Genomic DNA, 83,528 nt, shown 5'->3' on the forward strand with positions numbered 1-83,528 from the left:
GACGCTGCTCGGCGACTCGGAGGAAGCCATGAGCGACAGGCCCACACAAAGCAAGGCCACATTAGGTAGGGGCACACGCGTCACCGGGAAGTCACGTGACCGCCTACAGACTCAGCTGAAGAAGCAATACGAGGCGGGAGCGAGTATCCGGACGCTGGCGCGGTCTACCGGCCGCTCCTACGGCTTCATTCATAACGTGCTGGTGGAGTCGCATGTGCAGCTCCGCAGTCGTGGTGGAGCCAACCGCCGCAAGAGTCAGTAGCGTCCGGGGCGATGCCGAACAGGTGTCGGCGGCAAGTTTTTCGCCGACGCCGCGATGAATCGGCGCCATGCGGACCGTCTGCATCGTCGAACGACATTCGCCGACGGAAGGAACCCTGTGGCGCGGACCCTGCTGGTGCAGATCATGGTGACGTTGGATGGATACGCGGCAGGCCAGGATGGCGCACTGGACTGGATCGAGGTCGCCGACCCTGAGCTCGACGCGTATCTGGCCGAGCTGCTCGGCGGCGTCGACGCTCAGATCTTCGGGCACACGTCCTACGACGTGCTCGCCGGATATTGGCCGGACGCGCAACGGAATCCGGCGACGCCCGGTGATGCGATGCTCGCGCCCCTGGTCAATACCCTGCCCAAGCTGGTGCTGTCGCACCAGCCCGACCCGGAGCTGCCGTGGCAGCCTGCCCGTCGGATCGGTGCCGACCTACTCGCCGAGGTAGCGGATCTGAAGAACAGTCCCGGCAGGCCGGTTGTCGTGTTCGCCGGCGTGCGCACCGCGCAGGAGTTCCTGCGCCTGGACGTGGTGGACGAAATACGGCTGCTGGTGTTTCCGGTGCTGCTCGGCGCAGGCCGTCGACTGTTCGACGAGTTCGCGCCCCGCCAGTTGCAGTTGGTGGACGCCGTGTCGTTCCCGAAGTCGGGTGTGGTGCTGCAGATCTATCGCCGGAATCAATAGCCGGCGACCATGCCGTCGCCGTTCACGAGCAGGTTTGCCAGACTTCGGAAGATCGGCAATCCGGTCTTGATCTCCAGGTACGCGAATTGGCCCTGCGGATTGACCTCCAGGAAGTAGTACTCGCCGTCACAGCCGAGCCGAATATCGAGGACACCGAAGGACAATCCGAGCGCGCCCATCAGCGTGGCCAGTGACTTGCTCACTGCGGCAGGCAGATGATCGGGCACGAAATCGACCGACGTATCCAGGCGGGAGTCGACTTTGCCCAGGCCGGCCTGCGAGTCGATGCGTACGGTCCATTCGATGCCGTCGACCCACACCACCCGCAGGTCGCAGATGGCATCGACATAGTCCTGGAAGGTGGTCGGCGCCGAGCGGATCGCGGTGAGCCGGTCGAAATCGTCCCTGGTGATGATCCTGGTTTCGGCGAACTCGGCCCGGCTGGTACCGGTGCGCTTGAAAATAACCGGGCCGGAGCGTGATTCGATGAAACTGCGGGCCTCGTCCGGGTCGTTGGTGATCAACGTCTCCGGCACGGCGAACCCGGCTCGCAGCGCCGTTTCCAGTTGCACGATTTTGCGGCCCGCGGTGCGATCGGCGCCGGGGTCGTTGACCCAGTGGGCCGGGATCGACCAGAGCAGACCCTGGATGAACCCATCGCACTCCGACTGGCGAAAGTCGTTGTCGGAGGCGCGGACCCCGGCGGGTACCCGGGCGGGGTGCGGGCGCCGCCACCATACCGATCGGACGTCGTCCAGCCCGATCAGGTGCGAGAGCGAGCGCGCGGTGCCGAACCGGTCCAGCCGGAAACTTCCGGACTCGCGCGGGAAATCGCGCAGGTCGAGCTGGATCGGGGTGATCCCATGGTGCTCTCGTAGTGTCGCGGCCACCGCGGAACCGTGTAGATCATCGGATTCGGACACGATCAGAACCGAATCCTTCCGGCGGGCCGCCATGTGCTGTCCGTTCAGTCGAGACTGTCGCAGTTGATGCCGTCGTCGCTGCCGTCGAACGATTTGGTCTGGCAGTAGGTGGACGTCGCGCTCTTTCCACCTGGGCAGTCGACGAGTTGCATCCGGTCGGCCCAAATTTCGGTGAGCCTGCGCAGGTGATCGTCCCCGAGTGCTTCCGACGGCGCGTCCGCGAGGGTCATCGGCCGTTCGACCAGGTCGATGCGCAGCCGCCGGGTGAAGTCGGCGGTCGCGCCCGCGCGGATGTCCACCAGGACCGGGCGTCCGTCCTGATCGGGGTACGCGGCTTCGGAATCGGTGATCCGTACAACGTCGCAGCGACGAAACGTCCACGTTCCCTCGGTGACGCGCACGGTGATATCGCATTCGGACTCCGCGATCAGGAGGCCCTGGAGCGGAGGAATGCGGACACCGTGCGGCTCGGTCTCGGGAAGGCGGATTGCGTCGGTCATAGCGGTTTCTCCGATCTGCTCGTGATTTGCCACGACCCCCTAGCGTAGGAGCGATCATATCGTGGGCAGGGCGAAGAGCGGCTCGGATCGCGAGATTTCGCGGCTGGTGGCAAACCGGATTCCGGTATGGAATGGGCTAGCACCGAAAGATTTCCGGCAGGTCAGGAAGAGTAGCAGCGCAACCTTCCAGCTATCGGTGTGTGACGTGGAATCGGTGCGTGTAGCCCAGGATTGGCGGTGTCGACATCCGCACCTACCGTCAATAGACGGCGAGTAGGTTGGAGTAATCGGCGGGTTCGGCGACATGCCTGCTCGGTGACGCGACAAGTTTGCGGGCGCTCGGATCGGGCGGTCCGGCGATGGCGGGGGCTCGTGTGGCGTCGGTGGACTACCCGTCGACCGTGTGGCGCTCACGTCGACTCTCGATTGTCGCGGTGTGTCATCGGGCGCCGCGCTGGCGTATTCAGGCTGCTCAACGCCGGTTCGCGTTTCGCTCGGCCCACCAAGCGGGCGCGTCGACGAAATGATTGTCGAACTCCTGCTGGGACGCCGCGAGATCGGCAAGGGTGGATTCGCCTTTGCCGATCCGGTCCAGGAGTCGGAAGTACTCGAAGCGCCGCACGCCGGGCATGAGCGCGATCACGATCCGCGCCGAGCTGTCCGGAGTGGCGCCGAAGGCGTGTGGCATGAACTTCGGCACAACGATCGCGCCTCCGGCGCCTACCGTGACGATTCGGTCGCCTGCCAGTAGTTGCAGTTCTCCGTCCGCGATGTAGAACAACTCGTCGGACTGCGTGTGGTAGTGCGGCGCCGCGCCGTCGGCGCCGCGGGCCATGGTGACCTCGAGTGTGCTCACTGTGCCTCCGGCCGGTTCTGCATCGATCAGCAGGCGGATTGTGACCGACTCGGTACCCAGCGTCTCCGCGTCCTGCGGCTGACGAATGGCGACGTCCATGCGGGGGGTGGTGTTGGCGGGCATCTCGGCCTCCGTTAGTTCGGTGATTTATAATTCGCTAACGAACTATATACCGGCGAATAGACTTCGGTCCATGACCGAGCAGACAGCAGATCCCGTCGACGCGATCGTGGCGCAGTGGCGGCGCGAGCGTCCCGATCTCGACCTCGACGCCATGGCGGTCATCGGACGCCTCGGCAGGCTGATGGTGGTGGCGCAGCGCGAGATCGAGGCGGTCTTCGCCACACACGGGCTGCAGCGCGGAGAGTTCGACGTACTGGCGGCGCTGCGCCGATCGGGTGAGCCGTTCGAGCTGAACCCGTCCGTGCTCGCCGACACACTCATGCTCTCGCGCGCGGGCATGACCGGGCGGCTGGACCGACTGGAGGCGGCAGGGTGGGTGCGGCGGGTCGCGGACGCGGATGACCGCAGGGCGATCCGGGTCGCGCTCACCGACGCGGGGCGGGAACTCATCGATACCGCGGTCACCGAGCACACCGCGAACGAGACCAGGTTGCTGTCCGTGCTCACCGCGGGTGATCGGCGCGAACTGGATCGGATCGTACGGGCGCTGCTGGAAAGCATGGTGCCCGGCGTGTAGCCACACGGGGTCATCCGCCCTGTGGATCGTGCTCCGCGTGGCGAAACGCGTGTCGCGATGAAGTAGCCCGCTACTCGGGTCGTGCAGTGCCGCATGGGTCTACCGTGAAATCCCGTACCGAAGGTCGGTGCGGTGCGCTAGGAGACCACGATGATCGACATCATCACGCTCCGCGGCACCGGCGAGCCGCGGAATCCCGACGGCACGCCCGCGGGCATCCTGCACGAAGTCACCACACTGCTCGACACCGACCGATTCAGCGCTTTCGAACCGGACTGGCCCGCCGCGGTGGGCCCGGCGCCGGACGTGTGGGGCCCCTCGCTGGATACCTCGGTGCGGCTGGGCATCGCCGCCGGGGTGCGGGCGATCCAGAACTCACCGAATGTCTGCGGGCTGCTGAGCTACTCACTCGGCGGTATCTGCGCGAGCCGGATCCTGGAGGGCGTCAGATCGGGAAAGTACAAGAACCTCAACGGCACTCCACTGGAGATCGCGTTCGTGGTGAACATCGCCAACCCGTTGCGTCGTGCGGGCGAATCGGTTGGAAACCTCTGCCCGTCGTCGACTTTCGGCCTGCATGGTCAACGCGGTGCCTGGCCCGTCTCGGTCGCCGTCCGTGAGTACGCGAACCCCGGCGACATCATCACCGCGGCCCCGGCGGACTCGCCCCTGCGCATCATCGACATCGGCATCTCGCCGTTCTCCTTCGTCGAGGGCGCTCGCATCGGCGATGTCGCACCGCTGATCTTCGCCGAACTACTCGAAGTGCTGCTGCGGGACCCGATCGAGAACCTCGACCGCTATTCCACGGCGGTCCGCGGTGTTATCGGCTACCTGACCCCGTGGCCGGACGGGCAGCACGTACGCTACGCGACCCACACGATGCCGGGCACGAACGTGCGGTGGACGACGCACGCGGCGAACTACGTGAACGCGACGTTCTGACGTCGTCGACTGATCAGTGCCTGCGGCGGACCGAAGCCTCGACGAGATCGAGGACGGCGGAAAGGTTTTCATTGGTGTGACCGGAAGCGATGCGGGCGATCAAGCCGTCGAGGACGAGATCGAGGTAGCCGAGCACGACGTCGGTGGGGACGTCGTCGCGCAATGCGCCCGCAGCCTTGCGGCGTTCCAGGCGGGCCAGGGTGGCAGCGGTGAGTTCGGCGGAGCGCTGGGTCCAGCTCGCCCGGAATTCAGGGTCGGTGCGCAGTCGACGTGCGATCTCCAAACGTGTTCCGAGCCAGTTGAACTGCTCGGGGTGGGCGAGCATATCGCGCATCACCTGCACGATGCCCTGGTTGGCCGCGACGTCGGCCATCCGCTCGGCATCCTCTTGGGCGAGGGCGAGGAACAGCGCATCCTTGTCCCGGAAGTGGTGGAAAATGGCGCCGCGCGACAGACCGATCTCCTCTTCCAGACGGCGCACCGTGGCGCCTTCATAGCCGAATTCGGCGAAGCAGCGGCGTGCCCCGTCGAGAATCTGGCTGCGCCGGGCGGCGAGATGATCGTCACTGACCTTAGGCATGGCGGGTTCCTCCGAGGGAAGCGGGCGTGCGGCGCGGGGCGGGCGGTGCCACGTGCCGCGGAATGTGGAACGGTCCGTGCACCGCGGAATGCGGTGCACGGACCCTCGACGGCGGTTTCCGCCGTCCGCCGTCGTGAACCGACAGCGGACAGTCAGCGAAAACAACTCAACTGCGAATCATATTGCGCAGCACGTACTGCAGGATGCCGCCGTTGCGGTAGTAATCGGCCTCACCGGGGGTGTCGATCCGGACCACCGCATCGAAGGTGATCTTGTCACCGGTCTCCTTGGTGGCGGTGACCTTCAGGGTCTTCGGGGTAGCACCCTCGTTCAACTGGGTGATGCCCTCGATGTCGAAGGTCTCGGTACCGTCCAGCTTCAGTGACGCGGCCGACTCGCCTGCCGGGAACTGCAGCGGGATGACGCCCATGCCGATGAGGTTGGAGCGGTGGATGCGCTCGAACGATTCGGTGATCACGGCCTTCACACCGAGCAGGCGGGTGCCTTTGGCGGCCCAGTCCCGCGAGGAACCCGAGCCGTACTCCTTGCCGCCGAGCACCACCAGCGGGACGCCCGCGGCCTGGTAGTTCTGCGCCGCGTCGTAGATGAACGCCTGTGGGCTGCCTTCCTGGGTGAAGTCGCGGGTGTAACCGCCCGAGACGTCGTCGAGCAGCTGGTTGCGCAGCCGGATGTTGGCGAAGGTGCCGCGGATCATCACCTCGTGGTTGCCGCGCCGCGAGCCGTAGGAGTTGTAGTCCTTGCGCTCGACGCCGTGCTCCTCCAGGTACTGCGCGGCCGGGGTGCCGGGCTTGATGTTGCCTGCCGGGGAGATGTGGTCGGTGGTGACCGAATCGCCGAGCAGCGCGAGCACGCGGGCGCCCTTGATGTCGGTGACCGGCTCCGGGGTCCGCGGCATGCCGTCGAAGTACGGCGGCTTACGAACGTAGGTGGACTCCTCGGCCCACTCGAAGGTCTTGCCCTCCGGGGTGGGCAGGCTGCGCCACCGCTCGTCGCCCTTGAAGACGTCTTTGTAGTCCTCGAGGAACATGTCGCGACTGATGACCCGGTCGATAGTGTCCTGGATCTCCTGCGGCGCCGGCCAGATGTCCTTCAAGAAGACGTCCTTGCCGTCGGTGTCCTGTCCGAGCGCGTCGTGCTCGAAGTCGAAGTCCATGGTTCCCGCGAGCGCGTAGGCGATGACCAGCGGCGGGGAGGCCAGGTAGTTCATCTTCACGTCGGGGGAGATGCGACCTTCGAAGTTACGGTTCCCGGACAGCACCGCGGTGACGGTGAGGTCGTTGTCGTTGACCGCTTTGGAGATCTCCTCGGGCAGTGGGCCGGTGTTGCCGATGCAGGTGGCACAGCCGAAGGCGACCAGGTTGAAGCCCAACTTGTCGAGGTACGGCCACAGACCCGCCTTCTCGTAGTAGCCGTTGACGACCTGCGAGCCCGGCGCCATCGAGGTCTTCACCCACGGCTTGCGGGTCAGGCCCTTGTCCACCGCGTTGCGTGCCAGCAGCGCGGCGCCGATCATGACCGACGGGTTGGAGGTGTTGGTGCAGGAGGTGATCGAGGCGACCACGACCGCGCCGTGATCGAGCACGAAGTCGCCGTGCTCCTCGGTGCTGACCTTGATCGGTTTGGACGGACGGCCCTCGGCGCCGTTGGCGGCCGACATCAGTTCGGCGTCGTCGTCGGCGAAGGACAGCACGGCCGGATCGCTGGCCGGGAACGACTCCTCGAGCGCCTCGTCCAGGTGCGAATGCGGCGTGGACGCGGCCGGGCCGCTCACCTCGTCGCTGGTGTAGTTGTGGATGTCCTTGCGGAAGGCGATCTTGGACTCCGACAACAGGATTCGATCCTGCGGACGCTTCGGGCCCGCGATGGACGGCACCACCGTGCTCAGGTCCAGTTCCAGGTACTCGGAGTAGGCGGGCTCCTTGTCGGCGTCGTGCCAGAGGCCCTGCTCCTTGGCGTACGCCTCGACCAGCGCGACCTGTTCGTCGGAGCGACCGGTCAGGCGCAGGTAGTCGACCGTGACGTCGTCGATCGGGAATATCGCCGCGGTGGAACCGAATTCGGGGCTCATGTTGCCGAGGGTGGCGCGGTTGGCCAGCGGCACCTCCGCCACTCCCTTGCCGTAGAACTCGACGAACTTGCCGACCACGCCGTGCTTGCGCAGCATGTCGGTGACGGTGAGCACGACGTCGGTCGCGGTGACCCCCGGGTTGATCTCGCCGGTCAGTTTGAAACCGACCACACGCGGGATCAGCATCGAGACGGGCTGGCCGAGCATGGCCGCCTCCGCCTCGATGCCACCGACACCCCAGCCGAGGACGCCGAGGCCGTTGACCATGGTCGTGTGCGAGTCGGTGCCGACACAGGTGTCGGGGTAGGCCTGCGTTTTTCCTCCAGAGCCGTCGCGGACCATGACCACGCGCGCCAAGTGCTCGATGTTGACTTGGTGCACGATGCCAGTGCTCGGCGGAACGACCTTGAAGTCGTCGAACGCGGTCTGGCCCCAGCGCAGGAACTGGTAGCGCTCGCCGTTGCGCTGGTATTCGATGTCGACGTTGCGCTCGAAGGCGTCAGCGCGGCCGAATACGTCGATGATGACGGAATGGTCGATCACCATCTCCGCGGGCGCGAGCGGGTTCACCTTGTCCGGGTCGCCGCCGAGGGTGGCGACGGCCTCGCGCATTGTCGCAAGGTCTACGATGCAGGGCACACCCGTGAAGTCCTGCATGATGACGCGGGCGGGCGTGAACTGGATCTCGGTATTCGGTTCGGCCGAAGGATCCCACTTCGCAATGGCGCGAATATGGTCGGCGGTGATGTTGGCGCCGTCCTCGGTGCGGAGCAGGTTCTCCGCGAGGACCTTCAGTGCGTACGGGAGTTTCTCGGTGCCGGGCACGGCGGAGAGGCGGAAGATCTCGTAGGAGTTGCTTCCGACCTCGAGGGTGCCCTTGGCGCCGAAAGTATCGATACTTGTCGTCACTTCAGCTCCACTCGTCGGTGCGGGGGGCCGCCCGCAGGGCTGTGCAGGCGACCGAGTCTTCGGAGGTGCTCCGGCGCCGGAAGGCGTCGGGTCCTCGCCCTACGACCGTAACAGTACGCTTGTCCTGTGAAACACCGGGGGGTCGGTCGGTGTGCCGCAGGCGAGTGCTGCGACACTCCGTCGCGTACTGTGCTTTCGAGCTAGAAGGGGACTTCGCTCGCCCCTGCAGTGTTGGATGACCGTCGCTTCGGATACCGATGCGGCTCGACAGACCGGATGGAAGATGACCGCCCCGCACACCTCGGTTTTCACCCCCATGGCCGCCGAACTGCCGCCGAACGTCACCGCCGACACCGTGAGCTCGCTCAACGCAGATCTGGCCGATGACCACGTCGCGACTCTGACCGGCAAGGAAAAGGCGGAACTGGCGGTCATCGCGGCGGATGCGCGGTCGCAGGGGGTGCCGCTGAGCATCGTGGTCGTTCCCGGTAATCCAGGCCACGACTCGAGCCTGCGTGACCTTGCTACCGAGGTGGGCAAGACGCAACACGGCACCGTAGTCGTCCTCAGTGACGACTGGGTCGGCACCTATAGCGACTCGATCAGCCGCGTGCAGCTGGAATGGGCCGAGGACGGTGCGAAGGAGACGCACGGCAAGAGCGCGGAGGCGGCCGGCCTCTTCGTCGGCCGTCTGGAGACCCCGGAATCGGTGTCGTCGTGGACCGCCATCACCTGTGTGTTGCTGGCTGGGACGGTGGCTGTCGTCGGCGGGCTGTACTGGGTCAAGGCTCGACGAGCGCGAGACGAGGCCGCGGCGGCGCCAGAGGGCGAGTCCTCCGGAATCCGGACGCGTTAGTCAGATATCGGAAGCTCGGGTCTGATCGGACATCGGTCGGCCGAACCGAGCCGCTCGGGAAATCGACCGAGATTCGAGTCATCGCTGCTCGCCGCCGGTAGTCGGCGGCGAGTGTGCTGTGTGCGTCGACGCTAGTTGATTGCTAATTCTTCCAGCACCTTATTGCTAGAAGATTGCTGATGCCGTGCACCCCTAGAGATTGTGGCGTTGCGATCCGGCATTCATCAGAGATCCGGTCTTTCTGCGGACCTTTCTTCAATCGGTTGGTTTGCGACATTTGCCGGAATCCGCAGCGGCGTCCGGTAAATCTTGGAAAAAGTAAAAATTACGCGCTTGTAGTTCTGTTGCAGGAGTTTTCTTGGTGATGCAAGTGCCGTACGGTTCAAATGATCGCTACTGGGGAACACGTGTTGTCAGAGGTCATCTGTCGGCCACTGTGCGTCATGGTTCGGCTGATGCTCGTGAGGCATTGCCGGAAGCCACTCCTTGGGAGGTGCGATGCGCAATAACGGCGAGTTTGCCCACCGTCGCCAGCTGCAGATTGCTCTTGGATTGCTGACACTGGTGGGTGTGCTGGTTGCCGGGGGGCCCGCCGCCTCCGTGCCGCCCCCGCCGCCGAACCCCAGCGACACCCAGATCGCCGAGGCCGGGGCGCAGGTCGACGCCGGTGTCGCCGAGGTGGGGACGTTGATCAACCAGGTCGCCGTGCTCGATCAGCAGCTCCGACAGCTCGACGACGCGGTCGCGCAGAAGCGGGAAGAGGTCAACAAGGCGCTTGTCGATCTGCAGGACGCGCGCGACGCCGCCGACGCGGCCGCTGTGGCTGTCGCCGACTCGCAGCGTGAACTGGCCGCTGCCGCGGCGCGAGTCGGCCAGGCGCGGCAGAACTTCGACCAGTTCGCCACGCAGATTTACACCCGGCCGGGCTCGGAATCGATGGTCACCTACCTTGCGGCTGCCACTCCGGCGATCGCCCTCGACCAGGCCCAGTTGCTGAACCTGGTCTCGAAGAACCAGCGGCAGGTGCTCGACAGCCTGCGCCGTGCGCAGATCGCCCAGGGCAACCAGAATTCGAGTGTGCGACAGGCGAAGTCGGCCGCCGATGCCGCCACCGCCGCCGCGGAAGCGAGAAAGGCCGACGCGGAGACCGCGGTGACCGCCGCACGGGTCGAAGTCGAGCGGCAGGCCGCGCAGAAAGAGGACCTGCTCCGCAAGCGGCAGGACGCACAGGGGCGAGTGGATCTGGCCCGGCAGAACGTGGCGGGGCTGCGCGGCCAGCGTGACGCGTACCTGGTCTGGGAAACCCAACGGAAGGCGGAAGAGGCGGCAGTGCGCGCGGCCGCCGCTGCCGCAGCTGCGCGTGCGACGGACGATCTGGCCGCTCGGGATCGCGCCGCGCGGCTCGGGGAAGGCAGACGCCCACATATCCAGATCGAAAACTCGCCACCGCCGCGGCGGACCATGCCACGCCCGAGTGCGCCGTCGGTCGCCGGTTCCGGAGGCGTCGAAATCGTCGTCGACCGGGCGATGTCACAGCTGGGCGTCACCTATGCCTGGGGAGGCGGTGACGAGGACGGGCCGACGCTGGGCATCCGCGACGGCGGCGTCGCCGACAGTCATGGCGACTACAACAAGGTGGGCTTCGACTGCTCGGGCCTGATGATTTACGCGTTCGCCGGCATCGGAGTCTCGCTTCCGCACTACAGCGGCTATCAATACAACGCGGGCACGCGGGTTCCGGTGGATCAGCGCGAACGCGGCGACATGCTGTTCTGGGGGCCCAACGGCAGCCAGCATGTGGCGCTGTACCTCGGCGACGGGAAGATGGTCGAGGCGCCGGAGTCCGGCGACGTGGTGAAGGTGTCCCCGGTTCGCGAGGGTGGCATCATGCCCTACGCGGTGCGGGTCACTACCTGACATATCCGGCAATTCGGATGCCGGCCGGGTGGGCGGGACCGTCGAATTCCCTCCATATCGGGTCCGGTTGCGGCACAGGCAGCCATTACCTGGAATAGTTGTGGCAGCACGCACAGGACCAAGGCGAAAGCGGGGATGTTGGTGACTTCGACGGACGGTGTGAGCGGGGCGAAGATGGCGAAAGATGCGCCTGGCTCCGCGCCCAGCACCCTCGAGCGTGACGTCCAGACCTTGGAAAAGGCGATCTACGAGGTCAAGCGGGTAATCGTGGGCCAGGATCGCCTGGTGGAGCGGCTGCTCGTCGGTGTGCTCGCGCGCGGTCATGTCCTGCTCGAGGGTGTACCGGGTATCGCGAAGACGCTCGCGGTGGAAACCTTCGCGAAGGTTGTCGGCGGTTCGTTCTCCCGCGTGCAGTTCACGCCCGACCTGGTGCCCACCGACCTCATCGGTACCCGTATCTACCGGCAGGGCCGCGAGGAATTCGACACCGAACTCGGTCCGGTCGTCGCGAACTTCGTGCTGGCCGACGAGATCAATCGCGCACCGGCCAAGGTGCAGTCGGCGCTGCTCGAGGTGATGGCCGAGCGGCATGTCTCGATCGGCGGCAAGACCTACCCGATGCCGGATCCGTTCCTGGTCATGGCGACCCAGAACCCGATCGAGAGCGAAGGCGTGTACCCGCTGCCCGAGGCGCAGCGCGACCGCTTCCTGTTCAAGGTCGTGGTCGACTACCCCTCGGTAGAGGAGGAGCGCGAGATCATCTACCGGATGGGCGTGACCCCGCCGGAAGCAAGTCCCATCCTGCAGCCGGAGGAACTGATCCGCCTGCAGAAGGTGGCGGCCAACACCTTCGTGCATCATGCGTTGGTCGACTACGTGGTCCGGGTGATCGCGGCGACCCGCAAGCCGGCCGACTTCGGCATGCAGGATGTGGCCAGCTGGATCTCCTATGGCGCCTCGCCACGCGCCAGCCTCGGGATCATCGCCGCGGCCCGTGCTGTCGCGCTGATCCGCGGTCGCGACTATGTGGTGCCGCAGGACGTCGTCGAGGTGATCCCGGACGTGCTGCGCCATCGCCTGGTGCTTTCCTATGACGCGCTCGCCGACGAGATCAGCCCGGAGGATGTGATCAAGCGGGTGCTCCAGACCATCGGCCTGCCACAGGTCGCACCGCAGGCGGTCGCACCGGGCGTTTCGGCCGCGCCGCCCACTGTCGGCCCGCAGAACGCGCCGCCGCAACAGATCCCGCAGCCGCCCTCGCCGCAGCAACAGCCCGCGCCCCAGCCGTCGAACGGGCACCTTTCCCAGCCCGCCGGCACCATCCCGCCGAAGTGACCTCGGCATCGGATCCGGTTCCCCCAGTACCGATGCCGTCGCACGCACCGCCATCGTTCCGATCAGGAGAACTGACCGACCCACGGCTGTCGGTCGCGCTGAAAACCCTCGAGCTCACCGTGCGCCGAAAGCTCGACGGCGTGCTGCACGGAGATCACCTCGGTCTCATACCAGGGCCCGGTTCCGAGCCGGGGGAGGCGCGTACATACCAGCCTGGCGACGATGTGCGCCAGATGGATTGGTCGGTCACCGCTCGCACCACCCACCCCCACGTTCGGCAGATGATCGCGGACCGGGAGCTGGAGACCTGGATGGTGGTCGACTTGTCCGCCAGCCTCGACTTCGGCACCGCCGCGTGCGAAAAGCGTGACCTGGCCATCGCCGCTGCCGCCGCGATCACGCATCTGACCAGTGGCGGTGGCAACCGGATCGGCGCGGTGGTCGCCACCGGCGAGCGACTGGTCCGCATCCCGGCACGCAGCGGGCGCATCCACGCCCAGACCCTGCTGCGCGACATCGCGACCACACCGCACGCGCGCGACGGCGTGCGTGGCGACCTGCGCGGCGGCATCGAATCGCTGCGCCGCCCGCAACGCAAACGCGGGCTCGCCGTGATCATCAGCGACTTTCTCGGTGACATCGACTGGCAGCGCTCGTTGCGCGCCATCTCCGCACGGCACGATCTGCTCGCGGTCGAGGTGATCGACCCGCGCGACCTGTCGCTGCCCGACCTGGGCGACGTCGTGCTGCACGACCCGGAGACCGGGCGCACCCGCGAGTTCAGCATCACCCCCACGCTGCGCGCCGATTTCGCCGCTGCCGCGCAGCGCCACCGCCAGCAGGTCGAGCAGGCCCTGCGCAGCTGTGGCGCTCCGGTGCTCACCCTGCAAACCGATCGGGACTGGATCGCCGATGTGGTCCGGTTCGTGTCCACCCGGCGCCACAGCTTGGGCGCCCCGACCGGGCGGGTGCCACGCCAGTGAGTATTTCGCATTTCACCGCACAGATCTGGCTCGGATTCCTCGCGGTCATCGCGCTCATCGCGCTCGGCTACATTCTGGTGCAGCGCAGCAGACACAAGCACATGTTGAAGTTCACCAACATGGAGTTGCTGGAGAAGGTCGCGCCGTCGCGGCCGGGCCCGCTGCGACATGTGGCCGTCGCACTCATGCTGATCGGCCTGATGCTGCTCACCATCGCCGCGGCCGGGCCTACGGCGGTCAAGAAGGTGCCACGCAACCGCGCGACCGTCATGCTGGTGATGGACGTCTCGTTGTCGATGGAGGCGGACGATGTGCCGCCGACCCGTATCCAGGTCGCGAAGAAGGCGGGCAAGGAATTCGTCGACGGACTCCCGGAGGGGGTCAACATCGGGTTCGTCACCTTCGCGGGCACCGCTTCGGTGATGGTGTCCCCGACAACGAATCACGAAGCGGTCAAGGCGGCGATCGACAACGTCAAACTGGCCGAGCGCACCGCGACCGGCGAAGGCATCCTCACCGCGCTGCAGGCGATCGACACCCTGGCTACGGTCCTCGGCGGCGCCCAGGAACCACCACCGGCCCGCGTCGTCCTCATGTCGGACGGAAAACAAACTGTTCCCGCCTTCGAGGATGTCGACAATCCGCGGCACGAGTTCGTCGCGTCCCGGCTGGCGAAGAACAAGAACGTCCCGATATCGACGATCTCGTTCGGCACGAGCTGGGGTGTCGTCGAGATTCCCCGCGAGGACGGTGGTCGCGAACAGGTCAAGGTCGCGGTCGACGACGATGCGATGAAGGAGATCGCGCGGCTGTCCGGGGGCGAGTTCTATACCGCGTCGTCCCTGCAGGAACTGACGAAGGTCTATGACACGTTGGAGCAGCAGATCGGTTATGAGCTGACCAGAGGTGATGCCAGCCGTCCGTGGCTGCTGCTCGGGCTGCTGCTGGTTGCCGCCGGAGTCGTCACCGGCCTGCTGTACCGACAGCGTCTCCCGTAGCAATACGGTGTGAATTGTGCTGGCCCAGTGTGTGTTTCGGTGTGGTGCGGTGCGGTGATCGGGTGTTGTCCCGACCATGAGGGGCGGCAGGCAATGTCGCCCCCTACGAGGAAATGACGCGCGTTTCGACATTTTCTGCGGTCCCGGCTGTCCTGCCGGCCGTTGGTCATGGCTCCGCTTCCAGAGGCACCGGCAGCACGGCGCCGAACCGTGCGCACCGGCATGTCGGTGCGACAGACGCGGGCGGCCCCGTCGTGAGTGGTCGATCCGACCAGGTAGGTTGAAGCTCATGTCGAACATCACATCCCGGTCGGTCCTGGTGACCGGCGGTAATCGCGGCATCGGTCTCGCTGTCGCGCAGCGTCTGCTTGCCGACGGTCACAAGGTGGCCGTTACGCATCGTGGGTCGGGGGTGCCGGACGGGCTGTTCGGTGTGAAATGCGATGTGACCGACAGTGACTCGGTCGACCAGGCGTTCACCGAGGTGGAGGCGCATCAGGGCCCGGTCGAGGTACTGGTGGCCAACGCGGGCATCACGGACGACACCCTGCTCATGCGGATGAGCGAGGACCAATTCAATCGGGTCATCGATGCCAACCTGACGGGTGCGTTCCGGGTGGCCAAGCGGGCCAACCGCGCGATGCTGCGGGCGCGCTGGGGCAGGTTGATCTTCCTCGGCTCGGTCGTCGGCCTGGGTGGCGGACCCGGTCAGATCAACTACGCCGCGTCCAAGGCCGGCGTGATCGGTATGGCGCGCTCGATCACCCGTGAGCTCGGCTCCCGTTCGATCACCGCCAACGTCGTCGCGCCGGGGTTCATCGAGACGGACATGACCGCGGAACTCGACCAGAAGATCCACGACATGGCCAAGCAGTTCATCCCTTTGCAACGGCTGGGCCAGCCGGAAGATGTTGCGGCGGTGGTCAGCTTCCTGGCTTCCGAGGATTCCGCCTATGTCTCCGGCGCGGTCATCCCGGTCGACGGCGGCATGGGCATGGGCCACTGACCTCGCGCACCACCTCGTCGCGCGGCCACTCTCGGCCGCCGCGGACAACCCGATCTTTTCAACGTCAGGAGAACCGAGAACTCATGGGCGGACTGCTCGAAGGCAAGACCATTCTGGTCACCGGCATCATCACCGATTCGTCGATCGCGTTCCACGCGGCGGCGGTCGCGCAGGAGCAGGGCGCGAAGGTGATCATCACCGGCATTCCGGAGCGGCTGCGGTTGATCGACCGGATCGCCAAGCGGCTACCGCAGGAGGTTCCGCCCGCCATCGGGCTGGATGTCACCAACGAGGAGGATCTCACCGGACTGGCCGACAAGCTGCGCGAGCTGGCGCCGAACGGGATCGACGGACTGCTGCACTCGATCGCATTCGCGCCGCGCACCCTGATGGGGCCGGAGGCTCGTCCGTTCCTCGAAGGTCCTGGTCCGGACGCCGCCAAGGCGTTCGAGATCTCGGCGTGGAGCTACGCGTCGCTCGCGCGTGCGGTGCTTCCGGTGCTGAACGAGGGCGGCTCGATCGTCGGCATGGATTTCGATCCGCGCACCGCGATGCCGTTCTACAACTGGATGGGCGTGGCGAAGGCGGCGCTCGAGTCGGTGAACCGGTATGTCGCGCGGGAGGTGGGCGCGGCCAAGAAGGTCCGCTCGAACCTGATCGCCGCTGGTCCGATCAAGACGCTGGCCGCCAAGGCGATCGCGGGCACCGCGACCGACGACGCCGCCAAGCTGAACCAGCTCAACACCTACTGGGACGGCGCGTCGCCGATCGGTTGGGACGTCGACGACCCGACCGTGGTGGCGAAGTCGATCGTCGCGCTGCTGTCGGACTGGCTGCCCGGCACCACCGGCTCGATCATCTACGTCGACGGCGGCGCCAGCCACAACACCTGGTTCCCGGAGAGCATGTCGATCAACTGAGCGATTCGGGAGGAGGCACGGTGGTTCGGGCTGCCGACGCGCTGCTGCTGCTGTCGTTCGGCGGCCCGGAGCGCCCCGAGGACGTGATGCCGTTCCTGGAGAACGTCACCCGGAGCAGGGGCGTGCCGCGCGAACGACTCGAAGCCGTCGCCGAGCACTATCTGCATTTCGGTGGCGTCTCACCGATCAACGCGCTCAACCGCGACATAATCGCGGCCGTCGAAGCCGAATTGGTGACGGCGGGTATCGAACTGCCGGTCTACTTCGGTAACCGAAACTGGAATCCCATGGTGGAGGACACCGTCGCGCGGATGGCCGCCGACGGTGTCGGCTCCGCGTTGGTGTTCCCGACGTCGGCGTGGGGCGGGTACTCCGGTTGCCTGCAGTATCACGAGGACATCGCACGGGCACGGACGGTTTTCGGCGCGGGGGCGCCGGAACTGGTGAAGCTGCGCCAGTATTTCGACCATCCGCTGCTGATCGAAGCGTTCGCCGACACCATTCGCGTCGCGCGGGAACGGCTTCCGGTCGACCGCCGCGCGGGTGCGCGGTTGGTGTTCACCGCGCACTCCATACCGGTGTCGGCCGACGATGCCGCGGGCCCGCCCGCCGACGGTGGCCGCCTCTACAGTCGTCAGGTCGCCGACGCGGCCCGATTATGCGCTGCCGCAACCGGTTTCACCGACTACGACGTAGTGTGGCAGTCCAGGTCCGGCCCACCGCACGTACCGTGGTTGGCGCCGGACATTGTCGACCATCTCGACGTCTTGGCGACCGAGGGCGTCGCGGCCGTCATCATCTGTCCGGTAGGTTTCGTCTCCGATCACCTCGAGGTCATCTGGGATCTCGACAACGAGGCCGCGGCAAAGGCCGCCGAACTCGGCATGTCTTTCGCTCGCGCTGCCACGCCGGGCACCGATCCCCGCTTCGCGAAGCTGGTTGTCGAACTGATCTCCGAACACCTGCGCGACACACCATCCCGCAGGCTCGGCGATGTCCCAGGTTACGGCTGCACACGCAATGGCGCCGCGTGCGTCATCGGTTGTTGCGCGGCGCCGCGCCGTCCCATCGGTGGGAAGTAACTCGAATCGGGCCGGTTAGCATCTACTCCGTTCGCGACCGACGAATCCATTCTCCAGGGGGATAACGCTCAATGGCCTATGCCGACGTGCTGATCAACGCCGCACTGCTCGACCCGCATGCCTGGTCCGACCCGAGTGTGTGGACCGTCGCGCTGGACGCTACCGAGGCCAGGCGCCGCGGTGGGAGTGGCAGCGGAGGGTTCTCGATCGGGGGGCTTCTGCTGTGTATCGGGGTTGTTATCGTCGTCATCGCTCTAGTGGTCTGGCTGAGCAGAAGAGGAAACTCGAACCGGCCGCAGCAGCCGTATCCGCCGCAACCGCCACAGGTTCATCACACCTATCCGCCGCAGCAGGGTTTCGCGGCGCCGCCGCCGTATCAGGCGCCGCCGCAGTATCAGCAGCCCTATCCGGCGCAGCCGCAGTACCAACCGTATCCTCCGCAACAGCAGTATCAGCAGTACCCACCGCAACAGCAGTATCAGCAACCGCCCTTCCCGCCGCAGTAGGTAGCCGGGCTTTCCCGTTACCTTTTTTGTGGGCCCTGAACCGGGCCTACGGTCGCCAGGCCCGGTATGACTTCGTGCCCCTGTCTTTCGCATGATCCGGGGGGTGGTGTCGCCGGGTCCTGGTGGCGTCGACGGACCGCTGATGGGGACAGGGCCGCTGATAGGTCTCTTCGTAACGTGGGTGCCGGGCGTTGACGCTGGATCGGCGACCGTCCGGTGAGCGTTTCGATGCGATGAGGACCGAGCAAGGTGGCACAACCTTATGCCGTGTTCTGCGGCGTTGACGTGGGAAAAGGTGAACATCACGCGGTCGGTCTCGACCCGAGCGGCAAGCGATTGTTCGACAGGGCGCTGCCCAACGACGAATCCCGTCTGCGGGCAGTATTCGACAAGCTCGCTGCCCACGGCCGACTGTTGATCGTGGTCGACCAGCCCAACACGATCGGCGCCCTGCCGGTGACCGTCGCCCGCGCCTGCGGGCACGATGTCGCCTATCTGCCCGGGCTGGCAATGCGACGCATCGCCGACCTCTACCCAGGTCAAGCCAAGACCGATGCCCGCGACGCTCACATCATCGCCGATGCGGCCCGCACGATGCCGCACACGTTGCGCCGCGTCGATATCGGTGATGACACCCTGACCGAGCTCGGTGTTCTGGCCGGCTTCGACGACGACCTCGCCGGCGAAGCCACCCGCACCAGCAACCGCATCCGCGGCCTGCTCACCGGAATCCACCCCGCCCTCGAACGCATCCTCGGCCCGAGAATCGCTCACCCGGCGGTGCTCGAGATTCTGTCGCGCTGCGGTGGCCCAGAAGGGATCCGGGGCGCGGGGCGGCGCAAACTCACCGCGATAGCCACCAAACATGCCCCGCGCATGGGCACGCGCTTGGTTGAGGAGATACTGGCCGCGTTGCCCACGCAAACCGTCACCGTTCCCGGCACCAAAGCCGCGGAAACCGTGCTGCCGAAACTGGCGGATTCGTTGAAAGCGGTTCTGCTGCAGCGTCAGCAGATCGCCGCCGATATCGAGGAGATGTTCGCCGATCACCCTCTCGCCCAGGTCCTGACCTCGATGCCTGGCATCGGAGTCAGGACCGGCACCCGCATCCTGCTCGAAGTCGGTGACGCCACGGCGTTCGCCACAGCCGGCCACCTCGCCTCCTACGCCGGGATCGCTCCGATCACCCACCGCTCCGGCAGCTCCATCCGCGGTGAGCACCCCGCCCGGTCCGGCAACCACAAACTCAAACGGGCGCTGTTTCTGTCCGCGTTCGCGGCCCTGCACGATCCGGCCAGCCGCGCCTACTACGACAGAAAGAGAGCCGAGGGCAAGAAACACAACGCCGCCCTCATCTGTCTCGCCCGACGACGCTGCGACGTCCTCTACGCCATGCTCCACAACAAACAGCCCTACCGAACCCCAACAGCCCCAGCGGCTTGACGAACACCATAGGGACACCCCCCCGCGAGATCAGAATTTCGCGGCTGATGTGCGGGAATAGACGCTGGGTAAGCCAGGCCGGGCCGCGCCTTTGCCCCAGGAGGTGAGGCCGACGAGCCGGCCGTCGACGAGCAGCGGACCTCCACTGTCGTACGCGGCGGTGTCGGCGTCGGGAGAGCCCGCGCAGAGCATGGTCCGCGGATCGAAGGCCGAGCCGTAGACGGCGGCGCAGTCGTCGTCGGCGACCAAGGGGACGGTCGCGGCGCGGAGGCGGGTGTTGGCCTCGTCGGTTTCGGAGGTGGCGCCCCAGCCCAGGATCATGCCCGTGCTCGAGGCCGTCGCGGCAATGTCCACCGTGGGGCCGGGCTGCGGGCGATCCAGGGTCAGGATCGCGATGTCGTCGTGATAGACGGGTTCGCCGTCGAGGATCGTCGCCCGGAAATCCGGGTGGATCCGAAGCTCCTTGACGCGCACCGTGTTTCCGTCATTGTCACGCAGGTCATCGCGACCGAAGGTGACCGCGAGGGCTTGGGGTAGCAGCAGGGCAGGCGCGACGCAATGCGCCGCGGTGATCACCTGGTCCGACGCGATGAGTGCGCCACCGCAGAACTGGCCGGCGGCGCGGGTGACGAACAGCGACGTGACAATGGCGGCCAGCCACGGATAGTCGGTCGTCGTCGCCGGGGTACCGCCCACAATCGCCGAGGCAGGGGCAGGCAGCCCGAGGCCGATCAGCGCGGCAGCGAGGGCCCCGGCGACACGACGGGAAGGACGCATGTCACACTGCCTGCCGGGGGACGGCGGGTAGGCCTGTCGGGGCATGACACGGCATCAGTGGTTGCTGCGTGCCGACGCGTGCACCGCGACCAGCCGCGCCGCGCGGATCGCGTCCCAGAGCGGGCGCAGCAGCGATTCCTGCGCCCCGATGGCGCTGGCGGAGGTGGGGGAGGCGGCCGGTTCCCGCTGCGCCACCGTGAGGATAGCCGCGACATGGTCGGCGGTATCCAGAATGCGCCTGGCGCGCAACGGGATCGAGTCCGGGTAGTCGTGCCGGGCGTAGTCGGCGAGTTCGGCCTCGATGAGCTCACGTGGATCGGAGTCGGCCGCGCCGACGGAGGTCGTGTGGAGTTTCATCAACGCGTCGGCGGCATCGCGGACGGCTTCGCGCATGGCGTATTCGGCCTCGCCGAGTGACATGCCGGACCTCGGCGACGTGGGGATGGGGGTGCTGTAGATCGTCCACTGCAGGGTGTCCTCGTCGGCCCACTGCGGGATGAGGCCGGTGCCGTCGGTGCCGGGGACGCCGAGCAGGATGCCTTCTTCGGCTTCGATCGCGTCGGCGGCGAACGCGGTGCCCGACGGCAGTCCGCGCACATCGCCGGGGACCGGGAGCACCAGCCGCAGTTGAGCGCCGGCCTGTGCGGTCGTCTCGCGAATCACCTTGAGCAGCGCCATGACTCCGCTTCCCGGCAGGTTTCCGTGCGCCGACCAGGGCAGGTCGGTGCGCCCCCCGGTGACCGGGTCACCGGCCGCGATCGTGTGCCTCGGCGCCCAGGCGTGCAGGGCTGCCAAGATGTCGTCGGGCGCACTGCAGCCGGCCAGCCAGGAGCCGGCCCACACCGTGAGCGTCGCACTTGGAGAGCACATAATTATCGAGCATAAAGGGTTTGCGCTACGCACGGGCGTCGGTGCGGCAGAGCATTCGTGAGCTGTGCGGCACGACGGGTGGCAGCAGCCATTGCCTTCGTGCGGACATGGCCCGGCACGTGGCGCAGGGCTGGACCTCCCGGTTGTGGCTATTCGGGTTCGGTGACGAAGTCGATAAGGCGCTCCACCGCGCCGATGAGTGGTGGCTCCAGATCCCGAAACGAGGACACGGCGTCGTACACTCGCCGCCAGCCGTCCTGCGGCGTACCCCACCCCAGTCGGGTGCAGATACCGGTCTTCCAGTCCTCGCCGCGTGGCACCTCCGGCCACCGCGGGATCTCGACGGTGGCCGGCCGCACCGCCTGCCACACATCGATGAACGGGTGGCCGGTCACCAGCACATGGGGCCCGAGGCCGGTGGTCAGCTGTGTCTCCTTCGACCCGGTGACCAGATGGTCGACCAGCACCCCGACCCGCCGGCCCGGCCCGGGTTCGAACTCCACAAGCCGCTCGGCCAGATTGTCCAGGCCCGCCAGATGTTCGACCACCACGCCCTCGACCCGCAGGTCATGGCCCCAGACCCGCTCGACCAGCGCGGCGTCGTGCACGCCTTCCACCCAGATCCGGCTGCCGCTCGCCACTCGGGCACGCAGTCCCTCGACCCTGGTCGAACCGGACGCGGAGCGGGTCGGCTTGCGTGGAAGGACCGCAGCGGGCCGGACCAGTGTGACCGGCGCACCATCGATGAGGAACGCCGCCGCCCGCAACGCGAACAGGCGCACCACGCCGCGGGCGTCCTCCAGTTTCACGAACTCGCCGTCGTAGCTGCGATCGAAACCGACCACGGCGCCACAGAATCCGGTGGCGGCGTCCTCGACGACCAGGTCACGCTCCGCGGTCACGGTCGGTACCGCCCGCTTCTTCGACCGGGAATGTCCGGAGAAGATATCGTCATACCTGTCACGCGCGTTCATCCGCTCGAAGCTAGCACCACCGCTGCGGGTTTCGGCATCACAACCGTCGACCGCGCGTCCGTGGGGTAATCGGCGGCGCCGGGGCGCGTTGGTCCCGCCCGAGATCATGATCGGCGCACTAGAGTGATTGTGTGGCCGCAATTTTTTGGCTGGTCGCGGGCATCGTGCTTGCGGCGGCGGAAATGCTCACCGGGGACTTCACGCTGCTCATGCTCGGTGTCGCGGCGCTCGGCACCGCGGGGATCGCCGCCGTCGCGGACACCTCGCCGGTGGCGGATGCCCTTGTGTTCGCCGTGATGTCGGCAGTGCTGTTCCTCGGTGTTCGCCCGATCATCCGACGGCGCTTCGGAACTCCACCGCCGACGCCGACGAATGTGGACGCCCTGCCCGGTAAGACGGCGCTGGTGCTCGAACAGGTCGCCGCGCAGTCCGGCCAGGTGAAGCTCGGCGGCGAGGTGTGGACCGCCCGGCCGATGGACGTGACCGAGGTCTACGAGCCGGGTACGACCGTGTATGTCATGAAGATCGACGGCGCGACCGCCGTCGTCTGGAAGGGGCCTTGATGGCTGTACTGATCGTGACCGCCGTCCTCGTACTGTTGGTCGTGGTGGTGGTCTTCAAGTCGATCGCGCTGGTGCCGCAGGCCGAGGCCGCGGTGATCGAGCGTCTCGGCCGGTATTCGCGCACCGTGTCGGGCCAGCTCACGTTTCTCGTCCCGTTCGCCGACCGGATCCGGGCCAAGGTCGATCTGCGCGAACGGGTGGTGTCCTTCCCGCCGCAGCCGGTGATCACCGAGGACAACCTGACCCTGCACATCGACACCGTGGTCTATTTCCAGGTGACCAGCCCGCAGGCGGCGGTGTACGAGATCAGCAACTACATCGCCGCGGTGGAGCAGTTGACCGTCACTACGCTGCGCAACGTCGTCGGCGGCATGACCCTCGAGCAGACGTTGACTTCCCGGGACTCGATCAACGGCCAACTGCGCGGGGTGCTCGATGAGGCGACCGGCCGCTGGGGGCTGCGCGTCGCGCGGGTCGAACTCAAGAGCATCGATCCGCCGCCGTCGATCCAGGAGTCGATGGAGAAGCAGATGAAGGCCGATCGCGAGAAGCGCGCGATGATCCTCACCGCGGAGGGGCAGCGCGAATCGCAGATCAAGACGGCCGAGGGTTCCAAGCAGGCGCAGATCCTGTCCGCCGAGGGCGCCAAGCAGTCGGCCATCCTGGCCGCCGAAGGCGAGCGGCAGAGCCGGATCCTGCGTGCGCAGGGTGAGCGGGCCGCCTCCTACCTGCAGGCACAGGGCCAGGCCAAGGCGATCGAAAAGGTCTTCGCCGCCATCAAATCCGGCAAGCCGACACCGGAATTGCTTGCCTACCAGTACATGCAGACGCTCCCCATGGTCGCCCGCGGTGACGCCAACAAGGTGTGGCTGGTACCCAGTGACTTCGGCAAGGCGCTGGAAGGGTTCGCCAAGAGTTTCGGCACCCAAGGCGAGGATGGCGTCTTCCGCTACGAAGCACCCCCTGCCGACGGCTCGGAGGTCAAGCCGGAGGATGACTCCGACGTCGCGGACTGGTTCGACACCGCGCCCGATCCGACTATCGAGCGCGCCGTCCGTGCCGCCGAAGCCACGGCGCGCACTCCGGTCGAGGGCATCGCACCGACACCACCCCCGCGAGGATTCGAACCTTCCCCGCATCAGCCGGTAATCCCTCCGCAGGAGGCTTTCCCGGCGCACCAGCCCGCACAGCCGCCGCAGCAACCACCGTCCTACCGCCCGGATGACCCGCATGGCCGTCCCTGGCAGCCCCCGGAGAACTTCTCGAAGTAGGGCCCGCCCGGCCCCGACCCGGATCTCAGGCGAATCCGGGGCGGGGCTGTCGGCTCAGCCGCTCGGTTGTCTGGCGGGGAACTCGGAGGTCGATCGCCTCGATGGAATCGAGTGGCAGACTTTCTGGCATGACGACACCGGGATGGGCCGAGGTGGACCGCTATCTCGTGGACACGCTCGTTGGGGAGCAAGATTCGGCGGCGCTGACGGCAAACAAAGCGGCGGGCCTGCCCCCGATCGACGTGTCACCCGCGCAGGGGAAGCTCCTGCATCTGCTGGCCAGGACGGCCCGGGCGCGGCGGGTGCTGGAGATCGGGACGCTCGGGGGATACAGCACGATCTGGCTCGCTCGCGCGGTCGGAGCGGATGGGCGGGTGATCACGCTGGAGTTCGCGGCCCAGCATGCCGAGGTCGCGCGCGCGAACATCGACCGGGCGGGTGTCGGCGACCGGGTGGAGATCCGCGTCGGCGCCGCACTGGACAGCCTGCCGGTGCTCGCCGAGGAGGATCCGGAGCCGTTCGATCTGGTGTTCATCGACGCGGACAAGGTCAACAATTCGAACTATGTGCTGTGGGCGCTGCGACTGACCCGGCCGGGTTCGGTGATCATCGTCGACAACGTCGTGCGCGAGGGCGCGGTCGCCGACGAGCGTTCCGAGGACCCGAACGCTCAGGCCGGCCGCGACCTGATCGACTTGCTCGCCGCCGAACCCAGTCTGGACGCGACCGTGGTTCAGACTGTTGGTAGCAAGGGCTGGGATGGCTTCGCGTACGCCGTTGTGAACGGCGCCGGCGACTGACGGGGCGCGGTGGGACTGCGCGGGACGGTGGAGGCGAAGGGCGTGTCCGAGGAGTCCGGTCCGTGCGGTGGTCGCGGCCGGCCTCCGATATCGCGTTATGTCGAGGTCGAGGTCGGGTGACGCGCCGCCCGTACCGCGAACCCGTCGCACAGCGCATCGAGCCCGGCGAAGAGCAACTCCTCCTGCGTCAGGTCGCCGACGCCGCTGCCTTGCAGTTCCGTCAGCACGGAGGGGGTCGGCAGCTGTGCCATCCCGTTCAGTAACGCCCGCAGGCCGTTGTCGCCCGCGGGGTTCATGCCCTTGCGCGCCATCAGCGCGCCACTGATCTCCGGCAGCGTGGCGCCGGAGATGTAGTTCCACACGGTGAAGGACATGGTCGTCGCTTCGCGAGTGCCGACCCCGAGTTCCAGAAAGCCCTCGACCAGCCAGGCCAGGCAGGCCAGGCTCTGCGGCCCGAAGCTGTAGCGCGGGGTGGCGAAGGTGAGCAGCACCCACGGATGTGCGCGGTAGAGCGCCCAATCGATCTCGCCGGCGATGCGCACTCGATCCCGCCAAGTCCACCGCTGCCCCTCCGGCGACGGGTACGGATTGCGCCGGGCGACCTCGTCGGTCATCAACGCCAGCAATTCGTCCTTGTGCGCGACATGGCGGTACAGCGACATGGCGCCCACACCCATTCGCTCGGCGATGCGCCGCATGGATAGCGCGTCCAGGCCCTCGGTGTCGGCGAGCGCGATCGCGGTATCGACGATCGCGGTGCGGTGCAGCTTGGGTTCGGTCATCCCACGACTCGCTTTCCGTTCCAGTGGGCGGTGCGTACACTGTACCCGGATTAGTGCGTACGGTGTACGCGACACGGGAGAGGGCGTTCGGAAATGACAGACCTGGAGGCAGTGCGGGCCGCACCGGCCACACTCGGCTCGCGACGCGCCTGGCTGGGCCTCACAGTGCTGCTCCTGCCGGTACTACTGGTCTCGATGGACATCTCGGTACTGTTTCTCGCGCTTCCGACCCTCACCATCGACCTCGATCCCTCCGCGGACCAGCAGCTGTGGATTCTCGATATCTACGGGTTCCTGATCGCCGGCTTGCTGATCACCATGGGCAACCTCGGGGACCGGATCGGGCGGCGCAATATCCTGCTGGCGGGCGCCACGATCTTCGGAATCGCGTCGATGCTCGCCGCGTTCGCACCGAGCGCGGGCGTGCTCATCGGTGCGCGGGCACTGATGGGCCTCGGCGGCGCGACTCTGCTGCCGTCCAGTCTCGCACTGATCTCCAGCCTGTTTCCCGACGCACGTGAGCGGGCCACCGCGATCGGCGTATGGACGGCGTTCTTCGCGGGCGGCTCGGCTGTCGGGCCGATCATCGGCGGTGTGCTGCTGCATCAGTTCTGGTGGGGCTCGGTGTTTCTCATCAACATTCCGGTGCTGCTGATCCTGCTCGCGGTCGGCCCGTTCGTGCTGCCCGAACATCGGGCGCGCACGCTGGGACCGCTGGATCTGCCGAGCGTCGCGCTATCGATCGCCGGCATCCTGCCGGTGGTGTATGGCATCAAGCACGCCGCGACCAAGGGGTTCGATGCGCAAGCCGTCGTCACCGCGCTGCTCGGCGCGGTAATCCTGGTGGTGTTCATCCGCAGACAGCGCCACCTGGACGAACCACTGCTGGACCTGCGGCTGTTCGGCAGGGCGCAGTTCTCGGTGGCCATCGGTGCCAGCCTGGCCGGCATGATGTCGCTGGCCGGTATGAGCTACCTCACCAGCATCTACCTGCAGTCGGTGACCGGGCGCTCGCCGCTGGCCGCGGCGGTACTCGGGATACCGATGGCCATCGCGGTGTTCCTCTGTTCGATGGGCGGTGTGGGGGTCGGTCATCGTTTTGGCGCGCGCCCCACCTTCGTGTTCGCGTTGCTCGCCTCGGCGGTCGGCAACCTGATGCTGCTCGGCATGGGCGTGCACGGCGGGCTCTGGTGGTACCTGACCGGATCCGCCATCGCGGGGATCGGTTATGGCGTCTCCTTCACGCTCGTGTCGGACGTCGTGGTGTCGTCGGTGCCGCCGGAGCGGGCAGGGTCGGCCGTCGGCATCTCGGAGACCAGCTTCGAACTGGGCAACGCGCTCGGTCTCGCGCTGCTCGGTTCGCTCGCGGCACTGGTCTTCCGGTCCGGCGTCGGCTACGCGGACACACTGGGCGAGACCATCCAGCGTGCCGACGGTAACGCCGCCCTGATCGAGTCGGCCCGCGAATCCTTCGTCGGTGGAATGCATATCGCGGTGGCAGCGGGTGCGACCGTGCTTGTGGCGATGGCGGTGGTCGCCCTGGTCGCCTCGCCCGCGAAGCGCTGACCGGCCCGGGGAGGCGCACCGTCTCGAATGCTGCCGTCACGACATCGGCCGCGGCTACTCGTGCCGCGCCGCCTACCGCATCTGCCGGGTCCGCCGCGACGGGAGAGGGAGGCTTCGCGCGGCTGGTGACCATCTGTGCGCGATCACCGGTCGTGGGGTCTGATTCGGGCATACAGTCGGATTCGTGGACGAAACTCCGGTGTCGCGCAACAGGCGGCCGTTCACCGAGCGGTTGGCGACGTGGCTGCTGTATCCCAGCTCCCGTCCGCGCGCACAGTCGCTGCGTGCGGCGGTCGACGGCAAGATTGTGCTGGTCACCGGCGCGTCGTACGGCATAGGCAAGGCCAGCGCGCACAAGCTGGCCGCAGCGGGCGCGACCGTACTGCTCGTTGCCCGGTCCGCCGACGAGCTGGACCGGCTCGCCGCGGAGATCACCACCGCGGGCGGTACGGCCCATGCGTATCCCGCCGACCTCACCGACATGGACGCCGTCGAACAGCTCGGTCGCGGGCTGCTCGACCAACACGGCCACCTCGACGTGATCATCAACAACGCGGGCAAGTCGATTCGTCGTCCCATCGACGAGTCCTACGATCGCTTCCACGATTTCACCCGCACCATCGACCTGAACTACCTCGGGCCGGTGCGTTTGCTGCTGACTGTGCTGCCCACCATGCGCGCCCGCGGGCAAGGTCACCTCGTCAACATGTCCACCTGGGGCGTGCTCATGCCACCGGCGCCACGGTGGGCGGCCTACGGCGCGTCGAAAGCCGCGTTCGACGTGTGGTTGCGCAGCGTCGCGGCCGAGGCCGCGAGCGACGGCGTGACCACCACCTCGATCTATATGCCGCTTGTGCACACCAGGATGAGCGCGCCCACCGACTTCAGCCGGGTGCCCGGACTCACCATCGATGAGGCTTCCGATCTGGTCTGTCATGCCGTGACCGCCAAGCCACGCGAGATCGCGCCATGGTGGTCGGCGCCGGTGCAGGCGTGGACGGACCTGAACCGCCCCCATGCGCAGCGGTTCCTGGAACGTCGGTTTCGCCGCTGACCCTGACGCGTCCTAACACTCGCGAAACGTCCTGGACACAGGCGCGACACGTCGGGACATAGGATCGACGGGTGCGCGAATCCGGTGCGACGAGTCTGGCGACGCTGTTCGCATTGGCGGACTCGCGGTTGCCGATCGGTGGGCATGTGCATTCCGGCGGTGTGGAGGAGGCCGTTGCGTCCGGCCTGGTCCGCGACGCCGCGACCATCGAGTTGTACCTGCGCCGCAGAGTCAGGACCTCGGGTTTGGTCGCCGCGTCGTTGGCCGCGGCGGTGTGCGCGGGAGAGTTGGATCCGCTGCGCGCGGAGGCCGAAGCCGACGCGCGGACTACCGCGCCGGGTGCCAGAATCGCCTCGCGAGCGCAGGGTCGCGGCCTGCTGCGTCTGGCCGAGCAGCTGTGGCCTCGGCCGGAGTGGTCGACACTGAGCGCCACACCGCACCTTTCCACGGTCTTCGGCATGGTAGGCGCCGCCTGCGCGGCGACACCACAGGAAACGGCGGGCGTCGTCGTGTACACCACGCTCACCGCTGCGGCGACCGCCGCCCAGCGACTGCTGGCGCTGGACCCCGCTGCGGTCGCTGTGGTGACAGTGCGCCTCGCCGAACTATGTGATCGCACCACCGGCGAAGCCGTGACCGGACTCGCCGCGGCGTCCGACCCCTTGCAGGACGCGCTGGCCCAGCGTCACCTGCTCCGCGAGCGTCCGTTGTTCGCCAGCTGAAGCCACCGACAAGGAGACCGCGCCATGCCCCCGCACCTGATCGACGGCGAGCCGCACGACCACGTCCACGATCGCCCCAGGCGTGCCCGCAGGCCGGGCGAGGCCCTACGCGTGGGCATCGGCGGCCCGGTCGGCTCGGGCAAGACCGCCCTGGTGGCCGCCCTGTGCAGACAGCTGCGTCACGAGCTGTCGTTGGCGGTGCTGACCAACGACATCTACACCACCGAAGACGCCGACTTCCTCCGCAAGCACGCGGTGCTGCCGGACCAGCGGATCACCGCGGTACAGACCGGCGGCTGCCCACATACCGCCATCCGCGACGACATCACCGCGAACCTCGACGCCATCGACGACCTGGTCGCGGCCAACCCGCCGCTGGAGTTGATTCTGGTCGAATCGGGTGGTGACAACCTCACCGCGACCTTCTCCTCCGGACTGATCGACGTGCAGATCTTCGTCGTCGACGTGGCGGGCGGTGACAAGGTGCCGCGCAAAGGCGGACCCGGAGTGACCTTCTCGGATCTGCTCGTGATCAACAAGACCGACCTGGCTCCGCTGGTGGGTGCGGATCTCGGCGTGATGGAGCGAGACGCGGCGAAAGTGCGCGAGGGTCGCCCGACCGCGCTCATCTCGCTCACCGAAGACCCGGCGGCCACCCCGGTGCTGGCCTGGGTACGCGAGCAAATGCGCGCGGTAGCCGAACGGGACCGCGCGACGGGCACCGAATCCGCTGTTGCGTTCTGAGTTACGGATCATCGCCGCCGCGGCGACGCTCCCGCAGATCCACGCGAGCGGCGGGCTGTCGGCCCGCCGCACCGGCCCGCGCACGGTGCATCTGATCGGCACCGCCGCCACGCCGCTCGGCGGCGACGAGCTCGACATCGTTGTCGTGGTCGCGCCGGGTGCCGAGCTGGTGGTGCGGTCGGTCGCGGCGACCATCGCGCTGCCGAGCGCGACGACGCCGCTGTCTATCGGGCGCTGGGACCTCGAGGTCGGCAGCGGGGGAGCGCTGGATTTCGATCCCGAGCCGATGATCGTCGCTGGCGGCGCCCGCCACCACACCGTCACCACGATCAGGCTGGCGACCGACGCCCGGGTGCGCTTACGCGAACGCGTCCAGATCGGACGTGCGGGTGAGGACAACGGCCAGTGGCGGGGTGACCTGATTGCCGACGTCGACGCCACACCGCTGTTGCGCCATCGCCTGGAGCTGGGAGCGGGCGCACCGGCTGACGACGCGCTGGCCGCGCCGCGTGCACTCGAAAGTGAGCTGGTCTATCCCGACGAACGTCCAGTGGCGACAAGCGGATTGACGCAGACCCGGTTGCCGCTCGCGGCTGGTGGCAGCTTGTTCACTCGCACCGGGTTGTCGCTCACCGTTTCCGAGTGACAGAGCGCCAGCGTGGGCCTGCCGCTCGCGCTGTCGCGAGGCGTGAATCAGTTCGGAATCGGTGTGATAGGGCAGAAGGAGGGAGCCCGAGTCCGTTGTCGAGCCCCGACCTCCGTGTCCCGAATGGGCCGTTCTGATCAGTTGGGGACGACCCGCGGGGGCGCGCTGAGGGCGTGCACCGCACCAAGGGTGGCACCGATGCCCGCACCGAGGGCGGTAAAGGGGACAGCCATGAGGGCCGCCCCGTATGCCGCCCCTACGGGCCCCGCGGCGAGGCCGATCGGCGCGAATGGCAGGCCGATCGCCCCGCCGATAACGCCGCCGGCAGCAGCCCCGATCAGCGCGAACGGGCTGGCGAACGCCGCACCCGCCGCCGCACCGATAGCGGCGGCCCCGATGGTCTGGCCTGCGATACGGTCCGACCGGGTGCGCTCCATGCCGATCGAGTCGAGAAATGTCGCCATATTCGCCTCGGCTATCGCGGCGCCGTCGTTGAGCTGGATGGCCTGCTCCCGGTAGAGCCAGTCCGGCGCGTCGACCTGTACATCACCGAAGCGGAATTTGCCCGGTGGCGGCGCGATCGGTGGCACCGCGGTGACCGGAACAGGCAGGTGCAGGGCGCCGAGCGGCGCGAGATACTTCTGGTCCGGCATCGGCCGTGCCCACTGCAGTGAGCTCAGTGTGTCGTCCGGGATGCGCAACCCTTCGTACGGGTGCACGTTCGGCGCCTCGGCCGAAGGCCACTGCGCCGGCTGGTTGTTCTGCTCGGGCTGGTCCGGTTGGCCGGGCTGGTTGTTCTGCTCCGGCTGGTTGTTCTGCTGCGGCTGGTCCGACTGAGACTGATCCAACGGGTCCGTCTGGTCGCTTTGCTCCGAGTGGTCGTTCTGCTCGGGTTGATCCAGCTGCTCGGGCGGCTCGGGCTGGATGACCGGGGTGCGCCGAGCGGTCTCGGCGTTCGCGGTGCTGGGTCCCACAAGCGCGAGTACTAGTGGAACCGCTCCCGCCGCGACCATCAAACCCACCTTCTGTCGCTGCGGGTCGCGCATCCTGTGCCTGCCTGTGCCCATAGCTCACCTTTCGTACCGAAAGACTTGTGACGCCCCCACATCGTCTGCTGGCCACGCCGGATCGGCGGAATCCCGGCGACATGGAGAGTGAGCATAGCTGAGGATTTGCTATTCGGAGGCCTTTCGCGAAATCGCGGTCACCGACACCCCGCCGCGATCGGCATCGGCACCCATGGCACGCCGAACAACCGCCGCCGCGATCGCAAGGGGCCCACCGCTGTTGATTCGACAAGAGGATGTAGCCGAACCAGAAGGATCGAACCAGTCGCCTACCGCGGCGGCGCCGCAGGTGTTCGGACCGGCAGTCCTGATCGTCCACGCGGCACTGTGATTGCGCCCCGCGCAACGGGTTTCATCATGCGGTCACATCAGTGTGGGCACGTCGGTGTGGGCTTTGTCCACGGCGACCCGGCTGTTGCTGGAGGCCCCGAGGGCGGCAGCGAGTTCTTCGGCGTCCTCGTCGTCACCGTTACTGATGGCCTCCAAGGCAAGTCGCGCGAACACCCACTGTTCGGTGGCGGCCATTTGTCCGCGGCTGCGTCCGAGGAACGTGACGAACCACTGGATGACGGTGATGATCCGGCTGCGGTAGCCGACCAGGTAGTACAGGTGCAGCGCCAGCCAGGCCAGCCACGCGATGAACCCGCCGAATTCGAGCTTGCCCACTTGGCACACGGCGCTGAACCGCGAGATAGTGGCCATGCTGCCCTTGTTGAAGTACTTGAACGGCTTACGGTCCTGCGGTGTCCGACCGTTCAGTTCGGCCTTGATCTGCTTGGCGGCGTACGTCGCTCCCTGGATGGCGCCCTGCGCCTGCCCCGGCACGTTCGGCACCGACATCAGGTCGCCGACCACGAAGACGTTCGGGTGGCCCTTGACGGTCAGATCCGGCTCGACCACGACCCGGCCCGCCCGGTCGACCTCGGTGCCGTCGGACTGGTCCGCGATCATCTTGCCCAGCGGACTGGCCTGCACACCGGCCGACCACACTTTGCACGCCGACTCGATGCGGCGCACCCTGCCGTCGGAGTCCTTCACGGTGACGCCGTGCGCATCGACATCGATCACCATCGCGTTGAGCTGGATCTCCACGCCCATCTTCGCCAGGCGCCGTTCGGCCTTGCCGCCCAATTTGGGCCCCATCGGACCCAGCACCGCGCCCGCGCCTTCCAGCAGCACGACGCGCGCGTCACGCGGATCGATGTTGTGAAAGGTGCCCTCCAGCGTGCGGTCGGACAACTCCGCGATCTGTCCGGCCAGTTCGACGCCGGTCGGTCCCGCGCCGACGATCACGAAGGTCAACAGCCGGTCGCGCTGCTCCTGGGTGGTGGCCAGCTCGGCCTGCTCGAACGCCCCCAGGATGCGTCCACGGAGTTCGAGAGCGTCGTCGATGGTCTTCATACCGGGGGCGTAGGTGGCGAAGTGGTCGTTGCCGAAATAGGACTGCTGCGCGCCGGTCGCCACGATCAGGCTGTCGAATGGGGTGACCGTGTCCTGGTCGAGTAGCCGCGAGGTCACCGTCTGGTTGGTCAGATCGATGTCGGTGACCTCGCCGAGCAGCACCTGCGCGTTCTTCTGCTTGCGTAGCACCAGTCGAGTGGCGGGTGCGATCTCGCCGACCGACAAGATGCCGGTGGCGACCTGGTAGAGCAGGGGCTGGAACAAGTGGGTCGAGGTCTTCGAGATCAGGGTGACATCGACGTCGGCGTGCTTGAGGTGCTTGGTGCCGAACAGGCCGCCGAAGCCCGAACCGATCACCACCGCCCGGTGACGACGGTTCTCGACAGTCTGAGTGCTCATCGTCCTGCTCCTCGATGGACCGGGAACTCATCCCCGGCGACGGTTTCTGACACGCCCAACCGTAGTCGGCGCGCCGTCGACCGTCACGATGAGATCCTGGTTTCCGGGGGGAGTGCCGAGAGATGTCGCACCGCGGTCAGGTCCACACGGAGCGGATCGTTGTCGCGAACCGGCCGAGCGAATGCGCGGAAGAGAATACGATGGACCCTGTCGCTCAGGGAGGTTTGCCATGGTCGCTGGTGACCGTGTGGTCAGCCGGAAGACCAGCGTGCGGGTCGGTTTCGAATCCGAGAACGAAGCGCTGATCGAGGTACCGCATGAGCATCTGATCGACCGGGCGCTCGGTTTGCTACCGGAACGGAATCACGTGCTCGCCACGCCGCCCCAGGGCAGCGCGACCGCGCCGGTCCAGGGTGACGCCGGGCTCCCCTATCTCGGGCGGGCGTTGCACTACATGCGCTGGGGGCCGGCTGAGATGATGGAGCGTTACCGCCGATACGGACCGGTCTCGTTGAACACCTCGCTCGGCGTCGACCGGGTGCTGGTCGCGGGGCCGGACGCGATCGACGAGGTGCTCGGTAGCCGGCGTCGCGACTTCGGCCAGGGTTGGGACTACTTCATCGGCCCGTTCTTTCGGCGTGGGCTGCTGCTGCTGGAATTCGACGAGCACAAATTCCATCGCAGGATCATGCAGCAGGCCTTCACCAGGGACCGGCTGGAGGCGCATCTCGCGGCGCTGACCCCGGTGGTGCGCACGAGCATCGATCGCTGGGTTCCGCGGGAAGGTAGCGCGGAACGCACCGTGCGCCTGTATCCGACGATCAAGGATCTCGCGCTCGATATCGCGGCGGACAGCTTCATGGGCGTCGACGTCGGTCCGCGGCGCAAGCAGCTCATCGACGCGTTTGTCGCCTGCACGCATGCCGGTCTGGCGATCATCCGGCACTCGGTGCCCGGCGGCAACTGGCGAGCCGGGCTGCGCGGGAGGAAGGTGCTCGAGGAGTACTTCACCGCGATGCTCCCGGAGAAGCGCCGCACCGAAGCACCGGACTTCTTCTCCGGTCTGTGCCACGCGCGCAGCGAGGACGGCGGAGTTTTCGGTGACGCGGACGTGGTCAATCACATGATTTTCCTGATCATGGCCGCACACGACACCACGACGACGACAGCCACCGCGGTCGCGTACTACCTGGGTAAACATCCGGACTGGCAAGCGCGGGTGCGGGCCGAGGTTCGCGACCTGGACGACCGGATCGGCGACGGGCCGCCGACCATCGCGGACCTGGAGGGGCTGCGTGATCTGGATCTGGTGGTCAAGGAGAGCCTGCGGCTGCTGCCGCCGGTTCCCGGATTGTCCCGCCGCGCCGTGCGCGACACCGAGATCGCCGGCTATTACATCCCGGCGGGTGCCTCGGTCGATATCGCCTACCAGGTCAACCACCTGCTGCCGGAACTGTGGACGCGGCCGGAGCTGTTCGACCCGGAGCGGTTCGGTGAGCAGCGGCGGGAGGACAAATCGCACCGGCTGGCCTGGCTGCCGTTCGGAGCGGGCGCGCACAAGTGCATCGGAATGCACTTCGGCACCTTCGAGGTGAAGACGGTGACGGCGGCCCTGGTGCGTGAGTACGAGTGGCGCATCCCGGAGAAATATCGGATGCCCTGGGGATTTACCGCGATTCCGTTCCCCAGGGACGGTGCGCCCATGACACTGCGCAGACGCTCGGCCGGCTGAGGAGAAGGTCATCGGCCGGCCCGAGCGCCGTTCGTCAGCGGTTTGCGAAGAGCAGTTCCGCGACCTTGGTGTCGGTGTCGGCGCCCTCGGTGTAGCCACCGGCGTCCCCCAGCGAGCTCATGATGGCCAGGGTGTAGCGCTCGTCCGGTCCTGCGAAGCCTACCGAGTTCACCACCCAGCCACCCTGTTCGGCAGACCAGCCGTTCTTCAGTCCGGGCCGCATCTTCTCGCCCGCGCCCCACACGCCCCAGTGCTGGTTGGAGTCCACCGCGCGCATCCGATCGACCAGGTAGTTGCGGTCATCGGGGTGCATGTGGTTGAGGATGTGGTCCATCAGTCGATCGAGGTCGGCGGCGGTGCACTTCTGGAACGACCAATCCGGGAAGAGCGCGGTATTGGTCGGCTGCGGGACCAGCGTGTTCATGCCGTTGGCGCGGAACGCGTTGTTGAATGCCATGCGGTCGATTCCCGCGTACTTGATCCACAGCCGATCCGCCGCGCCGTCGTTGGAGGTCGCGAGCATCGATTCCATCAAACCGCGATCCTCCGGCGACAGTGCGATGGACCCGGTCCGTGCGCGGTTCAGCAGATCCGCGGCGATCGCGAGCTTGATCGTGGACGCGGTCCACACCGAGTCCTCGGCATTGCCGTTGGCGTACACCCCGCCGGAGACCCGATCGCGCACGACGTAGCCGGTGACGCCGGGACGGCTGTTCAGGTAGGCGTCGACCGCGGTGATGCGACTGCTCATATCGCAATCGAAACCGGGTAGGCACGCCTGCGTATGCGCGAGCGGCGCCGCGCCCGCGGTCGGGAGCATGGCGGGCACGCTCGGTACGAGGATGGCCGCGGCGGCGAGGACACAGGCAGAGACTGCCACGCGGGGAACGGCCCGGGTGACGGGCGACGGGTAACGCACGAGGGATCACGATCGCACATCACGAGGCCGGACGCACGTCTTGAGCTCGGCTGCCGGTTGTGCTAAGAGTCGGTTGCTCGGTTGTACCGCAGCGGATTTCGGCGATCACGACTCGAGTCGGGTGCTTCAGCGGAAGGCGGCGCGCAGTTCTTCGACCGTGCGCCCGTTGAGGCGGTAGCAGTGCTCGAACGCCTCGGTGTGCCGGTCGCGGGGCCAGGTATGGAGAACGACGGTACGACCGTAGTGGCGCGAGTTGACGAGTTCCCAGCGGTCACCGGCGCGGCGGACTGTGAACCCGCCTCTCGGAACCAGCGGAATCACCAGCGCATCCATGAACGCGAACCAGCCTTTCGGTGCAGCTCTGTCGTTCCTCCCCGGGCCAGCACTCTCGCATATCCGTCGCGCGGATTCCGCATGACACGGCGAAGGAATGCGTTCTCGTGTGGTCTATTTCACTCCCGGTGGGATGGGGCGGTGGAGTGACGCGGCGGCCACTGGGCGTATAAACGTGCAGGACGCGTGCCACCGGGGATCCGCGAACAGCCAGCGTAGTCCGACACCCAGCGACCGAGAGGGCGTAGATGCCGCTGCACATCCACCGTGCCGAGCGCGCCGACCACCTCGCCGAGGCGCTGGCCGCCCTGCTGGTGATCGCACCGGCCGATCCGTTCACGGCCGAGGTGGTGGCGGTCCCGGCGAAAGGCGTGGAGCGCTGGCTGACCCAGTCGCTGTCGGTGGTGCTCGGGGCGGGCGACTCGGCCGACGGCGTCTGCGCGAATATCGCCTTTCCGTCGCCGGTCACGCTGGTGGCGGACGTGCTCGCCGCGGTGAGCGGGATGCGCCCCGCGGACGACCCGTGGGTGCAGGAGCGGGTGGTGTGGCGCCTGCTGCGGGTTATCGACGGCTCGTTGTCCGAGCCGTGGGCCGGCGTGCTCGCCAGGCATCTCGGCGCATCGGACGTCGCGGATCGCGAGCACCGCATCGGCCGTCGATACGCCACCGCGGCGCACCTCGCGGCGCTGTTCGACAGCTACGGTGCGCAACGGCCCGCGCTGATCACCGACTGGGCTGCGGGTCTGGACACCGACGGGGCGGGCGGTTCGATACCCGACGACCTGCGGTGGCAACCGGCGCTGTGGCGGAAACTGCGCGCCGAAATCGGGGTGGCGAGTCCAGCCGAGCGGTTGAACGGCGCCTGTGCCCGGTTACGCGCCGAACCGGATCTGGTAGCGCTGCCGCCGCGGTTATCGCTGTTCGGCGTGACCAGACTCCCCAGCGATCAGCTCGCCGTGTTGTCTGCGCTGGCCGAGCGCCGCGAGATCCATGTATGGCTCACGCATCCGAGCCCGGCCATGTGGTCGTCCTTGGCCGAGACGTCTCCGGTGTGCCGGCGTGCCGAGGACTCCAGCGCGTCGGCGGTGGCCCATCCTTTGCTCGCGGGCCTGGCCCGCGATATCCGGGAACTCCAGCAACGGTTGGCCGAGCCCGCTGCGACCGGCACCGACACCTACCACACCCCGAGCGCCGCAACAGCGGATGTGTCTGTGCCGGAGGAGGACTCGCGCACACTGCTGCGCGCGCTGCAGAAGGGTATTCGAGACGATCAGTGGCCGCCGGCGAGCGGCGAAGTCGGCGCCGACCGCTCCGTGCAGGTACACGCCTGTCATGGTCCAGCGCGCCAGGTCGAGGTGTTACGGGACTGTCTGCTCGGGCTGTTCGCCGCCGACGAGACGCTGGAACCCCGGGATGTGCTCGTCATGTGCCCCGAGGTCGAGGCGTACGCGCCGCTGGTGCGCGCCGCGTTCGGGCACCGGACGCCGGAAACGCCTGAGACGCACGGTGATTCGGAGCGAACGGAGCCACCGGCGCATCGGCTGCGGGTGCGCCTCGCCGACCGGGCGCGCGGCGTGACCAATCCGCTGCTCGCGGTGATCGGCGTCCTGCTCGAGTTGGCCGACGGCCGGGTGACCGTCACCCAGGTGCTCGACCTCGCGGACACCGAAGCAGTACGGCGCCGGTGCGGATTCGACGACGACGACATCGAGCGGCTGCGCGAGTGGGCGGCCGAATCAGGGGCGCGGTGGGGGATCGGACAGCGCCAGCGACAAGCGTTCGGGCTGGCCGATTTCGCGCAGAACACGCTCAACAGCGCGGTGGATCGGATCCTGCTCGGCGTCACGGCGGACGAATCCTCCGACGACTGGTTGGATCTCGCGCTTCCCCTCGACGATGTGGACAGCAACGATGTCGATCTGGCGGGGCGCTTCGCCGAGTTCGTCGATCGGCTCGCGGTGTGCCTGCGCGACCTGCGCGGTCCGCGGCCCGCGCACGAGTGGGCGGCGGTGCTCGCCCGGGCGCTCGACCTGCTGACGGACGTGCCCGACGTCCAGGCATGGGTGCGTACCGAGGCGCGGCAGGAACTCGCGGCAACCACCGAACACGCGGGCGAGGCGTCGTTGCGGCTGGCGGATGTCGCCGTGCTGCTGCGATCGCGGCTCGCGGCGCGCCCCACCCGGGCAAACTTCCGGACCGGTGAACTGACGGTCTGCGGCATGGTGCCGATGCGATCGGTATCGCACCGGGTCGTGGTGCTGCTCGGACTGGACGACGACGTGTTCCCGCGTGCGGGCGCTGTGGATGGCGACGATGTGCTCGCCCGCGAACCGCTACTCGGCGAACGGGATCCGCGCAGCGAGGACCGGCAACTGTTGCTCGACGCCGTCCTTGCCGCCCGCGACACGCTGGTGGTGTTCCACACCGGCGCCGACCCGGTCAGCGGAACGCCGCGTCCGCCCTCGATCCCGGTCGCCGAGTTGCTGGATGTGCTGCGAACCCATGTCGGTGCGACGGCGATGGACGAGGTGGTCACTCGACACCCCCTGCAGCCCTTCGATGTACGCAATTTTCGGGCCGAGCGGCCGTTCAGCTTCGACACCGTGGCGCTGGCCGGCGCCCGCGCGGCAGGACGGCCCGCACAACCACGCCCGCCCTTCCTCGCTGCGCCGCTGCCCGCGGCGGAGGCCGCGGATGTCGCCCTCGCCGACCTGATCTCGTTCGTCGAGCATCCGGTGCGCGCCTTCCTGTGGCAGCGACTCGGCATCCGGGTTCCGGAGCACGAGGAGGACATCGCCGATCGACTGCCCATCGAGCTCGACGGCCTCGCGAAGTGGGAGCTGGGCGAGCGCCTCCTGGCCGCGCGCCTGACCGGCGCGGACCCGGCGGGTTTGCGCGCGGCGGAGTGGCGGCGCGGCACGCTGCCCCCGTTCGGTTTCGGTGCCGCCGTCCTCGACGAGGTCGAACACACCGTGGACCGGCTGTTCCGCGCCGCGCAGGCGGACTACGCGGGCGCGGCGCGGGCCGTGGACATCGCAGTGGATCTGGGCAACGGCCGTAGGCTCACAGGCACGGTGCCCGAGGTGCGCGGCGAAACCTTGGTCCGTACCACGTTCTCCCGACTCGCCCCGAAACACCGCATCGGTGCGTGGGTCGCGCTGCTCGCCCTGGCTGTCACCGAGGACCGGAGCTGGCGCGCTGTCAGCACCGGTCGCGGCCAATTCGGCCGTCCCGCATGGCGATGCGAGCTCACCGCACCCGATATGCCCGTGGCCAGGACGATCCTGCGTGAGCTCGTCGCTGTGCGCGACGCGGGTTTGACCGAGCCGCTGCCGATCGCGCCCGCGGCGACCGCGGTTTACGCCGAACGGCGATTCCGTGGCGCGAACGTCGACGACGCTGTCGCCGCCGCCGAACGCGAATTCAACGGCGGCCCCACCGGCCCCGGCCCCTTCGGTGACCACACCGACCGCCATCTGCGCTATGTGTGGGGCCCGACACCCCGCCTCGACGACCTCATGGCCGCACCGGCCCTGGCCGGCGAGCCCGGCGAGACCACCCGCTTCGGCGCGCTGGCGCGGCGGATGTGGGCCCCGCTGCTCGGTATGGAACGCCAGGGGCAGCCGTGATCGGTCACAGTGACGCGGCTCGACGTGCGGCGACCGGGCACACGTCGCCCACGACGGGTGTCGGTCGGCGATCCACTGTCGGCTGCCCGGCAGAATGGCACCTCGGGCGTGCGGACCGCATGTCGGGGATCGTTCCCCCGGCCGCGTTGCCGGTCATTTCGGCGGCGCCCGCCGAGCACGCGACACGTGGTGGCGCAGGAGGGAGGCACGCATGACCGTGCAGGAGACCTCGTTCGTCGCGCCAGGATTCGCCGCCGCCGACCGGTTCGAGCCGTACGGCCCGCTACCGAGCGGGACTACGGTGCTGGAAGCCAGCGCGGGGACCGGTAAGACGCACGCCATCGTCGGGCTCGCCGTGCGGTACGTCGCCGAGGCGGGCATCGATGTGTCGCAGGTGCTGCTGGTGACGTTCAGCCGGGCGGCGACACAGGAGCTGCGCGAACGCACGCGCGACCGGTTCGTCGCGGTCGCGACGGGACTGGCGGATCCGAACTCGGCGCGGGCGCACGCAGACGAGCTGGTTCGGTATCTGGCGCGGGCGGACGACGACGAGGTGCGTCGGCGACAGCGGCGGCTGTTGACAGCGCTGTCGGATTTCGACGCCGGCACTATCGCCACCACCCACAGCTTCTGCCAGCGCATGCTCGACGAGCTCGGCCTCGCGGGCGAACACGATCCCGGCGCGAGGCTGGTGGAGACCGTCGACGATCTCGTCGGCACGGTCGCCGACGATCTGTACCTGAACCGGTACGCCCGCGCCGAACCACCGTTTTCGTTGAAAGAAGCGCGCACCTTGGCACTGGCCGCGGTCCGCGACCGGCATGCGGTGCTCATCCCGGACGACGGGTCCGCAGCGGGCGAGCGGGCGGTATTCGCCGACGCGGTGCGAGCGGAGACCGAGCGGCGCAAACGGCGTGCCGGGCTGCGCGACTTCGACGACCTGCTGGTGTTGTTGAATGATGTGCTCGCCGATCCGGAGCACGGCCCACGCGCGTGCCGCCGTATCCGGGCGCGCTATCGCGTCGTGCTGGTCGACGAGTTCCAGGACACCGACCCGCTACAGTGGAACATTCTGCGTCGGTCCTTCCATGGGCACACCACCTTGGTGCTGGTCGGTGACCCGAAGCAGGCGATCTATGCCTTCCGCGGCGCCGAGGTGCTCAGCTATCTGGACGCGGTCGCGCATGCCGATACCCGCAGGGAACTCACCACCAATTGGCGCAGCGACGCGGGGCTGCTTGCCGCGCTGCAGCACCTGCAAGGCGGTGCCGCGTTGGGGCACGAGGAGATCAGCGTCCACCCGGTCGCAGCGACCAGGAAGTGGTCGCGGTTGTCCGGTCCCGGGGAGTTCACCACGCCGATGCGGCTGCGGTGTCTTCCGCGGACCGGCGCCGGGCCGCTGAACAAGTCCGGCTTCCCTGCCGTCGGTCGTCTGCGGGCCGAGGTCGCCTCCGATGTGGCCGCCGATATCGTCGCTCTGCTCGAATCCGGTATTCAGCTCGACACAAACGCCGATCCCGTTGCCGTCGAGACCGATTCGGACGAGTGTCCGCCACCCGACGCAGCGCATCGGCCGATCGGGCCCGGCGATATCGCGGTCCTGGTGCGCACCAGGTCACAAATCGACGTCGTGCGCGCCGCGCTGGATCGGGTCGGCGTCGCCTCCGTGCTCGCCGGCGGCACCAGCGTCTTCGCGACGAGCAGCGCGACCGACTGGCTGTGGTTGCTGCGCGCGCTGGAACAGCCGCACCGCGGCGACCGGGTCCGCCTGGCCGCGTGCACACCGCTACTCGGCCGCACCGCGGCCGAGATGGACCGCGGCGGAGCGGATCTGGTCGGTCGGCTCAGTGCGCAACTGCGTGACGCCGCGCGATTGTTCACCCGCGCCGGATTCGCCGCGGTTTTCGAGAAGATCTGCGCCGAAGCACAGCTGGCGCAGCGGCTGCTCGCCGTCGAGAACGGCGAGCGACAACTCACCGACCTGCGCCATATCGCGCAACTGCTCGATCAGGTTGCGCTCGCCGAAGGACTGGGGCTGACCGCGTTGACCAGGTGGCTGGCCGACCGGGTGCGCGATCCCGCCTCCGGCGCCGTCGCCGACCGCAGTCGTCGGCTCGACCGGGACGACGCCGCCGTCCAGATCGCGACCGTACACGCCAGCAAGGGGCTCGAATTCCCGGTGGTCTATCTGCCGTTCCCCTGGGACAGCGCGAAGAATCCCTATCCGGCGACGCTGCTGTTCCACACCGATGACGGAACGCGTGTGCTCGATGTCGGCGGTCCGGACGCCCCGGGATACGCCGAACGCAAGGATCGCTGCGAAGCCGAGGAGGCGGGCGAAGAGCTTCGGCTGCTGTATGTCGCGCTGACCAGGGCTATGTGCCAGATCGTCGCCTGGTGGGCACCTGCGATCAGTACGGCGGCCGCACCGCTGCACCGGATGGTGTTCGGGCGGCCGGAGGGCACCGCGGTGGTGCCCGGCCGTGCCGCGGTTCCTGCGGATGCTGTTGTGCCGTCAGCTCTTTCGACGTGGGCGGGCCGAGCGGCGCCCGGGGCGATTTCGGTGACCGCGGTGACCCGCGCCGACGATGTCGGGCCACACCGGGTGCGCACCGAACCCGGAACCGGTGAGCTGGCGTCCGCGCACTTCGATCGCGCTGTGGATCAGCACTGGCGGCGCACCTCGTATTCGGCGCTGACCGCCTCGGCGCACGGACCCGCGGTGGCGGAGGAGAGCGAACCCGAAGACGCCAGGGGCACCGCCGATGAGCCCAGCGGTGTCCGACCGATCGCCGAATCCGAGCCGGATCCGGCCGGGGCCGCGTCGCTGATGAACGCGTTGCCCTACGGTGCGGAGTTCGGCACTCTCGTGCACGGCGTACTGGAGCGGATCGACACCGACACCACGGATCTGGACGCCGAGGTGCGCATCCGGTGCCACGCAGCCGTGGACGAACTGATGGCCGAGGCGGACCCGGATCTGCTCGCCACCGCGCTGCTCGCGGTGCTGCGGACCCCGCTCGATCGTGGCTGCCTTGCCGACATCCCGTCCCGCGACCGGCTCAACGAGCTGGAATTCGAACTGCCGCTGGCGGGCGGCGATCGGCCCGGCGCCCCCGCAGCGACCTTGCGGCGGATCGCCGAACTGCTCCGCGTCCACTTGTCCCCGGACGATGATCTGTTCGGGTACGCCGACCACCTCGCGGCGCTGGCGGACATGCCGCTGCGCGGCTACCTGACCGGCAGTATCGACGCCGTCCTGCGCGTCGCCGAGGGCGCCGACTCGCGGTTCGTCGTCGTCGACTACAAGACCAACCGCCTCGGCACCGGCGACTTGACCGTCGCGCATTACACCCGCGACCGTATGACCGCCGAGATGCTGCGCTCTCACTATCCGTTGCAGGCGCTGCTGTATTCCGTGGCACTGCATCGGTATCTGCGGTGGCGACTGCCCGGCTACGATCCGGCCCGTCACCTCGGCGGCACGCGCTATCTGTTCGTGCGGGGCATGATCGGACCGGCGACCCCCGCGGGATGTGGCGTCTTCGACTGGTATCCGCCGGCCGATCTGATCGTCGCGCTGTCGGCGTTGTTGGCCGGGGCGGACCGACGATGACCTCGATCCAGGTGGCGCAACGCGGAACCGGCTTGTTGCGCACCTTCAACGAGGCCGGCGTGCTGTCGGCCGCAGACGTGCATGTGGCGCTTCGGCTGGGCCGACTGGGCCGGGAGTCGTCCGAGCAGGTGCTGTTCGCCGCGGCGCTCGCTGTGCGCGCGGTCCGGTCCGGCTCGGTGTGCCTCGAGCTGCACCGGATGCGGGACATCGGCGTCGACGCCGATGAAACCTGGGATGCGGCCATCGATCCGGCAACGCTGCCGTGGCCGGACATCGCCGCGGTGGTAGCCGCACTGCGGGTCAGCCCGTTGGTGCGCGGTGGACCGGCGGGACCGCTGCGGCCGCTGCGGCTGGTCGAATCCCAGAGTGCGGGCGACGCCGGGCCGCTGCTCTATTTGGACCGGTACTACCAGCAGGAGAAAACCATCCGGCGGGCGCTCACCGAACGATCCAGGCATCACCCGGTACTCGACCCGGACATCGTGCGGCATGAACTGGACCGGCTGTTCGACGAGCCGGTCGGTGCTACGCCGGACCGCCAGCGTCTCGCGGCCGCACTCGCCTCGACGCACTGGACCACCGTGGTCGCGGGCGGGCCCGGTACCGGCAAGACCCACACCATTGCGCGGATAGTCGCGTTGCTGGACGCGCACCACCGCAAGGCCACCCCGAAATTGCCTGCTCTGCGCATCGCGTTGGCAGCCCCGACCGGCAAGGCGGCCGCGCGGCTGCAGGAGGCGGTGCGGGAACAGGCCGAGTCCCTCGGGCTGCCCGAACTCACCGCCGCCACCCTGCACCGACTACTCGGGTGGCAGCGCGGCCGCACCACGCGGTTCAGGTACCACGAGTTCAACCGGCTGCCCTACGACGTGATCGTCGTGGACGAGACCTCGATGGTCTCGTTGACCATGATGAGCAGGCTGCTGGCCGCGCTGCGCCCGGACACTCGACTGGTCCTGGTCGGCGATCCGGATCAGCTGGCCTCGGTCGACGCCGGGGCGGTGCTCGCCGACCTCGTCGCCGGCCCGGTCGCGAGCACGCCCAACCCGGTGCTGGATCGGATCATCGGCCCGGAAGCGACTGTGGCCGAATCGCCTTCGGAGCTGACGGTGTCGGAGCGGACCCGTCTGCGTGGCGGTATCGTCCGGCTGACGCGCGGCCGCAGGTTCGGCGGCCGGATCGCCGACCTGGCCGTCGCGGTGCGCGCCGGCGACGCCGACACCGCGCTCGAACTCCTGCGCGCGGGAGGCGCCGAACTGTCGTCGGGTGCGCCCGACGATATGGCGGCCGTGCGCGACGACGTCGTTCGGGCCGCCCGCGCAGGGACGGCGGCTGCACTGGACGGTGATGCGGTGGGCGCGCTCGCCGCACTCGAATCGCACCGGTTGCTGTGTGCACACCGCCAGGGACGTTTCGGTGTCGAACGGTGGGACCGCATGGCTGCCGAATGGGCCGCCGCGGCGGGGGCCGGACCCGATTCGTTCCAGGCGCCGTGGTACCCGGGGCAGCCGCTGCTGGTCACCGCGAACGATCACGAGGCGCGTATCTACAACGGCGACACCGGCGTGGTCGTGCGTATGCCCGACGGATCGCTCCGTGCGGCGCTGCAACGAGGCAGCGACCCGTATCTGGTGCACCCCACGCAGTTCCCCGCGGTAGTGACGGTGTTCGCCATGACGATCCACCGCAGCCAGGGCAGTCAGTACGACACGGTCTCCATCGTGCTGCCCGAGCCGGAATCGACCCTGCTCACCAGGGAACTGCTCTATACCGCGATCACCCGCGCTCGCCGTCACGTGCGGATCATCGGAACCGATCAATCCATCCGGGCGGGCATCGCGCGTCGTGTCCTGCGCGCCAGTGGGTTGTCGCGCCGGGAAGAGGACCCGGGCACTCGATAGTGGTATCCGAGCTTCTCGATCACGTCCGGTAGAGCGGCCTACGGGTGAATGAGCCTTGCCATTTCACCAAAAAGGTGGCTGCCTTCGTGACCAGCGTAGGCATTTCCCCCATGTCGTTTCCAGCGACGGTGTGGGAGCGTCGTGAAGTGGCCAAGATGCTGTCGATTCGCTGTCCGCCCCGGACGGGCGGCGGTATCGCGGTCGCTCCGAGGTGATCAGGAGCGTGACGACAGCGTCGATCCATCGACGCGAGCCAACAGTGGGGCGCCTCGACGGTCTTGCGGAATCGCCGCTGGCAGATCGGTCGTTCGGCCTGGAGTGAGGTTTCGATTGTGCAGCCGGGCAACAGGTCTCGGCGTCGCCCCTCCCGGTTGCGGAGGGCAACCGAAGAATCCATCATCTGATATTCCCGACATGGGCGGGCTCGACGTTTCGTCGACGCCGGCGGCGGGAGGGCCGGATGAGCATCTAATAAAGAGATCAACGGAAAAATGGAGTTCGTTCATGTGTGGCATCGCCGGATATGTTGACTGGTCGAGGCGAATCCGTGGTGGCGAGGTCATAGACAGAATGACCCGAACCCTGTCGCATCGCGGACCGGACGACGCGAACAGCTGGATCGGTGATCACACCGCGATCGGGCACACCCGATTGTCGATCATCGATCGATCCGGCGGGATGCAGCCGATGGTGGAGGTCATCGGTGGCCGATCGGTCGCTCTGACGTACGGCGGTGAAATCTACAATTGCCCCGAATTGCGCCGCAAGCTCGGCGCGCTGGGGCATGAGTTCCGAACGCGGTCGGACACCGAGGTCGTGTTGCGCGCCTATCTGCAATGGGGCGAAGCCTGTGTCGATGAACTGTCGGGTATGTTCGCCTTCGCGATCTGGGACGAACGTGACGATCGGCTGCTGCTGGCCCGTGATCGCCTCGGGATCAAGCCGCTCTACTACGCGGCACTGGCGGATGGCGTCGTCTTCGGCTCGGAACTCAAGGCGGTGCTCGCGCATCCCGCGATCGAGGCGACGGTCGATCGAACCGGGCTGGCGCAGCTGGTGGCGTTGGTGCCGATGACCGTGCCGGGCACCACGGTGTTCCGCGACATCGTCGAGGTCGAGGCGGCACATGTCGTCCAGGTCCGCCGTGCCGGGATCCGCACACGCCGGTACTGGTCGCTCGGGTGCGAACCGCACCGTGACGATACTCCCGCGACCATCGAGCGTATTCGTGAATTGTTGTCCGACAGTGTTTCCCGGCAGGTCGTGGCCGACCGGCCGCTGTGCACGCTGAATTCCGGCGGCGTGGATTCCGCGGCGGTCACCGCGCTCGCTGCCGAGCGGGTCGACGGCCTGCTGAGCTTCGACATCGACCACGCGGTGGAGACTCCTGGCGGTGTCGCCTATGGAGTATCGGCCTTCCACGTGGATCGGGACAACCCCTATGCGCTGCTGACGGCCGAGCATGTCGGCGCACGTCACGAGACAGTTGTCGTCAGCACCGACGATCTGCTCGCCGCGCACGACGCGACGCTCACCGCCATGGACGTGCCCTCGTTGGGCACCCTCAACACATCCCTGATCGCGCTCTTTCGCCGGATCGGCCAGGTTGCGCCGGTGGCGCTCAGCGGCGAGGGCGCAGACGAATTGTTCCACGGATATCGCTGGTACCACACCGCCGAGGACTATCAGCACGATGGCTTTCCGTGGCATCGGACCTACCGGCCGATCATCGGTCTTCTCGGTGCGGCGGCGCGTGCCGACATCAAGCCCGACGAGTATCTGGAAACCTGCTATCAGTCTGCGCTGGAACGGGTTCCGGACAGTGATCTCGTCGGGCTCGATCGGCGAATCGAGCAGGTATCGGCATTGACCTTCGATTTCTATCTGAACTTCCTGCTCCGGCGCGCCGACAGGACGTCGATGGCGTCCGGCGTGGAAGTTCGCGTACCGTTTCTCGACCACAACCTCGTACAGTATGCGTGGAATATTCCGCGGCTGATGAAGCGCACGGGGGGCATCGAGAAGGGCGTACTCCGCGAGGCGGTAGCCGACCTGTTGCCCAGCGAGGTCGTGTCTCGTCGCAAGAGTGGGTATCCGGCGTCGATTACTGCCGGATATCAGCGCGCGATGTTCGAACGCCTGCGGGAGAAAATCGAAGTCCGGGACTCCTTTCTCGGCGAGGTGCTGGACAAGGCCGCGGTATCAAGATTTCTGGATACCAATGCCGGGGACTTCTCGGACTGGACCGCGACCCAACAGGCGAGCTATCTGGTGGGTATGGACGACTGGTTCACCAGGTATGGGGTACGCGTCGTGTAGTGGTGGTCGCCCATCGGGCATCCGCGGACTGCCCGATGCCGATCGGGTCGGATGACGGCTCGACGGCACACCGATCACAGATAACGTCCGAGTAACGCGGTAATTCGGCCTGCGGGGGATCGGGTGCGGCGATTGGCGCCAGGCGACACTACCAACCCCCGCGGTCGACTTCCTCGTCGCGTATAGGCCACTTGTCGCCAGTCGAGATCACCGACGACGCAAGGAGATGAGAGGCCTCGGACAACTCCGAGTCTTTCGTTCGGCGCCGATTCCAGCGAAATGATGTCGCCGTCTGCAGGAGTACTCGAGGCTCGATGTAGGGGATATCCCGAACGATCCGTAGTGGTGCCGAACGGATCAGTCGTTCATTGAGCAGGTTCGCGGCGCATGATGCGGGAGTGGTCGAATTCCCGGCCGCGGAACTTCGGAATTTTGCCGGCAACGCCGTGTCCACCGAGGAGCTCGGCGCGCGGCGTATTGCTGCTGTACACGGTGTGTCAACGGCTCCGCCGCAGCCTGAATTCCGACGATCGAGCGGTCCTGATACGCCCCTTCCGGTCCGCCGCTCCGGAGAGACCGCTCGGCTCTCAACCGGCGAATCGGAGATGAGCTGGCAGAGCGTCACGGGTTCGAGGTGTATGGCTTCGGTATGCCTGGCGTCGATACGGACACGGTCCGCGACATCTCCTCGGCACTGGACGACATGCTCGCCAAGTATCCGCGCACAAAGATCTTGTCGGTGGAAATCAGCAATGTGGAGGGAGATATCGCTCAGGCACTGGAAGATGTGTTGCGGCACAGCGGCGTCAAGGGAACCAGGATACTTTTCTCCGACAGATTCGCCACAGATCGAAACCTGCTGTCCACGGCGGTGCGCGATGCGGTGCAGCGGGGCCATTGCAATTCGATGCCCGCACCGCCGGCATACAGCGCGATAGTTCACGAATTCGGTCATGCCCTGAGTTTTTCAGGTCGGTCGGCGGCAGTGGGCAGGGCTGATTCCGATCTGCTCGAACATTATCTCCGGACCGACGGTAGCCGACTCTCCGGGGGCGGCATCATGGAGTCGTATCGGACATGGCGTGCTCAGCTGAGCGGATACAGTTTCTGGCGGGGAGAATTCGATCCGATCGAGGCTTTGCCCGAGGCATTCACCGATGTGGAGCTGAACGGCGGCAGTGCTAGCGAACCCGCACAGGTGCTGTTCCGAACACTGGTGGACGCCGCGGAGTCGCAGTGGCGGGGAGAAGGGTTGATGTGAGAGGTAGAGGATTGTCGGTCGATCAGGTGCGGCGTAACTTCGATTCCGGTCTTGCCCGGGCAGTGGAAGGCTTGGCGCCACCCTCTCGCACGGGCCTCGGGCCCGATGTCGAGGGCGCATTGATCGCGATAGTGGTGGCCTACCCGGCCGGGAATGAAGAGCTGATCGCGAATGCCCGGCGCGCGTTTGCGCGCGAATTGGCCGGACGCGAGCACGATAGTTAGGTAGGCGGTGGTCTCGGTTGTCTTCCATGGGTGGGGCTTTGTGGTGGAGACCCGCGACATCGTCGAGGTCGACCGCGGCGCACGTCATCCAGGTCCGCCGCGAGGGGGGTACTGGTCGCTCGTGTGCGAACCGCACCGCGACGGTACTTCAGCCACCATGGAGCTGGTTCGTGAACTGTTGTCCGACAGGATTTCTCGGCAGTTCATCCCCGGCTGCGGAGTTCTGATGCGGGCCGGCGCCGTGTAGGTGCAGGGCACGGGTTCACAGTGTAGGGATTTGCCCCATGCTGAGTCGGTCGGAGAAGTGGAAGGGTTGAACTGTGGCACAGACCCTCCGACTGCATCCCCGAACCGTCCGGTGTCGATCGCGTCGTATGGCGGCGCGACGGAATATCGCTCGCAGACAACTGACGAAGCGCCGCTGAACGCTCGGTCTGCGTGTCGTGAGCGGCGCTTGGCGTCAGGCAACGCTTCCACCCGCTGTGGTCGACTCCATCGAGTGCTATTTCCTCCCCCCAACACGCGCACTCGGTGTCCACCCCCAGGTATCCGCCCTTCCCGGTCCGTGTCTTTCCGTTCGTCCGTGTATCGGTGCGAACCAGAACCGTACCTGCGTGTCCGCACACTGAATTTCCGACCTGACAGGCAGCACATCCGATGACATCCACGACGCGTTTGCTTCGCGTACAGGCCACTCGCGGCCGTGTACTCGATGCGGCGACCGAGCTCTTCCTCCGCAATGGGTTGCACGCCACTACCACCGACATGGTCGCGCAACGTGCCGGACTCTCCCGAGGGACTGTCCAACGGCTCTATCCCCGCAAACGCATGCTGGCCGCTGAGGTAACAGAGCGCCTGTGCCGTCGCGCTATCGACCGAATGCACCAGCGCCAGCCGCGGGACATCGACGACCTGATCGTCATGCTCACCTCGTGGGCGCACCTCATTGTGTCCCGGCCCCGCTGGATCACCCTCTACATCGAACTCAGGTTCATCGATGATGCGTGCCTGAGCGCCGTATTCCATCGACGGGCACGATTGCGTGAATCCCTGTCCGAACTCCTCGACAAGGTTGATGCCTGCGATCCGTCACGGTCCGAAGCCACAGCGGAATTCCTGCTGACCATCATCCTCGGTATGGCCCTTCAGCACGCCCACGGTGCTGGTCCCGACCTCGCTGACATCCGCTCGCACATTCGGCTCGTGGTGGGCGGAGCCGGGACCAGATGACCGCCGGCATATGGAGGTCGGAGCCGTTGAGAAGCACTGTGTTCGGTGTCCGTTCCGGCGAAGGCGCGCAAGCGCTGTATCGAACCTCGGTGGAGGAGGAGTCGGAATGGCGGAGAGAAGGGTTGAAGTGAAACGCGCAGGATTGCCCATCGACCAGGTGCGGCGTAACTTCGATTTCAGTCTGGCCGGGGCGCTGGAGGGACAGACTCCCTGTTGTCGAACGGGCCTCGGGCCTCATGTCGAAGATGCGTTGATCGCTATGGTCCTGGCATATCCGAGCGCCGGTGAAGAGCTGATCGCGAACACCCGGCGCGAGTTCGCTCGAGAAGTGGCCAGACGCGAGCACGACAGGGGGTAGCGGCCGCCCGGTTTCCGCTCGAGTAGCGGAACAACCGGGAGTCCGAGGCCGAGTCCCCAGAGGGTATTCGTCTCTCGCCAGGTCGACACCGCGGTGGTCCGGCCCGGTCGTTCGCCGGGGCCGGAGATCCACAGGGGCGAAGCTTCGACTTGGCCGCGGATTCCAGCAGCCTTGCGCCGCGTCGGCCGCTGACCGGGGCGGGCTGATCGACTCGAGAGCGGTGCCGCGGAACGACGCGGCGCCAAATCATCGGCTTCGGACGTCAGCGTCGGTGCCCGCCCAATCGGAGACCCCGTCGGAAGGCGCGGTCGTCGATCGACCCCCCAGGAGCGCATGCCAGACGCTTGCCTCCATGGGTGGATCTTCTGGTAGATACCAACAGTCGTCGACCCGGCGCGCCCATAGGTCGTCACGCGGTGTGCGAGGTCTGCTGGCTGACCGTTGATTCTCTGCCTTGGCGGTATCAGCAGGCTGGACGGGTATCAGGGTCGCGGTGGTGCGTTCCATGGGGTCCTGTTGACGCCGGACGCCCAGAGGTCGGTGTACTGGGCGGCGCTGATCTCGGCTTGGACCGCTCTCCACCGGGTGGGATCGGCCGGCGCCTGCATCAGGCTTTCAACCGCCTCCGCGGATCGTCTGGCGTGTTCGGTCCCGATGTATGCCATCATGCGGCCGCCGCTGTCGAGTGTGGCGCCCTTTTCTTCGGTCGCCATTTTTCTTATCGCATGTAGTTCTTCCATTGTGGGATCCGCGAAATAATTGTGGACTCGGATCCGCTCCGCATCCGTGAGGCCGGGAATGACCCTTTCCCCGTTGGCTTCTCGAAACTTCAGCGCAAACCCCTCGAGCGTTGCGAGACTGGCCGGCGAGTGGCCCTCGGTCTCGGCGAGTCGCAATGCCGTGACGAGTCTGCCGACGGGCTTGGACAGGAGAGTTTCGTCCTCGGCGTCGCGCAGTACCCTCGCATGGAGCCGGAGGGCTGTGTAGATCTGATTTCTGTCGGTGAATTTGGCAGCGACGAGGGCGGCACCAGCGTTACCGAGGCTTCCGCCCATTTCGAGCACACCGTGAACGGCAGCGGCGGCACCTCGAGCGGTGCCTATGCCGCCGCCTCGTTTGCCTGCATCGACCGCGGCGGCCCTGAGCTGCTCGCGGTCCCTGAGCATCGCTAGCTCCCCTCGGTACCTCAGCCGCGTGTCGGGGTCGAACGGTGATTTGCGCCCCATGAGCAAACCCACTATCGGGCTCGAATTCAGGGTGCTCACTGTGGCGAGGTTGGCGAGTAGTGCAGCGGGGAGGGAGTTTTTGGCACCTCCCGAACCCATCCCCGGACCACCGCCACCACCGCCGGATCCGGACGGGCCCTGCAGGGCCGAGGCGACTCGGTTGGCCGCCCTGTTGTTGCCGCTGTCCAGGCTGCCGGCCAGGCGTCGCAGCTGGACGATAGCGCCGAGCATCACTATCCCGGCGAGGACGAATACCGTCATGACCTGGTTTCGGGCCGCATGAAAAATATCGCCCAGGAATAGGCAGTAACCACCGAGAAACACGGTGTAGCCGGCCATCCTCCCTGCGGACATCCACGTATCGACAATATTGCGGACCAGGAACGTCTGCGTGGGCCCGTAAATGAATCCGCCCGCGGCGAATCCGAGAATTGCCATGATGGCGTGATAGATGGAGTTCAACGCGCTCCATACGATCTTGCAACCCAGATAGGTTCCGAAGAGCAGGACGATGGTTCCGAAGATCAGCAGTAGCAGCCCCGTGGTGACCTGACCGAAACCGGGATCGGTGGCTTTGGCGTGGGCGCTCGAGTCGCCGCAGGCTCTCATCGCTTCCACGACGCGCGCATCGTCACCCGTCCGGACTGTCGCCGACCAGGCCGCGCGGCAACGGGGCGATTCATCCACCACATGACCGAAATTCCATACCTGCAAGGGCCGCCGGACGAAATTGTCCGCGAGGGTTCCCTGGATACCCGACACCACGGTGCGGGGATTCGGGTCGGAGTCGCCGTTGAGTCCCGCGGCGATCGAGACGCCGACGTCGCGGCCTTGGGCCAAAAGGCCATGCGAGGAAAGCACATCGGCCAGCGGATCCGCCAGATATGTCGGTCCGAGTACCGCCACGCCTACCATGGTTGCCACCTGTATCGCCGCTTTGGCGTGATGTCCACGCACCACGAACCAGGCGACAAAGAACGCGCCGACCGCTGCCGCTGTCGTCAACACCATGGGGGTGGCGACCTGATCGGCCAGTCGGTCGGCGGCGCCGGTCCATGCTCGGCCGAAGACGTCGAGCCATTGAAAGGTCAGCGCATAGCTGATCACCCAGAGCGCAAGCACCACGATCGCCATGTATCCGGCGAACTCCACACCGAGTACCAATGCCAGCGTCGTTTTATACGGGTTCAGAACGTTGCCGTGATCGGTGACGAACATATAGTCGGCCATGGACACCCCCGAGGAATCCCGGATCTCCATCCAACTGAGCCCGTCGATCGCGGACGTTCCCGCCACAACCGTGCTGTTCTGCGCGGTGGCGACGGCCCCGACGATGCCCGGGATCACCAGCAGGACAGCGACGACGACCAGAAACCACACGGTTCTGCGTCGTCGGAGTGTGGCACCGACCCAGGCACCACACCGTCGTGCCACCGTCCGCGGTCGCCACCGCGCGGGATCCCAGAACACCGACGCCGACCGGGATCGTCGACCTCCCGATTCGACATTCGTCGTCATCGAAGATCGCCGATTCCGTTGGCACAGGCGCGCGACGGCTGTGCGAACCGCGGCATCGACATGCGGCTCGGGCTGCAACGAACCGACTCGGACCGCATCTTGGGTGGATGTACGTCGTTGTGCTGCACAGTGTGTGGGCGGTTGCCGCACCGGCTCCGATGTTGGGTGCAGATGCGTAGTACGTCCTCGAAGCGTTGGTGCCGAACCTGATCACCCGAGGTCGCGGGGCTGAATCGAGTATTGACAGCAGGAAATCCGAGCACGCCACGACGGTTCCACGGCGGCGCAGTCGAGGGTAATGGGGGAGATGCCTACGGTGGGCCGTCCAGTCGGCAGGACAGGTTTCGTCGACACTGGCATCCAGCCATAAAAATTGTCGTCGGTCGGATCCGAGTCGACAAGTGTCTCGTGCAGAATGGTCGGTCATTTCGGCGCCGTACGCAGGCGCCCGCGACCCGGTCTTGTTCTCAGCGAATCGGAGTGATGTCGATCGCCGAAGTCATCGATTCTGCGAGTGCGGCGAACCGTGGCTGATGGAACGCTGGTCGAGGACGGCGTGTTGGGTCCGCAGGTCAGGCGTGGACGCTGCGCGAAAAGGCCATAGGCGAACAACTTTGGCCTGGTTCCGGAAACCGGCCGCCCACCCTCCGGCTACGCGCAGAAGGTCGGCTGTGTCGGTGTGGTTCTTTGCCAACGGAATGCTGGTTCGCATATCCGGCCCGGGCTTCGGTGGCCGCACCTGGCACGCCGCACACCGGCACGAGCGTCGTCGACGCAGTGACTCGTATCGCAATCGGCGCTTAGACGTACGGCGAAGACAAGCAGATGACCGATTGGATGCACACAGAACCGTTCCAGGACTTCATAAACCAGACAATCCGCTAGTATCGGGCTCGAGGAGGATGCCCGGCTGTTAGCTGTGGTCGATCCGCTGGATGGTGACCTTGTGGAGGCTCGATGGCGGCGATCGGCGCCCATGGCGGCCGACGTGTAACTCTGGTAGGCCGGGCCTGCGAGCTACAGCGTGTGGATGAAGTGCTGGCGAATGCGCGGTCGGGCGCCGCGGGCGCGGTGGCCGTGGTGGGCGAACCGGGTATCGGCAAGACCCGCCTGTTGGGGGAGTTGTGTGACCGAGCGACCACCGCGGGTTTCGACGTCTTGACCGGACGCGGAACCGAGATGGAACGTGAAATTCCGTTCGGGCTGATTGTCGAGGCCATCGATCACAGGTTCCGGTCGCTCGACTCCCGAATCATCGTGGATTTGGGTCCGGATCGGATGGCCGAGCTGGCTGCGGTGCTGCCGTCGTTGTCCGGACACGGCAGGCAGCTCGCGAGCCGACTGGAAGTGGAGCGCTTCGAGTTCCATCGCGCGGTGCGCGCCACGTTCGATCAGCTCGCGTCGCGCAGGCCGACGGTGTTGGCCCTCGATGACGTGCATTGGGCCGACCCGGCCTCGGTAGAGCTGATCGGTCACCTGCTCAGGCGCCTGGTGCCGTGCATGGTGCTCGTTCTGGCATATCGTCCGCAGCAAGTGGGGCGTTTGTTGCTGGATGCGGGTACGCACGCGGCGCGCGAAGGCCTGCTGTCCGAGCTGGACCTGGCGCCGCTGACCCTCGATGAGGCGGCCGAAGCGCTGGGGGAGCGGCCGGATTCCGCGGTGATCCGGGCGCTGCATTCCGAAAGTGGCGGAAACCCCTTTTACCTGGAACAGCTGGCGCGGATGTCGAAGAAACCTTTGCCGAGTCCGCTGCCTGATGGGAACGTGACGCATTGGTCCGGCGCTGATATCCCCACCCCGCTCCGAATGACGATCACCCAGGAGCTGACGGGATTGGCGGTCGAAGAACTCAGGGTGCTTCGGGCCGGAGCAGTGGCCGGTGACCATTTCGATGTCGGTCTGGTCGCCGCGATCGCCGAGTCCGACGAGGCTCAGGTGTTGAAATGCCTTGATGAGCTCGTCGCCGTCGATCTGGTTCGTCCGGACACGACGCCGGGTCAGTTTCGTTTCCGGCATCCGATCGTGCGCCGAGTGGTCTATGACGGGGCGATGCCGGGCTGGCGGTTTGCTGCGCACCGGCATGCGGCGCGCGCACTGGATCGGCGTGGCGCCGCGCTGGCGTCGCGAGCTCATCACATCGCACACTCGGCAGTGGTCGGCGATGACGACGCTGTCGGGCTCCTGACCGAGGCCGGGCGCGCTGTCGCGCCGCGTGCGCCCGCGGCGGCCGCGGGGTGGTTCGAGGCCGCGGTGCGCCTTTTGCCTGAGACCGGTGCAGACGAGCGGCGGCACGAGTTGATCGTGTCGCTGGCGGCCGCGCTCGGATATTCCGGTCGCTTGCGCGACAGCCGCACGGTGCTGGAACAGGCGCTGCCGCTGCTTCCGGTCGATGCGCTCGGTGCGCGGGTGCGGATCATCGGCATGATGGCCAACGCCGATCACGGACTCGGACGAGCCGAGGACGCGCACCACCTGCTCGTCACAGCTCTCCGGGAGACAACCGAAGGCAGCGCGGAGGCGGTGCCGTTGGAGCTGGCGCTGGCCGAGAACTGCCTCATGCGACGGCAATGGGGGGAGGGCATCGAGGTGGCTTCGCAGGCTCGCAGCAAGGCCGAAGCGCTCGGCGACTCCCGGCTACTGGTGGCGGTGAATGCCATGCTGGCCTTGTTGACCAACCACCAGGGCGACAAAGCGCGCTCGCAGTATTTCGCCGGCCTGGTCGCCGACCATATCGATGTCAGTGACGTCGTCCTGGCGCCCGAATTGCTCGAACCCCTGGCCAACCTGGTCGATGCCGAAGTCGGCATCGACCAGGTTCGGGCGGCCGTCCGCCACGCCGAACGCGGGTTGACGATCAGCCGTGCCACCGGTCATGGCCATGTCGTCGCTCGATTCATGTTCGGTGCGGCGCTGGCGAAGATGCTCCTCGGCCAACTTCGAGAAGCCCGGCGTCTCGCGGAGTCCGCGGCCGAGATGGCATTGCTGCTCGACAACGACCAGCTCCGGACAACCGCGGAAGGTATTCGGTGTTATGTCGAGACGTTGAGTGGTGATCTGCCGGCGGCAGTGCGTGCGGGACGTGCTGGGGTGCAGGCGGCCGAACGCACACCGGGCGCGCACTACGCATGGGCGGCGCGCGCGTCTTACGGCCAAGCGCTCATCGAAGCGGGTGAGTTCGGCCGTGGTCGCCGGGAATTATTGTCGATCGGCGGCCCCGATCTGTCCGATATGCCGCCCACAGCGCGGTCGTTCTTCGAGCCGGCACTGGTCAAAGCCGAATTGGCCGCAGGCCGCATCGATGCGGCCGCGGCGATCACCCGGCGGATGGAGGACCTCACGTTCGGTCTGCAATCCCGGACGGGACAGGCCCACTACGCCAAGGCGCAGACACAGATCGCGCGAGGCGAATTCGCGGTCGCGGCCGCGACCGCCCGACAGGCACAGGAGTGCTTCATCGAAGCGGAGTGGGCCGTGTTCTCCGCCCGGGCACAACTTTTGGCAGGCTGCGCCCTGGCGCGAGCCGATCAGAGCGCAGCAGCGATCGACGACCTCGAACTCGCCTACGGCATATTTCGACAAACCGGAGCTGCCCGACTCGCCGACGAGGCCGCGAAGGAACTCCGAAACCTGGGAAGGCGCGTCCAGCGCAGACCAGAGACCGATGAAGCGGTCAGCCCGTCCACCCTGACCGAACGCGAGCGCGATATCGCCGAGCGAGTAGCGCGGGGATACACCAACCGGGAAATCGCGGCCCAACTTTTCATCAGTCCCAAGACCGTCGAGAAACACCTCGCGCGAGTCTTCGCCAAACTCGGCACGTCCTCCCGTGCCGCTGTGGCGGCGGCAATGAACAGCGCCCACAGTGATTCCGAGTAGACGGTATTCCGTGCAGTGGCCGCAGGTCGGTCGGTATGGTCACCGCGTGGTCACCGCGGTGAGCGGGGACTGTCCCGCTGAATCACGACGCGGTGCCGGCACGAGTCTTTGTCGGCCCGGATCTGGCACTGCGAGTGGTCTTGTCGGTCGGGGTGCTCTTGGGGGTGCGGGACCTGACCCGGCTGACGAGAAATCCACCGGCTCCTAGTGCGGCGGCGACCGGCCATTCGATGGTTCCGGCGATCGCGAGCGCCCCGAGACCGGTGTAGTACAGGTAGTTGGTCGGCAGGGTCACGGAAACCGGGCCGACTTCGACCACGGCGCCGGGTCCGGGCACGGTCAGCGATGCGCTGGCGAAAGGCAGCTTGATCGACGAGGTCGGGGTCGACGGTTCCGCCTGGGCGGTGGGAGTCTTCGCCATGCGGAGGGTTTCCCGGCGCAGCGGATTCGGTGGGGGACACAGGCTTCTCCTCCTGACGTCACAGCGGTTCGATCCGGTTCGATCCAGGAGCGTTCATGCTCGACGCAATGCTCGCGCCGAGCACTCAATGATCTCTCTGCGGGGTGGCGCCGGGCAAGGTGTCGGCGTCCGGCAGGCGGCGGGGAGTGGCATATTCGGTCAGCCACCGAGGGAGGAACACCGAGGCGACGACGGTGGTCGTGGTGGCGGCGATCACTCCGCTCCAGGCCACCGGCCCCAGGGGTGTGCAGCCGAAGAAGTGGCTGATGCCCGGCGTCTGGACGATGCCGACCAAGACGACAGCGCTGCCTGCGGCGGTGGCGATGACCAGAGGACTGCGGTGGCGGGTGAGCAGTGTTTGCGCCAGTTGGGTGCCCACCAGCGCTGTCAGGCCCATGGTCGTGGACCGGCGTCGGGTCCCTGGGGTCCAGCAGCCGATCATCCAGGCGATGGTCGCGGCGGTGGCGGTGACGGCACCTCGGTTGATGATGGCCTGCACCAGAGGTCGGTCCAGGGAAGGGGCCGGCTCGGTGAGCACCGCGTGCCGGTGGGCGCGGTGTGCGGCGTCGAGTTCCTCGTCGGTGACGGCCGCCGCTTCCTCCGGGGACCGACGCTGCGGGGTCACCGCGACGGCCAGGGCGGGAAACATATCGGTGAGCAGGTTGACCAGCAGCAGTTGCCGGGTACCGATCGGTGCGCGGCCACCGAACGCGGTGCCGAGGATGGTGAAGGCGACTTCGCCGGCATTACCGCCGAGCAGCATCACCAGTGCGTCACGCACGCTGCCCCACATGTTCCGGCCCTCCACGAGGGCGTCGAGTAGCACGGTCAGGTCATCGTCGGTCAGCACCAGGTCCGCGGCGCCCCGCGCTGCGGAGGAACCGCGGCTGGTCACGCCGATCCCGACATCGGCCATTCGGATCGCGGCGGCGTCGTTGGCGCCGTCGCCGACCATCGCGGTGACCCCGCCGGCGCGTTGCAGGGCGGAGACCACTTGCACCTTCTGCTCCGGGCTGACCCGGGCGAATACCTGTGCGTCGGCGACCAACTCGGCCCGGGAGTCCTCGTCGAGGGCAGCGAGTTCGGCTCCGGTGACGACCCGGATATCGTCGGCCAAGCCGAGCCGGTGGGCGATGGCACGGGCCGTGACCGGGTGGTCGCCGGTGATCAGCGCGACTTTGTGGTCGGCGGCGAGGAGTTGCTCGAGCAGCGGACGCGCCGATGGTCGTGGCGTGTCGGCCAGACCGAGGAATCCGAGCAACTCCAGTTCCGATGCGGCGTCGTCGACGGCGTCGGTGTCGCTGTCGACGGCCAAATCGGCTCCCGCGACACGGTGGGCGATCGCCAGTACCCGCAGGCCCTGTTCGGCAAGGCTGTGCACAAGGGCTTCGGCCCGGTCCCGTTCCGCGCTCGGGTCAACGAACCGGCAGCGGGCCAGTACCACCTCGGGGGCGCCTTTGACCACCAGCAACTGCCGTGGTGTTCCGGCCCCATTCGGTTGCGGCGCACCGACGGCAGCCGCGTAACCGCGTCCGGATTCGAAAGGCATCGCTACTGTCACATCCCAGTTCGCCGCAGCGGCGGGCACCGCGGCGACCGCGGCGAGGATCGCTTCGTCAGTGGCATGTGCATGGCCCTGGTCGGGACCCGGACATGGACAGGCGCGGCCTGCTGCTTGCAAGACGCTCACGACGTCCGGGGCGTCCGGAGTCCGGACGGGATCGTGCGGGTCCTGATGCGCGGTGGCGGCCGCGACGACGCGCAAACGGTTTTCGGTCAGGGTCCCGGTCTTGTCGAAGCAGACGGTATCGATGCGGCCCAGGGCCTCGAGGGTGCGAGGGGTACGCACCAGCACACCTCGTGCGGACAAGCGCCGAGCAGCGGCGAGTTGGCCGACGGTCGCCACGAGCGGAAGCCCCTCGGGGACCGCGGCCACGGCGATCGCGACGCCATCTGCGACGGCATCGCGCAGCGGGCGGCGTCGGAGCAGGGAAAGGCCGGTCACCACACCGCCGCCGACGAGAGTAAGCGGCAGTACGGTCGCGGTGAGTTCGCGCAGTCGGGCTGCCACTCCGGCCGGCGCCGCGACCTGCGCTACGGAGGAGATCGCGCGGTGGGCTGCAGTGCTGGCGCCGGTCGCCACGACGATCGCCCGGGCGCTGCCCGCGACGACGATCGAGCCCTCGAAGATCATGCTCGATCGGTCGGCCGGATCGGTGACGGGGACCGGCTCCACCTGTTTGGCGACCGGCACCGACTCGCCGGTCAGGGACGACTCGTCGACCTCGAGGTCGGTGGCCACCAGCAACCGCGCATCGGCGGGAACCACTTCCGGGGCGCGTAGGTCGATGACGTCGCCTGGGCGTAGCCGAGTGGCGGGCACCGTCACGGTGGGTTCGGCAGTGCGGGCGAAGGCCAGCCGGCGCCGGGTATTGGCGATCACCGGTATCACGACGCGGCGCGCGACTTGGCGCTGCTCGGCGAACAACTCCGCGGCCGCGTTGTCTGCCCGCACCCGCTGCCCACCTCCGACCAGGGCGTTTCCTGCCATCACTCCGGTCACCAGCAGCGCATCGACGCTGCTGCCCAGAATCGCCGATGCCGCCGCGCCGACCGCCAACACCGGGGTCAGCGGGTCAGTCAACTCGCTACGAGTCGCGGCTGCCAACCGAACGACTCCACCCGCCGGCCCCCGCAGCGGGGCCAGCAGCGCACTGTCGGACAGGTCGTCGAGCCGCCGACGCCAGGCCGGGGTGACCGGGGCGGGCGCCGCCAGCGGCCGCCGCCCGCCGGTGAGGCGCTGGTAGACGATCTCGGGGTCGAGCGCGTGCCATGCCGTCAACGGTTGTGGGTCCGGATCGGGTCGACGCAGCACCGACCGCGCGGTGACCGTCCCCGAGAGCAGAGCGGCGGCGCCAGCTGCGTTGACGGGACTGAGCCAACGGCCCAACCCCATCCGGCGCCGACTTCCGGTCTCTCCGGTCACCAGAAGCAGACCAGCCAAGGTGCTGCCTGCTTTCGCCAAACGCACCGCTGCCACACTGGCTCGGCGGGCTGCGGGCAGGGCGGACAAGACCCGCACTGCGGCATTCAGGTCGGTCTCGGTGATGATGTCGGCGGTCCATGGAGCGGCGGCCTTCGGATCATCGAGGGCGACACCGACATCGGCGACGGCGAGGGCCGCCAAAGTGTCGGCCGAGGCGAAGTCGGGATGCAATGCGGTGATCAGCATGACCGGGCCGCGATCGGCGCGCAGACTGCGGACGACCTCGAGCAGTGCGGTGCCCGCTGGATAGCTGGCAGCCACCCCCGCGGCGAGTTCGTCCGTCCCGGCGACATGACGCAACACCACCCGTGTCCCGGTGCGTTGCGCGGTCTGCATCAAAGCGACCGCGTACGGGTCGAGTTCCCACCCCACCGCGACAGTGCCGACGAGTTGTCCGCCGACCATGAGGTCCGCGTCCTCGATTCCCTGCGCCGGTGCGCCGGATGAGCCCCGACGGTTGTGCCACCGCAGCCGTGCGCCGGTGGCGGGCGGTTCGTCCCGGTGGGGATCGGGGGCTCTCTCGCCATGCAGCAGAGCGTCGGCGACCTGGTAGACGCGGTCGTCGTCCCAGTGCTCCGAAACGGTGCGTGCGTGCAGCACCGTGCGCGCGTCTCCACGCAGTGCCGCACCATCGATGATCACGACCTGTATCCGATCGAGCCGCCGCAGCGCGCCTGGATCCAGGACCAATAGCCCGGCGCGGGCAAGGCCGCGACCCAACACCGCGGCGAACGCTTCCCGGCCCAGATGTGCGGCCTTCGGCACACCGGCCAGCACGGCCTCGGCCACGTCCTGCGCACGTCCGCCGGCGAGCAGGGCTCCCGCCGCGGCCATCAGCGAACCGTTCGCGGCCTGGTCCGCGTAGTCTTCGACCACGCCACCGACGGCCGCCTTCGCCGCGTCGACGGCGACATCGACCGCGGCGTCGACCACGACATGGGAGATCTCACCCGCCGCCGCAGCCGCCCAACTGTGTCGCGGCGCATCGGCGTCGCGGACCAGGGACGAGCGGACCGGCACCATCGGGGCCTGCGGCCGCGTGGGGACGGCAAGGTCCGGCTCGCGAAGCGCCCATGTCCGTCGGTGCGCCAACGCTTCGGACACCTGGACGACCCGTTGCGTGAAATCCAGCAGCGGAGATCCCGGTGCGTGACCGAGCCCATGGGTGGCCGCCGTCGCGGTGTTGAGCAGGAAGTCGGTGGCCACCCTACCCAGGTGTTCCTCGAGCATGGCCACCACGCGCGGTTGATGATTGATCACCGCGGCCGCGGCTCGGGCGGCTTGTGGCACAGCCGGCACTCGCGCCAGCACGCCCGCGACCGAACCGACGACCGCCGCCACATCCATCGCCCCCGCCACCAGCGGAACCACTACTGCCAACCGATCGCCCGGGTCGGCCACCGGCCGCCACCGCGGCTGCACTACGACGCCCGTGTCCGCGGCTGCGGACACGGCGGCGATCCGGCGAACAGCCGACCAGATCTCCTCCACCCCGACGTGTTCCGCGCGATCGACCACCAGTCGACCCAGCGCGCTCTCCACATGCACCGCAGTCACTCCCGGCACCGCGGCCACCACCGCCTCCACCTCCGCGGCGCGTTCCGCCCACACCGACAACGGCAACACCGAACCCAGCTCGAGGTGCAGGCGACGCCCCTGCGACCACGCAACCGACGGCCCGCCCCCGGCAATGCGGGCGCTCGCCACCGCACCCACCACATCACGACCCACGGTGACAACGGGGCTCACCAACGCCTGCGCCGCGTCCACAGCCGTCTCCGCCGCGGAGGCGCCGGCCCGCAATGCCACGGAACCCGCACCCCACATCAACCCGTTCACCGTCGCCACACCTATCACGTGCGCTCCTTCGCATCGCGGACCACCACAACGGCACCTTGTACCAGCCCATTGTTCACCGCAATCCACCCGCAAACTCTCAGAGAGGCTGTATATGCGATGTATGTCAGCAATTCTGTCCTAGATATGCGAAATTTTTCCGGATCAGCCATTTCTGGGCAACTGAGTGCGGCTCGGTAGGGAGGTCGAGTATCGAGGGCGCTGCCATAGCTCGTTGTCGATGCGCGGCAGTGAGTATGTGCTGGACGGCACGAACCCGTCGCCGCCGGGCAGCTATCGAACGGCGTCCGCCCGGTGTGCCGGATTTCGGCCGCACCCGCTGATGGCGCCTGGCTCGATCCGCCCGCGTGATGTCTTATCCTGCGAATGTGACAGGAGAGCCGGCGCAACCGGCACGTCGAATCCAGTGGTCCCTGGCGGTGGTCGTCAGTGTCCTGGTGGCGGCGGCTGGAGCCGTGACCCGACCGTTCTCCTGGTCGGCGAACGTGCTGGTGGCACTTCCGGTGCTCGCGATCCTGGTGTCGGCGTGGCGTGCGACGCCTCAGCACACGCGGCGCACGGCCCGACTGCGCCGCGCCGTGGCCGTCTGGTCGACGCTCCTCATCGCAGCGACGGCGTGGGAGGCGTATGCGTTTGTGCGACAACCGGATTGGATACGGCCCAGTGTCGACCACCCCACGTTGTCCACGCTGCTGGATCCGGCACTCGAACACGGGCCGCTGCGGTTCGTCGGATGGCTGGCGTGGCTGGGCATCGGCTGGTGGTTGGTGTCTCGATGAGTGATCGTGCGGTCGTCATCGTCGGGTTTGTGTTGCTGCTGCTGGCTGGACTCGGCGTCGTCGTGTTCGCCCGCGCGCGTCGAGAACTGATCGCGTCGCTGGGGGAGACGATGGCCTACCTCACCCGGGCGCGAGCGGCGAGAATCGCCGCCGTACTCGTGTGGGCATGGCTCGGCTGGCACTTTCTGGCGCGTTAGCGCCGCGTAGCCCGCACCCGAAGCGGCAATGTCGAGATCCGCCGGTCTCGTGTTTCGGGCGGTCCCGGGGTTACGGGCAGGCGCTCCTGGTCGGCAGCGTCAGCGGTATTCCCGGGCGGATGGTTGCTGGGCCACCGGGAGTCTCGACAGCAACCGGATCACCCGCGGTGACCTCGACCGTCGTGCCTTCCGGTCGAATCCGCAAGGTCAGCCTGCTCTCGCGTACCGCGAGGTCGCGCACCGTCATGCCGTCGGGAAACCCGCTGGGCAGCATCGGGTCCAGCCGGGGACCCGTCTCGGTCCACCGCAGCCCGCTCGGACCGTAGAGCAAACCCTGAAGGAATCCGCCCGCGCCCGTGACGAAGATCCACGCCGGTTGGCCGACCGTGTTGGCGCCCGATCGCTCGCCACGTGCCTCGGACTGGAACACATACGGTGGCCGGACATATGGCTGCACCGACTGGTCCAGAAACTGCTGGGTGCGGCAGGGGTCGTACTGCGCGCTGAGGATGGCGCCGACACTGTTGCTCATATTGGGGCCGTCGGGATCAGTGCGGTCGAAGTAGTACGCCAGGGTCGCCTCGGGCGAATAGCCCGGAGCCGTATAGGAGTACGGGTAGCTGATCAGCACCGTGTCGGCCTGCTTGATCTTCGCCCCCTGATACCCGAGATATTCGGCGGGCACGCCCGGCGCGATATCCGGCGGCATCGCCATGGTGGCGGCGATATCGGTCCACCGTGGATTCTCCGGCAGTCCGGCCAGCCGGGCGGCCGACATCGCGGTGCGCATCGTGGCCATCACTCCGGCGTTGGTCAGCGCGCTGTCCGCCGAAACCGTGACGTATTCGTCGGCGCCCGCCGCGGGCGCGTAGTGGTAGCGGCCGTCGGGCAGCTTCGGGCCGATTCGTGCGACCTGGTAGTTCGCGATGGCGGTGATCACCGGCGCGCCGCTGTCACGCAGCCATTGCTCGTCGCCGGTGGCCGAGTAGTACTGCCATTGTGCGAGCACGATTTCGTTCCCCAGATGTTCCTGGACCAGTCCGCAGACTCCTGGTGACGCGCATCGCTGTGTCGGTCCGTCGTTCCAGGGATACAGCGCGCCGGTCAGCCCGTAGGCACGTGCGTTCGCCTCGGCTTGCGGCAGCGCCGCGACGCGGAAATCGACCACGGTGCGGGCCAATTCGGGATACAGCGCGAGCAGGGTGGGGAAGATCCAGGTCTCGGCGTCCCAGTAGGTCAGGCCACCGTAGTCGTCCGAGGACAACCCCGCGGGCTGCACGGACCAGCGCTGTCCGGCCCGGACGCTGGACAGTACCGAATACAGTGCGGGCCGGATCCAGTCCCGATAGTCGTCGCGGCCCGGGATCTCGATAGCGGGCTCCCACAGGCGATCCCAGGCCGCGGCGTGTTCGGCGTGGGCCGCGGCGAAACCATGTGCCGCGCCGGAGTCGGAGATCTCGGTGGCGATCGCGCGCGGGTCCGCACCGTCCGTGCTCGAGGCGATTCCCACGTACTTGGTGACCGTGTAGCTGCGGCCCGCCGCGACCGTGCCGTCGAATCGTGTACCGGCCGTGAGCCCGTTCGCGGGTAGCGCGGTGCCATCCAGCTCATCGGGGGTTGTGACCGTGGATACGAGGAAGGCGGTGCTGTCGGTGCCGTCGGCGCGCACGCCGACCGTGATCTGTCTCCGGTCCGGATCGGCGTCCGCCGTCGTCGCGGTGACTCGGCGCGCCGCGGCGCCGTCGATCAGGTCGGTGACCGTCAGCGGCCCCGAGAAGCGTGGGGTGATGGTGAGCTGCTGGACCGCGAGGTTCGGTTGCGCCCGGGACACGAAGGTCCGGTAGGTCAGATCGAGCCGGTGTTCCGCGTCGGGCGCCCAGGTGGCCTCGGTGGTGGCGGTGGCATCGCGGTAGTTCAGGCGCTGGCGGTAGTGCGTGAGCGTGGCCGGGTCGACGTCGGCCTGGTAGGTCCGGCCCGCGACGTCGAGGGTCAAACCCGACCACGCGGGGAGCGCGGCGATCACCTCGGTGTTGTTCAACGACCCGGACTGCCTGGCATAGAAGCCCGCGAGATACGTTCCGGTATAACGCGGTTCCAGTAACGGGAACGAGGTGCGCACCAAGGCGCCGTAATCGTGATACCCGCCGCCGCTCGGTGGGATCATCGCGCCGATGCGCCCGTTGCCCAGATACGGGGCGGCGCGAAAGTTCTCGGGCTCGAACGTCTCCGATACTGCCGACCAGTCGTCTCCGACCGCCTGCTCGTCCTGCGCGACCGCCACCGCGGATATTCCGGGTAACGGTACAAGCGCACAGGTCAACAGCACCGCACCGAAACTCGACACGAGTCGCATCGGGCCGACAGTACTAGCGGGCGCCGCGAGCCCACCGCAACGACACGGGGGCCGCACCGGGCCCACTACTCGGGTACCGGCAACCCGATGCGCCCGTGGATCGCCGAGCACAGCGCGGTCGGCGATGATGAACTCGCGCGCCGAAGCACGTCGTCGATCGCACTGTGCGGTGGCGGCGGACACCGCGGTCCATTCCGGTGTGGACGAACAGCTAGGCCTCGGTGTGGGCCGTCGAGCGCGCCGTGGCGATCCGTTCGATGACATGCGCGGCGTGTTCGTCGAAACGTTCGCGCGGAATCGGGATCGCGCCGTCCAGCCAGGGGCGGTAGAGGTAGGCCAGCGCGCCGAAGATAGCGCTGGCGTTGAGCGCGTTGTCGAAGTCGTCCGGCGGCGGGTCGGCGTAGTCGCCCGCGCCGACGATCATCGCGATCGGCCCGGTGAACAAACCGATGAGTTCGCCGGCGCGCGGCATCAGCACCGGCGTGGCCTGCGATTCCACGAACATGATCCGGCCGCGGCGGCGGTCGGCCACCAGATAGTCGGTGAACACCCCCACCATGTGGCGGAACATCGCGCCCCGTTCGGCCGGCGCGCCGGGCAGCTCTGCGAGCAGCCGGTCGCGCGCGCCGAGGACGACGGTGTCCAGCACGGTGGTCAGCAGGGCGTCCAGGTTGGGGAAACTCTCGTAGAAGTAGCGCTCGGTCAGCCCAGCCTGTCTGCACACGCCGCGCATCGAGGTTTCGGCGGCGCCGACGGTGGCCATCAGCTCTGTGCACGCGTCGATCAGCTGTTCCCGACGGGCGGCCACCCGGTCGGCGGGGGAGCGTCCGCGCCAGCGACGCATACCCGGAATAGACCCGTCCGCTTCGACCATGGCGCCATCCTCTCATAGCAACCGAATTGACATCATGTGATGTTGACAGCAGTTGATGTCACCAATAGATTGCGAGAACGCTGATCAACGATGAGGGGTGTGATATGAGATCTGCCGCTTATACCGACCAGACACACGCGATCAACGCGCGCGCAGTGGACTTCGACTTCGCCACGGTGCCGATGCATTACATCCCCGGTGAAGCGATGGCCACGCACATCATCAACGTCATGCACCTGGTGCTACCCGAAGGCGAGCGCGCGATGGCGCAGGCGCTGGCCGAGGCGCTACCTCTGATCGAGGACGAGCGGCTACGCGAGGAGGTTCGTGGCTTCATCGGCCAGGAGTCCATGCACGCGAGTTCGCACGAGAAAGCGCGCCAGCAGTTGGAGCGACTCGGTCTCGACGTCGGACCGATGGTCGAGCGCGTCGCGTGGCTGATCGACCGGCTGCTCGGCGACCACGGGTTATCGGGCCGGGCCAAGCACGAGTGGCTGTGCGAGCGGCTGGCGCTGTTCGCCGGAATGGAGCACTACACCGCCGTGATCGGCGAATGGCTGCTGACCAACGACAAGCTGGAAGCCAAAGGCATGCATCCGGCGATGCTCGATCTGATCCGCTGGCACGGCGCCGAAGAGGTCGAACACCGCAGTGTGGTCTACGACGCCTACATGTACGTCGACGGCGGCTACGCGCGGAGGGCGCGGCAGGCGCTGATCGCCAGCTCCGGGTTGCTCGCGCTGTTCGTCATCTCGGGCGGCTACCTGTTCCACAAGGATCCGTCCAGAAACAAGGGGCGGTTATGGCCGCTACAGTTGGCCAGCGCGTCGGTCCGCGGCGTGGTGCCCAGTTTCACCACCTTTCTCACCGAGATTCCGCGCTATCTGCGGCCGGGCTTCCACCCGTCGCAACTCGGCCCGAAGGACAATGCGCTGCGTTACCTCGCGCAGTCGCCTGCGGCACGGGCGGCGGACGTATGACGGCCATCGGCGGGCAGTTCCAGCCCGGGGCCGCGCTGCGACTGATCGGCTCGGCGGTCGACGTGTACAAGCGGATCTTCGTCGAAAGTGGCACCGCGCAACTGCTTTCGCGCCCGCACCCGGTGCGGCACTCCGGCTACGACTACGAGGTGGTTGTCGACCGGATCGAGCAGGAGGCCGATCGGGTGGTCAGTCTGCGGCTGCGCGATCCGGACGGTGCGATGCTGCCGGCCTGGACGCCTGGCGCACATCTCGACGTCTTCCTGCCCTCCGGTCGCCAGCGGCAGTACTCGCTCACCGGCGACCCTGCCGACCGCCGGTCCTACCGGATCGCGGTGCGCCTCATCGTCGGCGGCGGGGGCGGATCCTCGGAGATCCACCGCCGACTTCGGGTGGGTGACCGCCTGCGCGTGCGCGGGCCGCGTAACGCGTTCCCGTTCGTCGAGGCATCGTGCTATCTGTTCGTCGCGGGCGGTATCGGGATCACGCCGATTCTGCCCATGGTTGCCGCGGCCGAGCGTGCCGGAGTGCCGTGGCGGCTGATGTATCTGGGCCGCACCAGGGCGCGGATGCCCTTCCTGTACGAGCTCGCCCAGTTCACCGGCGGTGATGTGGTGGTGCGCCCGGACGACGAGTTCGGTCACCCGGACCCCCGGATGATCTTCGAACAGACGCCGACCGGCGCCGCGGTGTACGTCTGCGGCCCGCCTGCGCTGGCCGAGGATGCGCGCGCGGTGCTCGCCCTGCACGACCCGACGGTCTCGCTGCACACCGAGCGATTCTCGCCACTGCCCGTGCGTAATGGCGAGCCGTTCCGTATCCGGCTGCACCGCAGTGGATTCGACGTGGAAGTCGCGGCCGACGAGTCCGCGCTGACAGCTATCCGCCGGGTGTTGCCCGACGTTGCGTACTCCTGTCAGCAGGGCTTCTGCGGCACCTGCAAGGCCGGCGTGCGCGCGGGCGCGGTGGCGCACCGGGACCGGCTGCTGCGCGCCGCCGAACGCGAGCACTCGATGCTCACCTGCGTATCCCGTGCGTGCGGTGGCGAACTAGAACTGGATCTGTGAGTTCGGCGGGCAGCGGGGCCCGTGGGTGAGAGGAAAGACATGACGGTGGCAGCCGATCCGGAACACGTCCCGATCCTGGTGATCGGGGCGGGGATCGCCGGGGTGGGGCTCGCGGTGTCGCTGCGCGACGCGGGAATCGACGATTTCGCGGTGCTGGAGCGCGCCGCCGATCTCGGCGGGACCTGGCGGGCGAATACCTACCCCGGCTGCGCCTGCGACGTGCCGTCGCAGTTGTACTCGTATTCGTTCGCGCCCAACCCGAACTGGTCGCGCACCTACGGCACCCAACCGGAGATCCTGGCTTATCTCCAGTCGGTCGCGCGACGCCACGATGTAGTGCGGCACATGCGTTTCGGCACCGAACTGTTGTCGGCCCGATGGGACGACACCAGAAGTCGGTGGCGGATGAGCACCACTCGCGGCGAACTGACCGCCGATGTGGTGGTGTCGGCGGTGGGACCGTTCAGCGAGGCGCAGATCCCGCGGCTCCCCGGCGCGGAGACGTTCGAAGGGACTCGGTTCCATTCGCTGCACTGGGATCACGAACACGATCTGACCGGCGATCGGGTCGCGGTGATCGGCACCGGCGCTTCGGCAGTGCAGTTCATTCCGGAGATCCAGCCGACGGTGGGACGCCTGACCGTGTTCCAGCGTTCGGCGCCGTGGATCGTTTCGCGGCTGGATCGGCGCACGCTGGCCGCCGAGCGAGCATTGCTGCGCCGTATCCCGATGCTCGGCAAGGCGATTCGCGGTCTCTACTACACCGGCATCGAGGGATTCGGCCTGGTCGGTTTCGTAGACAAGCGATTCCGACACCCCTATGAAGCGCTGGCGAAACTCCAGTTGCTACGCCAGGTTCGTGACCCGGCGCTACGCCGCAAACTCACCCCCGACTATGTGATCGGCTGCAAGCGCGCGATCTTCTCCGACGCCTATTACCCGGCCCTGACCAAGCCCAACGTCGAGGTGGTCACCGACGGCATTCAGGAGATTCGCCCCCACTCTATCGTCACCACCGACGGTACCGAGTACGAGGCGGACACGATCATCTATGGCACCGGATTCGGCGTGCCCCCCGCGATCTTCGACCGCGTGTACGGCGTCGACGGACGATCGATCGGGGATCGCTACCGGGAACGGCCGAGCAGCTACCTCGGTGCGACGCTCGCGGGGTTTCCGAACTTTTTCTGCACGCTCGGGCCGTTCGGGGCCGCAGGCAATCAGTCCGCGATCTATATGATCGAGGCCCAGGTGCGCTATATCGTCGATGCGGTGCGCACCATGCGTGCGCGGAATATCCGCCGGATCGACGTGCGCGAAGAGGTCCAGCGGGCTTTCCTGAACGAGGTGACCGAACGCAGTCGCGACACAGCCTGGCTCACCGGCGGGTGTCGTAGCTACTACCAGACCGCCGACGGTGGCAACGCTGGGCTGTATCCGAACTGGAGTTTCGAATACCGTCGGCGGACAAGCCGATTCGATCCGGAGTCCTACGAGGTGCGGGTACGGTGAGCACCATGGTCCTCGGCATAGTGCGCGACCTGCTGCTGCTTCCCGCTCAATCGCACGTGGAACCGTTGGACGTCCGAGATCGCGTAGTCGTGATCACCGGCGCGGGCACCGGTATCGGGCGTGCGCTTGCCGAAAAGCTCTACGCCACCGGCGCTTCGGTGGCCTTGATCGATATCGACGAGGCCGCCGCCGCGGCGGTGGGCCGCTCGATGGGGGAGCGTGCGCTTGTGGTGCGCGCGGACGTGTCCGATCGAATCGGTATGCGCGAAGCGATGTCCAGGGTGCGTCAGCGCTTCGGCCGGATCGACGTGGTCGTGGCCAACGCGGGCGTGGTGCCCGAACCGGCGACGATTCGGACGATGAACCCCGCTGATTTCGACCGGGTCATCGGCATCAACGTCACCGGCGTGTTCAATACCGTGCATCCGGCACTGGATGACGTGGTCGCCGCCAAGGGGCATGTCGTTGTGGTCTCCTCGGCAGCGGCGTTCGCGCCGGGTATGGGTGGTTCGCCCTATATGGTGAGCAAAGCCGCGGTGGAGCAATTCGGGCGGGCGCTGCGCGTCGAGTTGGCCGCGGTCGGCGCCACCGCGGGGGTGGCGTATTTCGGCATCGTCGAGACCGCGATGACGCACGGCACGCTCGACCAGGACGAACTCGGCGCCGACCTGGGCGCGCTGCTGCCCTGGCCGCTGAATCTGCGGATCACTGTGCGCGACGCGGCGGAATCCATCGCGCAGGGTATCGCGCGCCGCGCGCCGCGCACTATCGCGCCGCCGCAGTGGGAGCCCTATGCCTTGTTCCGCGGCGCGATCAACGTGGTGCTGGACAGTCGGCTCGCGCGCGACCCGCGGGTGCACGCCTTGATCCAACGCGTCGAACAGCGAATCGCCGAGAGTCGTCCGGTCAGCCCGGTGCCGCGCTGATTCGCGTGGCTCAGGCGCGCCGGGAAGGCGTGGCGGTGGGCCCGGACAGATCTTTGGCAAGCGCAGCGTAGCGCGCGCCGGCTCGGGTGCGCGTGCGGTCGGGCAGCGCTGGGATACATCGGTGTCGAGAGCGAGGAGTGGCTGCTCGACGTCGCACGCTCGTGCCCGGCGCGACCCCACAGCCGTGGTGTCTGTGGTGGTGAGGCGGCGCCGCACGACCGTGGCCTAGTCGCGGGTGCCGATCACGACGGTGGCGAAGTAGTCCTCGGACTGGGCGATGCGGCCCGCGAGTCCGCGCTCGGCCAGAACCGATATCGCCACGGGCCCCTGTTCTTCGCTGGTTTCGATCAGCAGATGGCCGCCGGGGGCGAGCCAGGATCGGGCGGCGTCGGCCACGCGGCGGAAGATGTCCAGACCGTCGGATCCGCCGTCGAGGGCGGTGCGTGGTTCGTGATCGCGGGCTTCCGGCGGCATCCGCGCGATCGCCGCGGAGGGGACATAGGGGGTGTTGCACAGCAGGATGTCGATGCCTCCGCGCAGGTCTACCGGCAGGGCATCGAAGAGGTCGCCCTCGTAGACCGGGGCGTCGAGCGGGGTGAGATTGCGGCGCGCGCAGTCGACCGCGACCGGATCGATGTCGGCGGCCGCCAACGTCACCTGGCGGGACTCGTCCGCGAGAATCGTCGTCAGTGCCAGCCCCAATGCGCCCGACCCGCAACACAGGTCGACGACCACCGGGTGGCCGGTCCTCGAGCGGATCAGGCCGACCGCCTCGTCGACGAGAAACGCGGTCCGTTGCCGCGGCACGAAGACGCCGGGGCCCACGGCGACCCGGAGACCATGAAATTCGGCCCAGCCGAGCAGATGCTCCAGCGGGGTGCCGGAAACGCGCTGGGCGATGAGCACCTCCAGCGTGGCGCCGGTCTCCGCGGCGGCGGCGATGAGCAGCCGCGCCTCGTCTTCTGCGAACACGCAACCTGCCGCGCGCAGTTGAGCGACCACATCGGTCCTTCGCGCTGACATCACCGGCACATCCTGCCGTGCGGCCTCGTGATTCGCCACCGGTTTTCGGCGCGCCCGACAGCGGGGATCCGAGCCCTCCGGGGTGCTCGGGCGGGTGCGGATCCCCGGTCGGTCAGTGTGCGGTGCTGAGCTGGAAGGTGCGCGTGGCGTCGAGGTAGATGCCACGTTGGGCCTGCTTGCCCGGCGGCGGTAGTTGGGAGACCAGCTGTTCGAGCGAGGTCATCGCGCCCACGACGTGCGTGCCGGCGACGATGAAATCGGCGACGGCGCGCCGGATATGGTTGGGCGAGGTGACCACGACCGCGCTCGTAGCACCCACGTCGCGCAGCATCCTGGTGCTGAACACGGCGTTCTGCACGGTCGATCCCGCGCGGGACTCCACACTGATCCGCGACTGCGGCACGGCGTGGGCGACCAGCCAGTGACGCATGGCCTCGGCCTCGGTGATTCCGTTCTGCGGATTGCCGCCGGTGACGACGATGGGCGAGAGCGGAGCGGCGATCGACTGCAGCCAGGCGGCGGTGAGCCGGTTCTCCAGTTCGGGGCGCAGCGCTCCGTCCGGGAGCAGACCGTACCCGAGGACGACGATGCCGGTCTGCGGCCCGACCAGTGCGGGCAGTGGATTCGGCAGGGTGCCGACCGCGGCGCGGACCGCGCCGAGGACATTGTGGGTGCCCTGTGCCATGGCCGGATCGACGACGTTCAGCCGCGCGAGGGCGTCGGCGAGCGCGGGCAGGTCGCCCGCGTAGTCGGACCAGATCGCCTGCAGGGCGAGCGCTTCGGCGTGACCGGGGTCGGCGCCGATCAGGGTTCGCAGGTCGGCACGACCCGCAGCGTCGTCACCGTTGGTGAAGTTGCGCAGGGCGGAGTTCAGGAGAACGTCGGTGTTCGGCGCGGCGTACGCGGGAACACCGGCCAGACCGGTGAGAGAGAACGCCGCGAACGAGGTCGCGACGAGGAGTTTCCAATGCCTCGAGATCTTCACTACAGTCGACACCTTTCCGCCGATCAACGGGTTGGCACGTGCTGGCAGTTAGCCGTGGGCAAACAACGATGACGATACTGTGGTCATCCTTGATTTCGGGTGATTGCTGGGCGGGTTCCGCGACCGAGTTGCCGGCGTGCGGACCCGCCGGCGCAGTGGATAGGGCGCGCGCACACCTCGTCGCGGCGGCCGGGATAGGGTGTGTCAACGTGGATACCGTTTCGCTGTCCGGCAAAGAACTCGCCGCCGCTGTCAATGCCGATACGAAGGCCCGCGCCGCCGCGCTCGGCGACGGCGGCGCCGCGCCGCGCCTTGCCCTGGTCGTGGCGAATGACGACCCGGCCAGCGCCTGGTACGTCAACTCGCTGCGCAAGGCCGCCGAGCGACTCGGAATCGCCTGCGACACCGTCGATCTCGGAGCGGATGCGAGTGCCGATGCGATCCGCGCCGAACTCGCCGCGCGTGGGGCGGATGCTGCCACCGACGCGATCATGCTGCAGACTCCGCTTCCGACGGGCATCACTCTCGACGACGTGAGTTCCGCGATCGTCGCGACCAAGGATGTCGACGGGGTGAGCCCGCTGTCGCTCGGTCTGCTCGCCGCCGGACTCGACGGTTTCGTCCCCGCCACTTCCGAGGCTGTGGTCGAGCTGCTGAAACAGCACGAAATCCCACTCTCCGGCCGCCATGTCGCGGTCGTCGGTCGCTCGAATATCGTCGGAAAACCGCTCGCGCAGTTGCTGCTCGCCGAGGACGCCACCGTGACGGTGTGCCATTCGCGCACCGCGGATCTGGCCGCAGTCACCGCTGCCGCCGATATCGTGGTCGCCGCGGCGGGCCGGATCGGCCTGGTGTCCGGCGAGCATGTCCGTGACGGCGCGGTGGTCATCGATGTGGGCACCAACGAGGCGCCCGACGGCAAGATCGTCGGCGATGTCGACGCAGACTCGGTGCGCGGTAAGGCCGCGGGGCTCAGCCCGGTCCCGGGTGGAGTCGGCCCGGTGACGACAGCCCTGCTGATGCGTCACGTGGTGGTGGCCGCGGAGAACGCGCGCAAGAACTGAGAGGCGGTGCCACAGCGGCGATTTCGCTTCGTAGGCCGCGGTGCGTCCGCACGGTACTCGGCCGATGTTCGTGCGGTCGCGGCTCAGCCGCGGCTGATGGCACTGATCAAGGTGCGGCTGCCGTCTGTGGTCGTGGTGACGATCTGCGGGTTGTAGGCGAGCGGGTCGTGGCCGGGACGGTGTTCGGTGATGACCACGACGTATTGGCCCACGAAGGCGCCGGGGGTGATCGCCAGGCAGTGTGTTGTACCGGCGGGGATCGAGTCGATGCCCTGTTGGATGGCGTCGGCGGTGGGGACGGCGGCGGTCGCGGTGGCGGCAGCGCGGGCCTGCTCGCCTGAGCGAGTGACGTAGTAGGCGTGCTGAAAAGCGAAAATCGCGGCGGGTCCGGAGTCGAAGCCGCCCACGCCGTTGCCTTGGATCCGGTTGCCGACCCGTTCGGCGGCGCATCGGGTGGCGGGCGCTGCCGTAGCCGCGTTCGCCTGGGTCGGCGCGGATCTATCGGCCTGCTGGTCGACGCCGTCGCCCCAGAAGTGGGTGACGGCGGCGAAGGCGAGTGCGGCCGAGCCGAGGGTGCCGAGCAGCGGTGGTGCCCATCGGCGTTTCGCACGCAGTGAACGGGAGCGATCGATCAGGCTGTCGAATTCGTCCTGGTAGGACTCGAACTCGGGCTCGAACGCCGGCTGTGGCGCGCCAGGCGGCCGGTCGACCCACGTGGACCAGTCACCCCGGTACTCCTCGTCGTCCACCGGCGGCCGACCCGGTCTGATGAACCGGGAATCCATCCGGTCGTAGCCGGGTCTCGCGCTCATGTCCGGTCGATCCATCGCCCCACCTTCATCAGGTCACACCGTCGAATTGTCCGCACTGTCCGCGGGACGTCCGTCCGGCCGAGTGCGGGATTGCTCCTCGGGAGAATACTGCCCGCTTGCCGAACTCTGTTCCCGCCGCGCCTCGAACCGCCTTCGATCGACGAGGTAGCTCACCGGTGCGCGATCCCCGGGTCGCCCATGCCGATGGTGGCGATCCCATTCGGCGTCGGACGGGGCGAGAGTGACGCAGCCGTGGCTGACGTACGGATTGCCTTGCTGATCCGCCGACCACGGTGCCGAATGGATGAAAACGCCACCCCAGGTGGGGCATTCGGCGAACTCGCCGTTGATGATGTAGCCCGCCGCCGAGCTCAGCGGGATTCCGGCCGGATCCGAACGCTGTGTCGCCGACGGCTCCCGGTGGGGAGCGACGGGACCAGGGCGGCTGCGGCACGGCTGTTCGAAGGGAGCGTGCGAAGCGGGGTCGCCCCGCGACTCAGCGGGACGCGGGGGATCTGAGCGGCTCAGGGTCGGACGAGACCCGCGCGTCGAAGTCCGCTCGCGCGGTCAGGATCTGGTCCTGATGCCGGACGGCCCAGGTGCCCATGGCGTGGCTGAGTTCGCTGATGCTGGCACCGAGTTCGGTGAGGGAGTACTCCACCCGAGGCGGCACAGTGGGGTAGACCGCTCGGCGGACCAATCCCTCTCGCTCGAGGTTGCGCAGGGTGCGGGTCAGCATCTTCTGGGTGATGCCGTCCAGGCGGCGGCGCAACTCGTTGAAGCGGATCGGGCCGTCGTTACCGCGCAGGACGCTCAGCACGAGCAAGACCCATTTGTCGGCAAGGACGGTGAGCACCTCGCGCGCTGGGCAGCGGTGTAGGTAGCTCTGCACCAGGCTGGAAGAACTTGCCTGGTCACTCATGGTATCCAATGGGTACGTCGGTATCGAGAAGGTGCCTTCTTTCCAAAAGGTACCATGCGCCGGAGAATCGTCGCATGCTCGCGATTACCCAGACACGTTTCGGTGGCCCAGAAGTGCTCGACATCGTGGAGGTCGACAAACCGCGTCCCGGCGTGGGGGAGATACTGGTGCGGGTCGCCGCGACCAGCGTCAACCCGGCCGACTGGAAGGTGCGTGCCGGGCTGGTCGACGGGTTGGGCACACCGCCGCTCACGCTCGGCTTCGACGTTTCCGGTATCGTCGAGGAACTCGGCCCCGGCGTAGACCGGTTCGGAGTGGGGGACGCGGTATATGGCATGGTGCTCGGCGGGGCGTACGCCGAATACGTTGTCGCGCAGCCACATACGCTGGCACCGAAACCGCGGACCATCGACCACGCGCACGCGGCGGCCTTGCCGTCCGCCGCGCTGACGGCGTGGCAGGCGCTGGCCGCGATCGGCGCGGGGCAGCGAATTCTCGTGCATGCGGCCGCGGGCGGTGTGGGACACCTTGCCGTGCAGATCGCGAACCATCGAGGCGCGTATGTGATCGGCACCGCCCGGTCCGCCAACCACGACTATCTGCGTGAGCTGGGCGTCGCCGAGCTGATCGATTACACCACAGCCGATTTCGGCACCCTGGTCCGTGATGTGGACATCGTGCTCGACCTGATCGGCGGCGCATACGGCTCCCGTTCGGCGGCGACGCTACGTCCCGACGGCAGATTGATCGACACGCAGGGTTCGGATGCCGGGGCGGATCCGCGCTACGAGCGCTTCTATGCCGAACCCTCCGGGGTGTCGCTGCGGGAGATCGCCACCATGGTCGAGCGCGGGTCTCTGCGCGTCACGATCGACCAGGTATTGCCGCTGGCCGAGGTCGCGACAGCGCACCAGCTCAGTGAATCCGGCCGGGTGCGTGGCAAGATCGTGCTCGCTCCGTGGAATCCGCCCGTCTGAAGCCTGGCGGAACGCCAGTCTCGGGTGCCCTCCGGGCGTCGCCGCCCCGACGCCTGCGCTACTTACGCACCGCGTGCACGACATCGGCATGCAGTGCGTCCGCGCGTGCGGTGAGCTCGTCGATGCGTACCAGGACGGCGGCGAAGCGGTCGCTCTCGCCCGCGGGGAGCGACGCCACGTTGATCTCGATGTTGAGCTGCGAGCTGGCCGCGGCGGCGCGGCAGGCGTCGGCGGCGGCGCCGATATCGGTGATCACATTCGGGTTCCCGATCGGGAACAGCTCGGCGGCCAGCGACAGCACCTCGTCGGCTTCGTCGACCACCGCGGCGGGAACTCGCGCGGCTTCGACCAGCGCGGCGTTGATCGCGGCGGTGCGGGCGGCGAGTCGCTCCGGGCTGTCCTTCGGCAGTTGGTAGGCAACGCCGACGGCGGTGAACGCCGCAGCGTCGGCATCGGCCAGCGCGAGCGCGCGCCCGCGCGCGGCATCGGCGGCGGCGATGATGCGGTCGACCACCGGGCGGTTGTCGGCGTCCTTGGCGCGGGTCGTGTAGCGCGCGACCATCGCCACCAGCGCGGCGCCCTGCGCGGCGTGCAGCGCCGCCACCGCACCGCCGCCCGGGGCGGGAAGCTTGGCGGCCAAGTCGGTCAGGTACTGCGCGAGGGTGGCCTCGCCGAAGGACGACGCAGTTTCCGTGGACGACGTGCTGGTCTGCGACACGAGGATGATGCCTTTCGTTCTGCGGCGAGGAGGACGATCCGGGATAAACGCTACTCGGTTGTGCCGATGGTTCCGGTGGCGACCACTCCACTCGCGCGTTCCCGTGTGGCCGGTGGCGGGCCGCGCGGCACCCTCGTTAGGTTGAGTGCTATGAGGATCGGATTGGGCATCAATTACTCGGGCGGTTTCCAGGAGGCCGCGGCTGAAGTCGCGGACCTGGAGCGGGCCGGTCTGGATATCGTGTTCGTGCCCGAGGCGTACTCGTTCGACGCGGTGAGCGCGCTCGGCTACCTCGCGGCCAAGACCACGCGCGTACAGCTGGCCTCGGGCATCCTGCAGATCTACACCCGGACTCCGAGCCTGACGGCGATGACCGCGGCGGGCTTGGACTTCGTCTCCGAGGGGCGGTTCGTGCTCGGTCTCGGCGCGTCGGGCCCACAGGTGATCGAAGGCTTCCACGGCGTGCCCTACGACGCGCCGATCGGTCGCACCAGGGAGTTGGTCGAGATCTGCCGCAAGGTGTGGCGGCGCGAGCGCCTGGAATACCAGGGCAAGTACTACCAGATTCCACTACCCGACGGGGAGGGCACCGGACTCGGCAAACCGCTGAAGCTGATCAATCACCCGGTGCGGGAACGCATTCCGGTGCTGCTGGCCGCACTCGGTCCGAAGAATGTGGCGCTGGCGGCGGAGATCGCCGAGGGCTGGCAGCCGATCTTTTTCCTGCCGGAGCGGGCCGAGCAGGTCTGGGGCGACGCGCTCGCGGCGGGATTCGCCAAACGCGATCCCACGCTCGGCGAACTGGACGTGTACGCGGGTCCGGCGCTGGCCATCGGCGAGGACGTCGAGCCGCTGCTGCAGTTCGTGAAGCCGCATCTCGCGCTGTACATCGGCGGGATGGGTGCCAAAGGCAAGAACTTCTACCACACCTTGGCCACGAAATACGGCTACGGCGCGGAGGCCGACCGTATCCAGGAGCTGTATCTTGGCGGCCAGAAGGAGGAGGCTGCCAAAGTCGTGCCGGACGACCTGGTGCGCGACATCTCGCTTGTCGGTCCCGCGGGCTACGTCAAGGAGCGGGTCGCGGCCTTCAAGGAGGCGGGTGTCACCGTGTTGAACGTCGTCCCTATGGCGGCGACACCCGCCGAGCGGGTCAGGCTGATCGAACGGTTGCGTGAGCTGGTGTGAGCCGGCCGCTGCCGTTGTCGAGGAGTACGGCAGCGGCAGCGGCCCCGGTCAGCTCAGCCGGAACGCCGCGAGGGCGGCGTCCAGGGTGGAATGTAACGCGAACACCTGATCCAGGCTGGTCATCTTCAGCTGGCGGCTGGTCGCGGGGCCGTCGGCGACGACCGCGATCGAGGTCGCGGCGCCTGCGCGTTGGTGGGCCGCGACCAGCGTCGCCATGCCCGCCGAGGCGAGGAAGCTGACCGCGGTGAGGTCGATGATCAGGGCCGCGGGTTTACCGCTGAGGATGGCCTCGATCGCGTTCTCCAGCGCCGGTGCAGTCGCCAGATCGACCTCGCCGGCCACCGTCAGCACCGTCGCGGCATCGTGCGCCGCAACCGTGGTGGTCATCGTGTCCGCGAGGGGATACGCGTCTCCGGAAGTGTTGGTCACAACATCACAACACACAAATCGCAGCGGATTTGCAACATTTGAGTGTTCATAGAGCTAACGATACCTCGTTCGCTGCCCGGTCTTCCCTGGTAGCTGCGGCGTCCGCGGCCGGTGGTGGCCATCGGCAAACGGATGCGTCGCACCGGTGAGCACTGAGACCGCTTCCGTCAACTAGGCCAGTGACGCACGCACGGGTGTTCCCGGTCTCGGTCATCGATCCCTCGCACCCAGCGCCTCACGCGTGACGGGTGGCCCGAGGGCGGCGGCGAGGTCGGCGAACTCCTCGATCAGCAGGCTGTGTCGGTCTGCGCCCCAGGCCAGGCTCACTTGGTTGGGCGCAATATCGCGCACCGTGAGGTAGGCGATGTCCGGACGTGTGTAAAAGGTCATGACCGACAGTGGAAGAATGACGATGCCGCGGCCCGCGGCGACATGTTCCAGCTTCTCCTCGACGCTGTGGAAGACAGGCACATCCGCTCGCCCGATCCGAAGCTCGGTGGCGACGCCGCGCCATTCGGGCACCAGGTCGGGGACCTGTAACAGGTGTTCGTCGGCGAGGTCGGCGACGTCGACGGTTTTTTTGCCGGCAAGCCGGTGGTCGGCAGAGACCACTACGACCCGCGGTTCGGTGTGCAGCGGTCGCACGGACAGACCCTGCGCGTCGATCGGGAACCGGACAAAGCTGACGTCGACACGGCCGTCATGGATCGCGGTGGTCTGGTCGTCCCAGGTAGTGCGGACCAGTTCGAGGGTGAGGTCGGGATGACGGTCGGCCATGGCCCGCACTGGCGGGGTCACGATGAGACCGGGCATGAAGCCGACAGTAAAGGTGTCGGCTCGGCGGGCCGCGCGTAGCACCCTGCGGCGCAATGCCTGTGCGCCAGCCAGCAACGGGCGGGCATCGGCCAGCAACTGTTCTCCAGCTGGGGTGAGAGCAGTCGAGCGTCGATCCCGCACGAACAGCTGCACGCTCAGTTCGTCTTCCAGCGCCCGGATCTGCCGCGACAGCACCGGCTGGGCGATGTACAGCTGTTCGGCCGCCCGGCCGAAGTGCAGCTGTTCGGCCACCGCGACGAAATAGCGTAGCTTCCGGAGATCGACATCAGCCATTATGCCTTCAGGGTATTACAGCGGCGGAGATAAGTCTTGGACCCGGTTGGTCGCCGAGAGCCAAGGTAGAGGGGCCACTTTGGAACGGAAAGGATCAGCCCATGCCCCTGGCGGGTCAACATGTCGTCGTGCTCGGCGGCACCTCCGGTATCGGATTCGCGGTCGCCTCCGCTGTAGCCGATCAGGGTGCGAAAGTCACCGTTGTCTCGAGCCGCCGCGTCAATGTCGAACGCGCGCTGGCCGCATTGCCCACTGGTAGCACCGGCCTGGTCGCCGACCTCACCGATGACGGCAGAGTACGTGATCTGTTCGGTGAGTTCGGCGCGCTCGACCACTTGGTGTATACGGCTGGTGAGGAGTTGTTGTCGTCCCCGCTGGCCGATCTCGACGTAGCCGCAGCCCGAAAGTTCTTCGAACTCCGCTACTTCAGCATCCTGACCGCGGTCCAGGCTGCGGCGTCCAGGCTGCGGCCGGACGGTTCGATCACGTTGACGACCGGCACCGCGGGTCCGCGCCCGGTCCCCGGTTCGATAGTGCCGTCCAGCCTCTGCGGCGCGATCGAAGCGTTGACCCGTGCCCTCGCAGTTGAACTCGCTCCCATTCGGGTGAACGCCGTCCAGCCTGGTGTGATCCGGTCGCCTTTGTGGACCTTCCCCGACGATATCCGCGACCAGTTCTATCGCGACACGGCGGCGAACACCCCGCTGCGCCGTATCGGCGAAGTCGATGATATTGCCCAGGCATATCTCTTCTTCCTCACCCAGCCGCACGCTACCGGCTCCGTGCTTACCCTGGACGGCGGCGCGGTGCTCAGTTGAGTGACTGAAGCTTCTCTGGACTTATTCTTAGAGCAGTCGACCAGGAGAAGGGCTCTGCGCGATACGGATCGACCTCGGCATGGTGTCGTCTTCGGGCACAGGCCATGCCATGAGGTACTTCAGAACCGATGCTCGGCTTTGATGAATTGCGCAGCGCGCTCGCCGATCACCACGCACGGGGCCATGGTGTTGGCGCAGGTGACGCGCGGCATGATGGACGCGTCAGCGTCGCGCAGGCGGTCGATGCCATAGACCTTGAGGTGTCCGTCGACCACCGACATAGCGTCGCGTCCCATCTTGGCCGTCCCGGACTCGTGCCAATAGGTCGTCACGGCATTGCGCAAGTAGGTCTCCAGCTCAGCACCCGACAGGCCGCCGCCAGGCATGACCTCGCGCGCTATGAATGGGCGAAGCTCTGCGGAGTTGCCGATCTCGCGCAGCGTTTCGATGCACGCGATCGCGGACTTGAGATCGTCGGGGTGAGACAGCGCATTGGCTTCGATCCGGACTGGGTCGGCGGGATCGGGCCCCGATAACCTCAAGCGGCCGCGGCTTTTGGGGTGCGTCGATGACCCGAACAATATCCAACTGTTATCAGGCAAACCGTATTTCGCTACGTTCTCGGGAGTGGACTTGGGGAAGGGTCCAAAATATGCGAAAAGATCGGGCCCTTCTATGCCTGCGGCTCCAGAGTCCCAGAACAGCGCCGCCCCTGGCTGAGTGCTGCTTCGCAGATTTTCGGGGAATTCCCAGACGCAATCGAAGCCGTAGTGGTCGTGAAAGTTGCGTCCGACCCCGGGAAGGTGCTGGCGGAGGGGGACTCCGACGCGACGCAGTTCGTCCTCGTCTCCGATGCCGGACTGCATCAGGACCTTGGGGGTGTGAATCGCGCCGAGTGACAACACCACCTCGGCGTCGGCGCTCACACGATGGACCGTGCCACCATGGACGACCTCGACACCAGTGGCTCGGTTGCCGTGGAGAGTCACCCGCGTCACAAGCGCATCCGTCAAAACTGTGAGGTTCGGCTTTCCCAGATGCGGGGCGACGTAAGTTCGGAAGACAGACAGTCGCTTCCCGGCATGCCAGCGTAAGTCGGTGACGGCGGCGCCGCAGATGTCCTCCATCAGCCGTCCGTTGGGGCTCTGATAGGTGGGAATCCCGATCGTTCTGGCCGCTTCCACGGTCGCCGCGGCGGCCGGATGCGCGTCAGGAGCCGGTTGTACGAACACCGGTCCCCCCCTACCCCGATGGTGGCGTTCCCCGATGCCCTGCCAATCCTCGATGTCCCGGTACAGGTCCAGGACTTGGTCGTATCCCCAAGCCGGTTCACCGGATTCGGATGCGAAATGGTCCCAGTCGTTACGGTGTCCGCGTGCCCAGATCATCGAGTTGATACTCGAGCCGCCGCCCAGCACTTTGCCCATCGAGAACAATATCGAGCGTCCAAGAAGCCTCGGATCAGGCTCTGACGCGAAACCCCAATCGCGTTCGCTCTCGAGATTCAACGGCCACTGAGGTGCTTCGGTCACGCTGGGAGCGTCATCGGAGCCGCCCGCCTCCAGAAGAAGGACTCTTATGTCGGGGTTTTCCGCCAACCGGCCAGCGATCACCGACCCTGACGACCCGGCCCCGCATACGACGAAATCGTATCGTTCATCCAATTCAGTTGCCACGACTAATCCTCCGATCTAGCTGAACAACGAACTCGGCGATCTGGCTAGACGCGCTTCCTGGTCGGCTGGGAAGGTCGATGTGGTGTAGGCCGCCACATCGAAAGTCTTTGTCATTCTGCGGAATTCGAAGGTGAAATCAGGCCATACCATGGTGTTGTTGCCATGCTTGTCCAGATACCAGCTGGAGCATCCGCCGGTCAGCCATACGGTGCCCGCCATTTTCGCCTGCAGGGTTTTGTTGTAGGCATCCTGCACGTCCCGGCGTACCTCGACGGTACGTAGTTTCATCCGGTCGACGGTGGACAGTGCGTCGGCGATGTAGTTGATCTGTGATTCGAGCATGTAGACCATCGACGAGTGCCCGAGGCCGACGTTCGGTCCGAGTAGGAAGAACATATTGGGGAAGTTGGCGATCGCGCTGCCCTTGTAGCCTTGTTGGCCGTTGTCGTCGAATACTTCCGACAGGGTGCGGCC

The 83,528-nt window shown here is 67.3% G+C and carries 69 protein-coding genes and 1 pseudogene; 42 read left to right on the forward strand and 28 right to left on the reverse strand.

The window, feature by feature from the left end; all coding sequences use genetic code 11:
• Nucleotides 1–28: 28 nt before the first annotated feature.
• Nucleotides 29–262: a helix-turn-helix domain-containing protein gene (locus AB0B25_RS06380; protein ID WP_357175569.1), complete on the forward strand. Its 234-nt coding sequence runs from the start codon at nucleotides 29–31 to the stop codon at nucleotides 260–262.
• 117 nt (nucleotides 263–379) lie between these two features.
• Nucleotides 380–955: a dihydrofolate reductase family protein gene (locus tag AB0B25_RS06385; protein ID WP_357175572.1), complete on the forward strand. Its 576-nt coding sequence runs from the start codon at nucleotides 380–382 to the stop codon at nucleotides 953–955.
• On the opposite strand, the gene AB0B25_RS06390 is transcribed toward AB0B25_RS06385, so the two are convergent.
• The 3 genes from AB0B25_RS06390 to AB0B25_RS06400 form a co-directional block, all read right to left on the reverse strand.
• Nucleotides 949–1,878, reverse strand: a complete 930-nt coding sequence (locus AB0B25_RS06390; protein ID WP_357175575.1) for a hypothetical protein — start codon at nucleotides 1,876–1,878, stop codon at nucleotides 949–951. The genes AB0B25_RS06385 and AB0B25_RS06390 overlap by 7 nt on opposite strands.
• Before the next feature lie 44 nt (nucleotides 1,879–1,922).
• Nucleotides 1,923–2,378 carry a hypothetical protein gene (locus tag AB0B25_RS06395; protein WP_357175577.1) on the reverse strand — a complete coding sequence of 152 codons (456 nt, stop codon included), beginning with the start codon at nucleotides 2,376–2,378 and terminating at the stop codon, nucleotides 1,923–1,925.
• Between the two features lie 472 nt (nucleotides 2,379–2,850).
• Nucleotides 2,851–3,357: a cupin domain-containing protein gene (locus AB0B25_RS06400; RefSeq protein ID WP_357175580.1), complete on the reverse strand. Its 507-nt coding sequence runs from the start codon at nucleotides 3,355–3,357 to the stop codon at nucleotides 2,851–2,853.
• 70 nt (nucleotides 3,358–3,427) lie between these two features.
• Here AB0B25_RS06400 and AB0B25_RS06405 point away from each other — a divergent pair, with 70 nt between their 5' ends.
• Complete coding sequence (locus AB0B25_RS06405) at nucleotides 3,428–3,934, forward strand: MarR family transcriptional regulator (protein WP_357175583.1); 507 nt, start codon at nucleotides 3,428–3,430, stop codon at nucleotides 3,932–3,934.
• Nucleotides 3,935–4,084: 150 nt separating this feature from the next.
• Nucleotides 4,085–4,879, forward strand: coding sequence for a hypothetical protein (locus AB0B25_RS06410; RefSeq protein ID WP_357175586.1), 795 nt, complete (start codon nucleotides 4,085–4,087; stop codon nucleotides 4,877–4,879).
• Nucleotides 4,880–4,892: 13 nt separating this feature from the next.
• Here AB0B25_RS06410 and AB0B25_RS06415 read toward each other — a convergent pair whose 3' ends face one another.
• A complete protein-coding gene (locus tag AB0B25_RS06415) occupies nucleotides 4,893–5,459 on the reverse strand; it encodes a TetR family transcriptional regulator (protein ID WP_357175588.1) in 567 nt (188 codons plus the stop codon).
• A gap of 166 nt (nucleotides 5,460–5,625) precedes the next feature.
• A complete protein-coding gene (locus AB0B25_RS06420; RefSeq protein WP_357175591.1) occupies nucleotides 5,626–8,457 on the reverse strand; it encodes an aconitate hydratase in 2,832 nt (943 codons plus the stop codon).
• A gap of 235 nt (nucleotides 8,458–8,692) precedes the next feature.
• Here AB0B25_RS06420 and AB0B25_RS06425 point away from each other — a divergent pair, with 235 nt between their 5' ends.
• The 10 genes from AB0B25_RS06425 (at nucleotide 8,693) to AB0B25_RS06470 (ending at nucleotide 19,503) form a co-directional block, all read left to right on the forward strand.
• Entirely contained in the window at nucleotides 8,693–9,313 is a 621-nt protein-coding gene (locus tag AB0B25_RS06425) for a DUF6676 family protein (protein ID WP_357175594.1), read from the forward strand.
• A 498-nt stretch (nucleotides 9,314–9,811) separates the two neighbouring features.
• Complete coding sequence (locus AB0B25_RS06430; protein ID WP_357175597.1) at nucleotides 9,812–11,230, forward strand: NlpC/P60 family protein; 1,419 nt, start codon at nucleotides 9,812–9,814, stop codon at nucleotides 11,228–11,230.
• 174 nt (nucleotides 11,231–11,404) lie between these two features.
• Entirely contained in the window at nucleotides 11,405–12,565 is a 1,161-nt protein-coding gene (locus tag AB0B25_RS06435; RefSeq protein ID WP_357175772.1) for a MoxR family ATPase, read from the forward strand.
• 32 nt (nucleotides 12,566–12,597) lie between these two features.
• Entirely contained in the window at nucleotides 12,598–13,548 is a 951-nt protein-coding gene (locus tag AB0B25_RS06440; RefSeq protein ID WP_357175775.1) for a DUF58 domain-containing protein, read from the forward strand.
• The gene (locus AB0B25_RS06445; RefSeq protein ID WP_357175600.1) at nucleotides 13,545–14,546 is read left to right on the forward strand and encodes a VWA domain-containing protein; all 1,002 of its coding nucleotides are present in this window, start codon (nucleotides 13,545–13,547) and stop codon (nucleotides 14,544–14,546) included. Before AB0B25_RS06440 ends, AB0B25_RS06445 begins: the two co-directional genes overlap by 4 nt.
• A gap of 289 nt (nucleotides 14,547–14,835) precedes the next feature.
• Nucleotides 14,836–15,552 (forward strand): 3-oxoacyl-ACP reductase FabG1, encoded by a 717-nt coding sequence (gene fabG1, locus AB0B25_RS06450; RefSeq protein ID WP_357175602.1) that lies wholly within the window; start codon nucleotides 14,836–14,838, stop codon nucleotides 15,550–15,552.
• Between the two features lie 83 nt (nucleotides 15,553–15,635).
• A complete protein-coding gene (inhA, locus tag AB0B25_RS06455) occupies nucleotides 15,636–16,472 on the forward strand; it encodes an NADH-dependent enoyl-ACP reductase InhA (RefSeq protein WP_357175605.1) in 837 nt (278 codons plus the stop codon).
• Nucleotides 16,473–16,492: 20 nt separating this feature from the next.
• The gene (locus tag AB0B25_RS06460) at nucleotides 16,493–17,554 is read left to right on the forward strand and encodes a ferrochelatase (RefSeq protein ID WP_357175608.1); all 1,062 of its coding nucleotides are present in this window, start codon (nucleotides 16,493–16,495) and stop codon (nucleotides 17,552–17,554) included.
• Between the two features lie 71 nt (nucleotides 17,555–17,625).
• Complete coding sequence (locus AB0B25_RS06465; RefSeq protein ID WP_357175610.1) at nucleotides 17,626–18,060, forward strand: hypothetical protein; 435 nt, start codon at nucleotides 17,626–17,628, stop codon at nucleotides 18,058–18,060.
• 249 nt (nucleotides 18,061–18,309) lie between these two features.
• Nucleotides 18,310–19,503: an IS110 family transposase gene (locus AB0B25_RS06470; protein ID WP_357175613.1), complete on the forward strand. Its 1,194-nt coding sequence runs from the start codon at nucleotides 18,310–18,312 to the stop codon at nucleotides 19,501–19,503.
• A 30-nt stretch (nucleotides 19,504–19,533) separates the two neighbouring features.
• Here the strand turns inward: AB0B25_RS06470 and AB0B25_RS06475 are convergent, their stop codons facing one another.
• The 3 genes from AB0B25_RS06475 to AB0B25_RS06485 all read right to left on the reverse strand — a co-directional run bounded on the left by AB0B25_RS06475 (nucleotide 19,534) and on the right by AB0B25_RS06485 (nucleotide 22,124).
• On the reverse strand, nucleotides 19,534–20,280 hold the full coding sequence (locus AB0B25_RS06475) for a serine protease (RefSeq protein WP_357175616.1): 747 nt from the start codon (nucleotides 20,278–20,280) through the stop codon (nucleotides 19,534–19,536).
• Between the two features lie 54 nt (nucleotides 20,281–20,334).
• Nucleotides 20,335–21,150 carry a hypothetical protein gene (locus AB0B25_RS06480; protein WP_357175619.1) on the reverse strand — a complete coding sequence of 272 codons (816 nt, stop codon included), beginning with the start codon at nucleotides 21,148–21,150 and terminating at the stop codon, nucleotides 20,335–20,337.
• A 149-nt stretch (nucleotides 21,151–21,299) separates the two neighbouring features.
• Nucleotides 21,300–22,124: a DUF3097 domain-containing protein gene (locus tag AB0B25_RS06485; protein ID WP_357175622.1), complete on the reverse strand. Its 825-nt coding sequence runs from the start codon at nucleotides 22,122–22,124 to the stop codon at nucleotides 21,300–21,302.
• 131 nt (nucleotides 22,125–22,255) lie between these two features.
• Between AB0B25_RS06485 and AB0B25_RS06490 the strand changes: the two genes are divergently transcribed.
• The 3 genes from AB0B25_RS06490 (at nucleotide 22,256) to AB0B25_RS06500 (ending at nucleotide 24,758) form a co-directional block, all read left to right on the forward strand.
• On the forward strand, nucleotides 22,256–22,687 hold the full coding sequence (locus AB0B25_RS06490; protein ID WP_357175624.1) for an NfeD family protein: 432 nt from the start codon (nucleotides 22,256–22,258) through the stop codon (nucleotides 22,685–22,687).
• Nucleotides 22,687–23,958 (forward strand): SPFH domain-containing protein, encoded by a 1,272-nt coding sequence (locus AB0B25_RS06495; RefSeq protein WP_357175626.1) that lies wholly within the window; start codon nucleotides 22,687–22,689, stop codon nucleotides 23,956–23,958. Before AB0B25_RS06490 ends, AB0B25_RS06495 begins: the two co-directional genes overlap by 1 nt.
• 128 nt (nucleotides 23,959–24,086) lie before the next feature.
• Entirely contained in the window at nucleotides 24,087–24,758 is a 672-nt protein-coding gene (locus tag AB0B25_RS06500) for an O-methyltransferase (protein ID WP_357175629.1), read from the forward strand.
• A gap of 95 nt (nucleotides 24,759–24,853) precedes the next feature.
• On the opposite strand, the gene AB0B25_RS06505 is transcribed toward AB0B25_RS06500, so the two are convergent.
• A complete protein-coding gene (locus tag AB0B25_RS06505; RefSeq protein WP_357175631.1) occupies nucleotides 24,854–25,540 on the reverse strand; it encodes a TetR/AcrR family transcriptional regulator in 687 nt (228 codons plus the stop codon).
• 93 nt (nucleotides 25,541–25,633) lie between these two features.
• Between AB0B25_RS06505 and AB0B25_RS06510 the strand changes: the two genes are divergently transcribed.
• From AB0B25_RS06510 to AB0B25_RS06530, 5 genes are all read left to right on the forward strand, one after another.
• Nucleotides 25,634–27,106 carry an MFS transporter gene (locus AB0B25_RS06510; protein ID WP_357175633.1) on the forward strand — a complete coding sequence of 491 codons (1,473 nt, stop codon included), beginning with the start codon at nucleotides 25,634–25,636 and terminating at the stop codon, nucleotides 27,104–27,106.
• A gap of 184 nt (nucleotides 27,107–27,290) precedes the next feature.
• The gene (locus AB0B25_RS06515; protein WP_357175636.1) at nucleotides 27,291–28,160 is read left to right on the forward strand and encodes an SDR family NAD(P)-dependent oxidoreductase; all 870 of its coding nucleotides are present in this window, start codon (nucleotides 27,291–27,293) and stop codon (nucleotides 28,158–28,160) included.
• 71 nt (nucleotides 28,161–28,231) lie between these two features.
• Nucleotides 28,232–28,882 carry an urease accessory UreF family protein gene (locus AB0B25_RS06520; protein WP_357175638.1) on the forward strand — a complete coding sequence of 217 codons (651 nt, stop codon included), beginning with the start codon at nucleotides 28,232–28,234 and terminating at the stop codon, nucleotides 28,880–28,882.
• Between the two features lie 24 nt (nucleotides 28,883–28,906).
• Complete coding sequence (ureG, locus tag AB0B25_RS06525) at nucleotides 28,907–29,626, forward strand: urease accessory protein UreG (protein ID WP_357175641.1); 720 nt, start codon at nucleotides 28,907–28,909, stop codon at nucleotides 29,624–29,626.
• A complete protein-coding gene (locus tag AB0B25_RS06530) occupies nucleotides 29,616–30,272 on the forward strand; it encodes an urease accessory protein UreD (protein WP_357175644.1) in 657 nt (218 codons plus the stop codon). Before ureG ends, AB0B25_RS06530 begins: the two co-directional genes overlap by 11 nt.
• 137 nt (nucleotides 30,273–30,409) lie before the next feature.
• Here the strand turns inward: AB0B25_RS06530 and AB0B25_RS06535 are convergent, their stop codons facing one another.
• Nucleotides 30,410–31,339 (reverse strand): hypothetical protein, encoded by a 930-nt coding sequence (locus AB0B25_RS06535; RefSeq protein WP_357175647.1) that lies wholly within the window; start codon nucleotides 31,337–31,339, stop codon nucleotides 30,410–30,412.
• A gap of 363 nt (nucleotides 31,340–31,702) precedes the next feature.
• The gene (locus tag AB0B25_RS06540; protein ID WP_357175650.1) at nucleotides 31,703–33,139 is read right to left on the reverse strand and encodes an NAD(P)/FAD-dependent oxidoreductase; all 1,437 of its coding nucleotides are present in this window, start codon (nucleotides 33,137–33,139) and stop codon (nucleotides 31,703–31,705) included.
• Nucleotides 33,140–33,368: 229 nt separating this feature from the next.
• On the opposite strand from AB0B25_RS06540, the gene AB0B25_RS06545 reads away from it, so the two are divergent.
• Entirely contained in the window at nucleotides 33,369–34,871 is a 1,503-nt protein-coding gene (locus AB0B25_RS06545) for a cytochrome P450 (protein ID WP_357175653.1), read from the forward strand.
• A gap of 34 nt (nucleotides 34,872–34,905) precedes the next feature.
• Here AB0B25_RS06545 and AB0B25_RS06550 read toward each other — a convergent pair whose 3' ends face one another.
• Nucleotides 34,906–35,751, reverse strand: coding sequence for a tat pathway signal sequence (locus AB0B25_RS06550; protein ID WP_357175656.1), 846 nt, complete (start codon nucleotides 35,749–35,751; stop codon nucleotides 34,906–34,908).
• Between the two features lie 165 nt (nucleotides 35,752–35,916).
• Nucleotides 35,917–36,123 (reverse strand): hypothetical protein, encoded by a 207-nt coding sequence (locus tag AB0B25_RS06555; protein WP_357175658.1) that lies wholly within the window; start codon nucleotides 36,121–36,123, stop codon nucleotides 35,917–35,919.
• A gap of 248 nt (nucleotides 36,124–36,371) precedes the next feature.
• Between AB0B25_RS06555 and recC the strand changes: the two genes are divergently transcribed.
• The 8 genes from recC to AB0B25_RS06595 all read left to right on the forward strand — a co-directional run bounded on the left by recC (nucleotide 36,372) and on the right by AB0B25_RS06595 (nucleotide 50,661).
• Entirely contained in the window at nucleotides 36,372–39,752 is a 3,381-nt protein-coding gene (recC, locus tag AB0B25_RS06560) for an exodeoxyribonuclease V subunit gamma (protein WP_357175660.1), read from the forward strand.
• A 211-nt stretch (nucleotides 39,753–39,963) separates the two neighbouring features.
• The gene (locus AB0B25_RS06565; RefSeq protein ID WP_357175663.1) at nucleotides 39,964–43,368 is read left to right on the forward strand and encodes a UvrD-helicase domain-containing protein; all 3,405 of its coding nucleotides are present in this window, start codon (nucleotides 39,964–39,966) and stop codon (nucleotides 43,366–43,368) included.
• A complete protein-coding gene (recD, locus tag AB0B25_RS06570; protein WP_357175665.1) occupies nucleotides 43,365–45,269 on the forward strand; it encodes an exodeoxyribonuclease V subunit alpha in 1,905 nt (634 codons plus the stop codon). The genes AB0B25_RS06565 and recD overlap by 4 nt, the downstream gene beginning before the upstream one ends.
• Before the next feature lie 414 nt (nucleotides 45,270–45,683).
• Nucleotides 45,684–47,588 (forward strand): asparagine synthase (glutamine-hydrolyzing), encoded by a 1,905-nt coding sequence (gene asnB, locus AB0B25_RS06575; protein WP_357175667.1) that lies wholly within the window; start codon nucleotides 45,684–45,686, stop codon nucleotides 47,586–47,588.
• Between the two features lie 649 nt (nucleotides 47,589–48,237).
• Entirely contained in the window at nucleotides 48,238–48,849 is a 612-nt protein-coding gene (locus tag AB0B25_RS06580; RefSeq protein WP_357175670.1) for a hypothetical protein, read from the forward strand.
• A gap of 11 nt (nucleotides 48,850–48,860) precedes the next feature.
• Entirely contained in the window at nucleotides 48,861–49,073 is a 213-nt protein-coding gene (locus AB0B25_RS06585) for a hypothetical protein (protein ID WP_357175672.1), read from the forward strand.
• Nucleotides 49,074–49,730: 657 nt separating this feature from the next.
• The gene (locus tag AB0B25_RS06590; protein WP_357175675.1) at nucleotides 49,731–50,303 is read left to right on the forward strand and encodes a TetR/AcrR family transcriptional regulator; all 573 of its coding nucleotides are present in this window, start codon (nucleotides 49,731–49,733) and stop codon (nucleotides 50,301–50,303) included.
• Nucleotides 50,304–50,409: 106 nt separating this feature from the next.
• Complete coding sequence (locus AB0B25_RS06595; protein ID WP_357175678.1) at nucleotides 50,410–50,661, forward strand: hypothetical protein; 252 nt, start codon at nucleotides 50,410–50,412, stop codon at nucleotides 50,659–50,661.
• Between the two features lie 482 nt (nucleotides 50,662–51,143).
• Here the strand turns inward: AB0B25_RS06595 and AB0B25_RS06600 are convergent, their stop codons facing one another.
• Nucleotides 51,144–53,267: a hypothetical protein gene (locus tag AB0B25_RS06600; RefSeq protein ID WP_357175681.1), complete on the reverse strand. Its 2,124-nt coding sequence runs from the start codon at nucleotides 53,265–53,267 to the stop codon at nucleotides 51,144–51,146.
• Nucleotides 53,268–54,362: 1,095 nt separating this feature from the next.
• Between AB0B25_RS06600 and AB0B25_RS06605 the strand changes: the two genes are divergently transcribed.
• Nucleotides 54,363–57,281 carry an AAA family ATPase gene (locus AB0B25_RS06605; protein ID WP_357175684.1) on the forward strand — a complete coding sequence of 973 codons (2,919 nt, stop codon included), beginning with the start codon at nucleotides 54,363–54,365 and terminating at the stop codon, nucleotides 57,279–57,281.
• An 82-nt stretch (nucleotides 57,282–57,363) separates the two neighbouring features.
• Here the strand turns inward: AB0B25_RS06605 and AB0B25_RS06610 are convergent, their stop codons facing one another.
• Nucleotides 57,364–57,702 (reverse strand): hypothetical protein, encoded by a 339-nt coding sequence (locus AB0B25_RS06610; protein ID WP_357175687.1) that lies wholly within the window; start codon nucleotides 57,700–57,702, stop codon nucleotides 57,364–57,366.
• A 124-nt stretch (nucleotides 57,703–57,826) separates the two neighbouring features.
• A complete protein-coding gene (locus AB0B25_RS06615; RefSeq protein ID WP_357175777.1) occupies nucleotides 57,827–62,614 on the reverse strand; it encodes a cation-translocating P-type ATPase in 4,788 nt (1,595 codons plus the stop codon).
• Nucleotides 62,615–63,012: 398 nt separating this feature from the next.
• On the opposite strand from AB0B25_RS06615, the gene AB0B25_RS06620 reads away from it, so the two are divergent.
• Both AB0B25_RS06620 and AB0B25_RS06625 read left to right on the forward strand, forming a co-directional pair.
• A complete protein-coding gene (locus tag AB0B25_RS06620) occupies nucleotides 63,013–63,423 on the forward strand; it encodes a hypothetical protein (RefSeq protein ID WP_357175689.1) in 411 nt (136 codons plus the stop codon).
• Nucleotides 63,420–63,620: a DUF6186 family protein gene (locus AB0B25_RS06625; protein ID WP_357175690.1), complete on the forward strand. Its 201-nt coding sequence runs from the start codon at nucleotides 63,420–63,422 to the stop codon at nucleotides 63,618–63,620. The genes AB0B25_RS06620 and AB0B25_RS06625 overlap by 4 nt, the downstream gene beginning before the upstream one ends.
• Before the next feature lie 70 nt (nucleotides 63,621–63,690).
• Here the strand turns inward: AB0B25_RS06625 and AB0B25_RS06630 are convergent, their stop codons facing one another.
• Complete coding sequence (locus tag AB0B25_RS06630; protein WP_357175693.1) at nucleotides 63,691–65,973, reverse strand: glycosyl hydrolase family 65 protein; 2,283 nt, start codon at nucleotides 65,971–65,973, stop codon at nucleotides 63,691–63,693.
• A gap of 211 nt (nucleotides 65,974–66,184) precedes the next feature.
• On the reverse strand, nucleotides 66,185–66,847 hold the full coding sequence (locus AB0B25_RS06635) for a TetR/AcrR family transcriptional regulator (protein ID WP_357175696.1): 663 nt from the start codon (nucleotides 66,845–66,847) through the stop codon (nucleotides 66,185–66,187).
• Between the two features lie 104 nt (nucleotides 66,848–66,951).
• On the opposite strand from AB0B25_RS06635, the gene AB0B25_RS06640 reads away from it, so the two are divergent.
• Genes AB0B25_RS06640 through AB0B25_RS06655 form a run of 4 tightly spaced genes read left to right on the forward strand, consistent with a single transcriptional unit; the run spans nucleotide 66,952 to nucleotide 71,332 of the window.
• Nucleotides 66,952–67,827 carry a metal-dependent hydrolase gene (locus AB0B25_RS06640; RefSeq protein ID WP_357175699.1) on the forward strand — a complete coding sequence of 292 codons (876 nt, stop codon included), beginning with the start codon at nucleotides 66,952–66,954 and terminating at the stop codon, nucleotides 67,825–67,827.
• Nucleotides 67,824–68,894: a PDR/VanB family oxidoreductase gene (locus AB0B25_RS06645; RefSeq protein ID WP_357175702.1), complete on the forward strand. Its 1,071-nt coding sequence runs from the start codon at nucleotides 67,824–67,826 to the stop codon at nucleotides 68,892–68,894. Before AB0B25_RS06640 ends, AB0B25_RS06645 begins: the two co-directional genes overlap by 4 nt.
• A 39-nt stretch (nucleotides 68,895–68,933) precedes the next feature.
• On the forward strand, nucleotides 68,934–70,406 hold the full coding sequence (locus AB0B25_RS06650) for an NAD(P)/FAD-dependent oxidoreductase (protein WP_357175705.1): 1,473 nt from the start codon (nucleotides 68,934–68,936) through the stop codon (nucleotides 70,404–70,406).
• Nucleotides 70,407–70,411: 5 nt separating this feature from the next.
• The gene (locus tag AB0B25_RS06655; RefSeq protein ID WP_357175779.1) at nucleotides 70,412–71,332 is read left to right on the forward strand and encodes a short-chain dehydrogenase/reductase; all 921 of its coding nucleotides are present in this window, start codon (nucleotides 70,412–70,414) and stop codon (nucleotides 71,330–71,332) included.
• A gap of 225 nt (nucleotides 71,333–71,557) precedes the next feature.
• Here the strand turns inward: AB0B25_RS06655 and AB0B25_RS06660 are convergent, their stop codons facing one another.
• Together AB0B25_RS06660 and AB0B25_RS06665 are read right to left on the reverse strand one after the other, a co-directional pair.
• Nucleotides 71,558–72,355, reverse strand: coding sequence for a putative protein N(5)-glutamine methyltransferase (locus tag AB0B25_RS06660; protein WP_357175708.1), 798 nt, complete (start codon nucleotides 72,353–72,355; stop codon nucleotides 71,558–71,560).
• Between the two features lie 112 nt (nucleotides 72,356–72,467).
• Complete coding sequence (locus AB0B25_RS06665) at nucleotides 72,468–73,340, reverse strand: YdcF family protein (RefSeq protein WP_357175711.1); 873 nt, start codon at nucleotides 73,338–73,340, stop codon at nucleotides 72,468–72,470.
• A gap of 209 nt (nucleotides 73,341–73,549) precedes the next feature.
• On the opposite strand from AB0B25_RS06665, the gene AB0B25_RS06670 reads away from it, so the two are divergent.
• Nucleotides 73,550–74,404 carry a bifunctional 5,10-methylenetetrahydrofolate dehydrogenase/5,10-methenyltetrahydrofolate cyclohydrolase gene (locus tag AB0B25_RS06670; protein WP_357175714.1) on the forward strand — a complete coding sequence of 285 codons (855 nt, stop codon included), beginning with the start codon at nucleotides 73,550–73,552 and terminating at the stop codon, nucleotides 74,402–74,404.
• A gap of 83 nt (nucleotides 74,405–74,487) precedes the next feature.
• Here the strand turns inward: AB0B25_RS06670 and AB0B25_RS06675 are convergent, their stop codons facing one another.
• From AB0B25_RS06675 to AB0B25_RS06685, 3 genes are read right to left on the reverse strand one after another with little or no spacing between them, the layout of a single operon-like run.
• Nucleotides 74,488–75,231 carry a hypothetical protein gene (locus AB0B25_RS06675; RefSeq protein WP_357175717.1) on the reverse strand — a complete coding sequence of 248 codons (744 nt, stop codon included), beginning with the start codon at nucleotides 75,229–75,231 and terminating at the stop codon, nucleotides 74,488–74,490.
• Between the two features lie 18 nt (nucleotides 75,232–75,249).
• Entirely contained in the window at nucleotides 75,250–75,744 is a 495-nt protein-coding gene (locus tag AB0B25_RS06680) for a L,D-transpeptidase (protein ID WP_357175782.1), read from the reverse strand.
• Nucleotides 75,713–76,138: a helix-turn-helix domain-containing protein gene (locus AB0B25_RS06685; protein WP_357175719.1), complete on the reverse strand. Its 426-nt coding sequence runs from the start codon at nucleotides 76,136–76,138 to the stop codon at nucleotides 75,713–75,715. The genes AB0B25_RS06680 and AB0B25_RS06685 overlap by 32 nt, the downstream gene beginning before the upstream one ends.
• A 74-nt stretch (nucleotides 76,139–76,212) precedes the next feature.
• Between AB0B25_RS06685 and AB0B25_RS06690 the strand changes: the two genes are divergently transcribed.
• Nucleotides 76,213–77,115, forward strand: a complete 903-nt coding sequence (locus AB0B25_RS06690; RefSeq protein ID WP_357175721.1) for an NADP-dependent oxidoreductase — start codon at nucleotides 76,213–76,215, stop codon at nucleotides 77,113–77,115.
• 58 nt (nucleotides 77,116–77,173) lie between these two features.
• On the opposite strand, the gene AB0B25_RS06695 is transcribed toward AB0B25_RS06690, so the two are convergent.
• Nucleotides 77,174–77,833 carry a cyclodeaminase/cyclohydrolase family protein gene (locus AB0B25_RS06695; protein WP_357175723.1) on the reverse strand — a complete coding sequence of 220 codons (660 nt, stop codon included), beginning with the start codon at nucleotides 77,831–77,833 and terminating at the stop codon, nucleotides 77,174–77,176.
• A gap of 150 nt (nucleotides 77,834–77,983) precedes the next feature.
• On the opposite strand from AB0B25_RS06695, the gene AB0B25_RS06700 reads away from it, so the two are divergent.
• Entirely contained in the window at nucleotides 77,984–79,021 is a 1,038-nt protein-coding gene (locus AB0B25_RS06700) for an LLM class F420-dependent oxidoreductase (protein ID WP_357175726.1), read from the forward strand.
• Between the two features lie 48 nt (nucleotides 79,022–79,069).
• On the opposite strand, the gene AB0B25_RS06705 is transcribed toward AB0B25_RS06700, so the two are convergent.
• Together AB0B25_RS06705 and AB0B25_RS06710 are read right to left on the reverse strand one after the other, a co-directional pair.
• Nucleotides 79,070–79,408, reverse strand: a complete 339-nt coding sequence (locus AB0B25_RS06705) for an STAS domain-containing protein (RefSeq protein WP_357175785.1) — start codon at nucleotides 79,406–79,408, stop codon at nucleotides 79,070–79,072.
• Between the two features lie 252 nt (nucleotides 79,409–79,660).
• Nucleotides 79,661–80,560: a LysR substrate-binding domain-containing protein gene (locus tag AB0B25_RS06710; protein WP_357175728.1), complete on the reverse strand. Its 900-nt coding sequence runs from the start codon at nucleotides 80,558–80,560 to the stop codon at nucleotides 79,661–79,663.
• Nucleotides 80,561–80,661: 101 nt separating this feature from the next.
• Between AB0B25_RS06710 and AB0B25_RS06715 the strand changes: the two genes are divergently transcribed.
• Nucleotides 80,662–81,378 carry an SDR family oxidoreductase gene (locus AB0B25_RS06715; RefSeq protein WP_357175730.1) on the forward strand — a complete coding sequence of 239 codons (717 nt, stop codon included), beginning with the start codon at nucleotides 80,662–80,664 and terminating at the stop codon, nucleotides 81,376–81,378.
• Between the two features lie 119 nt (nucleotides 81,379–81,497).
• Here AB0B25_RS06715 and AB0B25_RS06720 read toward each other — a convergent pair whose 3' ends face one another.
• Nucleotides 81,498–83,054: a GMC family oxidoreductase gene (locus AB0B25_RS06720; protein ID WP_357175733.1), complete on the reverse strand. Its 1,557-nt coding sequence runs from the start codon at nucleotides 83,052–83,054 to the stop codon at nucleotides 81,498–81,500.
• 15 nt (nucleotides 83,055–83,069) lie between these two features.
• Nucleotides 83,070–83,528, reverse strand: a pseudogene (locus AB0B25_RS06725) (4-hydroxyacetophenone monooxygenase); the annotation flags it as partial.

The sequence above is a fragment of the Nocardia sp. NPDC049190 genome (genome assembly GCF_040648115.1).
Taxonomy (GTDB): Bacteria; Actinomycetota; Actinomycetes; order Mycobacteriales; family Mycobacteriaceae; genus Nocardia.

Excerpts from the sequence above, each read along its gene's own strand:
- AB0B25_RS06380 (WP_357175569.1), top strand. The coding sequence starts at position 29 with ATGAGCGACAGGCCCACACAAAGCAAGGCCACATTAGGTAGGGGCACA.
- AB0B25_RS06395 (WP_357175577.1), bottom strand. The coding sequence starts at position 2,378 with ATGACCGACGCAATCCGCCTTCCCGAGACCGAGCCGCACGGTGTCCGC.
- AB0B25_RS06400 (WP_357175580.1), bottom strand. The coding sequence starts at position 3,357 with ATGCCCGCCAACACCACCCCCCGCATGGACGTCGCCATTCGTCAGCCG.
- AB0B25_RS06405 (WP_357175583.1), top strand. The coding sequence starts at position 3,428 with ATGACCGAGCAGACAGCAGATCCCGTCGACGCGATCGTGGCGCAGTGG.
- AB0B25_RS06410 (WP_357175586.1), top strand. The coding sequence starts at position 4,085 with ATGATCGACATCATCACGCTCCGCGGCACCGGCGAGCCGCGGAATCCC.
- AB0B25_RS06415 (WP_357175588.1), bottom strand. The coding sequence starts at position 5,459 with ATGCCTAAGGTCAGTGACGATCATCTCGCCGCCCGGCGCAGCCAGATT.
- AB0B25_RS06425 (WP_357175594.1), top strand. The coding sequence starts at position 8,693 with ATGACCGTCGCTTCGGATACCGATGCGGCTCGACAGACCGGATGGAAG.
- AB0B25_RS06430 (WP_357175597.1), top strand. The coding sequence starts at position 9,812 with ATGCGCAATAACGGCGAGTTTGCCCACCGTCGCCAGCTGCAGATTGCT.
- AB0B25_RS06435 (WP_357175772.1), top strand. The coding sequence starts at position 11,405 with ATGGCGAAAGATGCGCCTGGCTCCGCGCCCAGCACCCTCGAGCGTGAC.
- AB0B25_RS06440 (WP_357175775.1), top strand. The coding sequence starts at position 12,598 with ATGCCGTCGCACGCACCGCCATCGTTCCGATCAGGAGAACTGACCGAC.
- fabG1 (WP_357175602.1), top strand. The coding sequence starts at position 14,836 with ATGTCGAACATCACATCCCGGTCGGTCCTGGTGACCGGCGGTAATCGC.
- inhA (WP_357175605.1), top strand. The coding sequence starts at position 15,636 with ATGGGCGGACTGCTCGAAGGCAAGACCATTCTGGTCACCGGCATCATC.
- AB0B25_RS06465 (WP_357175610.1), top strand. The coding sequence starts at position 17,626 with ATGGCCTATGCCGACGTGCTGATCAACGCCGCACTGCTCGACCCGCAT.
- AB0B25_RS06475 (WP_357175616.1), bottom strand. The coding sequence starts at position 20,280 with ATGCGTCCTTCCCGTCGTGTCGCCGGGGCCCTCGCTGCCGCGCTGATC.
- AB0B25_RS06480 (WP_357175619.1), bottom strand. The coding sequence starts at position 21,150 with ATGTGCTCTCCAAGTGCGACGCTCACGGTGTGGGCCGGCTCCTGGCTG.
- AB0B25_RS06485 (WP_357175622.1), bottom strand. The coding sequence starts at position 22,124 with ATGAACGCGCGTGACAGGTATGACGATATCTTCTCCGGACATTCCCGG.
- AB0B25_RS06495 (WP_357175626.1), top strand. The coding sequence starts at position 22,687 with ATGGCTGTACTGATCGTGACCGCCGTCCTCGTACTGTTGGTCGTGGTG.
- AB0B25_RS06500 (WP_357175629.1), top strand. The coding sequence starts at position 24,087 with ATGACGACACCGGGATGGGCCGAGGTGGACCGCTATCTCGTGGACACG.
- AB0B25_RS06505 (WP_357175631.1), bottom strand. The coding sequence starts at position 25,540 with ATGACCGAACCCAAGCTGCACCGCACCGCGATCGTCGATACCGCGATC.
- AB0B25_RS06510 (WP_357175633.1), top strand. The coding sequence starts at position 25,634 with ATGACAGACCTGGAGGCAGTGCGGGCCGCACCGGCCACACTCGGCTCG.
- ureG (WP_357175641.1), top strand. The coding sequence starts at position 28,907 with ATGCCCCCGCACCTGATCGACGGCGAGCCGCACGACCACGTCCACGAT.
- AB0B25_RS06535 (WP_357175647.1), bottom strand. The coding sequence starts at position 31,339 with ATGGGCACAGGCAGGCACAGGATGCGCGACCCGCAGCGACAGAAGGTG.
- AB0B25_RS06540 (WP_357175650.1), bottom strand. The coding sequence starts at position 33,139 with ATGAGCACTCAGACTGTCGAGAACCGTCGTCACCGGGCGGTGGTGATC.
- AB0B25_RS06545 (WP_357175653.1), top strand. The coding sequence starts at position 33,369 with ATGGTCGCTGGTGACCGTGTGGTCAGCCGGAAGACCAGCGTGCGGGTC.
- AB0B25_RS06555 (WP_357175658.1), bottom strand. The coding sequence starts at position 36,123 with ATGGATGCGCTGGTGATTCCGCTGGTTCCGAGAGGCGGGTTCACAGTC.
- recC (WP_357175660.1), top strand. The coding sequence starts at position 36,372 with ATGCCGCTGCACATCCACCGTGCCGAGCGCGCCGACCACCTCGCCGAG.
- AB0B25_RS06565 (WP_357175663.1), top strand. The coding sequence starts at position 39,964 with ATGACCGTGCAGGAGACCTCGTTCGTCGCGCCAGGATTCGCCGCCGCC.
- recD (WP_357175665.1), top strand. The coding sequence starts at position 43,365 with ATGACCTCGATCCAGGTGGCGCAACGCGGAACCGGCTTGTTGCGCACC.
- asnB (WP_357175667.1), top strand. The coding sequence starts at position 45,684 with ATGGGCGGGCTCGACGTTTCGTCGACGCCGGCGGCGGGAGGGCCGGAT.
- AB0B25_RS06580 (WP_357175670.1), top strand. The coding sequence starts at position 48,238 with ATGCCTGGCGTCGATACGGACACGGTCCGCGACATCTCCTCGGCACTG.
- AB0B25_RS06590 (WP_357175675.1), top strand. The coding sequence starts at position 49,731 with ATGACATCCACGACGCGTTTGCTTCGCGTACAGGCCACTCGCGGCCGT.
- AB0B25_RS06595 (WP_357175678.1), top strand. The coding sequence starts at position 50,410 with ATGGCGGAGAGAAGGGTTGAAGTGAAACGCGCAGGATTGCCCATCGAC.
- AB0B25_RS06605 (WP_357175684.1), top strand. The coding sequence starts at position 54,363 with ATGGCGGCGATCGGCGCCCATGGCGGCCGACGTGTAACTCTGGTAGGC.
- AB0B25_RS06610 (WP_357175687.1), bottom strand. The coding sequence starts at position 57,702 with ATGGCGAAGACTCCCACCGCCCAGGCGGAACCGTCGACCCCGACCTCG.
- AB0B25_RS06615 (WP_357175777.1), bottom strand. The coding sequence starts at position 62,614 with ATGTGGGGTGCGGGTTCCGTGGCATTGCGGGCCGGCGCCTCCGCGGCG.
- AB0B25_RS06625 (WP_357175690.1), top strand. The coding sequence starts at position 63,420 with ATGAGTGATCGTGCGGTCGTCATCGTCGGGTTTGTGTTGCTGCTGCTG.
- AB0B25_RS06630 (WP_357175693.1), bottom strand. The coding sequence starts at position 65,973 with ATGCGACTCGTGTCGAGTTTCGGTGCGGTGCTGTTGACCTGTGCGCTT.
- AB0B25_RS06635 (WP_357175696.1), bottom strand. The coding sequence starts at position 66,847 with ATGGTCGAAGCGGACGGGTCTATTCCGGGTATGCGTCGCTGGCGCGGA.
- AB0B25_RS06640 (WP_357175699.1), top strand. The coding sequence starts at position 66,952 with ATGAGATCTGCCGCTTATACCGACCAGACACACGCGATCAACGCGCGC.
- AB0B25_RS06645 (WP_357175702.1), top strand. The coding sequence starts at position 67,824 with ATGACGGCCATCGGCGGGCAGTTCCAGCCCGGGGCCGCGCTGCGACTG.
- AB0B25_RS06650 (WP_357175705.1), top strand. The coding sequence starts at position 68,934 with ATGACGGTGGCAGCCGATCCGGAACACGTCCCGATCCTGGTGATCGGG.
- AB0B25_RS06655 (WP_357175779.1), top strand. The coding sequence starts at position 70,412 with ATGGTCCTCGGCATAGTGCGCGACCTGCTGCTGCTTCCCGCTCAATCG.
- AB0B25_RS06660 (WP_357175708.1), bottom strand. The coding sequence starts at position 72,355 with ATGTCAGCGCGAAGGACCGATGTGGTCGCTCAACTGCGCGCGGCAGGT.
- AB0B25_RS06675 (WP_357175717.1), bottom strand. The coding sequence starts at position 75,231 with ATGGATCGACCGGACATGAGCGCGAGACCCGGCTACGACCGGATGGAT.
- AB0B25_RS06685 (WP_357175719.1), bottom strand. The coding sequence starts at position 76,138 with ATGAGTGACCAGGCAAGTTCTTCCAGCCTGGTGCAGAGCTACCTACAC.
- AB0B25_RS06690 (WP_357175721.1), top strand. The coding sequence starts at position 76,213 with ATGCTCGCGATTACCCAGACACGTTTCGGTGGCCCAGAAGTGCTCGAC.
- AB0B25_RS06700 (WP_357175726.1), top strand. The coding sequence starts at position 77,984 with ATGAGGATCGGATTGGGCATCAATTACTCGGGCGGTTTCCAGGAGGCC.
- AB0B25_RS06705 (WP_357175785.1), bottom strand. The coding sequence starts at position 79,408 with ATGACCACCACGGTTGCGGCGCACGATGCCGCGACGGTGCTGACGGTG.
- AB0B25_RS06710 (WP_357175728.1), bottom strand. The coding sequence starts at position 80,560 with ATGGCTGATGTCGATCTCCGGAAGCTACGCTATTTCGTCGCGGTGGCC.
- AB0B25_RS06715 (WP_357175730.1), top strand. The coding sequence starts at position 80,662 with ATGCCCCTGGCGGGTCAACATGTCGTCGTGCTCGGCGGCACCTCCGGT.